The sequence below is a fragment of the Brevundimonas intermedia genome (assembly GCF_004614235.1).
Classification (GTDB): Bacteria; Pseudomonadota; Alphaproteobacteria; order Caulobacterales; family Caulobacteraceae; genus Brevundimonas; species Brevundimonas intermedia_A.
In genome coordinates, this window is record NZ_SPVH01000006.1 from 224,671 (window position 1) to 338,233 (window position 113,563).

Consider the following 113,563-nt stretch of genomic DNA (forward strand, 5'->3'; position numbering starts at 1 on the left):
CCAAGCCGGCTGCGCCCGTCGCCGCCGCACCGGTCGCCCCGGCTCCGGTTCCGGCGCCTGCACCGACCGCCGCCGCCACGCCGGCTCCGGCCGCCCCGGCCCGTCCGGCCGCTCCGGCTCGCCCGGTCGTCAACTTCGGCCAGCGCGTGCCCAAGCCCGGCAATCCCCAGCGCGCGGCGCCCGAGCGTCCCGCCTTCGGCGGCCGTTCGGCCCGTGAACAGGCCATGGGCGGCGGAGACCGCGCCTATTCGGATCGTCCGCAGACCGACCGCCCGCAAGGCGCACGTCCGGCCCCCGGCGGCGCAGGCCGTCCGCAAGGTGCCAAGCCGGCCGAGCCCGTTCGCTATTCGGCCCTGAACCCGCGTCCGGCCCCCGGCGCCGCCCGTCCCGGTGGCGCGCGCACCGGCCCTGGCGGCCGTCCGACCCCGAACGCGCCCCCGGCCGAGGCCAATGTTCTGCGCCCGGCCCGTGCGCCCGGCGCCGGCTTCGGCCGTCCGGTCGGTCGCGACGACGATCGCGAGAAGCGCTTCTCCGACGCAGGCAAGGCGGTCAGCCGTACGCGCGGCGAGCCGAAGCGCCGCGAAGGCCGCATGACCATCCAGTCCGTGGTCGGCGACGGCGACGCCGCCGAGCGCATGCGCTCGCTGGCCTCGGTCCGCCGCGCCCGCGAACGCGAGAAGGAAAAGCGTAAAGGCGGCTCGACCGACGCGCCGAACCGTCCGCGCGAAGTGGTCATCCCCGACGTCATCACCGTTCAGGAGCTGTCCAACCGGATGGCCGTGCGCGGCGTCGACATCATCAAGTTCCTGATGAAGCAGGGCCTGATGATGAAGATCAACGACGTGATCGATTCCGACACCGCCGAACTGGTGGCCGAAGAGTTCGGCATGGCGGTCAAGCGTGTCTCGGAATCCGACATCGAGTTCGGCTTCCTGGGGGATGCGGACGACGCCGAAGCGGACGATGTCCGGGCGCCGGTCGTGGCCATCATGGGCCACGTCGACCACGGCAAGACCTCGCTGCTGGACGCCCTGCGCACGACCGACGTCGCGGGCGGCGAGGCCGGCGGCATCACCCAGCACATCGGCGCCTATCAGGTGCGTCTGGAAGACGGCCAGAAGGTCACCTTCCTCGACACCCCGGGCCACGCCGCCTTCTCGGCCATGCGGGCGCGCGGCGCCAACGTCACGGACATCGTGGTCCTTGTCGTGGCCGCCGATGACGGCGTCATGCCGCAGACGATCGAAGCCATCCAGCACGCCAAGGCCGCCAATGCGCCCCTGATCGTGGCCGTCAACAAGATGGACAAGCCAGGCGCGACTTCTCAGAAGGTCGTCAACGAACTGCTGCAGCACGAAGTCATCGCTGAAAGCCTGGGCGGCGAGACCCAGATCATCGAGGTCTCGGCCAAGGAGCGGATGAACCTCGACGGACTGCTTGGGGCCATTCTGGTCCAGGCCGAGGTCATGGACCTGCGCGCCAGCGCCGATCGTTCGGCCGAGGGCGTGGTCATCGAGGCCAAGCTGGACAAGGGACGTGGCCCGGTCGGCACCGTCCTGGTCAAGCGCGGCACGCTGAAGCGCGGCGACATCGTCGTCGCCGGCAGCTCGTGGGGCAAGGTTCGCGCCCTGCTGAACGAGCGCAACGAGCAGCTGACCGACGCCGGTCCCTCCGTCCCCGTCGAGATCCTGGGTCTGGACGAGGCGCCGTCTCCGGGCGACGTCTTCGCCGTGGTGGAATCCGAAGCCCGCGCCCGCGAGCTGACCGAATACCGTCAGCGGGTGAAGCGCGAGAAGGCCCAGGTCTCGGGCGGTTCGGTGTCGCTGGTCGACATGATGTCCCGTCTGCAGTCCAAGAAGGTCTCGGAACTGCCGGTCGTCATCAAGGCGGACGTGCAGGGTTCGGCCGAAGCCATCGTCAGCTCGCTGGACAAGATGAGCACCGACGAGGTGCGCGCCCGCACGGTCTATTCCGGCGCCGGCGGCATCACCGAAAGCGACGTCAACCTGGCCAAGTCGGCCGGTGCGCCGATCCTGGGCTTCAACGTCCGTGCGTCGAAACAGGCGCGTGATCTGGCCGACCGCGAGGGCGTCGAGATCCGCTACTATTCGATCATCTACGACCTGCTGGATGACATTAAGGGCGTGCTGTCCGGCATGCTGGCGCCGCTGCAACGGGAAACCTTCCTGGGCAACGCCGCCGTCCTGCAGGTGTTCGACATCTCCAAGATCGGCAAGATCGCCGGTTGCCGGGTGTCGGAAGGCGTGGTCCGCAAGGGCGCCCGCGTCCGGATCGTCCGCGACGATGTTGTGGTTCTGGAGCTGGGCGTGCTCAACACGCTCAAACGCTTCAAGGACGAGGTCAACGAAGTCACGGCCGGCCAGGAGTGCGGCATGCAGTTCCAGGGCTTCCAGGACATCAAGGAAGGCGACTATATCGAGTGCTTCACGGTCGAAGAGATCAAGCGCACCCTGGACTAGGTCCGGGGTCGAGCTCCTCAGAGACAAAGGCCCGGAACCCAGGTTCCGGGCCTTTTCTTTTGCCGAATCCCGCGCATGATGCCGCTGTCGCGCGGGGATCGTCATTCATGAGCAAGCCCCATCTGCCTTCGGGCGATTTCTTCGGCGCGGCCTCTCGAACGGTCGAGGCCGGCGGTTTCCGCGTCGGCCTGTGGGTCGCCAGCCGGCCGCCCGAGGGCGTCGAACTGCACGCCCATGACGACGCCCATTTCGTCCTGGCCCTAAACGACGGCTATCGCAGCCTGGCCCATGATCCGCTGACGCCAAGGGATGCCGCCTTCGGCCCCGGCGCCCTGGTTTGGAACCCGCCGGGGTCGAGCACCGGGACTGTTTCGACGTCGCCGGCGGTCGCTTCCTGTCCATCAGTTTCGATCCGCCCAAGGGAGCCGAGCGCGGCGACCCCATGCGGTTGCGCGGCGCCCTGGCGGAAGGGGCGGCGCGGCGGCTGGTCGGGGTGGCCGGGCGGTTCGCGGCGGGGGACGCGGTCGTGATGGAGGGTCTGACACTGGATCTGGCGGCGTCGGTTCTGTCGCCGGGGGAGTTGGACGAGGATCCTGCGCCGGATTGGCTGTTGCGAGCCCATGACGTCCTGCACGACCTGGCGGACCAGCCGGGGCTGGAGGTGGCGACTATCGCCGAACTGGTCGGGGTTCATCCCGTCTCCCTGGCCCGCCGTTATCGCCGCCATTTCGGCTGTTCGCCCGCCGCCGCCATTCGTCGCGCGCGGGCGGACCGGGCGGCGGGCCAGATCGCGCGCGTGCGGGACTTGGCCGAACTGGCCCTGAGCGCGGGCTATGCCGACCAGAGCCATATGACGCGCGAGTTCGGCGCCCTCTATGGCCTGACGCCGGCCCGCTACCGCGCCCTGTTCGCCTGACCGGTTGCGTCTGTTCAAGACGGGCGGCCCGACGCGTGGGAAGTGCGGTCGTTGCTTCCCCAATCCAGGACCCTCATGCGTCATCTGCTTCTCGCGACCCTCGGGCTCGCGCTCGTCTCCGCACCCGTGATGGCCGAGCCGAACTGGCCGGTCGCCGCGCCCGAAACCCAGGACGTTTCGGCCGAGGGTCTGGCGGCTATGGACGCCGCCGTCCGCGCCGGAACCTTCCAGAAGATCACCAGCGTCCTGATCGCCAGGCACGGCCGGCTGGTGCACGAGGTCTATTTTGACGAGGCGGACCGCGAGAGCCGCCGCAACACCCGCTCGGTCACCAAGACCGTCACCGCCATGCTGGTCGGCGCCGCCCTAGGGCGCGGCGACATTGCGAGCGTCGACGCCCCGGTCATGCCCTTCGTCGCGGACCACGCCCCTTCGACAATCCCGATCCGCGCAAGGCCGCCATCACGGTCGAGGACCTGCTGACCATGAGCTCGCTGCTGGAATGCGACGACGACAACGCGTTCTCGCGCGGCAATGAGGAGCGGATGTACCTGATCGAGGACTGGGTGAAGTTCGCCATGGACCTGCCGGTGCGCGGCTTCCCTCACTGGATCCCCCGGCCCGAGAACCAGCCCTACGGCCGGGCCTTCTCCTATTGCACAGCGGGGGTGACCACCCTGGGTGCCGTCGTCCAGAAGGCGACGGGCGAACCGCTGAAGGATTTTGCACGCAAGGCTCTGTTCGGCCCGCTGGAGATCGAGGGTGAGGATTGGCAGATGTCGCCGACCGGCCTGGCTCAAGGCGGCGGCGGCCTGGGCCTGCGCAGCCGCGACCTGCTGGCGCTGGGGCAGCTGCTGCTGAACCACGGGCGGTGGGAGGGACGCCAGGTCCTGCCTGAGGCCTTCGCACGCGCCATGGTCACCCCGCACGCCAGCGTCGATCCGCAGAAGGGCGACTACGGCTATCTGATCTGGCTGCCGACCTATCAGGTCGCAGGCGCACCCCATCCCGCCTGGACCATGTCGGGCACCGGCGGCAACAAGGTTGCGATCGTCCCGGACCTGGATGCGGTCGTGGTGGTGACGACCGAGAACTTCGACGTTCGCAATCCGCACGGGCTAGCCTACACCCTGATCTCGGACCATGCCTTGGCGGCGATGAAGTAAGGCGTGCGTTCACGCTTCGCCAATGGCCAGGGGTGGTCATTGGCGAAGCAGCACCGTGCGTCGCCGCAAGTGAGGTGGCGAAGGGCAGGGGATGGCGGCACGGTCCGGTCATCGAGGGTCGGTCGTCGGTCCTCTCCCTGACACAGGATACGCCGTCATGAAGACCGTCGCCGCCATCGCTCCCATTCTCGCTCTCGCCGCCGTTCTGGCCGCCGCGCCCGCCTTCGCCGCCGACCTGACGGTCTCATTCCCGAGCGTGGCGCCACAAGGCCAGATCATGGTCGCCGTCTTCAACAGCGAGGCCAACTATGACGGCGAGGGCCCGCCGGCCCAGGTCGCCATGCTGGATGCAGCCGGAGGCCAGACCAGCGTGACCTTCGACGGCCTGCCCGACGGCGACTATGCGGTGCGCGCCTTTCATGACCTGAACGGCGACGGCAAGATGAACACCAACCCGTTCGGCATGCCGACCGAGCGCTTCGCCTTCTCCAACAATGCGGTCGGCAATATGGGGCCGGCGTCTTGGGAGCGCGCGAAGTTCGCCGCAGCGGGCGCCGTCGTTCAATCGATCGACCTGAAGTAAGCGATCCGAGCCGGAGCCTGATCATGACCCCCTCCCGCCGTTCCTTCCTGATGGGCGCCGCAGCCCTTTCCGCCGCCGTCGCCACGCCCGAGATGGTCCGCGCCGCCGCCGCTTTGGACGCCGTCGCCGCGACGAAGGCCGACTGGGCGCTGGCGACCCAGGACATCGAGGGCGACATGCCGCGCCAGACGATGCGCCTGATCCATGGCCGGGCGCCGGCGGGCCTGCAGGGCGCGCTGTATCGCAACGGACCGGCCAAGTTCCGGCGGCCAGGTGGTTCGGCGACCCACTGGTTCGACGGCGACGGCATGATGCGCGCCTTCCGCATTCAGGACGGTCAGGCCACGCTGGAGGCGCGGTTCGCCGACACGCCCAAGCGCCGCACCGAGACCGAACTGGGCGCCGTCTTGACCCCCGGCTTCGGCACCAGGGGCGACGCGCGCGCCCGCATCGGTTCGAACGACGACGCCAACGCCGCCAACACGGCCGTCATGGTCGCCGGCGATCAGGTCTGGGCCCTGTGGGAGGCAGGGTCGCCCCTGGCCATGTCGGCATCCGACCTTTCGACCGAAGGCTTCGTCACCCTGCGCGACGACCTGAAGGGCATGCCGTTCCAGGCCCATCCGCGTTATGCGCCCGAAGGTTCGATCTGGAATGTCGGCTTGGCCGGAAATCGCGCGGTGATCTGGCATCTGAACCCCGATCGCAGCCTGAACGACGCCCAGGTCGTGTCCCTGCCGCGCGCCAGCTATATGCACGACTTCACCGCCACCGACCGGCACGTGATTCTGGTGCTCCAGCCCTGGGTGTTCGAGACCCACGCCATGCCGGTGATCTCGGGCCTGGCCTGGCGACCGGAGATGGGGACGCAGGTCCTGGTGCTGGACAAGGACGACCTGTCCAAGCGCCGCCTCTACGACCTGCCGGGCTTCTTCCATTTCCACCTGGGCGATGCCTGGGCCGAGCGGGACGGCACGATCCGCTTCGACGTCGCCGCCAGCGGCGATCCGCGCTTCGCGGTCGATGGCGCGCGGGTTCTGGTGGATGGGCACGGGGTCGTGCCGGGCGATCCGGCGAAACTGGCCCTGATCACCCTGCGGCCCGATGGTCGCGCCGACATGACCTATAGCGATGTCGTGGGCGAGTTCCCCAAGGCCGATCCGCGCCGGGCAGGGCTGAAGCGCAGCCTCACGGCCCATACCTCCGGCGAGACGCTCGGACGGCCCCTGCCGACGGGCCTGGCCGTGCACGATTGGGACAGCGGCCGCTCGAACGCCTTCGAGTTCGGGGTGCATCAGGTGGTCGAGGAAGCAGTCTTCGTGCCCAAGCCCGGCGCGACGGCCGAACGCGACGCCTGGCTGGTCGGGCCGTCGGTCAATCTGAAGGACGGCCGCGCCGAACTCCATGTGTTCGACGTGGCCCGGATCGAGGACGGTCCCGTGGCGACCTGGCAAGCGGACACGGCCCTGCCAGCCGGCTTCCACGGCGTGTGGGCGGGGTAAAGGCCTCCGAGGCACAACCCTTGCGGGCCTTCACGGTTCGAAAAGGCTGACGTGCCAAGGTGAGACCATGACCCCCGTTCAGACCCATACCCAGACTCCGGCCGATCTTCGTCCCATCACCGCCCTGCGTTTCGGCGCAGCGATGTGGGTGGCCGTTTACAGTTTCTGGGAAAACCTGGCGGGCGCCGGTCAGGTCGGCCTGGTGGCCAAGGGGTATCTGGGGGTCGAGCTGTTCTTCGTCCTGTCCGGCTTCATCCTCAGCCACGTCTATCTGGCGGCGGCGGGCGAGAAGCGGTTCTCGTATCGCAGCTTCCTTTGGGCGCGGGTGGCGCGGGTCTATCCGCTGCATGTCGCGACCCTGATCGGGGTCGGGCTGCTGGCCGCCGCCGCCCTGTTCGCCGGTATGAGCGTGGACGGCAATGTGCTGAGCTGGGCGTCGCTGCCCGCCAACCTGTTCATGGTCCACGCCTGGGGCCTGGCGCCGGTGGCGGGCTGGAACCACCCGTCCTGGTCGATCTCGGCGGAGTGGTTCGCCTATCTCTGCTTCCCGCTGTTCGCCTTCGTCTTCTGGCGCGCGCGGCATCGTCCCATCGCGGCCGTCGTCGGCGCGGCGGCCTTCCTGGCCATCCTCTATTTCGTGTTCGAGCAGTGGGCCGGGTTTGCTCTGACCGAGGCGACGATCCGTTGGGGCGCGCTGCGGATCGTGCCGTGCTTCGCCCTGGGGTGCGCCCTCTACCTCGTCTATCGCCGCGCGCCGTTGAAGGCGCCTTGGCTGTGCGCCGCTGTCTCGTTCGGTCTGATGGTGCTCAGCGCGGCGCTTGGACTGTGGGACGGGGTGACGGTTCTCCTGGCCGGCGCCCTGATCCTGTCGCTCGCGTCGCTGCCCAATGAGCGCGCCGGATGGCTCGCCTCCAAGCCGGCTGTCTACCTCGGCGAGATCAGCTATTCGGTCTATATGGTCTGCGTGCCGTGGAAGCTTCTGGCCGTCGGTCTCGCCGCCAAGCTTGTGGATGCGCCCGACAAGCAGCTTCAAATTTTCGTGTGGTTGGCGATTTTGGCCCTGCTGCCGGTCGTGGCCGCCGTCTCCTATCATCTCGTCGAACACCCGGCCCGCAAGGCTTTGCGCGGCATGGCCAAGCGGGGCGATAAGACTTCGGCAAGCAGTCTGAAGTCCGGCGCTACGCCGAAACAACTTGCTACCGAGCGTGAACCCGTGGCCTAAAGGGCGTTCCAAAGACGGGTCGGGATACCCCTAAGCATGACGAAACGGCTCAAAGCCGCCGCGGTTGCGGCGACCCTCGGTTTTTTTGCATTGGGCGCCGTTCCCTCCAGTGCGAAGGCTGACGAGCCGTATTGGCAGTGCGTGACCTTCGCGCGCATGTTCTCGGGCATCAACATCTTCGGCGACGCCTGGACCTGGTGGCGTCAGGCCTCCGCCGGCTTCCGCACCGGCCGCGCGCCTGAAACCGGCTCGGTCCTGGTCTTCCGCCCCGAGGGCCGCATGAGCCGGGGCCACGTCGCCGTCGTCTCCGACATCCTGACCGACCGCGTGGTCCGCGTCACCCACGCCAACTGGGGCGGCAGCCGCGGCAAGGTCGAGGAGAACGTCACCGTCGTCGACGTCTCGCCCTCCAACGACTGGTCCCAGGTCAAGGTCTGGTACAATCCGATCAACGACCTGGGAACGACGGTCTATCCGACCTACGGCTTCATCTACAAAGGCGCGCGCGACGCCTTCGACGCCGGTCGCCAGATCGCCTCTAACGTCTCGGCCCAAGGCCAGCATTAGGGCCGGCGCGAACCCGCCTTGCGCTGCCCGCCATCGCGGGCGATAGGCGGGCATGACCCAATCCAGCGACATCACCTACGCCGGCTATTTGGCGTTGGACGACCTGCTTTCGACCCAGCATCCGCTGTCGGACCAGCACGACGAGATGCTGTTCGTCGTCATCCACCAGACCAAGGAACTGTGGCTCAAGCAGATCCTGCACGAGACGGCCCTGGCGCAGCGGCTGGTGCGCGCCGGCGATCTGGTGCCGGCCTATAAGAGCCTGGCGCGGGTCTCTCGCATCCAGGCGGTGATGACCCACAGCTGGGACATCCTGTCGACCATGACCCCGGCCGACTATCTGCGGTTCCGTGGGTCCCTGGGATCGTCCTCGGGCTTCCAGAGCGACCAGTTCCGCCGGTTCGAGGCCATGCTGGGCCTGAAGGACGCCAGCTTCCTGAAGTTCCATGAGGATCGCCCCGAAGCCTTGGCCGCGCTTCAGGCCGCCATCGCCGCGCCCAGCCTGTACGATGACGCCCTGGCCCAGATGGCCAAGGCCGGTCTGCCGGTGCCCGCCGAGGTGCTGAACCGCGACGTGACCCAGCCCTATGAGCCGTCCGAGGCCGTCGAGGCGGCCTGGCTGGAGGTTTATCGCGACACCGAACGCTGGTGGGTGCTGTATCAACTGGCCGAGAAGCTGGTCGATCTGGACGACGCCTTGCTGACCTGGCGCCACAAGCATGTCGTCACGGTCGAGCGCATCATCGGCCGGCGGCGTGGAACCGGCGGCACGGAGGGGGCGGCCTATCTGGCCTCGACCCTGACCAAGCGCTGCTTCCCCGAGCTTTGGTCCCTTCGCACCAAACTTTGATGTCGCAGGGCGGCAACCTTCGCCGCGCCCGGCCATTCCGCCGTTTGACCGCAACAGCGGAAGGAATGGACGAGATGAGCAATCCCAACGCCCACGACATCAAGGTTCTGAACGGCCTGATCGAAACCACGCTGGACAGCGCCGACGGCTATCGTGAAGCCGCAGAACAGACGCAGGACCCTCACTATCGCACCCTGTTCGAGCGCCGCAGCGCCGAACGCCAGCAGGTCGTAGACGACCTGTCCGCCGCCGTGCGCGGCCTGGGCGGCGATCCCGAATCCGACGGCTCGATCCTGGCCAAGGCCCACCGGGCCTTTCTGGACGTGAAACATGCGCTGCTGCGCAACGACGATTCCGTTGTCGGCTCGATCAACAGCGGCGAAGGCTTCATCGCCGGCAAATACGAAAAGGCGCTGGAGGACACCGGCATCTCCGCCACCACGCGCGAGACGATCCGGCGGGCCTATGCGGCGGTGAAGACCGAGCATGAGCAGATGGAAGCGCTGAAGCACAGCCTGGAAGGCCAGCGCGACGCGGACAACCCGCTCTATCCGCAGTAGCCTTGTGAAGGCGGAATAGAAAAAGGCCCCGGCGTTTCCGCCGGGGCCTTCGTCATTTCAGTGTCGTACCTGAACCTAGGCTTCGTCGCCCTTGGCGGCCGAACCGGTTTCCGGAACGACGACGCCCTTGGCGGGACGGACCGTCTGGCGCTCGGCGATACGGGCCGACTTGCCGCGACGATCGCGCAGGTAATAGAGCTTGGCGCGACGCACGACGCCGCGGCGCTTCACTTCGATCGACTCGATGTTGGGCGACAGAATGGGGAATTTGCGTTCGACGCCTTCGCCGAACGAGATCTTGCGGACCGTGAAGGTTTCGCTGATGCCGCCGCCGTCACGGGCGATGCAGACGCCCTCGAAGGCCTGGACGCGCTCGCGCTCGCCTTCCTTGATCTTTACGTTGACGCGCAGGGTGTCGCCGGGTTGGAAGACCGGGATCGTGCGCTCGCCGAGAACGCGGGCTTTTTCTTCGGCGTTCAGCTGTTGAACGATGTTCATGTCATTTCTCCTCGGGCTTTGCGCCCTTTAGCTGTGATTTGGCGAGATGCGCTTCCCAGAGGTCTGGTCGCCGCTCCCGCGTGGTCTCTTCCCGTTGCATCTCGCGCCATTGTGCGACCTTCTTGTGGTCGCCCGACACCAGCACCTCGGGTATCTCCAGTCCCTCGAACGTCCGCGGTCGCGTGTACTGCGGGTGTTCCAGAAGCCCATCCTCGAAGCTTTCGGACGACAGGCTGTCCGCCGCGCCAAGCACTCCAGGGATCAATCTTACGCACGCCTCGATCGCGACCATCGCCGCCGCCTCGCCGCCGGCGAGCACCGCGTCTCCGACCGAGACCTCCTCGAACCCGCGTGCGTCGAGCACCCGCTGATCCACCCCCTCGAAACGACCGCAAAGCACGACGATGCCGTCGGCCTTGGCCCATTCCTTGACGCGCGCCTGGGTCAGGGGTCGACCCTTGGCGCTCATGTACAAAAGCGGCCGCCCCCTAGAAGGGTTGGTCGGTCCCGGAAGGCTATCCACCGCCCGAGCCACCACGTCCGCCTTAAGCACAGCTCCCGGGCCGCCACCCGCAGGGGTGTCGTCCAGGAAGCCGCGCGTATCTGTGGAAAAGGCGCGAATGTCAACCGTATCCAGGCTCCACAAGCCTTTCTCGCGCCACGCCGTGCCGATCAGCGACACGCCGAGCGGGCCGGGAAAGGCCTCGGGAAACATGGTCAGGACGGTCGCGGTGAAGGGCATGGCGGCGGCTCATACACGAAAAGCGCACTATTGCCTCCCTCTCCCGTTGGGAGAGGGCTTGAGCCTCCGAGAGTGCAGCGATCGGAAAGGCGAAAGGGTGAGGGTCGAACGGTGCGACTTGGCCCGCCGACCGACCCTCATCCGGCTCTTCAAGCCACCTTCTCCCAATGGGAGAAGGACGTGCTTATGCGGCCGGCGCCCCGCCGCCCGCCGCGATCCATCCGTCGACCTGGTCCTCCAGCACGTCCAGCGGCACCGAGCCGGAGCCCAGGACCACGGCGTGGAAGTCCTTGATGTCGAACCGGTCACCCAGCGCCGCCTTGGCCCGGTCGCGCAGTTCCTCGATCTTCAGCTCGCCGATCTTGTAGCTGGTCGCCTGTCCGGGATTGGTGATGTAGCGCTCGACCTCCTTTTCGATGTCGCGCTCGGACAGCAGGGAGTTCTGGCGGAAATAGTCCATCGCCTGTTCGCGGCTCCAGCGCTTGGCGTGCAGGCCGGTGTCGGTCACCAGACGCACGGCGCGCCACAGCTCGGTCGAGAGCCGACCGAAGTCGGAATAGGGGTCCTGATAGAAGCCCATCTCCTTGCCCAGTTGTTCGGCGTATAGGCCCCAGCCCTCGGCGTAGGCGCCGTAGCCGCCGAAGCGACGGAAGCGCGGCAGGCCCTCGATTTCCTGGGCATAGGCGATCTGGAAATGGTGCCCGGGCGCGCCCTCGTGATAGCTGATGCCCTCGATCTGGGGCTTCAGCACCTGGGTCATGTCCGACAGGTTGACGTAATAGATGCCCGGCCGCGACCCGTCCGGCGCCGGCGAGTTGTAGAAGGCGATCGAGGCCGTCGCCTCGCGGAACGGCTCCACCGCCCGCACCTCAAGCGCCGCCTTGGGCAGGGTCGAGAACCATTGCGGGGCCGCCGCCATCACCTGGGCGATGAAACCCCGCGCGTCGGTCAGATACTGTTCCTTGCCCTCAGTCGTGTTCGGATACTGGAAGCGCGGATCGGTCTTCAGGAAGACGAAGAACTCCTGCAGCGTGCCGGTAAAGCCGACCTGGGCCTTGATGACTTCCATCTCGGCCTGGATGCGGGCGACTTCGTCCAGGCCGATCTGGTGGATCTGGTCGGCGGTCAGGTCGGTGGTGGTCGAGAGCTGGAGCCGGGCGTTGTAATAGGCCTCGCCCTGCGGCAGGCGCCACACGCCGGCGTCGCTGTCGGCCTTGGGCTGAACCTCGGCCAGGGCCGTCAGCACCGTGTCGAACCCGGCCTTGTATGGTCCCGTCAGGGCGGCGCGGCCTTCGGACAGCAGCCGGTCCTTGGCCGCCTGATCCGTCTCCAGCGCCGCGACCTTCTTGTTGAAATCGGCCCAGACCGGATTGTCCGCCCCATCGTCGAACGGCGCGCCCGAGATGACGTTGCGGGTGTTGGCGATGGAGGGTTCGAAGACGAAGCGGGGCGAGACCACGCCCGCCGCCGCGCGCTGACGCAGTTCGTCGGCGACCTGTTCCATCTGGACCTGGGCGGCGCGCAGACGGCCGACATAGGCCTCGGCGTCGGCGACGCTTGAGACGCGGTGGTTGTTGATCAGGAAGACGGGCAGGCTGGTGGTCGGATTGCCGTTGGCCGCAAACTGGAAGCCCCAGTCGCGCCACTGGTTCGACAGCCGCGCCTGCTGCACCCCGTATTCGAACATCCGCCACGACAGCCGCGCCTGAGGCCCCAGCTTCTCGGGATCGAAGCCGGCCTTCATCTGCGCCAGCTGGGCCTCCTGCAGGGCCAGGGCCCTGTCGGCGGCGGCGTCCGACACATCGTCCAGCTTGTCGTAATCGGTCTTGATCCCCAGCGAGGTCATCTGTTGCGGGCTGAGCGCGATCCGCGCCTGGAAGGCCTGTTCGAAGAAGGCATTCAGCCGCGCGTCCTCGCTTTGCGCTTCGGCCGCCGGCGCCCCCGTCCCGACAGTCGCCGGCGTTTGGGCAATGGTGGGCGCGGCGGACAGCACCGCCATCATGGCGGCGGACGAGATCAGAAAACGACGCATGGACAACCCCTCGTGAAACAGGGGCGCACCTTCGGGCGCGCCTTCGCCGGGCGCAAGCCGCCAATGTCGCAGGCGTTGCGGCGATCCGACACGTCCGGACGAAATTTCAATACGGCGTCGCTTGATGCAACCCAAGTTCAAGGTCGGCGTTTGCAGGGAGCTTGACCATACCAACAAGGGGTTCACACCATGCGCAAGATCATCACTCTGACCATCGTCGCCGCCGCCCTGGCCGTGTCGGCGTGCAACACCATCGCCGGCGCCGGCCGTGATGTCTCGGCCGCCGGTTCAGCCGTCACCACCGGCGCGAACGACGCCAAGAACTAAGCTTCGGCGAAAGCTTGATCTGGAAAGGCCCGTCGGATCACCGGCGGGCCTTTCTCGTATCCGTCGCACGACGGTGTTACGGTGCGGCGTCAGACAGGAGACGGACGATGGGCTTTCTCGACAATGTGGTGAAAGGCCTGGGCGACGACGCCGCAGGCGGACTGGGCGATCTGCTCAAGGGCCAGGGCGGCATCGGCGGCCTGGCGGAGAAGTTCGGTCAGGCGGGCCTGGGCGACGTGGTCGGCTCCTGGGTCGGCACGGGTCCGAACGCCAATATTTCGCCCGAGCAGATCGCTGCCGTCATCGGCTCCGGCCCCATCGCCGACATCGCCGCCAAGATGGGCGTCTCGCCCCAGCAGGCCGGCGAGACCCTGGCGGGCCTGCTGCCCGAGGCCATCGACCGCCTGACCCCCGGCGGTCAGATCGACGGCGCAGATGATCTGCTGGGCAAGCTGCCGGGCGGTTTGGGCGACATGATCGGCGGCTTCCTGAAGCGCTGAGGCGTCAGGAGGGTCCGCTCAAGAGGGTTGGCCCGCCGTCGCCGCAATAGCGGCGTCCTCTTCGGCCGCCGCCTTCTGGCGTTCCTGCAAGGCGGTCTGTTTGCTGGCGACGACGAAGGCCAGGACGACGGCGAACACGCCGATGATCGTCGAATACAGGAAGAAGACGACATAACCCGCGCCCAGCGCAGCCGGGGTCACGCCGCTGGTCGCCGCCCCGGCCGCCAAAGACCCTTCGGGCAGGCGGGCGAACAGAGGACGCAGCGCGGAGAATGGACCTGCACCTTCCGCCGCGCGGGCCGAGGCCTCGACGATGCGGCCCGACTGGGACGCGATCAGCTTGCCGGGCAGGGCGTACAGCGAACTGAACAGGGCGTATTGGGTTGCCGTAAAGCCGATCGACGTCAGGCTGGACATATAGGCGATCAGGGCCGTTCCGGCGTAGCCGGTGGCGATGTTGTCCACCCCGATGGCGATGGTCAGGGCAGGAATGCTGGGCCCCTGGGTCGCCAGCCAGGCGAAGACCAGGTTCGACACCGGGCTCATGAAGGCGCCGATCACCATGGTTCGGATCAACCCCAGCTTGGCCACCGACCAGCCGCCGATGAAGACGCCCAGGGTGGTCATGACGACCCCGAACACCTTGCGCACCTCGGCCAGCTCGATTTTCGAGAACCCCAGGTCCAGATAGAAGGGGTTCATGATGTTCAGGACGAAATCGGCCAGGCGATAGACGCAGATCAGCGCCAGGATCAGCGTCGCCACGCCCGAGAACCGCTTGTAGAAGTCGGCCACTGGCTCGCCGAACGATCCCGCAAGATAGGCGCCCGGCCGGGTCCTGGTTCCTGGCAGAGGCCAGCAGGCCAGCACCAGCAGGGCCAGGCCGCCGAACACCGCCGCGACCTGCAGATAGACACCGCCCGGCTTGGCGGCCCAGGCGTCGGCGATGGCGGTTTGGCCTTCTGCGCCCAGGCCGAACAGGCCAAGCAAGCCGTTCAGCGGCCCCGCCTGCGCCGTCAGGCCCGAACCCACCACCATGGCGGCGGCGGCGATCACGATCAGGCGCGCGATCCATTCCAGGATTTCAAGCTTGGGTCGCGACGGCGTGTCGCCCACCGGAATGGCGCGGATCGAATGGGCCTTCTCGCGCGGCGCGAACAGGACGCCGGCGATGCCGAAGCCCATCAGGGCGGCCATCACCGCATAGGAGACGTTCCAGTTATAGAGATCAGCGAGTACCAGCGGCACGGCCCCGGCGACGATCATGGCGACGCGGTATCCCATCTGATAGGCGGCGGCCATGGCGCCGTGGCGGCTGTCGTCCGCCGCCTCGATCCGCCAGGCGTCGATGACAATGTCCTGCGTCGCGCCGAAGAAGCCGACCAGGGTCGCGAACAGGGCGATGGCCACAAGTGCGTTCGACGGGTTCAGGCCCGAGATCGACCACAGGCCGAAAATCACCACGGCCTGCGTCACCAGCATCCATGACCGGCGATGGCCCAGCAGTGGCGTCAGCAGCGGAATGGCCGTGCGGTCCACCAGCGGCGCCCAGACGAATTTCAACGAATAGCTGAGCGTCGCCAGGGCGAAGAAGCCGATGACTTCCAGCGTCTGACCGCTCTCGCGCAGCCAGGCCGACAGGGTGTCAAAGATCAGCAGGTTCGGCAGGCCCGCCGAAAACCCCAGCAGCAGCATGATGAACACGCGCCGCTCGCCATAGACGGCGAGGCCGCCGAAACGTCCGGCGGGTTTACCGGTGGCGGCGGGGGTGGCTTGGTCGGTCATGCACGGCTCCGGCGCGGCGGCCGGAAACGCGGGCGCCTGTAACTCAGCCGACCTTGGCGCGGATGTCGCGTTTCGTCCAGCGGGCCAAGGCGGCGCGCAGGGCGTCGGCGTCCAGCGGCTTGACGATATGGTCGTCCATGCCGGCCTCCAGACAGGCGCGGCGGTCCTCGGCGAAGGCGTTGGCGGTCAGGGCCAGGATCGGCGTCATGTCGCCCCCGGCGCGGATGGCGCGGGCGGCGGCGGGGCCGTCCATGCCGGGCATCCGCATGTCCATGAAGACCACGTCGTAGCGCGCGCGCTTCAGGGCCGCGACGGCTTCCTCGCCGGTGGCGGCGGTCTCGACGGTGCAGCCCTCGCGGCGCAGCAGGGTGCGGGCCAGAAGCGCGCCGACGGGATTGTCTTCGGCCAGCAGCACGCGAATGCCGGCGAACTGAACGGGCGAGACGCGGTCGTCCTCGACATGAGCCGCGACGGGGGCGGCGCTTCTGTCGCCCGTCTCGGCGCCGATGGCCGCCAGGACCCGTTCGGCCAGGGAGGCGCGACGCAGGGGCTTGATCAGATAGCCGTGAAAGCCGGCGGACCGATAGCGCGCGATAAGATCGCGCTCCGACGGCTTCAATAGCACGATGCCGCGACCGGTGGCGGGCAGGGCGGCCAGACTTCCCGCCGAGGCGCCGGCGTGGTCGATCAGGGTCACCGGCGCGGGGTCGGCGATCGTGCCGCCCGAGGCCTCGATCTGGGCGCTGGCGGCGGACAGGACGAAGGGGTCGGGCGAGCGCACCGAGACCTTATGATTCCGCAGCGGCTTGTCCCGCGCCACGGCGACTGCGGCGAAGGCGGCCTCGAAGCGGAAGCGGGCGCCGGCGCCGGATGTGGCGCCGTCGGGCCGATCCTCGACCCGCACCGAGCCCTCCATGGCGGCGGCCAGTTTGCGCACGACCGCCAGCCCCAGGCCGGCGCCGTCATGACGCACGGCGTCGGAGGAATCGGCGTGACCGAACTCCTCGAAGATGCGCGCGCGGGCCTCGGGCGCGACGCCCGGCCCGGTGTCGTCGACCAGGAAGGCCAAGCGCGGGCGGGCCGCGCTGCCGCCGGCGCGCTCGACCGTGATGCGCACGCCGCCGGTCTCGGTGAATTTCACGGCATTGCCGGCGAGGTTGAACAGGACCTGACGCAGACGGCCTTCGTCGGCCAGGACATCGGGCGCGTCGGCGGCGACCGACCAGACGATCTCCAGCCCCTTGTCGTGGGCGCGCGGGCTGAGCAGTTCGGCGACGCCACGCACCAACCCCTCCAGATCGACGGGGGCCAAGTCGAACTCCAGCGCCCCGGCCTCCAGCCGCGCATAGTCCAACAGGTCGTTGACCAGACCCAGCAGATGTTCGGCTGACTGGCGGGCGTTCTCGGCATAGGCGCGCTGGGCGCCGTCCAGCCGGGTCCGCTGCAACAGGTTGATCATGCCGATGACGCCGTTCAGCGGCGTGCGCATCTCGTGGCTCATCAGCCGCAGGAACTGCTGGGCGGGATCGGCAGGCTGAACCGCCTCGTCCTCGATCCGCTTCGTCGCCGTGCGTCGCGCCATGGTCGCTTCCCCGTTCGCGCCGACCCTAACGGCTGCGGGTTAAGGATCCCTCCATCCCGCAACCGTCACGAATGAAGGAAGGGCGCCTGCTCTGCGTCGTCCTCGCGCATCCCGAAGGCCGTATCGCGCGCCGCCACGCGCCGGTCGAAATCGGCCTCGGCCCCGACGGTGTTGCGGCGATAGATCAGAGCCTCGGCGATGTGGCGGCGCAGCACGCCGGTGCAGCCGTCCAGATCGGCGATGGTGCGCGCCAGGCGCAGGGTGCGGGTCCAGCCGCGCGCCGTCAGCCCCCCGGCCTCGCCCGCCCGCATCAACAGCATGCGGCCTGCCTCGTCAGGCGTGGCGAACCGGTCCAGCGTATCGCCGGACGCGCGCGCGTTCAGGCCCTGGGCCGAATCCAATCCTGCCTCCCGCACCCGGTCTTCCTGCATGGCGCGGGCGGTCGCGACGCGCGCCCTGGCCTCGGCCGTGCCCTCGGCGGGCGGCGGCAGGGCCATGTCTGCGGCGGTGACGGGCGGGGTCTCCACCGTCAGGTCGATGCGGTCGAACATCGGACCCGATACCCGGTTCTGGTAGTCGCGCTGGCATCTTGGAGCCTTGCCGCAAGCCCCGCGTCCGGCCCCGCCCATGCCGCAGCGGCACGGGTTCATCGCCGCCACCAGCTGGAACCGAGCCGGATAGCGGACATGGGCGTTGGCGCGGGCGACGACGATCTCGCCGGTCTCCAGCGGCGCCCGCAGCGAATCCAGGGCCTGGGCGCTGTATTCCGGCAGTTCGTCCAGGAACAGCACGCCATTGTGCGCCAGCGACGCCTCGCCCGGCTTGGCGCGCAGACCCCCGCCTGTCAGGGCCGCCATCGAGGCCGAATGGTGCGGGCTTCGGAACGGCCGATCCCGTGTCAGGGCGCCGCGCTCGATCAAACCGGCGACCGACCAGACCATCGAGGTCTCCAAAAGCTCCTGCGAGGTCAGGGGCGGCAACAGGCCGGGCAGGCGTTGCGCCATCATCGACTTGCCCGACCCCGGCGGGCCGATGAACAGCAGGTTGTGACCGCCGGCCGCCGCAATCTCCAGCGCGCGCTTGGCGCTTTCCTGACCCTTGACCTCGCGCAGGTCGGGCACGGCCTTGCCGCTGGCCAGCGGACCGGGCTCTGGCGCGCGCAGCACCTGGGTTCCCTTGAAGTGATTGACCAGGCCGATCAGCGAGCGCGGCGCCAGGATGCGCGCGCCGCCCGCCCAGGCCGCCTCCGGCCCCGTCGCCTCGGGGCAGATCAGACCCAGGCCCATGGCGTCGGCGGCGACAGCGGCCGGCAGGGCGCCGCCGACCCGCGCGATCTGTCCATCCAGCCCCAGTTCGCCGATGGCGGCCCAGCCGTCCAGGGCGTCGGGCGCGATCACCCCCATGGCCGCCATTAAAGCCAAGGCGATGGGAAGGTCGAAATGGCTGCCCTCCTTGGGCAGGTCGGCGGGCGCCAGATTGGCGATGATCCGCGCCGCCGGCAGGGCCAGGCCGATGCCGGAAAAGGCGCCGCGCACCCGTTCGCGGCTTTCGGCCACCGCCTTGTCCGGCAGGCCGACGATGGTGAAGACCGTCTCGCGGTTCTGACCGACCAGCTGGACCTCGACGTCCACGCGCCGGGCCTCCACCCCGTCGAAGGCGACCGTGACAACCCGTGCGACCATGACGTCCTCCCGCTTCCCGCGAGAGAACGAACCATGAACTGAAATCTAATTCAAGTGGCGGTCACGCAACCTGTGCGGCGCGGCGGGCTTCGATGGCGTCCCACATCAGGGCGGTGGCGTCGATGCCGGTGAAGGTCTTCAACTGCTGGGCGCCGGTGGGGGAGGTGACGTTGATCTCGGTCAGATAGTCGCCGATCACGTCGATGCCGACGAAGATCAGGCCGCGTTCCTTCAGCGTCGGGCCGATGGCCTTGCAGATTTCCAGGTCGCGCGGTGTCAGCTCGACCGGCATGGCGGTGCCGCCGACGTGCAGGTTCGACCGCACGGCCCCCGCCGCCGGCACGCGGTTGATGGCGCCGACCGGCTCGCCTTCGATCAGGATGATGCGCTTGTCGCCCTTGGACACGGCGGGAATGAATTTCTGGATCACCAGAGGGTCGCGGCTGCCGGCGGCGTGGATCTCGATCAGGGCGTCCAGATTGGGATCGTCGGCGCGCAGCTTGATCACGCCCGAGCCGCCGTTGCCGTGCAGGGGCTTCAGCACCACCTCGCCGTGCTTCTTGTGGAAGGCGGTCAGGGCGACGGGATCGGCCGAGATCAGGGTCGGCGGCTGAAGGCCGGGGAAGGCCGTGACCATCAGCTTTTCGGGTGCCGAACGCACCTGGGCCGGGTCGTTGACCACCAGGGTCTTTGGATGGACCGTCTCCAGCAGATAGGTGGCGGTGACATAGGCCATGTCGAACGGCGGATCCTGGCGCATCAGGATGACGTCCACGTCCTCGGCAAGGTTCAGCCGCACCCAGTCGCCGAAATCGACGTGGTTCCCGACCTCGCGGCGCACGGTGATCGGCCGGGCGCGGCAGTAGAGGCGGCCCTCCTCCAGCGCCAGGGTGCGGAAATCATAGACCCACTGTTTGTGCCCGCGCGCCTGGGCCGTCTCGGCCATCAGGAAGGTAGTGTCCCCGGCGATGTCGACGGCCTCTATCGGGTCCATCTGGATGGCGACTCTGAGCATCGGGGAGGCTTTCTCTACGTTGGCAGGCAATCCGGAATTGGAGCGGCGAAGCTTCGCCGCAACCCTATCCGCTCATCCCCGCGAAAGCGGGGACCCAGTTCTTTCGCTCGGCAGTGCGTTGGGCCGATGACTGAAGGACGGACCTCAGATCGGAACGCCCAAAGCGCTGGGTCCCCGCTTTCGCGGGGATGAGCGGAATATATTTAGTCGATCTGACGGGCTTCCTCGGCCAGCATGATCGGCACGCCCTCGCGGATCGGATAGGCCAGCTTGGCGCCGGCCGAGATCAGCTCGCCCGCGTCGCGGTCATAGGTCAGCTTGCCACGCGTGACCGGACAGACCAGCACCTCAAGCAGGCGAGGATCGACCGAGACCGGGGTGTTGAAGGCGTCACTCATTGGCGGGTTCCTGAAAGCGTGGCCGCTTATTGCATGGACGGCGCGGCGTCGTCACCGGCGTCGGCGGCGTCGATACGCAGCAGGGCGGTCAGGGCCTCGGCGCGGGGCATCAGGCCCATGGCCTCCAGCAGCGCCTGTTTCTCGGCCGGCTCGAACGGAAGCGCCATCGACAGACTGTTGACCAGGGCCTCCATCGGCGCGCTCTCGGCCGTCTCCCAGTCGATGTCGAGCAGGCGGTGGGCCATATAGGCGCGCAGGGCGTCCAGGAAGGCCTCGCGGTCGAAATCCGGCTCCTCGGGCGGAGAGACCAGATCGGATTCATAGGCCTCGAAGGCGGCGCGGATCTGGCGATAGGGCGCCTTGGACGGCATCTCGGCGGCGATGCGGAACCGCGACACTCCGGTCAGGGTGATCAGATACCGCCCGTCCGAGGTCTCGGCGAAGCTGGTGATCCGGCCCGCACAGCCGATGGGCGACAGGCTGGGCAGGGCAGGGGTTCCGCCATTGGGCTGGACCAGGCCGATGATCCGATCCCCGGCCATGGCGTCGTCCACCATGTTCAGATAGCGCGGCTCGAAGATGTTCAGCGGCAGTTGCCCGCGCGGCAGCAGGATGGTCCCGCCCAGCGGGAACACCGGGATCACCTGCGGCAGATCGAGTGCGCGGACATAACCTTGCGGCATGGGTTTCAAGCCTACGAAAACAGGATCGACGACAGCCGGCGCCGCCCGTCCTTGGCCACGTCGGAACTGACGCCCGCCGCTTCGAAGATGACCAGCAGCTGCTTGCGCGCCGCCTGTTCGTTCCACTCGCGGTCGGCCTTGATGATGTGCAGCAGATTGTCGACCGCGCCCTGGAAATCGCCGGCCGCGCTCTGGGCCTCCGCGAGATCGAACCGGGCCTGGTGATCGTTGGGGTCGGCCGCGACCCTGGCCTCCAACTCGGCCGAAGCGCCTGACGGGGCTTTCGCCGCCAGGGCCAATTGCGCGCGCACGCTCTGGACCGTCGGCTCCTTGGAGTCCTGCGGGGCCATGGCGATGGTCTGCAGCGCCTGTTCGTGGTCGCCGCCCGCCAGATAGACTCGCGCCATTCCGGCGATGGCCTTTTCGTTCTCGGGTTCGATCGACAGGACGTGGGCGAAGGCCTGGGCCGCGCCGCCGAAGTCGTTCAGGCCAAGGGATTCCTCACCCAGCTCCAACAGTTGCGCCGTCTCGGTCGAACCGCCCTGGCCGCCCGTCAGCTTGTCGATGAAAGCCTTGATCTGGCTGTCGGGGATCGCGCCCTGAAAACCGTCCACCGGCTGACCGTCGACGAAGGCGTAGACGGTGGGGATCGACTGCACCCGCAACTGGCCCGCATAGGCGGGATTGGCGTCCACATCGATCTTGACCATCTTCACCGCCCCCTTGGCGGCGCGCACGCCCTTCTCCAGCGCCGGCCCTAGGGTCCGGCAAGGCCCGCACCAGGTCGCCCAGAAGTCGACGATGACCGGCTGATGCTTCGACGCCTCGATCACGTCCGTCATGAAGGAGGCGTCGGTGCCTTCCTTGATCAGGTCGTCGCCAGAGTGGCCGGGGGTCAGGGTCGGATCGAGCAGTGTCATGGGCGAAGTCCGTGCAGGGTCGGTCAGGGTCAACGGTTCAGATGGCGTCGGGATGCGTCGGCATCAAGCGGCGAATTGGTCGCGCAGGGATTTCAGACGGTGGTCACGAAAACACCGTCTAATTCGTCTAATTAGTCTGAAATCCTCGCTGCGCGTCTGCCCATTGACCATCCTTTACGAGATGGGACGGTGAGGCGGATCGTCAAGCGGACTTCGGGCGCTTCTGTAAAGTATAGGTTGCAAATACTGTAGCTGGACGGCCAAGACAAACCGACCGATCGCTGGTCGATCCAAGCGCAAGTGGGGGGGCGTGCAGTGAGCATGGAATGGAAGGCGTTAGAGGGCCAGAGGATTCAGTCCGTCTTGGGGGCCATAGGAGCTTTGCCTGCTGCGGCCTTGGTTTTTGGTGATGATGCTGCGGCTTCGGCACCTGGAGCCCCACTCTACACAGCGGCCATCGTCCTCATGATCGGCGCCTATATGCACTGGCTGTATACAGACGGAGTCTATCATCTCGGATCGATCAGGTTTTGCTTTACCGAGGTCGATCTGAAAGCGTTCCAACACTGGGAGACAAAGACGCTGCATCCAGCAGGCTATCGGTTTCAGTGGTCGACATACGCGTATGCGATTGCGAGCCTTCTTTGCACTGTGTGCGGGTTGATGGGGGTGTATTCAAAGATCCGCTCTGGAGTGCCAGTTGAAGTCGGATTTTATGCTGTCATAGCGCTGGCGTTGTGCGTGTCGGGAGAAGTTGTGTTGTCTGGCGCCAAGCGAAACCGCTTACTGCGAGAATGCAGGGCTTGGTCTGAGAAAAACGTGGCTTCCGCCTGACGCCCCAGCATGTAGATGATCAGAGCGCGCCTGGCGAAGGTCTGATTTCACCATGTCGGTTCACGCGCCCAAAGCTCCGAAATCCATCACCACCGGCTCTCGCCCCAGCAGGTCCAACACCCGCCGGAACGCCGCCTGATCCAGGGCCGTTGTCGCCGTATTGGTCAGGGGGTGGAAGTTCACGATGTCGGCGTCCCACAGGCGCTGGTCCAGGACGAAGGTGACGCGGCGGTCGCTGTCGTTGATCAGGCCCAGCGCCGTGACCGAGCCGGGACGGACGCCCAGGGTTTGGTACATCAGGGTCTCGTTCCCGAACGACAGCCGGCCGGAGCCCATGGCGGCGGCCGCGCGCTTCAGGTCGATGATCGTGTCCTGGCGGGCCGAGATCAGCCACAACCGGCCTTTGTGATCCTTCAGGAACAGGTTCTTGGTGTGGGCGCCGGGCAGGTCGGCCTTGAGGTCCAGCCCCTCCTCGACGCGGAAGACGGCCGGGTGGTCGTGGGTGACGTGATCCACGCCGTTTTCGGTCAGCCAGACGGTCAATGTCTCGCGGTCGAAAGCGGGTTCGTCAGTCATGGTTGAGCCGTCGGGTTTCGGGCGTTAGGAAATGATCATGGTCGATACCGTCAAGACACGCCCGCTGGAACTGGAATGCTATCCGATGACGGCCCGGCCGCCGGACCTCGTCCCCGGCCGCCAGTCGCGCAACTGGATGGACGCCTTCATCAGCCGCCACCCGTATCGGTGCCTGCCGCTGAACATGGCCAACACCACGGGGTGGGAAATCCTGTGCCCGTTCGGCTTCTCCGCCGAATGGAACGGCGGCCCGCGTCAGGAAGACATCGTCATCACGCCGGACCGGCCCCAGCACGATCTGGACCATTTCGTCACCTCGCACTTCTCGCGCGGCGTCCTGACCATGCATCCGCAATATCTGTTCCGCACGCCGCCGGGCTGGGGGATGATGTGCTCGGGGTCGCCCAACCATGTGAAGGACGGCATCCAGCCGCTGGTCGGCCTGATCGAGACCGACTGGCTGCCCTTCCCCTTCACGATGAACTGGATTTTCACCCGGCCGGGCCGGATCACCTTCGAAAAGGGCGAGCCCTTCTGCTTCATCAATCTGATCGAGCACAAGAAGGTCGAGCAGTTCCAGCCGATCATCCGGACGCTGGACTCCAACCCGGTGATGAAGGGCCAGTTCGAGGCCTGGAACCGCGCCCGCACCGACTTCAACCAACGCCTCGCCGGCGGCGATCCCGACGCGGCCAAGGAGGCGTGGCAGCGCTACTATTTCAAGGGCGAGGTGCCCGAGGCCCTGGGCACGGCGCCGGCCACCCACTCGAACAAGCGCCGGCTGAAGTCGCCGCGGGTGGGGTGAACGAAAAAGCCCCTCTCCACGCCGTGGAGAGGGGCTTTTGTCTTACGCCGCCGGTCGCGTGACCTGCGGGCCCAGGTTCTGGATCACCTCGCGGGCGTCGAAGGCGTTGGGATCGCCGGCGGGCTTGGGTCCGCGGCCCAGCACGATCTCGGCGTTGGCCTCGAACCGATCGACCTGACGCACGTCGAAGTCGTTGGCGCCCCAAGGACCATAGCGATCCCACGGGCTCCAGAAGCCGCCGCGATAGTAGCGCCACGACGGGCCCCAATAGGGGCTGTAGAAGCGGTTGTAGCCCGCATAGAACGGGTCGGGCGTGCCGACGAAGCGGGTGTCGCGGTCGGTGGCGCGGTTGACGGTGGCGAACCAGTCATAGCCGCTCTCGACGGTCAGTTCGGCCGAGCGCAGCAGCAGAGACTGCTCGACCTGCTCGCGCGAGGTCAGCGAGTTGCCGGAAAAGCTGACGCGGAACCGGTCGTTTTCCAGACGCTGCTCGGCATAGCCGCCGCGCTGGCCGTTGAAGCCGGCGGGCTGATACGGGGTGGCGGTGGCGCAGGCCGCCAGCGCAAGGCCGGCGGCGACCGTCATCGCCAGGGTCTTCATTGGAAGGGCTTTCATGACATCAAACTCCTTGATCGCTCATTCGGGCGCGCTGACGGCTGAACGGAGCATGAATGGCGGCGTTCCCCTTCAATCTAGGACGAAGCGCGGTCGCGTCTAGATGCGCAGGGCGATCAGGACCGAAGCGGTCAGCAAAAGGGCGCCGACGAAGATCCCGAATCCGCGCTTGAACCGGGGCTGCTGCATGCGACGCGACAGGGCGGCGCCGGACAGGGCGTAGGCGCTCATCGACATCATATCCATGCCGATCACGGCGACGGCGAACAGGGCCAGCTGCGGCGCGACCGGCCGGTTCACGTCCACGAACGGCGGCAGGACGGCGGTGAAGAACAGGATGGCCTTGGGGTTGGCGATCTGGACGGCGAACCCGTCGATCAGGGCGCTGCGCCCCTTCTTGACGACGACGTGGTCAGGCTGGGCGGCGGTTGCGAAGGCGCCGCGCAGGGCCTTGATCCCCAGCCAGGCGACATAGAGGGCGCCCAGGACGGCGATCACCTTGAAGGCGGCGGGAAAGGCCTTGACCAGGGCGCCCAGACCCAGGGCCGCCGCGCCGAACCACACCAGGGTCGCCGCATTCATCCCGACCACCCCGACCAGGGCCGAGGCGCGGCCCTTTTCGACGCCGGTCGCGACCGCGAACAGATTGGCCGGCCCCGGCGTGATCGCCATCACCGCCATCACGCCGAGGAAGGTGGAATAGAGGTGCGGATCGACGGGCAGGGCGGACATGCGGCGCGATGTCGCTGGTCTGCTGTGCGCGGTCAAGGACCTCCGTCTCCTCCCCATTTCATGGGGAGGTGGCGCGGCGCTCTTCAGCGCCGTGACGGAGGGGTTCTGCGCTAGATTACCGGCGACTGTGGGACGTCAAAGAGCCCCTCCACCGCTACGCGGTCCCCCTCCCCACAAGTGGGGAGGAGACGGCGGAGTTACGCCGTTGGACGTTCCGGGGCTTCGGGCGCTTGCGGCGGCTCGGGCGCTTCGGGCGCTTCGACGCCGACGTCAACGACATCGGCGGCGGCCTGGTCCAGAGCGTATTGGGCGACCAGGCTATAGGTTTCCATCTGCTCGGGGGTCGGATTGGTCCAGGCGCTGTTCTGGGCGATGCCGTTCGCGGTGACGACGCCCTTGTGCATGCCGTCCTCGATCGCCTGTTTGACTTCGGGGTCGTTCATGGCGTCGGCGATCAGGGCGTCGACATCGATGTCCTTCAGGGCTTCGGCCGCCATTTCCGTGGCGTGTTTCGTCGTCTCGGCGGTGAAGGCGGCGATGTCGGGGGCATATTCGGCCCACAGGGCGGCGATGCGCTGGCCGCGCACTGCCTCGCTCAGGCTCCGGTCTTCGGAAATGGCCTCGGCGCGCTTGCCGAACGCCTCCATCCGGGCCTCAAAGGCGGAGGCGGCGGTTTCCAACCGGACTTCGGCGGACTCGGGGGCGGGCGTCCCGTCCTGGGCCAGGGCGGAGGACAGGGGCAGGAGCGCCAGGGCGGCGGTCAGGCTGAGCAGGCGGATCATGGGAGGGCTCCCGTTGAATGACCCGTGCAAACTCGACCCTGCGCCGCCCCGTCTCAAGTGAAATCGCGGTAAGGCGCGGCTTACTGCGGTTGGGCGGGGGCTGCGGCGGCCGGCGCGGCGGCGGCTTCTTCAGCCTGGGCGCGAACCTTGGCGGGGATGCTCTTTATGCGCTGAGCCGCGACGGCGATCTGGTCGGCAGGGCCGCCTTGGCCCACGATGAAGGCTTGAAACTCGTCAGCGAAGGCGTCGACTTCCGGCTGATAGCGCGCCTGGAGGGCGTCGAGATCGGTCTTGGCCTTGGCCTTGTCCGTTTGGGCGGCGGCGGCCTGCATTTCGTTGGACATGGTCTCCATCTTCTCACCGAAGGCTTCGCCCTTGGCTTCGAACGCAGCCGCTTCCGGGCTTTCGGCTTCTTCAGCCGGTGCGGGCGCTGCGGCAGGGGCGGGTGCGGCCTGGGGCGCGGCGGCCTGGCTGGCGGCGAAGGCCGGGGTGGTCAGGGCCAGGGCGGCGACGGCCGCGACGGAAGACAAAAGACGCATGGGAAACTCCGAAACAGGCCGCTGCGCGACCAGAGATAAGGCTTAAGTATCCGCCCTGGACGGCACACTCCTACACCCGGATCAGATTTCAAAGACCCGATAGGGCGTGTCGCCCAAGGTCTTCAGCACCGGCAGGGCGACATTATAGACCGGCACCCCCTTGTTGGTACGCCCCTCCGGCCCGCCGCGATGGGCATGGCCGTGGACGACCAGGCTGACGTTGTCGTAGCGGTCGATGGTCTCGGCTAAACGCGACGAGCCCAGAAAGGCGTGGATCTCGGGCGGTTCGCCCATCACCGTCTCGACCACAGGCGCATAGTGAAGCAGCACCACCGAGCGTTCGGTGCGCAGCATGCGGATCGAGTTCTCGATCTGGTTGGCGTCCTCGACCGCCTCCTGCACGAACCGCTTGACCGAGGCCTCGCCGAACGAGCTGAGCATGTAGCGGCCGAAACCGCCGACGAAGCCCTTGCCGCCGGCGAAGCCGACGCCGTCGATCTCATAGGCCTCGCCGGTCAGCATCCTGACCCCGGCGTCGGTCAGCATCCTGGTCACATGCTCGGGCTGGCCGCATTCGTGCTCATGATTGCCCAGCACCCCGACCATCGGAATCTTGCACAGCTTCAGGTCTTCCAGCAGCCGCTCGACCTCGGGCGTCTTGCCGTAGTTGGTCAGGTCGCCGCACAGGCACAGCACATCCGCGTCGTCGGACACCCGTTCGAACAGGTCGCGATAGCTGTGCTCGGTGGCCTCGCCGACATGCAGGTCGCCGACGGCGGCGACGCGCATCTTCCTGGCGGGGCCGGGCTCCAGGCCGGGTTGGGTGGTCTGCGGGTCCGGCGCAACGTCGGTCATGGCAGCTTACCTTTCAGTGGCCTAGGTTGACGGGGTCGTGGCGTTCCTCCAGCCCCTTGCCCACCACATCGCCAAAGCCCCATTCGGCGACGTCGGCGACATAGTCGCGCGGGCTGAACAGACGGCCGCGACAGACCTTCACGCGCGGCGCCGGCAGGTCGATCTGGGCCGTCAGCCGCTCGACCAGCTCCTCCATCAGCCAGCGCGGAATGCGGTCGCGCTCGGTCGGATAGGCGAAGCGGAAGTTCAGCAGGTGCGCCGCCAGCACCTCCCAATAGAGGTCCATCTGATCCAGCAGGCTCTTCCAGTCGATGGCGTCCGACTGTTTCAGGATGACGTGGTTCACGTCGGCGCCGTCATAGCGATAGCGGTCCTGGATGAAGACCTTGGAGAGGATCAGGGCTGTCGGCGGGGTGATCTGGACCTGATGGCCATAGACGGTGATCCGGTCCTCGCTGAACCAGCTGTCGGACACGGCGATGGTGCCGTTGGACATGGCGAAGATGACGTCGAAGAAGTGTTTCTCGTCCTTCCAGACCTTGGCGATCCAGCGCTCGTCCTCGACGTCGGTCCGGTAGCCGTGCTTCTGGAAGAAGGCCAGGATGCGGGGATAGTCGCCCGGCTTGCAGAAGACATCCAGGTCCTTGGTCGGACGGCGAATTCCCGTATAGGCCGTGACCGCATAAGTGCCCGAGAGCAGGAAGGGGATGCCGCTTTCCTTCAGCAGGCGCAGGCTTTCCTCGTAGAAGGCCAGGGCGTCCGCAGGCGGTTCGAACGTCGGTTCTGCGATTACGTCTGACATCGGTTCGGGCCTTTCCTGCGAGGGCAAGGAAACGGCGACGCTGAACGGCGGTTCCGCATTACTACCTAGTCCGGCCGCTACGGGATCCTTAACTCCTGCATGTCACTGTTCCGTCATGGGATTGAAGTGGGTGAACGCAGAAGGCGGGCGCTGGCGGTTCTTCCGCCATGAAGCCGGCAGGGCGGCAGGACCGCCCCCTTACGCCTATGTCGCGCTGTTCGTCCTGTGCCTGGCGGCAGGTCAGTGGAGCATGAACACCTTCGGCGCCACCGTCCTGTGGCCCGCAAACGCCGTGCTCCTGGCCGCCGTCCTGCAACTTCATCGCCGCCCGGCTGTCGCCGTCATAGGCGCCTGCGCCGCCGTCAATCTGATCGGCAACGTCGTGCGGGGCGGCCCCGTCGTGATGATGTTCACCAATGTCGCCCTGAACATGACCCAGGTGGTCGTCGCCGTCCTTTTGGCGCGTCGCTTCTGCGGCGCCGCGCTGGATATGCGCCGGCCCTGGCGCCTGTTCCGGTTCGCCGTCTGCGCCGCCGCCCCTGCGGTCCTGCTCAGCACCCTGCTGGCGGGCGGGGTCGCCATCCTGATGAGCTGGAAGGTGCCGGGCACGCTGGGCTTCCGCATGCACCATCTGTTCGACATGGAGATGCTGGCGATGATGATCGTCACGCCGTCCCTGTTGCTGTTGGCCCGCAACCACCGTTTCCGGGACGACGCCCAGGCGACGTTGACCGAGGCCGCCGCCCTGCTGGCATTGGTTGGGGGCGTCAGCGTGTGGGTCTTCTCCCAGACCTCGGCGCCGATCATGTTTGCGATCTTCCCGCCCCTTATCCTGCTCGCCTTCCGCCTGTGTCCCCCGACGACGGCGGGTGCGGTGGTGATGGTCGCCGCGATCGGCGGGGTCGCGACACTGGGCGGTTATGGCCCGATCGTCCTGACCCGTCTGACGCCGGACCCCGTTCTGGACGCCCTGCCTGCGGTGATGCGCCAGATGAACGTCTTTCATCTGTTCCTGCTGTGCGTGGTCGCCACGGCCCTGCCCATCACCATCCTGTCCACCGAGCGCCGTCGCCTGGTGGAGCGGCTCAAGGCGCGCACGCAGGCGGCGCTGTCGGCCCGTCAGCGCGCCGAGGCGGCCTATGCCGTCAAGGGCCGGTTCCTGGCCATGATGAGCCACGAGATGCGCACGCCCCTGACCGGCATCACCGGCTATGCGGATCTGTTGTCGCGGCGTCCGTGCATGGACGAAGAGGGCCTGCGTCAGGTCGACGCCGTCCGGCACTGCGGCGAGACCATGTTGCGTCTGGTCGAGGATCTGCTGGAGGTGTCGCGCGGCGGGGCCGAGGTAACGCCCAAGGCCAGCGACGTGCGCCAGATGATCGAGGAAGCGGTCGCCCCTTCCCGCGAATGGGCCGTGATCAAGGGGCTGGAGTTCGCTCTCACCATCGCGCCCGAGGCAGAGGGCCAGGTGATGATCGACGCCCGGCGTCTGCGCCAATCCGTGCATCACCTCGTGAACAACGCTGTCAAATTCACCGGCCGTGGCAACGTGACGGTGGTGGTGGACCGGGTCGAAGACGGCCTGTCCATCGTCGTTTCAGACACCGGTTGCGGCATGGACGAGCAGACCCGCGCCGGCGTCTTCGGCCTGTTCGAACAGGGCGACGCCACCACCAGCCGGGCCCACGAAGGCGCCGGCGTGGGCCTGGCCCTGGCCAAGAACCACATCGTCTGTCTGGGCGGCGCCGTCGTGGTCGAAAGCACCCAATGGGGCGGTTCGACCTTCACTCTGACGGTCCCCGCTGCGGTGGTCGAGGCTGTCGAGAGCGAGGAGTCCGTGCCGCTGCACAGCCGCCGGACGCGCATCCTGATCGTCGACGATCATCCGGCCAATCGCGACCTGCTGCGGATCATGCTCCAGGCCGCCGATTGCGAGACCGCAGAGGCGGCGGACGGCCAACAGGCCTTGGCGGCGCTGGCGGTCCAGCCCTTCGATCTGGTGCTGATGGACGTGCGCATGCCGGTGATGGACGGCATGGCCGCCACCCGCGCCATTCGCGCCCTGGACGCGCCCCTGCGTGACGTGCCGGTTCTGGCCGTCACCGCCGAGGCCATGCCCGAGGACGCCGCCCGCTGCATCGCCGCCGGCATGGACGGCCATCTGGCCAAGCCTGTCACTCAGGCCAAACTCTACGCCGCCATCGAGGCCGTGTTCGATGCGGTCGCCGAGCGGGTGGACGCCGCCCAGGCCGCCTGAGGCGCAAGCGTGGCCGGAGGATATGAATTCGTCCCCAGCTCCCTCCCCAGAATCCTGAGGCAAATCTACCAGATATAGCGTCTGTCAGAAAATGTGACGCAACATAGACCAAATTCGACTTGGCGCCGGGGTTCGAGAGTCGCATGGTGAACGCCTCTCCGGAATCGCTTCAGGTCCAGTTCGATGAACGCCATCACCCCGATCATCCTTCCAGAACGCGCCGGTCTGCTGACCCCGTCCGCCGCCTACAAGCCGTTCCGCTATCCGTGGGCGTTCGACATGTGGAAGAAGCAGCAGCAGGTCCACTGGATGCCCGAAGAGGTGCCGCTGGGCGAGGACATCAAGGACTGGGCCTCCACGCTGAACGACGGTGAACGCAACCTGCTGACCCAGATCTTCCGCTTCTTCACCCAGGCGGACATCGAGGTTCAGGACAACTACATGGAGCGCTACGGCCGGGTCTTCAAACCGACCGAGGTGAAGATGATGCTGGCCGCCTTCGGCAATATGGAGACCATCCATATCGCGGCCTACGCCCTGCTGCTCGAAACCATCGGCATGCCCGAGAGCGAGTTCGGGTCCTTCATGGAATACGAGGCCATGCGGGACAAGCACGACTATATGGGCAAGTTCGGGGTCGATTCCGACGCCGACATCTGCCGGACCCTGGCCATGTTCGGCGGCTTCTCTGAAGGCGTTCAGCTGTTCGCGTCGTTCGCCATGCTGATGAACTTCCCGCGCCAGAACAAGATGAAGGGCATGGGCCAGATCGTGTCCTGGTCGGTGCGCGACGAAAGCCTGCACTGCGAAGGCATCATCAAACTGTACCACGCCTTCAACAAGGAGACGGGGGCCGTCACCAAGACCGTGGCCGACGACATCGTCGACTGCTGCAAGACGGTGGTGAACATGGAGGACAAGTTCATCGACCTGGCCTTCGAGATGGGCTCGGTCCAGGGCATGACGCCTGAAGACATCAAGCAATACATCCGCTTCATCGCCGACTGGCGCCTGCGTCAGCTGAAGCTGCCGGAAGTGTTCGGCGTGAAGGAAAACCCGCTGCCCTGGCTGCAATCGCTGCTGTCGGGCGTCGAACACGCCAACTTCTTCGAGGCCCGCGCCACCGAATATTCCAAGGCGGCGACGCAAGGGGACTGGCACGGGGTTGAAGGCGTCTGGACCGAATTCGACCGCATGATGGCGCGTCGCGACATGAGCCTGGTCGCGGGCTGACACTTTCTCCCGCAGGGGCGTAAGCTCTCCCGAAAGGGAGAGCTATATGACCGACGAGATCGTCTTCTACACCAATCCCATGTCTCGTGGACGGATCGTCCGCTGGATGCTGGAGGAGGTGGGCCAGCCGTATCGCACGGTGGTGGTCGATTACGCGGGAATGAAGTCGCCCGACTATCTGGCGATCAATCCGATGGGCAAGGTGCCGGCGATCACGCACGGCGGCGTCGTCGTGACCGAATGCGCGGCCGTTTGCGCCTATCTGGCCGACGCCTTCTCCGACGCCGGTCTGGCCCCCGCGACGGACGCCCCGTTGCGGGGCCTGTACTATCGCTGGATGTTCTTCGCCGCCGGCCCCGTCGAGGCGGCGGTGACGGCCAAGTCGCTCGGGCAACTGCCGCCCGCCGAAAAGGCCGCCATGGTCGGCTATGGTTCGTTCGATCAGGTCGTCGACGGCCTGGAGCACGCGCTGGACAGGAACCCGTGGCTGCTGGGCGAACAGTTCACCGCCGCAGACGTCTATGTCGGCAGCCAGATCGCCTGGGGCCTGATGTTCAAAAGCCTGCCTGCCCGCCCCGCCTTCCAGGCCTATGCCGAGCGGATCGCGTCACGGCCGGCGGCCGTCCGTGCGCGAGCGATCGACGACGCCCTGGTCGCCGAGGCGAAGGCTGAGGAGGGCTAACGGCCGGCCTCGATCATTGCGCCGGCCTGACCCAGGCCGGTCGCGCTGTGCAGGCCTCGCGGAAGCCTGACCGGCACAGTCGCACCTGCTCCTGCCAGGCGGCGTAATCGCTGTCGTATTGCGCCTGGCTCGCGCGGGCGCTCTCGGTGGCGGCGCGGGCCTGTTCCTCGCCTTGGCTGACCTCGATCTGATGCCGGGCCAACGCGGCGTCGTAGTCCAGGCGTGCGGCTTCGTCGGCCTTGTCCGCCAAGGCGTTCTGGGCCGCGATCTCGTCGTTGAGGGCGCGGGTGGTGCGCAGTTCCCCTTCCGTCTGCTGATCGTCGCTGGCGCGGTGGTAGGCCTCACCCCGCGCCTTCAGCAGGGCGTCACGGGCGGCGGGGTCAGCCGGATCGAGCAGGGCGCGCTGATCGCGATAGGGATCGGACGCCGTGGGCGGGGTCGTCTGCGCCTGAGCCGGGCTCGCCAGCGCCGCCGCCAGCATCAGTACGGAGAGGGAAGTGCGAACGATCATGGACGTGTCTCCTGAATGCGGGCCGCTGTCGGACTGAGCTTGGCCATAAACTGCTCCGATGCAAAACGCCGCAGTCATGGAAAGGTGGCGCGTGGCCGAGCTTCACGTCATGGTCTCAACCTCCCCGACCGTTTCCGCATCCGAGAAGACTTGATGATCCTCAGCACCTCGTCCGGTGACTTCCCCATTCCCGCCGATGTCGCGCGTCAGTTGCCGAACGTGCCGGCCCTGCCCGATACCGCCGCGCCCAACGCCCGACTTCAGATCGAGGATTTCCGCCACTGGCTGGACGCCTCGCCGGAACACGCCATCGACTACGAGCGGCTGCGACGCTGGCATTTGGTCCAGGACGAACTGGCGGCCCAGGCCAAGGCCGAGAACCGCCCCTTCGTCGTGTCCGACGACGGACTGGAATAAGGCCTGTCAGTCGGGCAGGCGCAGTTCGAACACCGCGCCTGCGCCGTCCGTCTCGATCAGTCGCAGATCGCCGCCGTTCAGGGCGGCCAGTTCGCGCGAAATGGTCAGACCCAGGCCCGAGCCGTCCGAGCTCTTGGAACTGACGAAGGGTTCGAACAGGCGCTCGGCCAGGCGCGGCGGAATGCCGGGGCCGTCGTCGGCGATGCGGACGACGCAGAATCCGCCGTCGCCGAAGGCGCTGACGGTGATCGCGCCCTTGCCGCGCCGCTCGGGCGGGCGGCCGGGATCGGCCTCGATGGCTTGGCGGGCGTTGCGCATCAGATTGACCAGGATGCGATACAGCTGGTCCGGGTCGGCCTCGACGGCGAAGCGCGGCGGCAGTTGCTTGATCAGGGCCACGCCCTCCGGCTCCAGCCCCGCATCCTCGGCCGCCAGGGTCAGGGCCTTGGTCAGGACCACCCGCGTCTTCTGGGCGGCGGGCTCTTCGCTGCGGCCGTATTCCAACACATTGCGCGACAGGTTGGCGGCCCGGCTCAGCGCCCGCTCCAGCCGGGGCAGGGCCTTGGCCACCTGGGGGTCGGCCGAGGTCGCCAGCCGTTCGGACGCCATCTGGGCAGAGGTCAGCATGTTGCGCAGGTCGTGATTGATCTTGGCCACCGCCTCGCCCAGAGCGACCAGGCGCGCGCGGGAGCGCAGCGAATGGCGCACCTCTTCCTGCATCCGGCTCAGCTCGCGCTCGACCCGGCCGATCTCGTCGTGCCGGTCGGACGGCGCCTCGGCCTCGCTCTCGGGATCGGCGGCGAACCGTTCCATGGAGCGGGTGACGCGGCGCAGAGGGCGCAGCACCAGAAGCGCCAGACCGCCATAGAGCAGGGCGCCCGCCGTCAGCGACACCAGCAGGGACACTAAAAGGCTGTTCAGCAGGAAGGCCTTCAGTTCGAGTTTGAGCGGCTGGGCCGGGGTCACGATCTCGATGAAGTCGCCCGAGCGATAGCGCGGCTTGGCCTGGACCCGCAGCGAGCGATCCGGATGGCCGAAAAGGGTGCGCCAGGGGTCGGTCAGCCGCCCCCAGCTGTCCTGGCGCCGCAGGTCGATCAGTTCGGGCGCGCGGGGCAGGTTGGGGGCCTGGAGCAGCAGGCGGCGCACCCCCTGTTCGGTCAGGGCCACAGCCTGGACCCCGCCGATCCGCATCAGTTCGGCGGCGGTGTCGTCCTCGACCGCGCTGTAGGGCAGGGCCTCCACCCCGACCGAGGCCAGTTCGGCGGCCTGGAGCCGGTCGCGCAGCCAACGCTCGTGGAAGGCGGCCAGGTTCGGCCCCATGATCAGCGCTTCGACGGCCAGGGTGAAGGCGACCGTCAGCAGCAAGAGCCGCGCAGACAGGCCGTCCGGCGCGCGCGGCGTCAGACGTTCGCGCCACAGGGTCGCCTGTTCCGGCGTTAGGTTCAGCCGTGTGGCGATCCGGTCGAACATGGCGCTCATGCCGGCGCCCCTGCGTTACGTCGCGCGCGGACCATCTGGAACAGCTTGATGCCGATGGGCAGCAGCAGGGACAGGAAGACCACCCCCATCAGCGGCCAGAAGAACTGTTGCAGCAGCATGGGCAGGTCGGGCCGCACGCCGGCGCGCAGCAGGTCGCCCAGTTGCGAGCCGATCCAGGTGTAGATGAAGGTGGAGGGCAACAGGCCGATGAAGGTGGCGATCACATAGGGCCTCAGCGGCACCGCCATCATCCCCGCCGTGGCGTTGACCAGGACGAAGGGCACGCTGGGGATCACGCGCAGGGTGAACAGGGTGGTGAAGGCGTTGCGGTCGATCCCCTTGGCCAGCCGATCCATGAAACCGGCGTCGGCCTCGAACTTGGCCCGAAGCCAGGTCCCGATCGACGTGCGATACACATAATAGATGACGACAGAGCCGATGGTGGCCCCCGTCGCCTGGGCCAGGGCGCCGACATAGGGTCCGAACATCATGCCGCCCAACAGGGTCAGAAAGACCGGCCCAGGGATGGTCGAGGCGGTCGCCAGGGCATAGACGGCGATGAAGGCGGCCAGCGCCGTCCACCAGTGTGCGCGCGCATAGGCCTGAAGGTTCAGCCCATGTTCGCGGATCAGGTCCATCGACAGATAGCGGTTCCAGCCCAGGGCGAAGAAGGCGACCACCAGGCCGGCGATGGCCGCGAGCGGCAGCAGCCGCAGGCTCCATTCCTTCGCCGTTCGTTTCGCCATCCGTTCATCGTTCCCGAAATGCCGTCCGAGCGTTGACTCACGCGGACATGCGACTTATACGCCCGCCCTTCCTGCGACGGACGCCTCTTGCCCCGTCGCCCAACCTTTTAACGTCAGGAGCCGACCGTGAAGCGGACCTATCAGCCGTCGCGACTCGTGCGCAAGCGCCGTCACGGCTTCCGCAGCCGGATGGCCACCAAGAACGGCCAGAAGATTGTTGCGCGCCGTCGCGCCAAGGGCCGCAAGCGCCTGACGGCGTAAGCGGCTTTCAGCGTCCGGACCATTTGGACGCATGAGCGACCTTTTACAGATCAAACGTCTGTTGCGGCGGCCCCAGTTTCTGGCGGCCGCCAAAGGCGTTTCCGAGGCGCGCGGCGCCGTGGTGATTCAGCGTCTGGAGCGCGGCGACGGTTCGCCGCACATCGGCCTGGGCTTCACCGCCACGAAAAAGGTCGGCGGCGCGGTGGTTCGCAACCGCGCCAAACGCCGTCTGCGCGAGGCCGCACGGGCCATGCTGGCCCAGCACGGCGTGCCCGGCAGCGACTATGTCTTCATCGCCCGCATGGGCACGACCGAGCGTGCGTGGGACCGTCTGCTTGACGACGTGAAATCGACGCTTACAAGGCTGGCGACACCGCGACATGATCGGGGGGCGCCCAAGCCCTCGCACGCCCGCGCCCCATCCGGCCAGGACCGCCAGAATCCATGAAAAACGAGAACACGCGCAACACGATCATCTTCATCGTGTGCTCGGCCCTGATCATGGGGATCTATTATTTCGCCGTGCTGCGTCCGCAGGCCGAGCGTCGCGCGGTGCAGCAGCAGGCCCAGGCCGAGCAGTCGCAGACCGCCGAGAATGCTGCCCAGACGGCGCTGAGCCCGCAGGGGCCGACCTTCGTCACCGACCGCAGCCAGGCGCTTAGCACCGCAGCCCGCGTGCCGATCCAGTCCGGGACGTTGAAGGGGTCGCTGTCGCTTCAGGGCGGGCGCATCGACGACCTGTTCCTGACCGACTATCGCGAGGTCCAGGACAAGCCGCAGCCGGTCGAGCTGTTCCGCCCGCAGGGGATGCAGAACGCCTATTTCGCCCAGTTCGGCTGGACCGGCCCCAACGTCGCCGGCGGCGTGCCCGGACCCAACACCGTCTGGCGCCTGACCAACGGGTCGACCCTGACCCCGACCACGCCGATCACCCTGACCTGGGACAACGGCCAGGGTCTGCGCTTCACCCGCGTGATGTCGGTCGATGATCGATACGTCTTCTCGGTTCAGGACACGGTCCAGAACCTGGGCACGCAGGCGATCACCATCGCCCCCTACGGCAGCGTCCAGCGCCAGGGCGTCCCGCCCGCAGCCGGCTCGTCGCACATCGTCCACGAGGGCGCGATCGGCACCTTCGGCAAGCCGGGCGGCTATCGCACCGAGCAGAAGAAGTACAAGGACTGGCTGAAGGAACCCCGCATCGAGAACGCCTCGACGGGCGGCTGGCTGGGCATCACCGACAAATACTGGCTGGCGGCCCTGCTGCCCCCGCAGGACGAGGCGGTCGAAACCGAATTCCGCGTGCGCGACATCAACGGCGGCCAGCAGCTGGAAGCCAATGTCCTGGGCACGACCCGCACCATCCAGCCGGGCGCGACGGCGACCGAGACCCAACGCCTGTTCGCCGGGGTCAAGCGCGCCGAGGTGCTGAAGTCCTATGAGGAAAGCCTGGGCCTGCCGCGCTTCGTCTATGCGATCGACTGGGGCATGTTCTGGTTCCTGACGCGGCCGATCTTCTGGATCCTGGAAAACGTCTATGGCGTGGTCGGCAGCTTCGGCGTCGCCATTCTGGCCCTGACCGTCATCGTCAAGCTCGTGATGTTCCCGCTGGCCAACAACGCCTACGCCAGCATGTCCAAGATGCGGAACCTCCAGCCCAAGATGGAGGAGATCAAGAAGAAGTTCAAAGACGACCCGCAGAAGCAGCAGCAGGAGACGATGGCCCTGTACCAGAAGGAGAAGATCAATCCGGTCGCGGGTTGCCTTCCTCTGGTGCTGCAGATCCCGGTCTTCTACGCCCTGTACAAGGTGCTGACGGTGACCATCGAAATGCGCCACCAGCCGTTCCTGGGCTTCATCAACGACCTTTCGGCGCGCGATCCGTCGTCGATCTGGAACCTGTTCGGCCTGATCCCGTGGGATCCGTCGATGGCGCCGCTGATCGGCGGCCTGCTGGCCGGCCCGCTGCACCTGGGCCTGCTGGCCATCGCCTACGGCCTGACCATGTGGCTGCAGACGGCGATGAACCCGCCGGCGACCGATCCGATCCAGCGTCAGATCTTCCAGTTCATGCCGCTGCTGTTTACCTTCATCATGGCGCCGTTCGCGGCCGGCCTGCTGATCTACTGGGCCTGGTCCAACGTCCTGACCATCCTGCAGCAGTACATCATCATGCACCGCTACAAGGCCGAGAACCCGATCGACACCTTCTTCGCCCGGTTCAAGAAGTCACCGGCGTGATCGACGAAACCGAGTTCACGCCCGAGGAAATCGAGGCCGCTCGCGTCCTGTTCGCGCGGCCCGCGACCTTCATCATGGGCGCGGCCAAGATCGAGCAGCTGCCCGAGCCGAACCTGCCCGAGATCGCCTTCGCCGGCCGCTCCAACGTCGGCAAGTCCAGCCTGATCAACGGCCTGGTCGGGATGCACAAACTGGCCCGCGCTTCGAACGAGCCGGGCCGGACGCGCGAGGTCAACTTCTTCGACCTGGACGGCCGGATGCGTCTGGTCGACCTGCCCGGCTACGGCTGGGCCAAGGCGTCCAAGACCACGGTCAAGAAGTTCCAGGACCTGGGCCGCGACTATCTGCGCGGCCGGGTGACGCTGAAGCGGGTCTATCTGCTGATCGACAGCCGTCACGGTTTGAAGAGCGTGGACAAGGAGGCGCTGGACGCCCTGGACCTGGCCGCCGTCAGCTATCAGATCGTCCTGACCAAGGCCGACAAGCTGAAGAAGGGCGAGGGCGAGGTCGTTCAGGAAGCCACGCTGAAAGCCATCTCCAAACGTCCCGCCGCCTTCCCGGTGGTTCTGCTGACCTCGTCGGAAAAAGGCCTGGGCCTGCCCGAACTGCGCGCCGAAATCATGCGCACCACGGGCGCGACGCTGGATTAACTCCTCTCGTCATCCTCCGGCGAGCGTAGCGAGACCGGGGGAGCCAGCGGCGCCGAAGGCGATGTTTCTGCTGCGCCATTCCTAGACCGCGTTCGCGACAGGTTCGCGCTCACGCGCGTCGCTGGGTCCCCCGGTCTGCGCCGCGAAGACGCGGCTTGCCGGAGGATGACGAATGATAAACAGACACGAAAAAGGCCCGGAGATCGCTCTCCGGGCCTTCGTCGTTCTAAGCTGTCGTCGCCCTACTGGGCGGCGCCGGCCGCTGAGCGGACCTCGACCGGGATGCCCAGGGCGTCGAGCTGAGGCTTGACCACCGAGGCGTCGCCGACCACGACCCAGACGAACCTGGACGGGTCGATCGCGGCCTTGGCGGCCTCGTCCAGTTGCTGCGCCGTCAGGGCGTTGGTGCGGGCGGCGATGGTTTCCGGATAGTCGTCCGGGCGACCCAGCAGGTCGTTGCTGCGCAATGCGCCCAGGACGGCCGCCGAGGTCTCGTAGCTGCCGGCCAGACGGCGAGTGTTGCCGTTGATGGTCCGCTCCAGCTCGGCCGGCGTGACGCCCTTGCCGCCCTTCAGGAAGTCGTTGAACTGAAGGTTCAGGGCTTCGATGGCGGGGCCGGTCTTGTCGGCCTGGACCGGGGCGGTGACCAGATAGGGCACACGTCCGGCGAAGCCGGCGACCGAGGCGTTGACGCCGTAGGACCAGCTCTTGGTCTCGCGCAGGTCGGAGTTGATGCGCGACAGGAAGTCGTTGCCCAGCACATTGTTCGCCGCGTTCAGCATCAGCAGATCGTCCGTGCCCGAGGCCGCCAGCACTTCACCGCCCATGATGTAGGACTGGGGCGACTGCGGACGGTCGATCAGCACGATCTTGGGCGTCGCGGCCGGGATCGGGGCCGAGAAGTCCTTGACCGCCTTGGCCGATGCGGGCGGGACCCACTGGCCGAAGGCGGCGTCCAAGACCGGGGTGATCTCGGACAGGGGACGGTCCGACACGACGAAGATCTTGCCGTTGTCCGGACGGATCCAGCGGGCGTAGTCGGTGCGGATGTCGGCCTCGGTGATGGCCTTGACGCTGGTCTCGTCGCCGTTGCCGCTGAACGGACGGCCATAGGGGCTGTCCGCGCCGTACATCAGTTCGGGCAGGGCGCGGCTGGCCAGGGCGGCCGGCTGGGTGCGCTCCGCGGCGATGCGCGACAGGCGGGTGGCGCGCAGACGCTCCAGCTCCGCCGAGGCGAAGGCGGGGTTGCGCACCACGTCCGCCAGCAGTTCAACCGACGGCTTCAGGTTCGGCGTGACCGCGGACAGCTGCACGACCGAGCGATCCATGGTCGCGCCGGTGGTGATGCTGGCGCCCAGGGCTTCCTGGGCTTCGGCCAGCTGCGTGGCGTTCAGGGTGCGGGTGCCCTCGTCCATCAGGTCCAGCATCAGGGTCTGAAGGCCCAGTTTCGCCCGGTCGTCGGCGGCGAGGCCGGCGTCGAAGTCGATGGCGATCTTGGTGGCGGGCACGGCGTCGCGCTGGGCGTAGATCACCTCCATGCCGTTCGACAGGCGGGCGCGTTCGACGGCCGGGAAGTCGACGTTGGCGACCTGGCCGATCTCGGGTTTGGCCATGCGGGCGACGCGCTGGATTTCCGGCGCCGGCGTATGGTTGGCGCCCGACGGGGCCTCGGCCGCCTCGGCATAGGCTTCACGCTCGCCCACCAGCGTCGTCAGCGTATAGGCCGGACGGGTCAGCCACTTCTGCATCGCCGCCTGGACCTGGGCCGGCGTCACCGCCGCATAGGCGGCCAGCTCCTTCTTGTAGTGTTCCGGATCGCCGGCATAGAGCTGGCCTTCCGCCAGGGCCGTGGCCTTGCCGCCGAAGCCGCCGACCTGTTCCAGACCCTGGATGCGACGCGAGGCGTACTGGGTCACGACGCGGTTGATCTCGTCCTGCGTCGGGCCGTTGGCGATCAGGCCGTTCAGGATCTCGCGCGTGCGGGCCTCGACGGCGGCCGGGTCTTCACCGGGCTTCACGGTCGCGCTGATCTCGAAGATGCCGACGCGGTGATAGGCGCCGTTCGAGGCGCTGACCGAGACGGCGCTCTGGTCGCCACGCACCAGCTCATTGTCCAGGCGCGAAGACGCCAGGCCGCCGAGCACCGAGGCGCTGACGCTGAGCGGCACCGAATCCGCGTCCAGCATGCCGGGCACGACCCAGCTGATCTCGACCTGGGCGTTGGAGACGCGGTCGTGCGTCGTTTCGTTGACGGGCGCCGACAGGGTCGGGACCGGCGCCTGGGCGGGATTGTTCACCGGACCCTTGGCGATGGGGCCGAAATATTTCTCGGTCAGTTCACGCGCCTTGGCGGGGGTGATGTCGCCGGCCAGGACCAGCACCGCGTTGTTGGGACCGTAGTTCGAGGTGAACCAGTCGCGCACCGTCTGCATCGAGGCCGCGTCCAGGTCGGCCATCGAACCGATGGTCGAGTGGCGATAGGGGTGGCCTTCGGGGAACAGGGCCTCCAGCTGTTTGTACTGGTTCAGGCCATAGGGCTGGTTGTCGCCCTGGCGCTTCTCGTTCTGGACCACGCCGCGCTGCAGATCGAGCGTCTCCTGGCTGATGGCGCCCAGCATGTAGCCCATGCGGTCGCTTTCCATGAACAGCGCCTGTTCCAGCGCCGGGGTCGGGACCGTCTCGAAATAATTGGTGCGGTCGAACCAGGTCGTCCCGTTCATGTCCGTCGCGCCCATGTTGCGCATCGGGGTGAAATAGCTGCCGGGCGCATTTTCGGACCCGCCGAACATCAGGTGTTCGAACAGGTGCGCAAAGCCGGTCTTGCCGGCCGGCTCGTCCTTGGAGCCGACGTTGTACCAGACCGACACGGCCACGACCGGGGCCTTGTGGTCCTCGTGGACCAGGACGGTCAGGCCGTTGTCCAGGGTGAACTTGGTGTAGGGAATATCGACTTCGGCGACCAGATCGGCGACCGGCGCGGCCTGGACGGCGGGCGCAGCCGCCTGAGCGGCCGGGGCGGGCGCGACAGAGGCCCAGACAGGGGTTGAAACCGCCAGAAGGGCGGCGGCGGCGACGAGAGAGCCGGTGCGGCGCATGCGAGATCCTCAGGATTGCAGTTGGTGCGGACCATAACGCTGGTCTGCCGTGTGGCAACGCGACGGAATGAAACATGACCAAAGGTTCATGTTCGCCGCGCTCTCTTACCAAGAGACCCCGGAAAAGGTTGCATCGCCGGACCCCCGGTCTTATGCGCGCGTCAACTCCCCGATCCCTGCTGCTGAGTTTACCGAAAGAGCCGCCATGTCCGCCCCCGCCGACAAGCCCGTGAAGAAAGTCGTCCTCGCCTATTCCGGCGGCCTGGACACCTCGATCATCCTGAAGTGGCTGCAGACCGAATATAACGCCGAGGTCGTGACCTTCACCGCCGACCTGGGCCAAGGCGAGGAGCTTGGCCCCGCACGCGAGAAGGCGCTGAAGCTGGGCATCAAGCCGGAGAACATCTTCATCGACGACCTGCGCGAAGAGTTCGTACGCGACTTCGTCTTCCCGATGTTCCGCGCCAATGCGCAATATGAGGGCGACTATCTGCTGGGCACCTCCATCGCGCGGCCGCTGATCTCCAAGCGCCAGATCGAGATCGCTCGTCAGGTCGGCGCCGACGCCGTCTGTCACGGCGCGACCGGCAAGGGCAACGACCAGGTCCGCTTCGAGCTCGGCTACTACGCGCTTGAGCCCGACATCCGCGTCATCGCCCCCTGGCGCGAGTGGGAGTTCCGCAGCCGCGAGGCCCTGCTGGACTTCGCCGAGAAGAACCAGATCCCGATCTCCAAGGACAAGCGCGGCGAAGCGCCGTTCAGCGTCGACGCCAACCTTCTGCACTCCTCGTCCGAGGGCAAGGTGCTGGAAGACCCGGCGGTCGAGGCCCCCGAGTTCGTCCACCAACGCACCATCTCGCCCGAGGACGCGCCGGATAAGGCCACCGTCATCGAGATCGGCTTCGAGCAAGGCGACGCCGTCTCGATCAACGGCGAGGCCATGTCGCCCGCGACGATCCTGACCGCCCTGAACCAGTACGGCCACGACAACGGCATCGGCCGTCTGGACCTGGTCGAGAACCGCTTCGTCGGCATGAAGTCGCGCGGCGTCTACGAGACCCCCGGCGGCACCATCCTGATCGCGGCGCACCGCGGCATCGAAAGCATCACCCTGGACGGCGGCGCCATGCACCTGAAGGACCAGCTGATGCCGAAATACGCCGAGCTGATCTACAACGGCTTCTGGTTCTCGCCCGAGCGCGAGATGCTGCAGGCCGCCATCGACCTGAGCCAGAAGAAGGTCTCCGGCACGGTCAAGGTCAAGCTCTACAAGGGCAATGTCTCGATCATCGGCCGCGAAAGCCCCAACAGCCTGTACGATCAAGACCTGGTCACCTTCGAGGAAGGCGTCCAGGCCTATGACCACCACGACGCCGAGGGCTTCATCAAGCTGAATGCCCTGCGCCTGCGCGTCCTGGCCAAGCGCGACGCGCGCAAGGCCTAGGGTGCGATCTCCGGCCGGGCGATCCTCAGGATCGCCCGGTTCCGGTCGTCCGTGACCCAGATCGATCCGTCGGCGGCGACGGCCATGACCACCGGGGCGCCGCGCGGCTGGCGGCCTGCGACCGTGTCCCAGCCCGGCGTCAGCACCTTGCCGCGTATGCTGGGCGCGCCTGCCGGATAGGTCAGCGATCCGCGCGGATAGATGGCGTAGCGTCCGCCGACGTCGGTCAGGGGGCGGCCCTGCGCGTCCGTTTCGGCCGCCACGATCCGGCCGCCCGCGCGGCGATAGCCGTGCCAGCTCATCAGCAGCCGGCCGCGCAGCTCGGGGAACATCGCCCCGTCGTAATAGATCAGGTCCAGCGGCGCGGCGTGCGGAGGCAGCAGGGCGGCAGGCCGCTCGCGTTGGCCGCACCGCGCCTGGGCCGCGCTCCAGCCGGGCAGGGGCGTCGCCAGGTCCACGCAATAGGGCCAGCCGTAATGTCCGCCCTGACGCAGCACATTGATCTCGTCATAGGGATGGTCGGGCGTGGTCAGATCGACCGAGTTCTCGCCCTGAAGGATCGTGCCCGACGGGTGCCGCACCAGGGCGATGGAGTTGCGCAGGCCAGAGGCGAAGACGGTGCTGTCCTGCGCCCACCGTCCGTTCCCCAGATAGGCGTGGCGCCGCACCTGGGCCGTCGCGGCGCTGTCGATACAGGCGCCCGAAGCATCCGTGCGCGCCCGGCCCCGCGCATCCACGCAGCGGTCGCTGGGGGCGCCGACATTGACCAGCAGGTCGCCGTTCCTGTCGAAGACGAAACTGGACAGGGGGTGGCGATTGGCATGCAGCCGATTGTCCGGCAGGTCGCCGATCACCGTCCGCACCGTCGCCGCCGGATCGGCCGCATCGGGATCCAGCGTCAGGATCCGGTTCATCTCGGACACATAGAGGCGCCCGTCCGGCCCGCGCGCCGCCGTGTGCGGCATGTTGAGCCCCTGGGCCAGCCGTCGCCAGCGCGGGGCGCCGTCGGGGCCGAACGACAACCGCCAGATGGCGCCATTGCCCGGATACCAGTTACCCAGGTCCGTTACCAACCAGTCGCCGCCGGACAACGCCAACAGGCCGCGCGGCATTCGCGGTCCCTCAGCCCCTGTCCCCTGCCACACCAGCCCCAGGCAATAGCCGGGCGCCATCCGCACGCCGGTCATGGGCCGGCCGCCGCAGTCCCCCTGTGTCGCATAGGGGGCCTGCGCCGCGCCGGCGCTGACGGGCGCGGCGACGAGAAGGGCGAGCAGGGCCAGCAGGCGGGCGGTCTTCATGGACGCAGAAGTCCCGACACACGGCCGAAGATCAAGCCGAAGATCAGATCAGGCCCTGCTCACGCGCGGCGGCCGTCAGCCCGTCGCGAAACTCGGGCGCGGCCAGGGCGATCAGGGCGCGGGCGCGCTCGCTGGACGACTTGCCCTTCAGACTGGTCCAGCCGTGTTCGGTGGCGATGATGTGAGTGTCATTGCGCGGCGTGGTGACCGGCCCGTCCAGTCGCGCGACGATGCGTGACGCCGTCCCCTTGGCCGCCGTGGAGTGACAGGCAATGATCGACTTGCCGCCCTGCGATCCATAGGCCCCGCGCACGAAGTCCAGCTGGCCCCCGGCGGCCGTGAACTGGCGCCCGTTCAGGAACTCCGAACAGCAGGCGCCGGTCAGGTCGACCTGAAGCGTGGCGTTGACCGAGATCATCCTCGCATTGCGCGTGATCACGGCCGGGTCGTTCACATAGGAGACCGGATGGGCCTCCATGCCGCGATTGCCGTCCAGGAATTCATAGGTGTTGAGGTCGCCCATCGAGAAGGCGAAGACGCCGACGCCGGGATGCAGGGTCTTGCGGGCATGGTTGGCGACGCCTGCCTGCATCAGCTCGACCAGGCCGGGCGTCAGCATCTCGGTATGGACGCCCAGGTCGCGGTGGTCCTTCAGCGCGTCGCAGACGGCGTTGGGCAGGGCGCCGATCCCCATCTGCAGCGTCGCGCCGTCCTCGACCAGATCGGCGATGATCTTCCCGATGGCCAGGTCCGCCGGCTGAGGCTCGGCGCGCGGCACGACCAGCAGGGGCGCGGAATGTTCGACGATGCCGGCGACCTTCGACACATGGACGGTGCAGTCGCCGAACACGCGCGGCATGTGCGGATTGACCTCGACGATCACGGTTTTCGCCGTCTGCGACACCGGCCTGGAATAGTCGGTGTTGGTCCCGAACGAGAAGAAGCCGTCCTCATCCATCGGCGACACGGTGCAGACCAGCGTATCGACCCCGACCTCGTGGCACAGCAGGCGCGGCGACTGCTGGAAGCCGGTGGGGATGAACTGGACGGGATTGGGCCGGCCCTCCTCGTGCGCCCGCTGTTCCAGCCGCCGCTCGATGGCGCTGTGGAACAGGCTCCAGGGCCGGATCCGGTCCATCAGTTCGTAGCGCAGCACCGTGTCGCCCGCGATGGCGGTTGAGAGCAGATAGTAGAGATTGACGTCCTCGACCTCGCCTCGCTCCGCCCGCTCGGCCAGGGCCTTCAGCAAGGCCGGCGGCTGGGACACGCCCAGGCCCATGGCGACCTTGGCGCCCGAGGCGATCAGGGCGGCGGCCTGATCGGGGGTCTTCAGGCGTTCGGCGTATAGGGCGGCGTGGTCCATGGCTCATCTCTCGCGGCGTTCAGCCAGACTAGCCTGTCGCGGACGGCGCCGCGGGCCTAGACTTTGGTCGCGGCGATCGTCGTCTCGACCTCGATCGGCGACGGCTCGTCCTGCAGCGGCGCCCGGCGACGCTTCTGCCAGCGCGCCACGCCATAGGCGACCAGCCACAGGGCCATGGCCCAGGCCGCGCCGACGGCCCAGCCGGCGAAGACGTCGGTGGCCCAGTGGGCGCCCAGATAGATGCGGGTCAGGCCGACCAGCAGGGCCATCAGGATCCCTACCCCCAGCACGAAGACCTTGAACCGCTCGCGCGGGAAGGCGCGCGTCAGCATGACGGCGACCGTCAGATAGAAGACGGTGGACAGCAGGGCGTGACCCGAGGGGAAGCTGGCGTTGATTGTCTCGACTGCCTGCATTGCGGCGGGCGGTCTGGCGCGTTCGAACACGGCCTTCAGACCCTCGCTGAGAGCGACGCCCCCGGCCAGGCCCACGACCAGCAGCAGCGACGACAGCCATTTCCTCTGGCTCAGCAGGAAGACGATCACGATCAGGGCGAACAGGCCCAGCACCGAGATGCCGCCCAGCGAGGTGAGGTCGGCCGCCGCCTCCTTCAGCCACCACGGTCCCCACGGCCGGCCGGGATCGTCGGCATAGGGCCGCATCAACGCCAGAATGTGATTGTCGAAAGCGATGCCGTCGGCCTCGGTCATGTCGTCGGCCAGTTCGACGAAGGTCAACACGCCGGCGGCGACGACGAAAAGGGCGGCAAGCGCCGCGATCTCCGTACGGGCGACCGTCAGGACGCGTATCAAAATGGAACGGATGTCGGCCAAGGTCAGGGATTGGGTCATGAACGGCCCAAACGGCCAAGCTCGCCCAATGTTCCGATCACGCGTTCGTGATCGTGTTGTCGCGTGAACGTAAAGGGGCCGTGCTGGCTTGCGCACTGGCTTTTCCCCAGGCCTGCGCGACTTGTCCAAGCGATTCGCCCACTAAGTGTCCGTCAAGCCCGTTGACGGGTCATTAGGCATATGCGCCCTATATGTGGGCTCGGGGAGCGCAGAGGCCACAAGATGATGTGGTTACGGCGCAGGTGGCTCTAGGCTTTTTCTGTTCAGGACGCGGATGACCATGGCTGGCGGCGAGGCATTGAAGACGACGGAATTCCAAGGTGTTGCGGGAACGCAGACGCCTGAACGCCCCCACCTGACGGTGGTGAAATCGGTTCAGGTGGACCGGTCGCGCGACGACCTGCTGACCGATTTCGGCAAGAAGACCCTGGAAGACCGCTATCTGCTGGCGGGCGAGAGCTATCAGGACATGTTCGCCCGCGTCTCGACCGCCTTCTCGGACGACCCTGAACACGCCCAGCGTCTTTACGACTATATGAGCCGCCTGTGGTTCATGCCGGCGACCCCGGTCCTGTCGAACGGCGGCGCGGATCGCGGCCTGCCCATCTCCTGCTTCCTGAACGCCGTGGGCGACAGCCTTGAGGGCATCCAGAACGTCTGGAACGAGAATGTCTCGCTGGCCTCCAACGGCGGCGGCATCGGCACCTACTGGGGCGGCGTCCGTTCCATCGGCGAAAAGGTCAAGGGCGCGGGCAAGACCTCGGGCATCATCCCCTTCATCCGCGTGATGGACTCGCTGACGCTGGCCATCAGCCAGGGCTCGCTGCGTCGCGGCTCGGCCGCGGTCTATCTGGACATCCACCACCCCGAGATCGAGGAATTCCTCGAAATCCGCAAACCGTCGGGCGACTTCAACCGCAAGTCCCTGAACCTGCACCACGGCATCAACATCACCGACGAGTTCATGGAGGCGGTGAAGGTCGGCGCGACCTTCGATCTGAAGTCGCCCAAGAACGGCGAGGTCATGAAGACGGTCGACGCCCGTTCGCTGTGGACCAAGCTGCTCGATATCCGGATGCAGACCGGCGAGCCCTATATGATCTTCTCCGACACGGTGAACCGCCAGATGGCGCCGCACCAGCGCGAGCTGGGCCTGAAGGTCAAACAGTCCAACCTGTGCGCCGAGATCATGCTGCACACCGGCCGCGACCACCTGGGCGTGGACCGGACCGCCGTCTGCTGCCTGTCGTCGGTCAACGCCGAGACCTTCCTGGAATGGCGCGAGGAGCCGATGTTCGTCGAGGACATCATGCGCTTCCTCGACAACGTCCTGGAGGACTTCATCCGCCGCGCCCCGCCCGCCATGGCCGCCGCCGTCTATTCGGCCAAGCGCGAGCGTTCGGTGGGCCTAGGTCTGATGGGCTTCCACTCCTTCCTGCAAGGCCAGGGCGTCGCCTTCGAAAGCGCCATGGCCAAGTCGTGGAACATGCGCCTGTTCAAGCATCTGCGTCGCGAGGCCGACAAGGCCAGCCGCCTGCTGGCCGAAGAGAAGGGCCCGTGCTTGGACGCCGAGGAACGCGGCGTGATGGAACGATTCAGCCACAAGCTGGCCATCGCCCCGACCGCCTCGATCAGCATCATCTGTGGCGGCACCTCGGCCGGCATCGAGCCGATCCCGGCCAACATCTACACCCACAAGACCCTGTCGGGCTCGTTCGCGGTCAAGAACCCCTATCTGGAGCGCCTGCTCGACCAGAAGGGCATCAACACCGAGGCCGTCTGGAGCTCCATCCTCGAACAGGAGGGTTCGGTCCAGCATCTCGACGAACTGGACGAGGACGAGAAGGGCATCTTCAAGACCGCCTTCGAACTGGACCAGCGCTGGGTGGTCGAACTGGCCGCCGACCGCGCGCCGGAGATCTGCCAGGCTCAGTCGCTGAACCTGTTCATCCCCGGCGACGTCAACAAGTGGGACCTGCACATGCTGCACTGGTCCGCCTGGGAACGCGGCGTGAAGTCGCTCTACTATCTGCGCTCCAAGTCGGTGCAGCGCGCCGCCTTCGCCGGAGCCCAGGACAAGGCCGAAGCCGTGATCGACCCGAACCAGCCTGATCTCTTCTCAATGCCCAAGACCGACTACGATGAGTGCCTGGCCTGCCAGTAAGGCCGCCACGCTGACGATCCTGAAGGGCTCCGCGACAGCGGGGCCCTTTTTGCATTGGGAACTCTCGTCTGTCGTCGTCGTTGAAAAGCGACGAAACCATGTCGAAAACCTGTTGGACTCCTGCGCATCGTGGTTGCAGTGTGAGGTCAGCGGATCGGTGGGGAGACCGGATGCGTTTGAAGGCCTGGATTTTTGGTGTGGGGGGCGTGCTGGCGATGGCCGGTGCGAACGCCGTTTCCGCACAGACCTGGGCCCCCAACGCCTTTGACGCTGCGCCAGACGCTGGGCCGGACGCCGCCGCCGTCACTGCCCGCCTGACCGACCAGACCCGCTTCCGCGTCGCGCCCGACGCCCGTTTCGGCCCCGAGATCGAAATCCCGACCGCCTTCCGTCCCGAGGACGGATTGGGCCTGTCCGCCAGCACCCGCCGCGACGTCTGGATCGACCGCACCGACTTCACCGACCGGGTGACGCTGGAGACCGCCGGGCGCCTGCGTCGCGCCGACGGCTCGCCCCTGCCGGTCACCCCCGTCGATCGGGCCGAGCTGGACCCCGACGCCTATGACCTGCGCTATGTGCGCGGTTTCCGCGGCGCGCGGGGACACACCGCCTCGGGCCTGGAAGTCAGCCTGACCCCCCACGCCGGCCTGGGCGTCGGCAGCGAGGGCCGTTCGGCCGAGGCGGGCGTCACGCTCAAGATCGGCGAGGGGCTGGATCGCCTGGCGCCCGACGGCCGCGAACGGTTCGGCGAACGGCCGCGCTGGTATCTGTACGCCGCCGGTTCCGGCCGTGCCGTGGGCTATAACTTCGCTCGCACGCGCGACGGCGACTACGCCCGCTCCGGCTATACCCAGGATAAAGGCAGCTTCCTGGGCGACGCCTCGATCGGCGTGGCCTATCGCCGGGGCGACCTGCAGACTTCGGTCGGGGTCGTCTATCGCGAGATCGACGCGGGCAAGGGCTTGCGCGGCATGAACGGCCTGGACACCGACCTGGACGAGGGTCTGGTCGCCTTTCAGCTGACCCTACGCCCCAGCCGCTGATCCGTCAGCGAACCTCCGATACCGCCACACCCTCGCGACGCGGATCGGCCCCCGCGTCCCACCTACCGTCCCGCCAGATTGCCCCGTGCAGTCCGGAGGTCTCGGTGGCGTTGGGTCTCAACGCCATGCCCGCCGCGCCCAGGGCGTCGCGGATCTCCGGCGCGATCATGTCGGTATCGGCGCCGACCATGTCGCCCCGCACCACCAGATTGGGCAGGGCGATGGCGTCCTGCATCGACAGGCCCCAATCCATCGTCCCGACCAGGGCCTTGGCCACATAGGCCAGAATGCTGGACCCGCCCGGCGAACCGATGGCCCCCACCAGCCGGCCCTGCTTGTCCAGGATCAGCACCGGCGTCATCGACGACCGCGGCCGCTTGCCCGCCGCCACCGCATTGGCCGCCGGATGATTGTCCTCGCGCGGCGTGAAGGAAAAGTCCGTCAGCTGGTTGTTCAGGAAGAAGCCGCCGACCATCCGCCCATTGCCGAAGATGCTCTCCACCGTCGTGGTCATGCTGACCGCATTCCCCCAGGCGTCCACCACGACCATGTGCGAGGTGCCGCCCGGCTCGGCCGTCTGGTCCGCCCCGCGCGGCGGGGACCCCGTCGGGGCGCCAGCCTCGACCGGCCCGTCGACCTGGGGCGCAAGGGCGGCGCGCGCGGCGACATAGTCGGGATCCAGAAGGCCCGCGATGGGCACGCCGACGAAGTCGTTGTCGCCGACATAGCGGTCGCGGTCGGCATACATCAGCCGCTGCAACCGACCGAACGCGACCCAGGCCTGCGGGCTCGCCGCGCCCTTGTCCAGATCCGGCGTCGCCTCGGCCATCGCCAGGAACTGCAGCAGGGCCACGCCGCTGGACGGCGGCGGCGGCACGCAGATCACATAGGCTTGGTAGGGTCGGCACAGGGCGTCGCGACGCAGCGGACGATAGCCTGCGATGTCCGCCTCGGTCAGGGCTCCGGGGCGTGGCCCCTGACGCACGGTCGCGGCGATCTCGCTCCCGATCGCCCCGCCATAGATGACGCCCGGCCCTTGCTGCGCCAGACGTGCGACCGTGTCGGCATAGGCCGGGTTCTTCAGCGTATCGCCCGCCTGATACCGCGTGCCGTCCGGCTTGGTGAAATAGGCGGTGGCCCAGCGGGTCCGCGCCTGGGGGCTGCGGCCGTTGATCATGCCCGCCAGGCGGGGGCTGACCGTGAACCCGTCGCGCGCCAGCCGCTCGGCGTCGCCGAACAGGTCGCCCCAGGCCAGCTTGCCGTGATCCTTCTGCGCCATTGCCAGCATGGCCACCGCCCCCGGCGCGCCGGTCGAGCGACCGGACATGACCGCATCCACGAACGACAATGGCTTGCCGTCCTCATAGAACAGCTCGGGCGTGGCCGAGGCCGGCGCCGTCTCGCGCCCGTCATAGGCTGTCACCGTCCCGGTTTCAGCGTCATAGCTCATCAGGAAGGCGCCGCCGCCCAGGCCCGACGACTGCGGCTCCACCAGCCCCAGCACGGCCTGGATCGCCACAGCCGCATCCACCGCCGACCCGCCGCGCCGCAACACCGTCATCCCCGCCTCAACCGCCAAGGGATTGGCCGCCGTCACGAACGGCCCCCGAGCCTGGGGGGGCGCCGGGGATGACGCCGGCGCGCCCGCCACGATCCGCGGTGTCGCCGCCCCATCCATCTGTGCTGTCGTCTGACACCCCACCAGGACGACGGGCACGAGCAGGGCGGCGATCTGACGACGAAAAGAGCGCATGGAATATCCGGGGAGGCGAGAACGTCCCAAAGGCCTAATCCGTCCCGCGCGCCGCGCCAACCGCTCTATCTGCGCAAAACTGCATTCCCCCGCTTGCGTCCGCCCGATCCGCGAGCTAAAGACCCGCCCTCGCCGCAAGGCAGCCGCACCCGTAGCTCAGCTGGATAGAGCACCAGACTACGAATCTGGGGGTCGGGCGTTCGAATCGCTCCGGGTGCGCCATCATTTTCAAATATATTGATCAACTGACCACGCGTTCAACGCGGTTCGTCAGCTTGGACGCTTGAGATCGCTACGCGAGATCGGCTTGGCGGCCACACGATCCTTTAACTGCGATGGTATACAACCCATGCGAGTAATCGCGAGGTTGGTATGCGCACGCACGGCCATATCCTTCAGAAAAATCGCCGCCGACGAGAGGGCGCGGCCGCGGTGGAGTTCGCCTTGGTGGGGCCGATTCTGGTGCTGCTGCTGATCGCCATCGTGGTTTATGGCGGCTGGTTCCTGATGGCGCAGTCGGTTCAGGCCCTGGCGTCGGAGGGGGCGCGGGCGGCCGTGGGCGGATTGGACGCGGTCGAGCGCGATGCGCTGGCGCGACGCGAGGTGACGGCGGCGGTCCGGGGCGTGGCGCTGGATCCCGATAGAACCACGATCGAGGTTGCGGAGGAGGCCGGGCGGCTGAGGGTCGTGGTCGTCTATGACGCCGGCGACAGTCTGGTCATGGCGCTGGGCGGAATGCTGCCGCGTCCGCCGGTCGTCATCCGGCGTTCGGCGGTGATCCATGTGGGTGAATACTCGTGAGCGGCCGGGGCATGAGCGCTTGGCGTGCGCGGTTCGGGGCGGATCGGCGTGGGGCGGTCGCGGTGATCGCGGCCGTGGCGGGAGGCGTGCTGTGCATCGTGACGGCCGTGACCATCGATCTGGGGGTGCTGGTGCTGCACACGCGCCGGGTCCAGGGCGCGGCGGATCTGGCGGCCCTGTCGGCGGCGCACAATCTAGAGCAGGGCGAAGCCGTTGTCGGTCGCGCGGCCCAGGCGACCGTCCAGGCCAATGTGGCCCCGGATCTCTCTGTCACCGTGGCGACCACGCTCGGCGTCTATGCGCCGGACCCTGCCAAGTCGCGCGACGAGCGGTTCACGGCAGGCGGTCAGACGCCCAACGCTGCGCGGGTTCAGGTGACCAGTCGCGCGCCCCTGTTCTTTACTCACCTGCTGTTAGGCAAGGACGAGGTGCGGGTGACGCGCCGCGCCACGGCGGCTGCGACCGGCGCCCCGCCAAAGGCCATGTTCTCCATCGGCTCTCGCCTGGCGCGGCTGGACGGCGGCGTGGCGAACCAGGTGCTGAGCGGCCTGACGGGTTCGAAGGTCTCGCTCAGCCTCATGGACTATCGCCGGCTGGCGGACCTGGACGTCAATCTGCTGGGCTTCACCGACGCCCTGGCGACGGATCTGGACATCGCCATCGGCGACTACGACCGGCTGCTGGCGACCGATGTCGATGCGGGTCGGGCGCTGACGGTGCTGGAACGCCTCGCGGGCGACGACGACGGCGGCGCCCTGGGCCGGCTGGCCTCGGCCTCGGTCGGGACGAAGGTGAAGCTGGGCGATCTGATCGGCGTCGAGGCCCAGTCGCCGCAAGGAATCCGCGAGGGGCTGGATGCTTCCGTCTCGGCCATGGACCTGGCCATGGCGATGCTGGAGGTCGGGGGCGGGGACCGCCAGATCGCCCTGAACCTGGGCGTACCCGCCGGCCTGGCCGATCTGAAGACCAGCCTGGCCATCGGCGAACGGCCCAATCGCTCGCCCTGGCTGACGGTCACGGCGGACGGCCAGCCGATCATCCGCACGGCCCAGGCGCGGCTCTATGTGCGTGCACGGACGGCCCAGGCCCTGTCGGGTCTGGCGCGGGTCGAACTGCCGATCCTGGTCGAGTTGGCGTCGTCCGAGGCGCGGCTGAAATCCCTGTCCTGCGATCCCGCGCGGTCGGTCGAGGTCGAGGTGCGGCCGGGCCTGGCGCGCGCTTCCATCGGCGTCGTGGACGAGACGAAGCTGGACGATTTCAAGACCGGCCTGTCGCCGCAACGCGCCACCCTGCTGTCGGTCCTGGGTCTGGTCAGCATCACCGGCAAGGCGGACGTGGAGGCGGCCGATGCGGGGTTCAAACCGTTGAGGTTCGACGACGCCGACATCGAGGCGCAACGGATCAAGACCGTGGCCTCGCGCAGCTTCGCCAGCGGTCTGGTGTCCAGCCTGTTGGGTCGGCTGGATTTGGACGTAAACGTGGTCGGCCTGGGTCTTGGTCTGGGCGATCTGACCAAGGCTCTGAGCCGGCTGCTGGAGCCGTTGGGGCCGGTGCTGGAGGGCGTGCTGAACCCGGTGCTGGACGTGCTGGGGCTCCGGCTGGGCGAGGCCGATGTGGCGGTGCACGGCCTGTCATGCCCGAGCGAAGGCCGATCGACGCCGCGCCTGGTCGGCTGAATTCAGCCGTGCGCGGGACGCAGGCCCTCGGCCGAGGCCTGTTGCATCGACGGGCGCTTCTGACCGCCCGAGGCGATGATACGGTCGATACGGGCCTTTTCGGCGCGGAAGGCGGCCAGATCGGCGCCGGCCAGTTCCGTGCCTTCCTGGGTGCGCACGCCGGCGGGATTGATCCGCCGTCCGCCGCGCCACAGCTCATAGTGCAGGTGCGGGCCGGTCGAGGCGCCGGTCGAACCGACATAGGCGACGATCTGGCCCTGGCTGACTCGCTGGCCGGCGCGGATGCCCGAGCCGTAGCGCGACAGGTGGCCGTAGCCGCTTTCGAGACCATTGTTGTGGCGGATGCGCAGCCAGTTGCCATAGCCGCCCCAGCGGCGGGCCTCGACCACCACGCCGTCGGCGGGGGCGACGACCGGCGTGCCGGTGCCGGCGGCGAAGTCGATGCCCTGGTGCATCTTCTTGTAGCCCGAGATCGGATGGGTGCGGAAACCGAAGCTGGACGACACCCGGCGGAAGCTCTGCAGCGGGGTGCGCATCATGGCCGAGCGCAGGTTCTTGCCGTTGGCGTCGAAGAATTGGGCGTCCTTCGCTCCGGCCGGCTTGAAGCGATAGAAGGTGACGCCGCGCAGTTCGGCGTACATCAGGTCGCCCACGTCCACGGTGCGGCCGGCCTCGGTCACTTCACGGTCGAAGACCATGGTGAACTCGTCGGTGGCGCGGATGTCGCGCTGCATGTCGAACTTGGTGGCGAACAGGCGGCTGGCGGAACGGACGATGGAGGCGGTGGCGCCCAGTTCGCGGGCGCTGGCGGACAGGGACCGCTCGACGTCGCCCTTGAGCACCACGGTCTCGTGGGTGACTTTTTCTTCCAGCGAACGCAGGCGCAGGGCGCCGTCGAAGCTGCGCGACACGGTCAGTTGGGACGCCGGGCCGGTGCGCATGGTCAGGCCGATCAAGCGGGCGTCGCCCCGGCCGTCGCGCGGCTTGGCGATGGCGGTCTCAAACTTCAGCCCGGCGCGCAGATCTGCGAGGTCGAAGGCGTTGGCGACGGTGGCGGCGACGGCGCTGGCTTCTTCCGGCGCGACGCCGGTACGGGCGACGGCCTGCTCGAAGGTTTCGCCGCGGCGAATCTGGACGTTGACGGCCTCGGGCGCGGTCATGCCGGCGGGGGCGTTGGCGGAGGCGAAGGCCTTGGCTTCCATGGCGGCCATCTGGGCCGAGGTCAGCGCGGGAACTTCTTCGGCCTGAGCGGGTTGATAGGCTCTACCGGCGAGCATCGCCACCGAGATTGCGGCGACAGCCGTAAGCATGTGCGGCGCGAGCCGCATCGGCTGGCGGCGTGGGTCGAACTGAGCCATCGGTCCCCGTCGTATTGCGACGCCTGCGGCGCCAAAGCGTTACTCGTTCTCGAAGTTCGCGCCGATCGCCCATGGCGCGAGGGCGGTGCTATACCTTGCCTGTCTCACTTTGGGAAGACAGACCGTTACAAACGGTTAACGTCCGAATCAGGATCGGTTGGCGGTGTGGACAGACGCGACAGCCTGCGCCCCTTTATCGCCCAGCTTCACCGCCAAGAAACGCGCCGTCGGATGCCGCCTGTGACGCTTTGATCTTGTGCTCGGGATCAGGATGGCGAAGGTGATCGGCGACCTGTTTCAATCCCGCGATCGACCCGCTTGACCGACCCCCCCGCCACATCCCTGTCCCGGCCGCCCAAGGCCGACAAGCCGCGTCGCCGCGTCCTGCGCGTCGTCGCTGTCGGCGTCCTGATCCTGGTGCTGCTACTCGGCGTGGCGGCGGCGCTGCTTTATCTCAACCGTCGGGCGGTGGCGCGCGACGTGCTGGTGGGCTGGCTGGATCAGCGCGGCATCCAGGCCGATGTCGAGGTCGAGCGCGTCGAGATCGACGGCTTCGTCGGCCGCATCCGCATCGGCGATCCCAACAATCCCGACGTCGTGGTCGAGCGGGCCGAGGTCGATTACGCCGTCGCCCTGCCGTGGTCCAGGACCGGCCTGGGCGTCACGCCCAGCCGCATCCGCCTGGTTCGGCCCGTTGTGCGGACCAGCTGGAAGGGCGGCAAGCTGTCGCTCGGGTCGCTGGACCCGCTGGTCAAGGAGTTCACCGGCGGACCGCCGCGCCCGGACCAACGCAGTCCTCTGGTCATCGTCGAGGGCGGTCGCGGGCGGCTGGACACCGAATATGGGCCGGTCGAGATCCTGGCCGACGCCCGCATCGACGACGGCAAGCTGATGCGGCTGGCGGCGCGCCTGCCGACAGCGGCGCTGAAGAGCGGCGAGGTCGAGGCGCGGGGCCTGTCCGCGACGCTGGACCTGACGACCACGGGCGACCGGGTGGCGCTGCGGCTGCTGGCGGCGGCAGACGCCTTCACGACCCCCGCAGCGCGAGGGCAGGGGGCCAATCTGACCCTGGCCGGCGACCTGCCCTATCCCGATCTGAAGACCCGACGCGGCGACGGCCGGGTGGTTCTGGACGCGCGCCTGACCGGCGCACGCCTGGGGACCGAAACCGTCGGCGCCCGCAACGCCGATGTCACGGCCCAGTTCGACGGCGTCGTCTCCGGCTGGATCGAGACCTTCCGCCTCGAAGGCGCGGCGACGTCCGCATTGGAGGCGGCTGCGGTCCAGGGCGCGGGCCTTAACATCGCCGATGTCGCGGCGACGGCGACGAAGGCCAAGCTGACGGTGTCGCGCGACGACGCCCTGCGCTGGAGCGTGAACGGCCCTCTGTCCCTGGCGGCGGCTTCGGGTCGGATGGGCCAGACGACCATCGGCCGCCTGTCGCTGATCTCGCGCGCCCTGAGCTTCGGCGGCAAGGACTCGGCCTTCGAGGCGACCGGCCCGGTCAGCGCGACCTTCGACCGGTTCGGCTTCGGCGACTTGGCGCTGAAGCGCGGACGCGCCGACCTGAACCTGGATGTCGTCAGCGACGGGGTGATCCAGATCGGCGCCGACGGGGCGCTGCGCGCCGCCGACGGCGCCTGGCCCCTGTTCGGCCCGGTCGGTCCCGACGACATCGCCGAGCTGGCCGAGATGAAGCGGGCGCTGGGCAGTTTCGCCCTGAACGCCCCCGCGATCCGGTTCGCGACCGGCACGGCAGGCACGACGGTCGTCCTGCCTCGTCCCGTGACCCTGACCCCGGCCAACAGCGGCGTCCTGACGGTGGCCCAGGCCGGGGAGGGCGCCTATCAGGCCGAGCCGGGACGACCGGGCGGCGGCGCGCTGAGCGTCACCGCGACGCGCGGCAAGGGCCTGCCGGAAATAACTGTCGCCGTGCCGAACTGGCGGCTGACCGAAACCGGTTTCGAGGCGACCCTGGACGGCCGAGCCCGTCTCGATTTCGACCTGGCGCGCGGCATCGACGCCAGGACGCGCGGCGTCCTGGCCATGGCCGACGGGCGGCTGACCTATGCGACCCCGGACTGCGTGGACCTGACGGTCGAGCGGCTGGAGCTGGACGAGAACGACGTGCATCAGGTCGCCGGCAAACTGTGCCCCGCCGGCGGTCCCTTGCTGACATCGAAGGACGGCGTCTGGCGTGTCGTCGGCGCCTTCGATCAGGTCTCGGCCCAGGCGCCTTTCCTGGGCATGCGGTTCGCCGACGCCTCGGGTCGAGTCACGGTCGATGGGACCAAGGCGGGCGTCGGCCTGACGGCGAACGTCACGGCCGCCCGCGCCATCGACGCCCTGACCCCCGCAAGGTTCGAACCCCTGGCCGCGACCGGCTCCGCGACCCTGGCCAATGAACGTTGGACCGGCGCCTTCGACCTGAAGGGCACGGGCGAGGCGGCGGCGCATACGCTGGGCCGCCTGACCCTGGCGCACGACGGCCGCACGGGTTCGGGCGGCATCGTCATTGCGGCCCCCAATGTGACCTTCGCCGAGAACGGCCTTCAGCCGGCGATGCTCAGCCCCCTGGCCGCTGACTTCCTCGCGTCGCCGGTGAATGGCTCCGTCAGCTTCGACGGCCGGTTCGACTGGACCAAGGAGGCCGAGCCGACCTCCAGCGGGCGGCTGGTCACGCCGGGCCTGGATTTCGTCAGCCCGGCCGGTGCGGTCAAGGGCCTGCGCGGCGACGTGGTCTTCAGCAGCCTGACGCCCCTGATCACCGCCCCGAACCAGAAGCTGACGGCCGACAGCCTGGCGGTCGGCACAGCGGTCACGGCCCTGGACGTGACCTTCTCGGTCAACGAAGCCGGCGTCCTGATCGACGGCGCCCAGGTCGCCGCCGGCGGCGGAACCGTCTCGGTCGAGCCCTTCACCGTCCCGCTGGACGCGACCCAGCCCTACAGCGGCGTCATCGTGCTGGACCGGGTGCAGCTGGGCGATATCGTCGCCGACACCGGCTTCGACGACAAGGTCACGCTGGACGCCGTGGTCTCGGGCCGTCTGCCCTTCATCATGGATCCCAAGACGGGCCTGCGGATCACCGCCGGGACCCTGGGCGCGGTCCAGCCGGGCCGTCTGTCGATCAAGCGCGAGGTCCTGACCGACGTCAATGCGGGCGGCGGCGGCGAGGAACTGCCCTCCGGCATGGTCGAGGATCTGGCCTATCAGGCGATGGAGGACCTGTCCTTCGACGTGCTCAGCGCCGATGTGAACAGTCTGGACGGCGGCCGGGTCTCGGTGCTGTTCCACATTCGCGGCCGCCACGATCCGCCCCAGCGCCAGGAGCTGCGCCTGACGATCGCCGAGCTGATCAGCCGCGAGTTCCTGAACCGCAAACTGCCCCTGCCGTCGAACACCCAGATCGACCTGACGCTGGACACGACCCTGAACGCCAACCAGCTGATCTCGGACCTGCTGGCGGTCAATCGCGCCCGCCAGGGTCAGCAAGACCCTGAACCGACCACGACGCTGGCGCCCGCCGATTGAACTTCACCATTCAGCGCGCGTTCACTTGGCGACGTGCTATTAGAGCCATCATTCTCGGCCGAACCGGAGCCCACGTCATGATCAACAAGCGCCAACTGGCCGGCCTCGGCTTCGGAGCGGTCGTCGTCGCCCTCGCGGCCTGCGCCCCGACTATCCGTCTTGAGGTCGCGCCGATCCAGATATACGCCAAGCTGGACGCGGACGTGCGCGTCCGCCTGGACCAGGAGCTGCAGACGCTGCTCCAGCAAAACCCCAATCTCTTCTGATCTCCCGCTTCTCTTCTGAAAGGGACAGGCTGACATGACCTTCCGCAAACTCTTCGTCATCGGCGCCGCCGTCGCCGCCATGGGTGTCGCCGGGGCCGCCATCGCCCAGACCGGCGCTCAAAAGGCCCAGATCGACCAGGCCAAGGCCGCCGGCGTCGTCGGCGAACAGGCCGACGGCTACCTGGGCTTCCGCACTCCGACCTCGGACGCCGGCCTGCGCGCCGCCGTCGACGCCACCAACGCCGGCCGCCGCGCCGCCTACGCCCGCAGCGCGACCGACGCCGGCACCTCGGCCGATGTCGCCGGCGCCAGGATGTTCGAATCCCAGCTCCTGCCCCGCATCTCCTCGGGCCAGTGGTACCGCAACGCCCAGGGCCAGTGGGTCCAGCGCTAAGCTAAAAGACCGTCGGCCCTCGGCTTGTCCCGAGGGCCTGTGGCGGATGCGGCGACCAACGGCGTCCGCTTGGTTTAGCCTCGCCTGATCAGGCCGCCGCGCGCCGATCCAGCAGCGCAGGCAGCAAGAGCCCCTCCGCCAGCGCCCTGACGACCGGCACCGCGACCGCATCGCCCATCAGCTTCAGCGCCGCGCTCTCGCTGGACGGCAGGCGATAGTCCTCGGCGACGCCCATCAGCCGCGCCGCCTCGCGCCCCGTCAGTCGCCGCACCCGCGCCCGGCCCTGATCGCACACAACCACATACTGCCGCGACGACCCACCCGCCGGCGTCCTCAGACATCCGGCCAGGCCGTCGAACCGAATCTCCAGCCGCTGGACCTTCTCGCCGTCTTCGGTCCGCACCCGACGATAGGCGGCCCCGACGCAGCGCCGGCCCGAGGCCACGGCCGCCGCGATCCGCGCGCGGTGAAGCGGCCCGGCCAGGGCCAGGATGGCGTCCGCATCCTCCAGCCAGTTCACGGCGTCGTCCGGCTCCAGCACGGCGGCCAGGTCCAGATTGCGTTGCGGCGGCGCAGGCAGGGACCACCAGGCCCAAGCCGCCTTCACCGCCTCGGGCAGGCGAGCGTGGGCGGCGATCAGGCGCGTCGAATGGAAGGGTGCGACCGGTCCCTGCGCGCGCGGTGCACTGTCTCGAATAGCGACCACGAACAGTCGCGGCCGCGACTGGGGCAACCAATGGGCGGCGTCCATCTCCAGCGCCCCAACCGTGTATCCCGCCTCGGCCATGGCCGTGCACACGGCCGCGAAGTCCCGTCCCTGACCTGAAGTCAGCAGGCCGATTACATTCTCCAGCACGATCACGCGCGGGCCGCGCCCCTCGGCCATCAGTCCCTGCATCAGCCGCCAAAAGCCCCAGAAGGCGCCGGATCGCCCCGCCTCCAGCCCGCCCCGCGCCCCGGCCAGGCTGACGTCCTGACAGGGCGACGAGGCCCAGGCCATGTCCGGCCGTCCCGGCAGGTCGTCCAGCGTCAGGCCCCAGACGTCCCCCTGTCGAAACGGCGTATGCGGATGATTGGCGACGAAGGCCCGCGCCTTGGCCGCGTCCATGTCATTGGCGAAGACGGTGTCTATGCCTGCGGCCGACAGGCCCAGCCCCGCCAGACCGCCCCCGGCGAAGAACTCGTAGGCGCTTGGGCGAATCGACATGGGGCCAGCATAACGCAGCCCCGCCCCTTGACCGAGACCGTCCTCGACCTCACCTCCGCCCCGACAGAGGAGACCGTCATGCGCCCCATTCTGCTCGCCGCCGTCGCGGCTCTTTCGCTGACGGCCTGTTACGACCGCAACGACGCCAAGCCGCAGTCCGCGCCCGAGCCGCAGGCCGCCGCGACCCTGGGCGGCGTGGATCTGGGCAAGCCGGTGCGGGCGCTGGGCACTGAACCCTTCTGGGGCGTGGAGATCACGCCCGACGCCCTGATCTATACCCGTGTCGATCAGCCGGCCCAGCGCGCGCCCAATCGCGGCGCGACGGTTCAGGGCACGGTCGCCACCTTCGCCAGCTCCACCGATCTGAACCAGGCCCTGAACGTCGTCCTGATCGCCACCGAATGCTCGGACGGCATGAGCGACCGCACCTATCCGCTGACGTCCAAGGTCGAGATCGGCGACGACACCCTGACCGGCTGCGCGGCCCCGGCGTCGATGCTGACGGCCAAGCCGGCGCCCTAGCGCATGATCGTTTCGGATCGGGGCGCAACGCGGCCCCTCCGAAGCGTGAATCATGCGCTCAAAGAGAGCCTCACCACCATTCGGCGTCGCGCAGCATCCGGGCGTAGCGACGGCTGACCGGCGCCGACAGGCCGCCGTCCAGCGTCAGGGTCGCCCGGCCGTCGCCGCGCTCGACCCCGCGCACCGCGTCGCGCGCCACCCACCAGCTGCGATGAGTCTGGGCGCCTTCCAGCCCTTCCAGCTCCTCGACGGCATCCGACAGCCGCATCAGGATCAGGTCCGACCCCCGGTCAGTATGAATGCGCAGATAATGGTCCTCGGCCTGCACCGCCCGGATCGCAGCGCCCCTCAGCTTCATCGGCAGGCGGTCTAGAAACCGCACGGGCCGGGCCGCGGTCTCGGGCGGCGTCGCATGGGTCTGGACCGGCCGGGCGCGCCCCAGGAAGACGTTCAGCGTCGTCACCGCCGCCGTCACCACCACGACCGGCACGACCAGCTGGGGCAGGACGCCCAGCGGATAAAGCCTCTGGGCGAAGAACAGGCCCGTCGCCGCCCAGACGATGACGCACAGCGGCCCGGTGATCACCACCACCATCGCCGCGATGGTCCGCCACGGCCTCTCGTCCACGTCCAGATACCGGCTCACCCAAGCGCCGCAGAGGTGACCCCACAGGCCGCCCAGCACCATGACCACGACCCAATAGGCCAGCCGTGGCCCGAACGCTGCGCCCGCCGTCCCGAACGCCCCGGTCGTCGCCAGGAAGACGCCGCCCAGAACGGCGACGATCAGGCCGCGCAGGAAGGTGCGGCGGCGGTCGGCGGCAAGGGGTGTCATGGCGGCTTTCAGCATCGGAAGATCGCGCCTTGAGACCATGATTTTCTTTCGGGCGGAAGACAGGTGGGCGTTGACGAAGCCGGGGTCGCCGTTGGCGAAAGCTCGGATGCCGCCGTCGGGGCGCTGCGGCAGAAGCGGGGAAACGGAGAAACTCAATGCCTCGCCTGTCTCGCCACTTGCCGTCCGTCCTGGCCCTCGCTCTGCTGATCGTCCCTCTTGTCGTCTATCTGGCGGTCGATGATGGGCGGCTGGCGCGGATGGGATTCACGCCGCACGTCCCCGACTGGCGGCTGCTGCTGACTTCGCCGCCGGCGATCCAGATCCACGTCGCCGCCGCCCTGACGGCCCTGGCGATCGGCGTCGTCCTGCTGATCGGGGTGAAGGGAAACCGGCTGCACCGGACGCTGGGCTGGACTTGGGTGCTGGCCATGGCGACGACGGCGGTCAGCTCCTTCTTCATCCACCGGCTCAATCCGGGCGGTTCGGGCGGGTTCTCCATGATCCACCTGCTCAGCGGCTGGACGGTGATCGCCCTGCCGATGGCGGTCCATGCCGCGCGGCGTCACCGCATCGCCGACCACCGGCGCGCCATGACGGGGATGTTCGTGGGCGGGCTGATCGTCGTCGGCGCCTTCACCTTCCTGCCCGGCCGGCTGATGTGGGCGATCTTCTTCGGTTAAGGCTGGCGCGGCGACATCCCGACCACGGCGCGGAAGCCGGCGGCGGCGAACCGGACCATGTAGTCGCCGGCCGTCTCCAGGTCGCCCGACCGGGCCAGCCCGTTCGACAGCCGGTCCAGCCGTCCCGTCTCGCCCAGCGTCAGGGTCAGGGCGCCCGACAGATTGTGATAGCCCCAGTACAGATCGACCTCGCTGGCGTCGGGCAACACCTTCGCGATCAGTTCGATCAACCGGTGGATCGCCGGGTCGAAATAGCGGGCCATGGTCTCGCCGCCGAAACTGGGGTTGGCGTTGGTCTGGGCCACCAGGGCGGCATAGTGTTTCCAGCCCGGCCCGCCCTTCAGAGACCATTCGAACGGCGGCCGCAGGAAGGCCTCAAGCAGCCCTTCCAGCGTCATGGCCTCGCCCGCCGTCTCGGCATAGCGATCGATGGCCGCGACCCGTTCGTCGTTCCACACCGCCGCGCGACGCAGGAAGACGGCGTCGAACAGGTCGCGCTTGGCTCCGAAATAATAGTGGACCAGGGCGGTATCCACGCCCGCCTCGCGCGCCACCTCGCGGATGGTCACGCCATAGAAGCCGTGTTTGGAGAACAGGTCCTCGGCGGCGTCCAGGATCAGCTCGCGGGTCTCGCCCGCCGCCTTGGCCTGGGCCTTGGGCGGACGGCCCCGACGGGCCGGCGCAGCGCCCGCCGCCTTGCGACGCGCGGCGGCGACGGGGCGGGGTGTCGGGAGGGCGGCGTCCGGCTTGCTCATGCGGCAAGGCTTAGGCGCGACCCAACCCCGGCGCAACGGGGCCGGTGCAACGGCGCCACGCTGGACGCCTGATGTGACGCTGCGTCAGCACAGCGTTTGACAGCCGGGCGAAACCGGGTAGGTTCACGAAAATCATTGAACGCTGAATAAAAGCGTCAACGGGCTGGAAACGACAACAAGGGGTCTAGGATCATGAACCGTCATGTGAAGTGCGCGCTGCTGGCCGGCGCGGCGTGGGGCGTGCTTGCGGGGGCTTCGGTCGCCCAGGACGCGGAGGCCGCTGCTCAGGCGGCCAACAATCAGGATGCAGCGACCGTCGACGACATCGTCGTCACCGCGCGTCGTCGTGCGGAAAGCCTGCAGGACGTGCCGGTCGCCGTCACCGCCGTCAGCGGCGAACAGCTTGAGGCGCGCGGCGCCCTGGACATCACCGAACTGGCGCGCTCGACGCCCAGCCTGACGCTGAATGCGGCGCGCGGTTCGAACTCGACCCTGATCAGCTTCATCCGCGGCGTGGGCCAGCAGGATCCGCTGTGGGGCTTCGATCCCGGCGTGGGTCTGTATATCGACGACGTCTATGTGGCCCGTCCGCAGGCCGCCGTTCTGGACATCTTCGACGTGGAGCGGGTCGAGGTTCTGCGCGGACCGCAAGGCACCCTGTACGGCCGCAACACCATCGGCGGCGCGATCAAATACGTCACGAGCCGCATCGACGCCGACGAGCCCGAAGGCCGCATCCGCGCCTCCTACGGCAGCTATAACCAGCGCGACGTGATCGCCAGCGCCCAACTGCCGTTCAGCGACGAATTCAAGGTCTCGGCCGCCCTGGCCCGCTATCTGCGCGACGGCTACGGCAAGAACCTGAACACTGGAAACGAACACTACAACAAGGACGTCACCGCCTTCCGCGCCAGTGCGGAATGGACCCCGACGGACAGCCTGTTCTTCCGTCTGGCCGGCGATCTGGTGAACGACGATTCCAACGCCCGCCATGGCCACCGCGAGTTCGCCCCTTCGCCGGCCGATCCCTATGACACCAACGCCGGCGCCGGCGACAAGAACCGCGTCCAGACGCGCGGCGTGTCGTTGACCGGCGAATGGGAGATGAGCGACCTGCTGACCTTCAAGTCGATCACCGCCTATCGCGACGGCTTCACGCGCGGCAACATCGACTTCGACAACCTGCCCGGGCCGATCCTCGACATCCCCGCCGCCTATGACGACGACCAGTTCAGCCAGGAGTTCCAGGTTCTGGTCAGCGCGGGCCGTCTGAACGGCGTCGCCGGCGTCTTCTACATGGACGCCAACGCCTCGGGCGCCTTCGACACCGTCGTGGGCCTGGCCAATCTGACCACCCTGACCTCGGGTTCGGTGGCCACCAAGAGCTACGCCGCCTTCGCCGACTTCAGCTACGACGTGACCGACGCCCTGTCGGTCTCGGTAGGCGGCCGCTTCACCAAGGACGAGAAGGAAGGCACGGTCTTCCGTCAGCAGTATCTGGGCATCCGCAGCCCCTATTTCGGCAACAACGCCGCCGTGCCGCTGGGCGCCCCGCGCACCAACTACACCCGCACCCGCGAGTTCGAGAAGTTCACCCCGCGCGTCTCGGTCAACTACAAGTTCGGCCCGGATCTGACGGCCTATGCCTCATGGGGCGAGGGCTTCAAGTCGGGCGGATTCGATATGCGCGGCGATGCGGTCCTGTATCCCGCCACCGTCAACGGCTATGCGCCCGAGACCGTCGAGACCTACGAGATCGGGCTGAAGGGCTCGCTGCTGGATCGTCGCCTGACGTTCGCCACGGCGATCTTCGATTCCAGCTACGAAGACCAGCAGATCACGACCCAGTATCCGGCCGGTACGACCATCGCTTCGGTGGTGGACAATGTCGGGTCGTCGTCGATCCGCGGCTGGGAGTTCGAGGGCCGTCTGCGCGCGACCAGCGCCCTGACGATCAACGCCTCGCTCAGCTATATCGACGCCCAGTTCGACCAGTTCCTGGCCTATATTCCGACCGGCCCGCTGAACACGACCTGCCCCACGGCGGTCGGCTGCTTCGTCGATGTGTCGTCGCAGCGCGACTTCCAGAACACCCCCGAATGGACCGGCTCGATCGGCGCCACCTACAACTGGTTCATGGAGAACGGCTCGTCGATCGCCTTCATCCCGTCGGTCGCCTATCGCGGCGCCTATCAGCAGTTCGAGACGGCGGCGCCTCTACTCGATCAGGGCGCCTACTGGATGTATGACGCCAGCATCGTCTGGACCTCGTCCGACGACCGCCTGACCTTCGGCGTCCACGGCAAGAACCTGGGCGACGAACGCTACAAGGTGGGCGGCTACACCTTCCCCGGCGCCCTGACCGGCGACTCGATCATCGGCTTCTACGGCCCGCCGCGCACGGTCACGGCCACCTTGGGTCTGAAGTTCTGATCCCGATCAGATACGCCTGACGACGAGGGGCGGCGGTCTCCGGGCCGCCGCCCCTTTTGTTTGCAGTGAGCACAGTTGCGGCTAGGCTCGCCTCAACGAATAAAAAAGACGCCGAGGGAAACGCCGATGACGACGGACACGCTGACGGCCCAGGACAAGGTGCGGCCGGAACGGCCTGGCTACCGCTACTATGTGCTGGCGGTCCTGATCCTGATCTACATGCTGAACTTCCTGGATCGCCAGATCATCGGCATCCTGGCCGCGCCGCTGAAGGAAGAGTTCGGCATGTCCGACAGCCAGTTCGGCCTGTTGGGCGGCATCGCCTTCGCCTCGGTCTATTCGACATTGGCCATTCCCCTGGCCTGGCTGGCGGACCGCTACAGCCGGGTCTGGATCATGACCGGCGCCCTGACGGTCTGGTCGGGCTTCACCGCCTTGTGCGGAATGGCGGGCTCGTTCGGACAGTTGTTCCTGTGTCGGATGGGCGTGGGCATCGGCGAGGCGGGCGGGGTGGCTCCGGCCTATTCGCTGATCGCCGACTATTTCCCGCCGCATCAGCGGGCGCGCGCCATGGCCGCCTTCGCCTTCGGCATTCCGCTGGGCATGGCGGCGGGCACCCTGGTCGGCGGCCTGCTGGCGGCGACCTACGGCTGGCGCACGGCCTTCATCGTCGTGGGCCTGCTGGGCGTGCTGGTCGCGCCGCTGCTGCGGCTGACGGTGAAGGATCCCAGGCGGGGAGGGACCGATGCGGTCAAGACCGAGGCCCAGGTCGCGGCCTTGGCCGCCGCCCCCGTCGGCACGGACCGGGCGGGCAAGATCGCCGCCCAGATCATGCTGGGGCTGGGGATCGGTCTGCTGATCCTCGGGGCCTTGAGCTGGCTGATGGGCACGTCGCTGGGCAATCCGCTGGTGCTGGCCTTTGGCGGCCTGCTGGCGGTGGTCATCGGCATATCGCTGATGATCGCGCGTCGCACGGCCTCGGTGGTGATCCGCAAGCCCAGCTTCTGGCTGCTGGGCCTGGGCGCGGCCTCGTCCTCGGTGTGCGGCTATGGCGTCGCCGGCTGGCTGCCCCTGTTCTTCATGCGCAGCTTCGACCTGACCCTGCGCCAGACCAGCATCTACTATTCCGGCATCGCCCTGATCGGCGGCATCCTCGGCATCTGGCTGGGCGGCATGATCGCCGACAAGCTGTCGAAGAAGGGCAAGGGCGCCTATCCGCTGACGCCCGCCATCGCCTTTCTGATCTCGGCGCCCTGTTTCATCCTGGCGATGAACTCGCCCTGGCTGATCGGCCTGGTCCTGCCCGGCGGCGGCAGCCATGTGCAGCAGCTGACCCTGGCCTTCCTGATCTTCCTGTTGCCGACCGGACTGAACCTGGCCTGGCTGGGTCCGATCACGGCGGCGGTCCAGCATCTGGTCCCGGCGGCGATGCGTTCGACGGCTTCGGCCCTGTTCCTGCTGCTGAACAATCTGCTCGGGATCGCGGTTGGCTTCTACTATTTCGGCTGGATGAGCGACCTGTTGGCGCCGCGCTTCGGCGAGGAGAGCCTGCGGTGGGCCATCTATACCGGCATGGGCTTCTATGTGCTGGCGGCGATCCTGCTGATCGGGGCCTCGCGCACGCTGAAGCGGGACTGGGTCGACTAAAGGGGGGCTGTGGACGCTCGCACCTGCGAAGGGCGTGCGCCTAAAGTAGGCCGAAGGCCGGTAGCGCAATGCAGAAGACAGTCCTATAAGCCCCGCAACTCTCCAAGCAGCGGTTGCGGTGGTCCCCCATGAACATTCACGAATATCAGGCCAAGCAGGTCCTCAAAGGTTTCGGCGCCCCCGTCGCCGAAGGCGTCGCGGTGACGTCGGTCGATCAGGTCGAGGCGGCCGCAAAATCCCTGCCCGGCCCGCTCTATGTCGTGAAGTCGCAGATCCACGCCGGTGGACGCGGCAAGGGCAAGTTCAAGGAACTGCCGGCCGAGGCCAAGGGCGGCGTTCGCCTGGCCTTCTCGGTCGAAGAGGCCGTCTCCCACGCCAGGGAAATGCTGGGCAACACCCTGGTCACCGCCCAGACGGGCGACGCCGGCAAACAGGTCAACCGCCTCTATATCGAAGACGGCGCCGACATCGATCGTGAGCTTTATCTCTCGCTGCTGGTCGATCGCGCCTATGGCCGCATCGCCTTCGTCGTCTCGACCGAAGGCGGCATGGACATCGAAACCGTCGCCCACGACACGCCCGAGAAGATCCAGAACATCGTCATCGACCCGAACGCGGGCGTGACCGACGCCGACGTCGCCGCCATCAGCGCCGCCTACGGCCTGACCGGCGCCGCCGCCGAAGACGCCAAGTCCCTGTTCCCGGCGCTGTACAAGGCCTTCGTCGAGAAGGACATGGACATGCTGGAGGTGAACCCGCTCATCGTCATGAAGGACGGCCATCTGCGCGTCCTGGACGCCAAGGTCAGCTTCGACGGCAACGCCCTGTTCCGTCACGACGACATCAAGGCCCTGCGCGACGAGACCGAGGAAGACGCCAAGGAAATCGAAGCCTCCAAGTGGGACCTCGCCTATGTCTCGCTGGACGGCAACATCGGCTGCATGGTCAACGGCGCGGGCCTGGCCATGGCGACGATGGACATCATCAAGCTGTACGGCAAGGAACCGGCCAACTTCTGCGACGTCGGCGGCGGCGCCGGCAAGGAGAAGGTCGCTGCGGCCTTCAAGATCATCACCGCCGACCCGAACGTCCAGGGCATCCTGGTCAACATCTTCGGCGGCATCATGAAGTGCGACGTGATCGCCGAGGGCGTCGTCGCCGCGGTGAAGGAAGTCGGTCTGAAGGTGCCGCTGGTCGTGCGTCTGGAAGGCACCAACGCCGAACTGGGCAAGAAAATCCTGAACGAGTCGGGCCTGGCCATCACGGCCGCCGACGACCTCGACGACGCCGCCCAGAAGATCGTCGCGGCGGTCGGCTGAGGCTATCGCCTCACCGCCACCGCCCTGCTGACTGACACATTCCAGAGATCGATAGACCCATGTCCATCCTCGTCAACAAAGACACCAAGATCATCGTCCAGGGCCTGACCGGCAAGACCGGCGGCTTCCACACCGAACAGGCCCTGGCCTATCACGGCACCCAGATGGTCGCGGGCGTGCACCCGACCAAGGGCGGGACCAGCTGGACCGGCTCGCACGGCGAAAGCCTGCCGATCTACGCCTCGGTCGCTGAAGCCCGCGACGCCACGGGCGCCGACGCCTCGGTGATCTACGTCCCGCCGTCGGGCGCGGCCGCCGCCATCATCGAAGCGATCGACGCCGAGATCCCCTTCATCACCTGCATCACCGAAGGCATCCCGGTGATGGACATGGTCAACGTCAAGCGCCGCCTGGAAGGCTCCAAGTCGCGCCTGCTGGGCCCGAACTGCCCCGGCATCCTGACCCCGGAAGAGTGCAAGATCGGCATCATGCCGGGCAACATCTTCACGAAGGGCTCGGTCGGCATCGTGTCGCGTTCGGGCACCCTGACCTATGAGGCCGTGTTCCAGACGACGAACGAAGGCCTGGGCCAGACCACGGCCGTCGGCATCGGCGGCGACCCGGTCAAGGGCACCGAGTTCATCGACGTGCTGGAGCTGTTCCTGGCCGATCCGGAAACCACCTCGATCATCATGATCGGTGAAATCGGCGGCGGCGCCGAAGAAGAGGCCGCCCAGTTCCTGATCGACGAAGCCAAGAAGGGCCGCAAGAAGCCGATGGCCGGCTTCATCGCCGGACGGACCGCGCCCAAGGGCCGCACCATGGGCCACGCCGGCGCCGTCGTCTCGGGCGGCAAGGGCGATGCGGAATCCAAGATCGCCGCCATGGAAGCCGCCGGCATCCGCATGTCGGAATCGCCCGCTCGCCTGGGCAAGACCCTGGTGGAAGTGCTGAAGGGCTGATCGCACGAAACTCTCCCTCCCCGCACGGGGAGGGAGAGGCGTCAGCCTCGTTTCGCGCATCAAAAATGCCGTGTGACGCATTGATGGACGCCCTCGGCTCAGGCCGAGGGCGTTTTTCTTTGCGCCTGCGACCAATTTCTCACCGAATTGCCCCGTTTCGGTCATGACCCATAAGGAAACGACGCCTATATGACGGGCGCGCCCCTCACGGAGATGTGTCCGTCGGGGCCCAGGGATTGCGAAAAACGATGGCGGACGATGCCGGTCGGCTGAACCAGGTCTTTGCCGAGACCTCATTCCTCTACGGGTCCAATGCGGCCTATGTGGAGGAGCTGCAGGAGAAGTGGGCCAAGGACCCCGGCTCCGTCTCGGCGGAATGGAAAGCCTTCTTCGACCAGTTGCGCGACAACGCCGCGCTGGTGACCGCCTCGGCCGAGGCCGGCGGCTGGGGCCGTGGCACGGCGACCGAACCCACCGAGGAGACCGGCGTCTTCGACGGCCGTTGGCCGGCCGCCAAGCCCGATCCCAAGAAGCCCGGCGCCGCGCCTGCCGCTCCGGCCGCCAAGGCTGCGCCCGCCGACGTCATCCGCGCCGCCGCCCACGATTCCATCCGCGCCCTGATGCTGATCCGCAGCTATCGCGTGCGCGGTCACCTGCAGGCCAAGCTGGACCCGCTGGGCATCGAACAGCCGGTCGAGAACCCGGAACTGACGCCTGAATTCTATGGTTTCAGCGGCGCCGACATGGACCGTCCGATCTTCCTTGACGGCGTGCTGGGCCTTCAGACCGGCACGATCCGCGAAGTGCTGGACATCCTGAAGCGCACCTATTGCGGCACGGTCGGCATCCAGTTCATGCACATCGCCGAGCCGGAGGAGAAGTCCTGGCTACAGCAGCGGTTCGAGGGGCCTGACAAGTTCGAGCAGAACGCCTTCTCCAAGGAAGGCAAGCTGGCCATCCTGTCCAAGCTGGTCGAGGCCGAGGGCTTCGAACGCTTCCTGCACAAGCGTTTCCCAGGCACCAAGCGGTTCGGCCTGGACGGCGGCGAGGCCATGGTCCCGGCGCTGGAGCAGGTCATCAAGCGCGGCGGTTCGCTGGGCGTGGACGAAGTCGTGCTGGGCATGGCCCACCGTGGCCGCCTGAACGTGCTCGCCGCCGTTATGGGCAAGCCCTACAAGGTCATCTTCCACGAGTTCCAGGGTGGTTCGGCCGTGCCGAGCGACATCGAGGGCTCGGGCGACGTCAAATATCACATGGGCGCCTCGTCGAACCGCGAGTTCGACGGCAACCACGTCCACCTGTCGCTGACCGCCAACCCGTCGCACCTGGAAATCGTCAACCCGGTCGTCCTGGGCAAGGCGCGCGCCAAACAGGCGTTCGACATCCGTGAAGCCAATGAGGGCGTGCCCGAGGGCCAATGGGCGCTGGACCGTTCCAAGGTCGTACCGCTGCTGATCCACGGCGACGCCGCCTTCGCCGGTCAGGGCGTGGTCGCCGAATGTTTCGCCCTGATGGGGCTGAAGGGTTACCGCACCGGCGGCACGCTTCACTTCGTCATCAACAACCAGATCGGCTTCACCACCAGCCCGCGGAACTCGCGCTCGTCGCCATACCCGTCCGATGTCGCGCTGATGGTCCAGGCGCCGATCTTCCACGTCAACGGCGACGATCCCGAAGCGGTCGTCTTCGCCTCCAAGATCGCGACCGAATACCGCCAGAAGTTCCACAAGGACGTGGTGGTGGACATGTTCTGCTACCGCCGCTTCGGCCACAACGAAGGCGACGACCCCACCTTCACCCAGCCGCTGATGTATTCGAAGATCCGCGCCCAGCCCTCGACCCGCGAACTGTATTCGCAGCGTCTGGTCGCCGAAGGCGTGATCACCCAGGCCGAGGTGGACGCCGAGCTTGAGCGGTTCGACAAGTTCCTCGACGAACAGTTCGAGGCCGGCAAGACCTGGTCCGCCGAGAAGGCCGACTGGCTGGACGGCCAATGGCAGGGCTTCCAAGCGCCCAAGGACGAGCTGCGCGGCGACACCGCCGTGCCGCTGGCCAAGCTGACTGACCTGGGCCACCGCCTGACCACCATTCCCAACAGCGTCGACATGCACAAGACGCTGAAACGCGTCATCGACGGTCGCCGCGAGGCCATCACCTCGCGCCAGGGCCTGGACTGGGCCACGGCCGAGAGCCTGGCCTTCGCCTCGCTGGTCGACGAAGGTTTCCCGATCCGCCTGTCGGGCCAGGATTCGGTGCGCGGCACCTTCTCGCAGCGCCACTCGGGCATCATCGATCAGACGACCGAAGAGCGCTACATCCCGCTGAACAACCTGCGCGAAGGCCAGGCCAATTTCGAGGTCATCGACTCGGCCCTGTCGGAAGAGGCGGTGCTGGGCTTCGAGTACGGCTATTCGCTGGCCGACCCCAATACGCTGGTCCTGTGGGAGGCCCAGTTCGGCGACTTCGTGAACGGCGCCCAGGTGGTGATCGACCAGTTCATCAGCTCGGGCGAGCGCAAATGGCTGCGCATGAGCGGCCTGACCATGCTGCTGCCGCACGGTTATGAGGGCCAGGGACCGGAACACTCCTCGGCCCGTCTGGAGCGCTTCCTGCAGCAGTGCGCCGAAGACAATATGCAGGTCGCCAACTGCACCACCCCGGCCAACTATTTCCACATCCTGCGTCGCCAGATGCACCGGCCGTTCCGCAAGCCGCTGATCCTGATGACGCCCAAGTCCCTCTTGCGTCACAAGAAGGCGGTCTCGTCGATGGCGGACCTGGCGGAGGGTTCGGCCTTCCACCGCGTCCTGCACGACGACGCCCAGACGCGTCCCGAGATCGCCGGGATCACGATCAAGGCGGACAAGGACATCCGTCGGGTCATCCTGTGCTCGGGCAAGGTCTATTACGACCTGCTGGACGCGCGCGAGAAGAAGGCCAAGGACGGCCAGGCCGTGGACGACGTCTATATCCTGCGTCTGGAACAGTTCTATCCGTGGCCGATCCAGTCGCTGCGCAAGGAACTGGCCCGTTTCCCCAAGGCCGAGGTGGTCTGGTGCCAGGAAGAGCCCAAGAACATGGGCGGCTGGACCTTCGTCGATCCGTGGCTGGAGCTGACGCTCGACAAGCTGGACGTCGCCTCCAAGCGCGCCCGCTACGTCGGCCGTCCCGGTTCCGCCTCCACGGCCGCCGGTTTGATGAGCCGGCACCTGAAGGAACTCGACGCCTTCACGACCGAAGCCTTCGCCTGATACACGTATAAAAGACCGACCTAGAGACGAGCTGGACCTGACATGGCCGACATCCTGACCCCCGCCCTCGGTGAATCCGTCACCGAAGCCACCATCGCGAAGTGGACCAAGAAGGTCGGTGATCCGGTCAAGAAGGACGAACTGCTGGTCGAGCTGGAGACCGACAAGGTCTCGCTGGAAGTCGTCTCGCCCGCCGACGGCGTGCTGGGCGACATCAAGGCGGCCGAGGGCGACAACGTCGTTCCCGGCACGATCCTGGGTTCGGTGACCGAGGGCGCGTCGGCTGCCGCCGCGCCTGCTCCCGCTCAGGCGAAGGCCGCCCCGGCCGCCAAGGCTGAAACCAAGTCGGCTCCCGCCGCTGCGGCTCCGGCCGCCGCCCCTGCCGCCGCCGCCATCGACATCATGGTGCCGGTCATGGGCGAGAGCGTCGCCGAAGGTTCGATGGGCAAATGGCTCAAGAAGAACGGCGACACGGTCAAGAAGGACGAACTGCTGGTCGAGATCGAGACCGACAAGGTCGCGGTCGAGGTGTCGGCCCCGGCTGACGGCGTCCTGACCATCGCCGCCGACGAAGGCGCGACCGTCACCCCGAACCAGAAGATCGGCTCGATCTCGGGTTCGGGCGCCGCCGCTGCGCCTGCCGCGGCCGCTCCGGCTCAGGCTCCGGCGCCTGCCGCCGTCCCGGCCAACACCGGCTCTGCCCAAGTCTCGGGGGCCAAGAACGAAACCCTGTCGCCCGCCGTCGCCCGCGTCGTCGGCGAGAACAATCTGGATCCCAAGGCCATCGCCGCCACCGGGCCCAAGGGCAACATCACCAAGGCCGACGCCATCGCCGCCATCGGTCAGGCCGCCGTTTCGGCCCTTGCCGCCGCCGCTGCGCCTGCCGCCCCGCGCGCCGACCAGCCGCGCGAAGAGCGGGTGAAGATGACGCGCCTGCGTCAGACCATCGCCCGCCGCCTGAAGGAGTCGCAGAACACCGCCGCCCAGCTGACCACCTTCAACGAGGTGGACATGACCAATGTCATGGCCCTGCGCGCCCAGTACAAGGACGTGTTCGAGAAGCGCCACGGCGTGAAGCTGGGCTTCATGTCCTTCTTCACCAAGGCCGTCGTCGCGGCCCTGCACGAGATCCCGGCCGTCAACGCCGAGATCGACGGCACGGACATCATCTACAAGAACCACTATGACATCGGCGTCGCCGTCGGCACCGACAAGGGCCTGGTGGTTCCGGTCCTGCGCGACGCGGACACCCTCAGCCTCGCCGGCATCGAAAAGGGCATCGGCGCCCTGGGCAAGGCCGCCCGTGACGGCGCCCTGACCATGGACCAGATGCAGGGCGGCACCTTCACCATCACCAACGGCGGCACCTATGGCTCGCTGATGTCGACGCCGATCCTGAATGCGCCCCAGTCGGGCATCCTGGGCATGCACAACATCGTCCAGCGCCCGATGGCCATCAACGGCGAGGTCAAGATCCGCCCGATGATGTATCTGGCCCTCAGCTACGATCACCGGATCGTGGACGGCAAGGAAGCCGTGACCTTCCTGGTCCGGGTCAAGGAGCTGCTGGAAGATCCGGCGCGGGCCCTGCTGGACCTGTAAAGACCCTGAAAGGCGGCGACGATCTCGCCGCCTTTTTCTTTGACGTGAGGTTCGACCATGCTGACCCTCTATACCGCTACTGGCTCATGCAGCCGCGCCAGCCACATCGCGCTGGAGGAGTCCGGCCTGGACTTCGAGGTCCGGCTGCTCGATTTCTCGAAGCCCGAACAACGCGAGCCGGACTATCTGGCGATCAATCCCAAGGGCCGCGTCCCCGCCCTGGCGACCGATCAGGGCGTGCTGACCGAAAGCCCGGCCATACTGGCCCATATCGCCGCGCTCGCGCCTGCGGGCCTGTTGGCGCCGACCGATCCCTTCGCCTTTGCCCGGATGCAGGCCTTCAACCTCTATCTGGCCACCACCATCCACGTGGCCCACGCCCATGGACGGCGGGCTTCGCGCTGGAGCGATGACGCCGCCGCCCAGGCGTCGATGGCGGCCAAGGTGACGCAGAACATGCGCGATGGCTTCGCCTTGATCGAAGCCGGTCTGACCGGCGACTGGGTCATGGGCGACGCCTATACGGTCGCGGACCCCTATCTGTTCACCTTCGCAGGCTGGCTGGAAACCGACGGCGTGGACATCGCCGAGTTCCCCAGGGTCCAGGCTCATTTCGAACGGATGCAGGCCCGCCCCGCCGTCCAGCGCGCCCTGGCCGCCAAGGCTTAGCGCGCGGTGTGGGATACCATCGGTTGTGTCTATTTTGCGCCGGTCGTTAACGATCCAGATCGCCGCGCATTTTACGCGATTACAACGGCCGAAAATGGTGCCTTATTCCTGCCATGGAGTGGGCGGCGCGCGCGATAGGGATGTTCTACGTCTTGGGGGGACTGATGCTTTTGTATCAGGCCTGGCTCAACTGGCGTCTGCAACGGGCCTTGTCCGGCCTGATCTCCGTTCCCACGACCGAACAGGTCGCTGACGGCGTGATCGCCTTGGGCGGAGTGCTCGTTCTGGCGTCTGGTGCGGCGCTGGCGGCGCTCAGCGCCTGGGCCGTCGTCGCCTTCCTGGCGGGATGGGCGATCCAGGCGGCCTATCTGCTTTGGGCCAACCGTTCCGATCTGAGCGATCCCGCCGCGGCCGGGCGTCGGCGTTCGGTTCACGCCTTTGCGGGCTACACCGCCGCCACCGGCCTGGTGCTGTGGCTGCCGGTCGCCGGCGTGCTGGGCTGATCAGCCGAACTCGGCTTCCAGGTCCGCCAGGCGCGCGGCCTGGTCCTCGGCGATCAGGGCGTTCAGCAGGGGGTCGATGTCGCCTTCCATGATCTGAGGCAGGCTGTGCAGGGTCAGGTTGATGCGGTGATCGCTGACCCGGCCTTGCGGGTAGTTATAGGTGCGGATCCGCTCCGACCGGTCGCCCGATCCGACCTGGGACTTGCGCGTATCGGACCGGGCCAGGTCCTTGGCCTGGCGCTGCATGTCGTACAGTCGGACGCGCAGGTTCTTCATCGCCTTGTCGCGGTTGACGTGCTGGGACTTCTCCGACGACGTCACCATGATGCCGGTGGGCAGGTGGGTGATGCGCACGGCGGAATCGGTCGTGTTGACGTGCTGGCCGCCCGAGCCGGAGGCGCGGAAGGTATCGATGCGGATGTCCTTGTCGTGGATTTCGATCTCGACGTCCTCGACCTCGGGCAGGACCGCCACGGTCGCCGCTGAGGTGTGGATACGCCCCTGCGACTCGGTCGTCGGCACGCGCTGCACCCGGTGGACGCCGCTCTCGAACTTCAGCCGGCCGAACACGCCGTCGCCGGTGACGGTGGCGATGATTTCCTTGTAGCCGCCGGCGTCGCCCTCGGTCGCCGAATCCAGCTCGACCCGCCAGCCGCGCGTGGAGGCGTATCGCGAATACATCCGGAACAGGTCGCCCGCGAACAGGGCCGCCTCGTCGCCGCCAGTGCCGGCGCGCACTTCCAGCACGGCCGAGGCGTTCTCGTCGGCGTCGCGGGGCGCCAGCAGCAGGGCGACCTCGCGTTCCAGATCGGGCAAGCGCTCGCCCAGCGTCCGCAGCTCGTCCTGCGCCATCGCCGCCATCTCGGGATCGGCCGTCATGGCTTCCAGGTCCGCCATCTCGGCGCGGGCGCGGGCCAAGCCCTGAACCGCGTCGGCGACCGGCTTCAGCTCGGCATGTTCCTTGGACAGGCGCACGATCTCGACGCCGTCGGTCGCCGCGCTCATTCGCGCCTCCACCTCATGGAAGCGGTCGAGCACTTGATCGAGACGGGCCTGGGGCAGTCGCAAGACGGAAATATCCTGAGGAAAAGCGAAGGGCCGTCCTTACCCGCCGGGCGCGGTCGTGTCGATTGCAAGCCGCTGCCAGCGCCGGGCGCCGCCCTTGTGATCGACGATGACGCCAAGGTCACGATGGCGTCAGGGCGGTTACGAAGAGGGATGCAACCGTTTAGCTGGCGCCCAGCAACCTGAATAGGCAACCGTGAGGAGGACGCATGTTCGACCACCCGCCCCCGTCTGGACCCGATAGGGCTCAACCCGAAACCGACCCTTTCGACGGCAGCGTCGAGCGCCTCTGTCGCCTGTACGACACTCGCCTGGCCGAGACAGGCGGAGAGCTCTCACCTGAAGACGCCCGGGAGTTGAACGCCATGGCCGCCATCTATGACCTGGACACCGACCGTCCCTCGACCGAGGTCTGGCGCGACCTGCGCGCCGTCGTCACCCGCCAGACGCCGCTCGACGCCGCGCCGCCGACCGACGCCGAGGCCCTGACCCTGCTGGTGGTCGAGGATGATCCCGACGCGGCCGCCTCCTTGACCGAACTGCTGACCGAGGCGGGCCACAGCGTCGTCGGCCCCTTCCACAGCGCGGCGGCGGCCGAGGCGGCGGCAGCGCTCCACAGCATCGACGCGGCCCTGCTGGACATCAATCTGTCGGGCGAGATGACGGGCGTGGAACTGGCCAAGGTGCTGACCGGGCGCTGGGACGTGCGGGTGATCTTCATCTCCGGCGACGTCGCCGCCGCCGCCCGAAACGCCGACATGGCCGAGGCCCTGGTGCTGAAACCCTACAACGGCGCCCAGATCCTGGAGGCCGTGGCCCGGCTGGGCCGCTCGGCCTGAGATCGTTGCACCGGCGAACGGCGTCTTGCGTCCGGGCTCCGGGCGGGCGATCACGGACCATGCTGTCGAACCGGTCCCGCTACGCCCTGCGCGCCATGATCCATCTGGCCGGTCTTCCGGGCGGAGGGCCAGCCACCATCGCCGAGATCGCGGATGCGGCGGCGGCTCCGCGCAAGTTTCTGGAGGCCATCCTGCTGGATCTGCGCCGTCAGCATCTCTTGGTGTCGAAACGGGGCAGGGCGGGCGGCTATGCTCTGGCGGCCCCGGCCGACGCCATCAGCTTCGCCGACGTGATCCGGGCACTGGAAGGGCCGCTGGCCCTCGCGCCTTGCGCCTCCCGCACCGCCTACGGCCCGTGCGAGACCTGCCCGGATGTCGAGACCTGTCCGCTTCAGCCCGTGCTTCAGGACGGGCGCGATGCGATCGCGGCGGTGTTCGAGGCGCGAACCCTTCTGCAAGCCGCCGCCAATTCTTCTCCTATTGACCGACTAGGGAAATAGACCGCACCGTTCGTCCGCGTTTCAGGGGCCGCCAATGCAAGACTTCCTTCTGTTCCTCCTCGTCGGTTTCTTGGCCCAGGTCGTGGATGGGGCGCTGGGCATGGCCTACGGCGTCATCTCCTCGACCGTGCTGCTGTCCTTCGGCGTGCCGCCTGCAACGGCGTCGGCAAGCGTCCACGCGGCCGAGGTCTTCACCACGGCGGCCTCGGCCGGCTCGCACACGGCCAACAAGAATGTGAACTGGAAGCTGTTCGTGCCCCTGGCCCTGGGCGGTGTGGTGGGCGGCGGCCTGGGGGCCTTCGTCCTGACCAGCGTCGATGGGGATCTGCTGAAGCCCTGGATCACCACCTATCTGGCGGTCATGGGTGTCGTGATCATCTGGCGCGCCACCCGCCAGACGCGCGAGCGGATCTTCCCGCGCAAGTTCGCGGGACCCCTGGGCCTGGTCGGCGGCTTCTTCGACGCCATCGGCGGCGGCGGCTGGGGGCCCACCGTCACCACCACACTGGTCGGCACGGGCCAGGACCCTCGCGTGTCCATCGGCACCACGAACACCGCCGAGTTCTTCGTCACCTCGGCCATTTCCGCCACCTTCCTGGTCGCCCTGCTGACGGGCCACTGGCAAGAGGCCGAGGGCTTCGCCACCCATGCCATGGCCGTCCTGGGCCTGATCGTCGGCGGCCTGATCGCGGCGCCCTTCGCCGGCATCATCGCCCGCGTCGCCCCGCGCCGGGTCCTGACCTACGGCGTCGGCGCCGTGGTGCTTCTGTCCGCCGGCTATCAGGCGTTGCGGCTGTTCAAGATCGTCTGAAACGAAAAGCGGCGGCGGGTTCTCACCCGCCGCCGCTGCATTGTCATTAGCCGGTCTCGACTATTGGTCGCCGGAGGTCGTCGTCGCGGCAGGCGTGCGAGCCGCCGCCGCTTCTTCGGCCGGCGTGCGCAGGGTCACGACCAGCGGATTGGGCTTCAGATCGTTCATCGCGCCGGACGTGGCGTCGATGGCCCCGCCGATGATGCCGCCGATCAGGAGGTTGCCTGCCATGGCCGTGCCGCCGGCGCCGGAGACGCTGCTGGTGATCTCGTGGATCTGGGCGACATAGCCGTCCTTGGCCACGGTGATACGGAAGGCGTCCTTGCGCGGCATGCGGAAGGTGCAAGGCGTCGCCTGGCATTCGAAGCCATTGGACGTGCTGACCTGGGCGCCGGGCGGGGTGCTCTCGACCGTGAATTGCTGGCTGGAGCCACGCGTCACGGTAGCGCAGGCAGGCAGCGACAGCGCCACGCCGGCAAGCGCGAGCAGACGCACGGCAAGGCGTGCGGAAGTTTTGGAAATCATAGGCCCCTCAGTGGATTATGGGCCGGCCCCCCGGCCGAACCTGATGCAGGGGTCGCACGCCGGACGAACGCCGTCAATCACGGGTTTGTGAAATGCGTCAGATTTGCACAACCGGGAAGGGTCGGCCTATTCCGCCGCCTCAAGCTCCGCCGCCCGCGCCGCGTCCAGTTCGGCGGCCTTCTGTTCGACCAGGTCGACGATGTGGTCGATCATGCCGTCGTTGGCCTGTTTGTGGGCGATCTTGCCGTTCAGATAGATCATGCCCGCCCCCTTGCCGCCGCCGGTGAAGCCGATGTCGGTATAGAGGGCCTCGCCGGGGCCGTTCACGACGCAGCCGATCACCGACAGGCTCATCGGCGTCGAGATATGGGCCAGCTTTTCTTCCAGCAGGGTCACGGTCTCGATGACGTTGAAGCCCTGACGCGCGCACGACGGGCAGGCGATGATGTTCACGCCCCGGTGACGCAGGCCCAGCGACTTCAGGATGTCGAAACCGACCTTGATCTCCTCGACCGGATCGGCGGCCAGGGACACGCGGATGGTGTCGCCGATCCCGGACCACAGCATATTGCCCATGCCGATGGCCGACTTGATGGTGCCGGTGCGCAGCGGCCCCGCCTCGGTCACGCCCAGGTGCAGCGGGCAGTCGATGGCCTCGGCCAGCTGCTGATAGGCGGCGACCGTCAGGAAGGGGTCGGACGCCTTCACCGAGATCTTGAATTCGTGGAAGTCGTGGTCCTGAAGAATCCGCGCGTGGTTGAGCGCGCTCTCGACCATGGCGTCGGGGCAGGGCTCGCCGTATTTTTCCAGCAGTTCCTTCTCCAGCGACCCGGCGTTGACGCCGATCCGCATCGAACAGCCGTTGTCCTTGGCCGCCTGGATCACGTCGCGGACCCGGTCGGCCGAACCGATATTGCCCGGATTGATCCGCAGGCAGGCGGCGCCCGCCTCGGCCGCCTCGATGCCGCGCTTGTAGTGGAAATGGATGTCGGCGACCAAGGGGACCTTGGCCTCGCGGGCGATGGTCCTGAAGGCCTGGGTCGATTCCACGTCGGGGCAGGAGACGCGCACGATGTCGGCGCCGGCCTCTTCCAGCTGGCGGATCTGGTCGATCGTCGCCGCCGCGTCGGTCGTCGGCGTATTGGTCATCGACTGGACGCTGATCGGGGCGTCGCCGCCCACCAGGACGGAGCCGACGCGGATCTGGCGGCTCTTGCGACGCTCGATATGGCGCCAGGGTCGGACGTGCGTGTGATCGCTCATGGAAGCATCATATAGGCCGATGATGACGGCGGGACCACGGCCGACGTTTCAGTTCGGCGTCGTGGGCGTGGGAGACGGGGCGGAAGTCTGCGTCTGGGCCTGGGTTCGGGCCTGCGCGGCCTGGGCCTCGACCTGCGCGCGCGCCTGGGTCGCCGCCAGCTGTTTGGCGGCCTGGTCCGCGCGGCTGTTCAGCTGGGCCAGCGGCGTCAGCACGCCGGCCAGCGGCCCGCCATACTCCCCGTTCAGATAGAGGTCGAAGGCGGCCGGGTCGGACACGTCCACCGTCGCCGCCACGCCGATCGGCGCGCGCCAGGCCTCGCCCGGCGCCATCTGGCGCGCGAACAGGGCCTGACCGTCGCCCAGCCGCACCACCAGAGCGCCGGCCGTCTTGGCCTGGATCACCACCATCGACGCGTTGGCCGGGGCGCCATAGACGGCGCCGCGCGGGTTGAAGGCCTTCTGCACCGGCTCGGGATTGGCGGCGGCGGCGATGACGGCGGGATCGACGCCGGTCAGTTGGGCCTCAAGCCCAGGCGTGATGTAGAGCTGCGGCGTGGTCTGGTCGGGCGGCGCGGCCATCGGTGCGCTGAGGGCCAGTTGCGGATCGGGATCGACCCCGCTGACCCAGGTCTTGGGCACGGCGGCGATGTCGGAGGGGTGCGCCGCCTGGTGCAGGCTGGCGCGCTGGAACACGTTCCAGCCGATGACGGCGACCACCACGGCGACGACGCCGGCGACGATGCGCGGCGAATGGCGTTTCACGTCCTCGAAGGCGATGCCGATGGGCGCCTTCAGCGGCACCGAGGTGTCGGGGCTTTCGCGCTTGAACCGCTCGACCGCCAGTTGCTCGTCAAGGAACAGGGCCGAGGCATAGGCCCGCACATAGCCCAGGGCGAAAACGCGCGAGGGCAGGGACGACCAGTCGTTCTGTTCCAGGGCGGTCAGGAAGCGGCGATGCACCTTGGTCTCGGCGGCCAGCTCGGCCAGGGACTTGCCCGACCGCTCGCGCGCATGACGCAGGCCCTCGCCCAGGCTCGCGGCGTTGGCGAAGTCGGCCGTCGGATCCTGCCGGTCCGATATGGTCTTGATCGCGTCGGGGGCGGCCCCCGCATTCAGCGCCATTAGGCCTGACCCCATGTTCGGGAAGATACTGCGCCCGAGCGCCGTCCATGTCGCCGGAGATAGACGATTGCGGGCCTGCCAGCAACGCCGCGCGTGGTCCGCCGCCGTCGCCGGATCAGACCGCGACGTTCAGCTTGCGCGCAAGGGACTCGATCTCGTTGCGCACCGAGCCGGTGGACAGGTTCAGCAGATTGGCCATGCCTCGCCGCGCCGCGCTCAGGTCCGCCGACAGGATCATCCGCTTGACCGGCCCGACCCCGCCCGCCGGCGCCGACAGACGCGTGAAGCCCAGGACGATCAGGGCGAAGGCCTCCAGCGGTCGTCCCGCCAACTCGCCGCAGATCGAGACCGGCGTGCCGGTGTCGGCGCAAGCCTTCTGGATCGACTGAAGCGCGCGCAGGGTCGGCGGCGACAGCGGGTCGTAACGGTCCGAGACCAGCGGATTGGTCCGGTCGGCGGCGTACATATACTGGAACAGGTCGTTGGTGCCGATGGAGACGAAGTCCGTCAGCGGCAGAAGCGCGTCCAGGTGCCACAGCAGCGACGGGCATTCGACCATGGCCCCGACGCGCAGCAGGGCCGGCAGGGCGCGCCCGCGACGCTTGGCCCAGGCGCATTCGATGTCCACCAGTTCGCGCGCGGCCCGGAACTCGTCCACCGTGGCGATCATCGGGAACATGACCCGCAGCTCGCGGCCGGCCCCCGCCGCCAGCAGCGCACGAAGCTGCATCCGCAGCAGCGACGGCCGATCCAGGCCCAGGCGGATGGCGCGACGGCCCAGGGCCGGGTTCTCTTCGCGCTCGGCTTCCAGATAGGGCAGCACCTTGTCGCCGCCGATGTCCAGGGTGCGGAAGGTGACGGGTTTGTCGCCGGCCGCGTCCAGCACCAGCTTGTACAGCGCCGTCTGGGCGTTCAGCCGGGGCAGTTCGTCCGAGACCATGAACTGGAACTCGGTGCGGAACAGGCCGATGCCCTCGGCGCCCGTCTCGGCCATATTCTCCAGATCGACCGCCAGGCCCGCATTGGTCAGGACCGTGATCCGCTGACCGTCCAGGGTGACGGCGGGCACGTCGCGCAGCTGGGCGAACTCGGCCTGGCGCTGTTCGCGCACGGCCATGCGCGACTGCACGGCCTCCAGCATGTCGGGGCGGGGGCGCAGATAGGTCTCGCCGGTCTCGCCGTCGGCGATGACCATGTCGCCTTCCGACAGCCGGTCTCGCAGGCCCATCAGGCGGCCGACGCAGGGGATTTGCAAAGCCCGCGCGACGATGGCGGCGTGGCTGGCGGCCGAGCCTTCCTCCAGCAACAGACCCTTCAGCTTGTCGCGCGGATATTCCAGCAGGTCGGCGGGGCCCAGATTCCTCGCCACCAGTATGGCGTCGTCGGGCAGTTCGCGCTCGCCCGGCTTGTCGCCCGCCAGCACCCGCAGCAGCCGGTTGGCCAGGTCCTCGAAGTCGTGCAGCCGTTCGCGGATATAGGGGTCGCGCGCCTGGGCGAAGCGGGCGCGGTGTTCGTTCCTGACCCGGTCCACCGCCGCCTCGGCCGTCAGGCCGTTGCGCACCGCCTCTTCCAGCGACCGGTTCCAGCCCCGGTCGTCGGCGAACATGCGATAGGTCTCCAGCACCTCGAACGACGGACCGGCCAGGCCCTGGCCCTTGTCCAGCATGACGTCCAGGCCGGTCTTCAGCGTGGCGAGCGCCAGTTTCAGCCGCGCCTCCTCCATCGCCGGATCTTCGGACAGCAGTTTTTCCGGGGGCAGGGGCGCCTCGTGCAGAACCACATGGCCGAAGGCCAGGCCGTCCGAGAACTTCTGGCCCTTCAGCCGCTCGGGCCGGTGCGGCGCCAGTTCGACGTCGCGCAACTCGTCCAGGGCCAGAAGTTCGCCAGACGACACCGTCTCGGACAGGACCATGGCGATGGTCTGGATGTCCTCGACCTCTTCCTCGTCATAGCGCCGCTCGGTGCGGTTCTGGACGACCAGGACGCCGATGGCCCGGCCGCCGCGCAGCAGGGGGGCGCCCAGGAAGGCGTGATAGGGGTCTTCGCCCGTCTCCGGCCGATAGGAGAAGGACGGGTGCGACGGCGCGTCCGACAGGCTGATCGGCTGGGCCATTCGCGCCACCTCGCCCACCAGACCCTCGCCGGGCCGCAGGCGGGTGTTGTGAACGGCGTCGGGGTTCAGACCCTCGGTGGCGAACAGTTCCAGCTCGCCCGAGCCGCGACGCAGATAGATGGAGCAGACTTCGGCGACCATCGACCGGGCGATGATCCTGACGACCATGTTCAAACGGTCCTGCGCCGGCGTCGCACCGGCGCCGGCCCCGCCCAGAGCCTCGCGGATCTGGCGCAGGAGGATCCGAGGTCCCCTGGTCATCGCGCCGCCTGCCGGCATCATGTCTCCCGCGCCCTTTTCGTGGATATAGGCGCCCTGTTCAGATCACCTATACCGCGTCTAGGCCGTAAGCCGAATGCAGGGCGCGCACCGCCAGCTCCGCATAGGCGGCGTCGATCAGCACGCTGATCTTGATCTCGGACGTCGAGATGGCCTGAAACTTGACGCCCTTGTCGGCCAGGGCCCGGAACATCAGCTGGGCGACGCCCGCATGGCTGCGCATGCCAACGCCGACGACCGAGACCTTGGCCACGTCCTCGTCGATGCGGATCTCCTCGAAGCCGAGTTGCGCCTGGCTGGCCGTCATCAGCTCGGCGGCGCGCACGGCGTCGCGGCGGCCCGTGGTGAAGGTCAGGTTGACGGTGCCGGCCGTGCGCGACTGGCTCTGCACGATCATGTCCACATTGACGTTGGCCTCGGCCAGACGCGTGAAGACATCGGCGGGGGCGTCCACGCGGTCGGACAGACCCAACAGTGTGATGCGGGCCTCATCACGGCTCATGGTCACACCGGACACGATACGTTTTTCCACGATCTCCTCCTCGTCGCAGATCAGGGTTCCACCCTTGTCGGGCATGACGCCATTCGCGTCGGGTTCGATAAAGCTGGACAGCACGCGCACCGGCACCTGTTTGGCCATGGCCAGCTCGACCGAGCGGGTCTGCAGCACCTTGGCCCCCAGGGACGCCATCTCCAGCATCTCTTCGTACGACACCTTGGCCAGACGGCGCGCGCGGCTCTCGATGCGCGGGTCGGTCGTATAGACGCCGTCCACGTCGGTGTAGATGTCGCACGGCGCGCCAAGGGCCGCCGCAACGGCGACCGCCGAGGTGTCGGATCCGCCCCGGCCCAGGGTGGTGATCTTTCCGTCCGTCGTCACGCCCTGGAAGCCGGGGACGATGGCGATCTCGCCCGAATCGACGGCGGCGCCCAGCTTCTCGCCGGGGATGTCGACGATGCGGGCGCGGGCGTGGGCGTCGTCGGTGATGATCGGCACCTGCCAGCCCATCCACGAGCGGGCGTTGAAGCCCATGTTGCGCAGGGTCGCGGCCAGCAGACCCGAGGTGACCTGTTCGCCCGAGGCGACCACCACGTCATATTCGTCGTCCGACAGGGGCAGGCCCGCTGCGGCCGGTCCGGCGCCGTCGGTCCAGGCGACCAGTTCGTTGGTCTTGCCCGCCATGGCGGAGACGACGACGGCGACCTTCTTGCCCGCAGACACCTCCGCCGCGACGATCCGCGCCGCACGGCGAATGCGTTCGAGGTCGCCCATCGAGGTGCCGCCGAACTTCATCACCAGTCGTGTCGTAGCAGATCGTGAAGAATCAGGCCGCGTCATCGTGGCGTTCCGCCCCCTGCTTGCGTGAAAGGGCGCGAAGGTTCATCCCTCGCGCATGACCGCTTCTAGCGACGCCGCACCGTCTCGCCTACCCCGCGAAGGGCATGGTTTTTCGCAAAATTCGTCCGAAGGCGCGTTCGGCGCATCGATCGACCCCGCCGACGTGGCCCGCTTCTCGGCCCAGGCGGCCGAATGGTGGGATGCGAACGGGCCGTTCGCGCCCCTTCACCGGTTCAACCCGGCGCGTCTGGCCCTGATCCGCGATCAGCTTTGCACCCGCCTGGGCCGCGACCCCAGGGCGCGCGCGCCCTTCGAGGGGCTGACCCTGCTGGACGTCGGATGCGGCGGGGGACTGATCGCCGAGCCCATGCGGCGGATGGGCTTTTCCGTCAGCGCCATCGACGCCTCGTCCGAGAACATCGGCACGGCGCGGGCGCACGCCGACATGGTCGGGTTGGACATCGCCTATCGCGCCGCCACGGTCGAACAGATCGAGGCCGAGGGCGCGGGGCCGTTCGACGTGGTCCTGACCATGGAGGTGATCGAGCATGTCGCCGATCCCGAAGCCTTCGTGCGCGCCTGTTCGCGCCTGGTTCGGCCGGGCGGCGTCATGATGGTCGCCACCCTGAACCGCACGTTGAAGTCGCTGGCCCTGGGCAAGGTCGCGGCGGAATACATCCTGCGCTGGGTCCCGGCCGGGACGCACGACTGGCTCCAGTTCCTGAAGCCCGACGAGATCCGGGCGATGCTGGCGGCCGAGCCCGTGACGGTCGAGGGGCCGTACGGCCTCAACTACGACCCGCTGCACGACCGCTGGAGCCAGAGCGACGATGCAGGCATCAACTATATGATGGTCGCCACGCGGGCCTGACCCGGTCATCTCCCTCCCCTTCATGGGGAGGGACGGCGAAGCGGAGCGCAGCCCGGGTGGGGCCGTCAAGGACTTCGCGCTCGCCCTGTCTAGCCCCACCCTGATCGCTTCGCGATCGTCCCTCCCCATGAAGGGGAGGGAGAAAATCAGACCTTCTCGGCCCGTTTGCGCGTCCAGCTGTAGAGGCCGAACACCGCCGCCGCGAAGACGACGATCCCGGCCAGCATGGCGGGCCAGCCGGAGCCTTCGGGGATCATGGCGAAGGGCGCTTCACTGTTCGTGCCGACGATGACGCTGGCGTAGAAGACGCCGAACAGGCTCTCGCCCACGATCAGGCCGGACGCCAGCAGCACGCCCATGCGGCGCGCCACGTCGGCGAACCGGGTCGTCTTGACCGCCTTGTCATAGAACCAGCCGACCACGGCGCCGATGACCAGCATCGTCGTCACCGCCGCCGGCAGATAAAAGCCGATGCCCACGGCCAACGGCGGCAGCTTGACCTTGCCCTTGGTCGATTTGGACACGACGGCGTCCAGCACGATGATGACCACGCCGATCACCGCGCCCAGGCCGATCAGGTCCCAGCGCAGGTCGCCGCCGATGACGCCGCGCGCCAGGGCCGAGATCAGGGTCGCCTGGGGGGCCGCCAGCGGCTCGTTGGCGATGCCGGGAGGGCCGCCCTCGAACCCGAAGGCGCCGTTCAGCTTGTTCAGGATAAAGGGGATGACCAGGGCGCCGGCGATGACGCCGACGATCAGGGCTAACTGCTGGCGCCACGGCGTGGCGTCGACCAGCTGGCCGGTCTTCAGATCCTGAAGGTTGTCGTTGGCGATGACGGCGACGGCGAAGACGACCGCCGTCACGATCAGGGCGAAGGCGATGATCGAGCCGTCGGCCGGCACGCCCGCGATCTTCATCACGCCCAGCATCAGCAGCGAGGCCACGATGATGGCCAGGATGCCGACGCCTGAGACGGGGCTGTTCGACGAGCCGATAAGGCCGGCCATGTATCCGCAGATGGCCGCCACCGCGAAACCGATCAGCACCACATAGACCAGGCCGCCGATGACCAGCAGGGGCGCGGACGCCGCCAGCGTCGGCGAGGCCAGGGCGATCCAGGTCAACAGTCCGGCGATGGCGATCAGGGCCGCCACCGACACGGCGCCGACGATCTTGATCGGAATATCCTGTTCGGCGCGTTCCAGCACCTCGCCGTGCGAACGCTTGGACTGGGCCGCCAGGGCCGAGGTCAGGCCGCCGATCAGCGGCCCGGCCAGCTTGATCAGGGTCCAGATCGCCGCCACGCCGATGACGCCGGCGCCCATGAAGCGGACCTCACGGCTCCAGACCGTCATGGCCAGTTCCTCGGCAGGCGTGCCGGCGGGCAGGGTCGCCGCGATCGAGGGCAGGCCGTGCGCCGTCAGCCAGGCGATGGTGTCGGGGCTGGTCAGGATCGGCACGGCGATGACCCAGGCCAGGATCAGGCCGAACAGCTGGGCCAGGCCGACCGTCAGGCCGATCAGGTGCCCGGCGCCCAGCAGGGCGAACTGCATGCCGAAGCCGACGCCGGTCGCGCCGCCGCCCAAGGCGGCTGGAAGCTTGAAGAACTTGGCCGCCTCGCCCGCAAACACGCGACCGGCGACCAGCAGGGCGTAGCCCGAAGACACCACGGCGCCCGCGACCACGACCCACAGGCCGGACTTGTTCTCGCGCACGGCGCTTTCGGTCTGTTCGGCGCCGCGCGAGCCGACCTTCAGCACCTCGGCGGCGGCGACGCCCTCGGGGTAGGGCAGGCCGCCGTTGGTCACCAGGGCGCGGCGCAGCGGGATCGAGAAGGTCACCCCCAGAATGCCGCCGAAAATGCAGATCAGGGTCGATTCCCAGAACGGAAACTCCAGCCACCAGCCGATCATCACCAGGCCGGGCAGGACGAAGATGATCGAACTCATGGCGCCGCCGACCGAGGCGACGGTCTGGACGGTCATGTTCTCCCAGATGGTCGAGGTGCGGAAACCGCGCAGGATCGCCATCGAAATGACCGCCGCCGGAATGGCCGAGGCGAAGGTCAGACCCACCTTCAGGCCCAGGTAGGTGTTGGCGGCGGTGAAGACCACGGCCAACAGGACGCCCAAAATCAGGGCGCGGAGGGTGAGTTCAAGCCGACCCTTGGGGGCGGCGGCGGCGTCTGTCATCGGCGAATTCCCACGTTCGCGCGGACGTAAGCGCATTATGTCGCAGGCGGCAACAGGCCGCGACGAGATGGGCGCCGGCCATCGGCTTGGCCCGGCGGTCGGGACGGGCTAGGACCACCTCATGCCTGAACTTCCCGAGGTCGAAACCGTCCGACGCGGCCTGACGCCGGTGCTGGCGGGCGCGCGCCTGTCGCGGGTGCGGATCAACCGGCCCGACCTGCGTTTTCCCTTCCCCGAGCGGTTCGTCGAACGGCTGGAGGGGGCGACGGTCCAGCGGATCGACCGCCGGGCCAAATATCTGCTCATGCCGCTGTCGACCGGCGAGACCTGGATCACACACCTGGGCATGACCGGCCGCTTCACCCTGGACGGAACCCTGCTGGGCGAGTTCGAGGAGGCGGCGCCCATCGCCGGCAAGCACGAGCACTTCAGCGGCTGCGCCATCCGCGACGGCGCCGCGACCCGCATCGGCTATGCCGACGCCCGCCGGTTCGGCTTCATGGGCCTGATCCCCACCGACCAGGTCGAGACCCATCCCTGGTTCGCCGGCCTGGGTCCCGAACCCCTGGGCAACGGTTTTTCCGGCGCCCATCTGGTCGAGGCCTTCGCGGGCAAGAAGCAGAACATCAAGGTCAGTCTGCTGGACCAGCGGATCGTGTCCGGCCTGGGCAATATCTATGTGTGCGAGGCGCTTTACCGCGCCCGCATCTCGCCCCTGGTCGCGGCCGGCAAGGTGTCGAAGGCGCGGCTGGAACGACTGGCGGCCGAGGTCCGCAACGTGCTGAACGACGCCATCGCGGCGGGCGGCTCGACCCTGCGCGACTTCGCCAACGCCGAGGGCGGCCAGGGCTATTTCCAGCACCGGTTCGACGTCTATGGCCGCGAGGGCGAGCCGTGTCGGGGCGAAAAATGCACCGGCGTCGTCGCCCGTATCGTCCAGGGCGGCCGCTCCACCTTCTACTGCCCCTCCTGCCAGAAGGCGTAAGGTATGAGCGACCGCATCTGCCTGTTGCGCGGCGTCAATGTCGGCGGGGTCAAGGTTCCGATGGCCGAGCTGAAGGCCATCGCCGTCGAGGCCGGCTTCGCCAATCCCCGCACCCTATTAGCCAGCGGCAATCTGGTGGTCGAGACCGACGCCGAACCGGCCTATGTCGCGGCGCGGCTGGAGCAGGGGATCGCCGCCCATTTCGGCCGCCCCATCGACGTGATCGTGCGCACGCCCAAACAATGGTCGGCATTGATGGCCGCCAATCCGTTCACGGACGAAGCCGGTCTCAACGGGTCCAAACTGCTGGTCATGGTGATGAAGGCCGGAATCAAGGACGGCGCGGTCGAGGCGCTGCGCGGCTTCGCGGCCGGCGACGAACGGGTCGAGCCCGTCGGCGGCGACCTGTTCTTCTGGCACCCCGACGGCCTGGGCCGGTCGAAGATGGCGGAAAAGGCCCAGCCGCGCCTGATCGGCGTCGGCACAGGCCGCAACTGGAACACGGTGCAGAAGCTGGCCGCCATGGTCGGGCTGGAGGGCTGAGCGATGCGCAAGATCCATCTGTGGATCAGTCTGGTGGTCGGCGTCCTGGTCTGGGGCGCCTATTTTCTTCACTTCGTTCAGGGGCTGCGCGCCGGGGACCTGGGCGGTCTGGTCTGGTGGTTCGTCGCCGCCCTGATCGTCGCCGCTGTGGCCGAGGCCGCCGCCACCGGCCTGATCGCGCGCCTGTTTCGCCGTCGCGCCCGCGTGCTGGACGAGGGGCCGACGCTTCAGGCGGCGCTGAAGGCGGGGCATGTCGCCCTGATGCTGCTGGTCGGCCTGATCCTGCTCTCGGCCCTGGTTCTGGCCCTGTCGTCCGTCTTCGGCTGGACGCTGGACCTGTCGGGCGCGCGCGGTCAGGTGATCGCCGCCAATCTGCTGCTGGCCATGGTGGTCGTCGCCGAACTGGTCCGCGCCGCCTTGACCCTGGCGCTGATGCCCCGCCGCTGATCTTTCGTTCTTCCTTTCGTCATTCCGGGCGAAGCGCAGCGCAGACCCGGAACCCAGCGGTGCGCGTGAGCGCGACCCGAAGGGCGGCGCGTAGCAGCCAACCTGTCGCGCACACAGGCGGCGATATCGGTCTGGCTGAGCCATTTCGCCTTCGGCGCCGCTGGGTTCCGGGTCTTCGGGCCAAGCGGCCCTTCGCCCGGAATGACGAAAGGGGCGGTATCCGATATGACCGAGCAAACGAAGGAGACCGACCATGGCCGAGACCTATTCCAATTTGCTGATCGAACGCCACGCCGACGGCTATGCGGTGGTGACCCTGAACCGGCCAGAGGCGCTGAACGCCCTGAACTCGGCCCTGTTCAAGGACCTCGCCGACTTCCTCGACAGTATTGAACATGACGACGGCGTGCGCTGCCTCATCCTGACCGGCTCGGGCGAAAAGGCCTTCGCCGCCGGCGCCGACATCAAGGAGATGGCGGATCAGACCTACGCCCAGATGTATACGGGCAACTATTTCGCCCTCGGCCATGACCGCATCACTCGTTTCAGGAAGCCGATCATCGCGGCCGTCAACGGTTTCGCCCTGGGCGGCGGCTGCGAACTGGCCATGCTGTGCGACTTCATCGTCGCCAGCGAGAAGGCGAAGTTCGGCCAGCCCGAGATCAACCTCGGCGTCGCCCCCGGCATCGGGGGTTCGCAGCGCCTTACCCGCCTGGTGGGCAAGTCCAAAGCCATGGATATGGTCCTGACCGCCCGCATGATGGACGCCACCGAGGCGGAACGCGCCGGCCTCGCCTCGCGCATCTTCCCGCACGACACCCTGCTGGACGAAACGCGCAAGATCGCCGCCAGGATCGCCTCGCAAAGCCCGCTGGCGGTCATGGCTAACAAGGAGATGGTCAACGCCGCGCTAGAGACGACCCTGACCCAAGGCGTCCAGTTCGAACGCCGCCTGTTCCACTCCCTGTTCGCCTTCGAGGACCAGAAGGAGGGCATGTCCGCCTTCGTCGAAAAGCGCAAACCCGACTTCAAGGGGCGATAAGCCGCAAGCGCGCCGTCAACCGATCGCCGTGATCGGGCGTTAGGGGCGAATGATGATCCGTCTCTTCGTTTCGCTTGTGGCGACCCTGTTCGTTTTCGTCCCTGCGGCCCAGGCCCAGGTTCAAGCCCAGATTCAGGGTCGGCTGCCGGTACAGGCGCCGGCCTTCAGTTCCAGCCGCATCATCGTCGAGACGCGCGGGACGGGGCCGGACATCATCTTCATCCCCGGCCTGGGCTCGACGGGGTCGGCCTGGCGCTCGACGGCGGATCGGCTGGATGACTGCTACCGGGTGCATCTGGTCACCGTGCGCGGCTTCGGCGAAACCGATATCGGTGACAATGTCAGCGGCGGTCTGGCCGGCCCGGCCGCCAGCGAGATCGAACGCTATATCCGCGAGCAGCGGATCGACCGTCCCGCCGTGATCGGCCATTCGCTGGGCGGTCAGATCGCCCTGCGCGTAGCGGCCGACATGGGCGACCGGATCGGTCGGGTGATGGTGGTCGATTCCTCGCCCTTCTTCCCGTCTCTGGTGGACGCCCGCGCGACCTCGGCCCAGGTCGAACCTCTGGCGCGGCTGGGCTATCAGGCCCTGCTGCTGTTCGGCGATCAGGCGCTGAAGTCCCAGGTCGCGGCCTTTGGCGTGGACATGGGTCTGGCCGGCGACATGGTGTTTCAGGGCCTGGGCCTTCAGGGCGGCGACCGGCGCGTCCTGGCCCAGGGGCTGTACGAGGCCCTGACCGTGGACCTGCGCCCGCGCCTGTCCCAGATCACCGCGCCGGTGACTGTGGTCTATGGCTGGACCCGCGACACCGAGGCTCCCCGCAATCGGCTGGAGGGCCTGTATCGCTACGGCTTCCAGGGCCTGCCGCGCACCGCCCGGTTCGAGCGGATCGAAGGCGCCCAGCACCAGGTGATGATCGAACAGCCGCAGCGGTTCCTGGCGGCGGTTCAGCGGTTCCTGAGCTGATCCTTCAGTCCGTCAGCGCGTCGATCACGACGCCTTCGGTGAGTAGTTGCGGCAGGATTTCCGGCTCGGCCTGACCCGGTCGATACAGCAGATACAGCGGCACCCCCGAACGGCCGTGCGCCTGCAGTTCGCGCGTGATGGCGTCGTCGCGGCGGGTCCAGTCGCCGACCAGATAGGCGGCGTTCGCCTGCGTCATGGCCTTAGCGACGCGGGGCGACGACAAAGCCGCCCGCTCGTTGATCTTGCAGGTCACGCACCAGTCGGCGGTCAGGTTGACCAGCACCGGCCGTCCCGCCGCCGTCGCCTGGGCCACCGCCTCAACCGACCAGGGCTGGGCGGCGAGGGGACCGCTCTCGCCCTGGGGCGCGGCGTCCGCCTCCCGCGCGGCGCCCGCTGCAGCGCCGGCCAACCCGATGGCCATGACGCCGGCGACGGTCGCGCAGATCGTGGCCAGCACGGGCCGCTCGCCCCGCTGGCGGGCGGCTTGGGCCAGCCCCAGCAGCCAGGCGGCGAAAGCCAGCAGCAGCGCCGCCGTCAGCAACAGACCCAGGGCGTCGACGCCGCCCTGTCGCGTGAACACCCACAGCAGCCACAACGCCGCCCCATACATGGGAAAGGCCAGCAGGCCTTTCAGGCGCTCCATCCACACGCCCGGCCGGGGAAGGCGCGACAGCAGACCCGGCGACAGGCTTATGGCCAGATAGGGCAGGGCCAGACCCAGCCCCAGCATCAGGAAGACCGCCAGCGCCATCGGCCAGGGCAGGACCAGGGCCGCGCCCAGGGCCGCCGCCATGAAGGGCGCTGTGCAGGGCGCCGCGACCACCACGGCCAGAACTCCGGTGAAGAAGGCGCCCGCCGCGCCGGGCAGGCGCGACAGCGGCCCCGACCCGGCGTTCTGCATCCCTGCGCCGACATGGAAGACGCCCGACAGGTTCAGCCCTACCAGCAGCATGACCAGGACCAGGGCCGCGACCACGCCCGGCGACTGAAGCTGGAACCCCCAGCCGATCGCCTGACCCGCCGCCCTCAGCGCCAGCAGCGCGCCAGCCAGCACTAGGAAGCTGACCAGAACCCCGGCGGTGAAGGCCAGGCCGTCGCGCCGCGCCCGCGCCGGATCGTGCGCCGCCGCCGACAGCGACGCCGCCTTCATCGCCAGGACGGGGAAGACGCAGGGCATCAGGTTCAGCACCAGCCCGCCCAGCAGGGCCAGGCCCAGGGCCTGAAGAAAGACCAGAACGCCTGTCCTGGCCGGCGCCGATGTCGCCTCGTCCAGCGGCGCCAATGCGCCCTGTCCCTGGGCGCCGGCCAGCGGCGGACCGGGCTGGGCCGTGATCTCCCACGCGCCCTTGTCGGTCGCCAGGACGCCGCTCAGGGGCGAAGACGCCGCCTCCCGGCCGGGGGTCAGCGTCAGTGTCAGGCCGTTCGGCCCCTGTCGACCGGGCTGGACCGCCGCATGGTCGATCCGTCCGCCCTCATAGGGGTAGAAATAGACCTGGCCGATGTCGGCGCCTGCCAACGGTCCGCCCGTCGCGGTCAGGGTCAGCTTGCCGGTTTCGGCAGTGACGCGCGCCTCAATGCCCGCCGGACGCGGCGCGGTCTCGACCAGCCGCTCGATATCTGCGCCCCAAGGCTTGGCGAGCGGCGCGGCGCCTTCGCGCACCGGCAGGGCCAGCGACAGGGTCAGCGGCTCGGGCACGCACATCTGGTCGCTGCACACCAGGAACAGCACGTCCGTCGTCAGGGTCAGCACCTCGCCCGGCCGCGCCGACGCCGGCACATGGATCGGCACGGGCAGCAGGACCGCGCCCGAATAGCCGTAGTTCATCAGGCTCATCAGCCGCTGGCGGCTGGGCAGGGGCCACAGGATCGGATCGGCCGTGACGCCGTCGGGCAGGGTCCAGACCAGGCTGGTCGCCCCGCCGCTGTCGCCCGGATTGCGCCAATAGGTGTGCCAGCCCGGCGCGATCTTCTGGCGCACGGCCACCACGGTGGTCGAACCCGGCGCGACCCACTGCGACATCGGGACCAGTTCGGCCTCGATCCGCCCAGTGCGCTGGGGGCCGAAGGCGACGAGACCGGAGGGCTGGCTCTGGACCGGCTGGGCCTGAACCGTCGAGAGCGACAGCAGGCACAGCAAAAGACCGGCGAGAAAGGCGAGGGGACGCAAAGGGCGATTTCCGACGTTGGGGGCGGCCGCAACCTAGTCCCTCGGTCGCCCCCGCGCCATCACCTCATCGCCGCAGATCAGCCGTCGCAGATCAACGCGGCGAGGTCTCGATGAACACTTCGGCGCGGCGGCGCAGCAGTTCGTCCGCGCCCGAGGCGTTGACGGCGCCCGCATCGCCGGCGGCGTTCACCTCGAAGGCCGGCGCCGGCATGCCCGCACGGGTCAAAGCTTCGGCCACGGCAAGCGCACGGCGTTGCGACAGGCTCAGATTGGCCTCGACCGTGCCGGTCGCATCGGCCAGGCCCAGCACCCGAACATGGTTCACGCGGCATGCCTTGGCCTTTTCGGCGGCGGTCTGCAGCAACACCGTGGCGGCGTCGGTCAGTCGCGCCTGGTTCTCGACGAAATAGACGTCGAACCGGCCCGAGACGCAGGGCGATTCCCCCACCACCAGCGCCGTCCGCTTCGGCGTCGGCGCACACGCCGCCAGCAGTCCCATCGCCAGCATCGCCAGCCCAGTCGATCGCTTCATCACAGCCCTCCCCGGCTTTGCCGGCCCATTACGCAAAAGAGGCGGCCCGTCCTTCGACAAGCCGCCCCTTCAACCTAGCGCCGGTCGCTGACTTTCGCGACCGGCAACTGATCATTGATCAATAACGGCGCTGACCGTTGTCCCAATAGCACTCGTCCTGGCGATTATCGTAGCAGTAGTAGTAACGGCCTTGATTGTCGCGGTAGCGCTGCTGGTTGTTGCGATCTTGGTTGGAACCGCGGACCGCGCCGGCTGCGCCGCCCAGGGCGCCGCCGATCAGGGCGCCGGTGGCTGCGTTGCCGCCGCCGACGTTGTTGCCGATGATGGCGCCGGCGACAGCGCCGAGGCCGGCGCCGATGGCGCCTTGGCGGACGGTCTGGTTGGTGCCGCCGTTGTTGTAGCCGTATGGGTCGCTGGCGCAGGCCGAAGCCAGAAGGCCGGCGCCGGCAATCGCGATAATCGCCTTGTTCATGGTGAAATCCTTTGTCCCTGGGTGTTCGCCCCTGTGGGCAGCAAACGTATCCTCGCGGCTTAGGTTCCGCATCGCGCAGCTGTGTGCACAAATATGGTGACGCTTGGACGGAACGGCGGCGTCCGCGAGGCGTTCGGCCGCCATGACCGATGTCGCCCAAACCCTTTCCGACGCCGACGAACGTCCCGCGTTGACGCCTCATGCCCAGATCAGACACGCCGTGATGCTGGTCAATCCGCTGTCCGGCAGTGTCGGGCCACGCGCTGCGGCCGAGGCCGAGACGATCCTGGCCGGCTATGATCTGAAGGCGCAGATCATGACGTTCGAGGGCGGGAACTTCGATCAGATCATCGCCGACGCCTTCGCGGCCAAACCGGACGTGATCTTCGTCCTGGCCGGCGACGGCACGGCGCGCTCGGTGGCGTCCAAGGCCAGCCCCAACGGTCCGATGATCGCTCCCCTGCCGGGCGGGACCATGAACATGCTGCCCAAGGCGCTGTATGGCACCGCCGACTGGAAGCTGGCTCTGAAGCGCGCGCTGGAGGAGGGCGAGCCCCAGGCCGTCTCGGGCGGCGAGGTCCAGGGCGAATATTTCTACTGCGCGGCCATCCTGGGATCGCCTGCCCTGTGGGCGCCGGCGCGCGAGGCCATGCGGACCGGCAAGATCAAGCTGGCCTGGCAATATGGGCGGCGCGCGTTGAAACGCGCCTTCTCGGGCCGGCTGCGCTTCACCCTGGACGGCGGCGAAAAACGTCGCACCGAGGCGCTTGTGCTCATCAGCCCGATGATTTCCAAGGCGATGGAGGATCCCATCGGACTGGAGGCGGCCGCCATGGACCCCAGCGACACGACCCAAGCCTTCCGTCTCGCCGCCACGGCGCTGTTCAGCGACTGGCGTCAGGATCCGGCCGTCTCGACCCGGCCGGCCAAGCTGATCGAGGTGCGCGCCCGCTCCAAAATTCCCGCCGTGATCGACGGCGAGCCGTTGCTGCTCAAGCCCGAGGCCGTCATCCGCTTCGTGCCCAAGGCTTTCAAGGCCTTGGCGCCCAGGCCGCCGTCGGCCGAGGACAGCATCTAGTGGGTCGTATTCTCCAGTTTTCCGACGTTCACTTCGGTTGCGAACACAAACACGCCTGCGCCGCCGCCTTGGACTACGCTCACGCCACGCCCAACGACCTGGTTCTGATCACCGGCGACATCACGCAAAAGGGGTTCCCGGACGAGTTCACGGCCGCCGGCGAATGGATGCGGGCCATGCCCGAGCCGCGCTTCGTCATCGTGGGCAATCATGACGTGCCCTATTGGGACGCCGTCGCGCGGGTGCTTCATCCGTGGCGCGCCTTCGAGACCGCGACGGGCTTTCCCGCCCACGACGGTCAGTTCCTTGGCAAGGACGTCATGGTGCGCGGCGTGGTCACCGCGCGCGGCTGGCAGGCCCGACCCAACTGGTCCAAGGGCGTCATCGACCTGGACCAGACGCGGCGCGCGGCCGAGGCCCTGCGTCAGGCGCCGATCGGCGCGCTGAGAATCCTGGCCTGCCACCATCCGCTGATCGAAATGGTCGGCACGCCGATGACCGGCGACGTCAAGCGCGGCGACGAGGCCGCGCTGATCTTCGCCGAGGCCGGCGTCGATCTGATCATGACGGGCCATGTCCATGTGCCCTTCGCCATGCCGATCCCTCTGGCCGACCGCTGCTCCTATGCCGTCGGGTGCGGAACCCTGTCGCACCGCGAGCGGGGCGCGCCGCCAGGCTTCAACCAGATCGACTGGGACGCCAAGACCATAACGGTCACGGCCCTGGCCTGGGATGGCGTCAGCTATCGCTCGCACCAGGTCTGGCGACTGCCGCGCCGCCAGGACACGCGAAACGCCGCCACCGCGCCCAGCCCTGTCGAGCCGGGTGAGTTGGAGAAGGCGGCGATCTGAACCTGTCTCCTCCCCATTTCATGGGGAGGTGGCGCGGCGCTCTTCGCGCCGTGACGGAGGGGTTCTCACCGCATCACCAGCGCCTGTGGGACTTCAAGAGCCCCTCCACCGCTTCGCGGTCCCCCTCCCCACGATGTGGGGAGGAGACGGTTGGATCACCGGAACGGCGGCTCGTCGAAGGCGCGAAGCTTGCGCGAGTGCAGGCGCGGGCCTTCCTTGCGCATCAGGTCCACGGCCTGGATGCCGATCTGAAGGTGTTCGGAGATCGAGCCTTCGTAGAAGCGGTTGGCCTGACCCGGCAGCTTGATCTCGCCGTGCAGCGGCTTGTCCGACACGCACAGCAACGTCCCGTAGGGCACGCGGAAGCGATAGCCCTGGGCGGCGATGGTGGCGCTTTCCATGTCGATGGCGACGGCGCGGCTCTGATTGAAGCGCAGCGCCGACTTGGAATAGCGCAGCTCCCAGTTCCGGTCGTCGGTGGTGACCACAGTGCCGGTGCGCAGGCGCAGCTTGACCTCGTCGCCCGGCATGCCGCTGACCGACTTGGTGGCGTCATAAAGCGCGCGCTGGACCTCGGCGATCGACGGGATGGGGATGTCCGGCGGCAGGACCGCGTCCAGCACGTGATCGTCGCGCAGATAGGCGTGGGCCAACACATAGTCGCCGATGGTCTGGCTGGCGCGCAGGCCGCCGCAGTGACCGATCATCAGCCAGACGTGCGGGCGGGTGACGGCGAGGTGGTCCGTGATCGTCTTGGCGTTGGACGGGCCGACGCCGATGTTGACCAGGGTCACGCCCTTATGGCCCGGCGCGGTCAGGTGATAGGCCGGCATCTGGTGCTTCTTCCAGGCCGTGTCGCTGATCGCCGCCTCGGGGTTGGGCGTGTCGCGCGTAATCACCACGCCGCCGGCGCAGGACAGGGTCTGATACGGGCTGCCTGGCGTCCGCAGCTGTTCGATGGCCCAGCGCACGAACTCATCGACATAGCGATTGTAGTTGGTGAACAGGACGTAGGACTGAACGTCATCGACCGGCGTGCCGGTGTAATGCTTCAGCCGCGCCAGCGAGAAGTCGGTCCGCAAGCCGTCGAAGTGCGACAGGGGGAAGTCGCCGCCCATCTCGAACAGGCCGTCGGCGATCTCGTCGCCGATATGGGCCAGGTCCGTGGTCGGGAACCAGCGCGCCAGGGCGGCCGTCATCGACCGGTCCAGCGCGACTTCCAGCCCGTCCGTCACATAGGGGAAGGGGATTTCCTGCTTGGAAACCGCGACCTCGAAGGTCGCATTATACTCCTGCTCCAGCAGGCCCAGCTGTTCGGTCAGATAGGGGCGGAACAGGTCCGGCCGCGTGATGGTGGTGGCGTAGGTTCCCTGTTTCGACAGCCGGGCATAGGCGCGCGGCTCCAGGTCCTGGGGACGATCCCCGTCCCAGCGGATGCGAAGTTCGGGATAGGCGAACACCCCTTCGGCGCGTTTCAGCGGATCGGGCCGCGCGCCGGTGTTGACGAAATCCCGCACGGCGTCGCGCAGGTTGGTCACGGATTGGGTGTAGAGGGTTTCGAGGCGGTCCAGCGCCGCCTGTGCTGTCATCTGTTCTGTCATGACTTCCTCTAGCGAAGCTTCTTGGCTTTGGCGAGGCGCCTGCCGTTCAATCCCGATTTCGGTGCGTTGCGAAATTCGGGTCAGTCTTGCGTTTCTGGAGGGAGATAGGTCGCGTCGGTCAGCACAAGAGCGTCGTCGCGGACGGCGAAAATCAGACTCGCGCGCCCGCCGGTCGGACAGCAGTCGCCATCCTCGGATCGCCACAGGCTTGTGTCGGCCTTTAGCAGGCCTGATGGATTGTAACTGAAGGCCAAGCCCTTCTTGATCCAGAAGTCGTCGGGAAGAGGTGCGGGGGCGGCGCCGATCCAGTTTCCGGTCTGGATCGGAACCAGCGTCTGCGGGCCGTTCGTCCATCGAAACAGCGCATCGGCGTTGTAATGCCCGTTGCCCTCCATGATGCCGGCGATGGCGATGATCGGGTCCGCGCCATCGCCCGGCCAAAACACAGTTGGAGTCTCGTAATGGTTCGCTTCCACCGCCCAGAATATCGGGACGAGCGACGTATTCGACTCGACAAAGAGCGTGAAGCCAGCGGACGCGGCGTTCTCGTCGGCCTCGCCTTCTTGAAGTTGCCAGTAGATGCGCGGCCGTCCAGGAGCGCTCAGATAGCCGCCTCTAAAGGTTTCGCAGTTCGCCAGAAGGCGGGGAATGCAACGTTTCGCCAATTCTTCCATAGCGAAGGGCGGATCGGTAATCGCTCGTCCCCAACCCGCTGGTCGGTCGCGCCAGATACCTTTGGGATCGGCAAACTTCTCTACGACTTGGACTTCGGGCGATCCCTGCACTTCAGCGGGCCGACAAGATACTGCGAACAGCATGATCGGGAAGGCCAGAAGGGCTAGGATGTGGCGTTTCATTTGGCGGCGCTCCGTCCTTCAGACTGCATTCGCCGTGGCTCAGTGTCGAGCTGTCATGTCTTGATGCATCCAGCGACTTCGCTGCATTGCAGCAATTTGTGACGGGCCTGCGGTTGCGGATCGGGGCGTGACGGCGCATCTGGCCCGAATGTCTTCTTTCCTCGCGTCAGCGCCCGCCAAGAAGGAGCTCGGCTTCGTCGAGTTCGTCTGTCTCATCGCCCTGATGATGGCGCTGAACGCCCTGGCGATCGACTCGATGTTGCCGGCCCTGCCGCACATCGGCGCGGACCTGAATGTGGCGACCGACAACGACCGCCAGTGGGTGGTGACCGCCTATCTGCTCGGGTTCGGCGGGGCGCAGCTGTTCTACGGCCCGCTGGCGGACCGGTTTGGGCGCAAGCCCGTCCTGCTGTTCGGCGTCGGCGTCTATGTGGTGTTCAGCCTGCTGGCGACCCTGGCGCCCACCTTCGACACCCTGATCCTGGCCCGTATCGGCCAGGGTCTGGGCAGCGCCTGCACCCGCGTGCTGGCCGTGTCCATCGTGCGCGACCGTTACGAGGGCCGCACCATGGCGCGGGTCATGTCCTTCAGCTTCCTGGTCTTCCTGGGCGTGCCGATCCTGGCGCCGTCGCTGGGGCAACTGATCATGCTGGTCGGGCCGTGGCGCTGGATCTTCGCGGGCCTGGGCCTGATCGGCGTGGCGTTGATCGTCTGGGCGACCCTGCGCCTGCCCGAGACGCTGAAGCCCGAGGATCGCCTGCCGATCCAGTTCAAGCGTCTGACGGCGGCCTACAAGATCGCCCTGACCGACCGCACGGCCGTCGGCTACACCCTGGCCATGACTGCCATTACGGGCGCGCTGTTCGGCTTCATCAACTCGTCGCAGCAGATCTTCGCCGACGTGTTTCAGGCCGAGGCGGCCTTCCCGGCCATCTTCGCCCTGATCGCCGGCGGCATCGCCGTGGCCTCGATCGTCAATGCGCGGCTGGTGGTGAAACTGGGCTCGCGCAAGATTTCGCACACGGCCCTGATCGGCTTCACCGCCATCTCCGCCGTCCATGCCGGCGTGGCGATCAGCGGGCATGAATCGATCTGGACCTTCGCCGTGCTGCAGACCCTGACCATGTTCTGTTTCGGCCTGATCGCCGGCAACTTCGGCGCCATGGCGATGGAGACGATGGGCAAGATCGCGGGCACGGCGGCCTCGATCCAGGGCTTCATCTCCACCATCGTCGGCTCGCTGCTGGGCTTTGCGGTGGGTCAGCAGTTCAATGGCACGACCATTCCGATGTCGGTCGGCTTCACCGTCTTCGGCCTGATCGCCCTGGGCTGGGTGCTGTTCGCCGAGCGGGGACGGCTGTTCCGCTCCCATCATCTTCCGCCTGCTGCTGCTGCGTGAGGACGGTTTGACCGAGACTTGATCTTTTCGGCGTTTCCGCGCGTTCTCCGGCCAATCGTTACGGTCAGCCCAGGAAAACCTCGATGAAGCGCAAAGCGCTCGGTCTCGTCTCCGCCCTCGCCCTCGCCGCTGCAATGGGGCTGAGCGCCTGCTCCACCACGACCGGGGGCGCCGCGATGGCGCCGCCCGCTATCGCCCCGGCGCCTGGACCGGACGCGGTCGACAGCCACACCTACGCCCGGCCCGAGATCGCCCGCGTCGTCGACGTGGCCCTGGATCTGACCGCGAACTTCGAGGCCAAGACCCTGTCGGGCACGGCGACCCTGGACATCCTGGCGGTCCCCGGCGCCAATGAGGTGATCCTGGATATCCGCAACCTGGACATCCAGGACGTGCGCGACGCGGCCGGTCAGCCGCTGCGTTACGTCGTCGGCGACAACGACGCCATCAAGGGCCAGCCCCTGACCATCTATTTCCCGGCCTTCGCCGCCAATGAACGGCGCAAGATCACCATCCGCTATTCGACCCGTCCCGACGCGGCGGCGCTGCAATGGCTCAGCCCGACCCAGACGGCGGGCGGCGAAAAACCCTATCTGTTCAGCCAGGGTCAGGCGATCCTGACCCGCACCTGGGTCCCGACCCAGGACAGCCCCGGCATCCGCCAGACCTATTCGGCCCGCATCACCGCGCCGGCCGACCTGACCGTGGTCATGAGCGCGGACCATCTGACGCCCAAGGGCGAGCCGGCTGCCAATGGCATGAAGTCCTGGCGCTTCCGGATGAACAATCCGATCCCGCCCTATCTGATCGCCATCGGCGTCGGCGACATCGCCTTCGCGCCGTTCGACGAGCGCACCGGGGTCTGGACCGAGCCCAGCCGCCTGCGCGCCGCCGCCGCCGAGCTGGAGCCGACCGCCGAAATGGTGGACGCGGCCGAGAAACTGTACGGCCCCTATCGCTGGGGCCGGTACGACCTGCTGGTCCTGCCGCCCAGCTTCCCGTTCGGCGGAATGGAAAACCCCAAACTGACCTTCGCCACCCCGACCATCATCGCCGGGGACCAGTCGCTGGTCTCGCTGGTCGCGCACGAACTGGCGCACTCCTGGTCGGGCAATCTGGTGACCAACGCCACCTGGAACGACTTCTGGCTGAACGAGGGCTTCACCACCTATTTCGAGAACCGGATCATGGAGTCGGTCTACGGCTATGACCGCGCGGTTCAGGAACAGGTGCTCAGCTGGGACGGGCTGCAGGACGAACTGAAGTCCCTGCCGGCCGACGACACCCGTCTGCACCTGAACCTGATGGGTCGCGACCCCGACGACGGCATGAACACCATCGCCTATGACAAGGGTTCGGCCTTCCTGCGCACCATCGAGCGGGTCGTTGGGCGCGACAAGTTCGACGCCTGGCTGCGCGGCTATTTCGACCGCAACGCCTATCGCCCGATGACCACGGCCATGTTCCTGGACGACATCCGCACCAACCTGGTGAAGGGCGACGCAGCCCTGGAATCCGAACTGCAACTGGACGCCTGGGTCTATCAGCCCGGCCTGCCGTCCAACGCCGTGGCCCCGGTGTCGAACGCCTTCACGCCCGTCGACGCCGCCGCCGTCGCCTTCTTCAAGGACAAGGGACCGGCTTCGGCCATTCCGTGGGCGGAGTGGAACACCCAGCAGCGCCAGCGTTTCCTGGGCTGGCGTCCCGAGGGGCTGCGTGCCAACACCGACTGGCTGACCAATGCGCAGCTGGCCGATCTGGAGCGCACCCTGAACCTGGCGAACGAGGGCAACAGCGAACTGACCTTCGGCTGGCTTCAGATCGCCCTGGCCCATCGCTATCAGCCGTCGGTCGCCACGGCTGAAAAGTTCCTGACCAGCCAGGGCCGTCGCAAGTTCGTCCTGCCGCTGTTCCAGACTCTGTGGAACGAGGGCGACTGGGGTCGCGCCAACGCCCGCCGCATCTACGCCGAGGCCCGGCCGCTGTATCACCCGGTCACCAGCGGTTCGGTCGATCAACTGGTGGGTCGTCCGTAGTATACGAAGAGATGTTCCTTCTCCCCTCGGGGGAGAAGGTGGCTCGCGGAGCGAGACGGATGAGGGGGTTGGTTCCGCAGCCTCTCCCTCACCGTTTCGAGGCGGATAGATACCCCTCATCCGAGGCCTCCGGCCCCACCTTCTCCCCCAAGGGGAGAAGGAACTCGTAGCGCTGGTTTGACCGCAGCCATCACAATGACGCTGGTTCATTCGCAGCGATTTCAATCGCTTGCCGATTTATGTCCCCCTTCTCCTGCCCATGGGGTCAAACCGCCGCATAATACACCCGTCCCGTCGCCCGGAGGGCTCGTAAGGCCTGCGACCTTGCGGCGGCGGGAGCGGATGGAACGGGAGCGGGGGTGAAATCCCTCCGCGCTGACATCGACTCATGGAGCGGTGTCGGAGGGTCGAGGGGGATACTCGATCGCACTCGGGACGGGGTTCGCAGACCCCGCCGACCCGTCGCAGGCTTATGGGGTTAGGCGATAAGACCGCCACCGCTCGACGCCCCGAGCTTGCAGGCCAACCACCCGCGCGGAGCGTCATACCCTTCGTCGAAACGGTAACAACACAATCACACTCCAGGCGAAGGCCCGGCGCTCCGCCCAGCCCTCCAACACCTTCGCAGCGAAAGCGCGAGGCCGAAGCCGTTTGTCTCCATGACGGAATCCGCCCCTTGCGTTGCGGTGCGGCGCCCTATCGTCTATCCCGCCGACACGGATTTCGACTGGAGCTTTTCCCCATGGCTGACCTCGCCCCCGGCGTCGTGACTCTCTTCGGAGGATCGGGCTTTATCGGGTCGCAGGCGGTGCGCGCCCTGGCGCGTCGCGGCTGGCGCATTCGCGTGGCCGTGCGCAACCCGGTCCTGGCCATCGAGATCCAGCCGCTGGGCGATCCCGGCCAGATCCAGTTCATGCGCTGCGACATCACCAACCCGGCGGATGTGGCGCAGGCCGTGCGTGGCGCGGACGCCGTGGTCAATCTGGTCGGCGTCCTGCACGACGCAGGCGGCAAGCGCGGCTTCGACGCCGTCCATACCGAGGCGGCGGCGACCATCGCCTCGGCCGCCAGGGCGGCGGGCGTCCAGCGCCTGGTCCAGATTTCGGCCATCGGCGCCGACGCCGCCAGCCCCTCGGCCTACGGCCGCACCAAGGCCAAGGCCGAAGAGGCCGTGCGCGCCGTCTATCCTGACGCGGTGATCCTGCGGCCTTCGCTGGTGTTCGGCGCCGGCGACGGCTTCCTGAACCGCTTCGCCGCCATGGCGACGATGTCGCCTTTCCTGCCGCTGATCGGCGGCGGGGAGACCCGGTTCCAGCCCGTCTATGTCGGCGATGTGGCCGAGGCCATCGCGCGCGGCGTGACCCGCGTCGATGCGGCGGGCCGCACCTTCGAACTCGGCGGGCCGAGCCTCTACACCTTCCGCGAAGTGCTGGAACTGGTGCGCCGCGAGACCGGCCGCGACCGGATGCTGGTCTCCGTGCCCTTCGTCTTCGCCAGGCCGCTGGGCTCGCTGCTGCAACTTAGCCGGTTCGTCGGCGTCACCCCGCCGCTGACCCGCGATCAGGTGCTGATGCTGGAGAAGGACAATTTCGTGGCCCCCGACGCTCTGGGCCTGAGCGACCTGGGCATCGACCATCCGGCCGGCATGGCGGCCATCGCCCCCTCCTATCTGTGGCGCTACCGCGTCGGCGGCCAGTTCGCCGAAGCCCCGGCTCATTGAACGGGCCACTGAATTAATCCCCATCCGATGGGACCACAGGCCGCCTCTCGCCGCCTGTGGGACTTCGCTTGCGGGAACAAAGAGTGCACAGCTTAAGGATGCCGGCCACGCAGCCCCAGTTCTCCTCGACCGATACGCCTGACCTGAACGACGCGCGGGCCCTGCTGTCGCGTGTCTGGGGCCACGCCGATTTTCGCGGCATGCAGGGCCAGGTGGTCGAGCAGATCCTGTCCGGCGGCGACGTTTTGGCCGTGCTGCCGACCGGCGGCGGCAAGAGCGTCTGCTATCAGATCCCGGCCATCCTGCGCCCCGGCCTGGGTCTGGTGGTCTCGCCGTTGATCGCCCTGATGACCGACCAGGTCGAGGCGTTGAAGCAACAGGGGGTCGCCGCCGCACGTCTCGATTCCGGCGTCTCGATGGACGAACGTTCGGCGATCTGGGCCGCCGCCCGCTCCGGCGAACTGGACCTGCTCTATGTCTCGCCCGAAGGCCTGGCGGCGGGGGCCATGATGGACCGGCTGGCCGAGCTTCCCCTCAGCCTCATCGCCATCGACGAGGCCCACTGCGTCTCGCAATGGGGCCACGACTTCCGCCCCGACTATCGCAACCTGGGTCTGCTGGCCGAGCGCTTCCCCCATGTGCCGCGCATCGCCGTGACCGCCACGGCCGACGCCCGCACCCGCGACGACATCCTGCGCTCGCTGCGGCTGGAAGAGGCCAAGGTCTTCGTCGACAGTTTCGCCCGCCCGAACCTGCAACTGTCGGCCGAGCGCAAGGAGAGCGCCTCGCGCGCCAAGACCGACGCCCGCGTCATCGAACTGGTGCGCGAGCGGCGGGGCAAGCCGGGCGTGGTCTATTGCGGCAGCCGCGACGGCTGCGACCGCGTGGCTCAGGCGTTGCGCGACGCCGGGACCAACGCCATCGCCTATCACGCCGGCATGGACAACAAGGAGCGGGACCGCCGGCTGGAACGGTTCCTGGCCGAGGAAGGCGCCGTCATGGTCGCCACCATCGCCTTCGGCATGGGGGTCGACAAGGCCGACGTGCGCTTCGTCATCCACGCCGATCCGCCGGGCAGCCTGGAGGCCTATTGGCAGGAGATCGGTCGGGGCGGCCGCGACGGCGAACCGGCCGAGGGCATCACCCTGTACGGCCCCTCAGACATCGCCTGGGCCCTGCGCCGGTTGGACAGCCGCCCGATGGCCGAGGAGGTCAAACAGGTCCAGGTGCGCAAGGCGCGCCAGCTGTTCGCCATGCTGGACGGCGCCGTCTGCCGCGCCCAGGCCGTGCGGCGCTATTTCGGCGAGACCGACGCGGAGCCTTGCGGCGTCTGCGACATCTGCGGCGACCCGCCCCAGCTCTATGACGCCACCGTCCCCGCGCAAAAGGCCCTGGCGGCGGTGCAGCGGCTGGGCGGCCGGTTCGGGCGGGGACGGATCGTCGACCACCTGACCGGCCGCACCAAGGCGGTCCAGCCGTGGGAGCAGCAGCTGTCCACCTGGGGCATCGGCGCCGACATCTCGCCCAACGGCTGGCGCGACATCGTCGATCACCTGCTGTTCGAAGGCATGCTGGTCGAGGACGCCAACGACGGCAAGCCCCTGGTCGGACTGGGCGACGGCGAGGCGGTGCGCGCGGTCTACAAGACCGAACGCAAGATCGAGGTGCGCCGCGTCCCCGCAGGCTTCGATGCGGGCACCCGCTCGGGCAATCCGCGCAATCGCCGCGACCGGACCGGCGAGGGCCGTAACGCCGCCCTGGAGACCATGGACGCCGACGTCCGCTCCCGGTTCGAGGCCCTGCGCGCCTGGCGCCGCGACCGCGCCTCTGAACAGCACGTCCCGCCCTATGTCATCTTCCAGGACAAGACCCTGCTGGAAATCGCCCAGGCGGAGCCGGGCGACCTGAACAGCCTCGGCGCCATATCCGGCGTCGGCCAGTCCAAGCTGGATCGCTACGGCAAGGGCGTGCTGGAGACGCTGAACGCCCTCTAGATGGCGTCAGACTTCCGGCTGCGGCGGGGCGGTGATGACTTCGACGTTGTCGTTCAGCAGGTAGGAAAGTTCCGACAGGGCGACGGCGCGTTCGGCCGGGCTGGCGGCGGCCTGAACGGCCTGGACCTTCTTGGGCATGTCCTCGGAAATGCCGCGCAGGATGCATTTCAGGTCGCCGTCGGTGCCGCGTTCCTTCAGGATCAGGTGGCCCTGCATGTCGAGCGCGGCCAGCTGTTCGGCCTGGGCCTTGAATCCGGTGAAGGCCTGGCTGGTGAAGAATGCGGCGTCGTCGGCGGCCTTGGCGGCGGCCCAGCCGTCCACCATGGCCTTCAGGCTGGTCGAGCGCGAGATGATGTCGGCGAACAGGGGCTCGCCCGCCACAGAGATCGGCGCGCCGACGGCGGCCGGCGGCTGATCCGCCGCCAGGGCGACGGCGGGATTGGACATCGCCAGGGCGATCGAAAGCGCGAGGCCGCAAGACATGGGGATGACTTCCTGTTTCACCGTCCGCTAGGACGTTGAACCTAAATACCGCCGACCCGTAAACGAGTGTTTACCCTCTCCAACGCCCACATCATCGACCGAGGACGCCATGAGCCGCGACGACGCCTGGAAGACATTCGATCGCACCGCCGCCGAGGCGGGCCAGACCCGGATCGTGGATCAGTTCGCCGCCGATCCCGAGCGGCTGGCGCGGATGTCGGTCGAGGCGGCGGGGCTCTATCTGGACCTGTCGAAACAGAGCTGGACGAAAGCCGCCTTCGAGGCCTGTCTGGATCTGGCCGGTGCGTCGGATGTCGAGGCAAGACGCGCCGCCCTGTTCGCCGGCGAGGCCGTCAACCTGACCGAGGGGCGTGCCGTGCTGCACCCCGCCCTGCGCGCCGCGCCGGGCGCGGATTTCCACGCCCTGGGCGAGCCGGTCTCTGCCGAGGTGGACGCGGTGCGGGCGGACATGAAGGCCTATGCCGACGCCGTGCGTTCGGGCGCCGAGGCCGGCGCGACGGGGCGCAGGTTCGAGGCCATCGTCCATGTCGGCATCGGCGGGTCTGACCTGGGGCCGCGCGTGGTGTGGGACGCCCTGCGTCCGCTGGACCCTGCCATAGACCTGCGGTTCGTCGCCAATATCGACCCGCGCGACATGGCCGAGGCCCTGACGGGACTGGACCCCGAAACCACCCTGGTGGTGGTCGTGTCCAAGACCTTCACCACTCAGGAAACCCTGGCCAACGCCGAGGCGGCCAAGGCGTGGCTGGCCGCATCCCTGCCGGCCGAGGGGATGACCAAACACTTCATCGGGGTGACGGCGGCGCCGGACAAGGCGGCGGCCTTCGGCTGCGGCCGCACCTTCGCGTTCCGGGACTGGGTCGGTGGGCGGTATTCGCTGTGGTCGGCGGTCAGCCTGTCGTGCGGCATCGCCCTGGGTTGGGACGTGTTCGAACAGATGCTGGCGGGCGCCGCCGCTATGGATGACCATTTCGTCTCGGCGCCGCTGGAGCAGAACGCGCCGATCCTGCTGGCCCTGGCTCAGGTGTTCAACGTCGACGGCCTGAACCGGCCCGCCCGCACCGTGGCCCCCTACGCCCATGCCCTGCGCCGCCTGCCGTCCTTCCTGCAGCAGCTGGAGATGGAATCGAACGGCAAGCGGGTGCATCGCGACGGCACGCCGGTGACGCGCCAAACCTGCCCCGTCGTGTTCGGCGAGCCGGGCACCAACGGCCAGCACGCCTTCTTCCAGCAGATCCACCAAGGCCCGCAGATCGTCCCGGCCGAGTTCGTGATCGTCGCCAAAACCCATGCCGATGCGCCGGAATCGCCGCTCTGGTCCAACGCCCTGGCCCAGGGTCAGGCCCTGATGCTGGGCAAGACGACCGAGGCGGCCAAGGCGGAAGGCCTGGCCCAGGGCCTGTCGGAGGAAGAGGCGACCCGTCTGGCGACCCACCGGACCTTCACCGGCAACCGCCCCTCGACCGCCATCCTGATGGACCGTCTTACGCCCGAGGCCCTCGGCGCCCTCTTGGCCCTCTATGAGCACAAGACCTTCGTCGAGGGCGTGATATGGGACATCAACAGCTTCGACCAATGGGGCGTCGAACTGGGCAAGGTCCTGGCCAAGGCGATCCTGAAGGACGTGGACGCCGGCGGACCGTCCGCCGATCTGGATGCGTCCACGGCGGCCTTGATGACGCGGCTGATGGGCTGACGAAGAAAGGGCCCGGCCTTGCGGCCGAGCCCTTCGTTCTTCTCAGATCGCCGCGCGACTACCAGCGGCGGTCGTGACGGTAATCCCGGCGATCGTCGCGACGGTCATAGCGTTGCTCGCGGCGATAATCGCGGTAGTCGCGGCGCTGTTCGTAGCGCGAGTCCCGGCTGTTGATGCCGTGCTCGCGCTCCCAGTGGCCCTGGTTCCGGTAGCACTGGCCGCCGCGATAATATTCGCAGCCCGAGCCGCGGTTCGACGACGCCACCGCGCCGATGGCTGCGCCGCCCAGGGCGCCGCCGGCGATATAGCGGCCGTCACCGTTGCCGTAGATGGCGCCGGCCAAACCGCCGACGGCGGCGCCGATTAGAGCGTTGCGGCCGGTGTCGTCGCGGTCACGCGATTGGGCCGAGGCCGGGGCGGCCATCAGGCTCATGGCGACGACCGGGGCGGCGACGGCGGCGGTGATCTTCAGCAACTTGGACATGATCGTCTCCTTTTATTTTCGGGCCGGTTCGGCGGTTCCGACAAGGGAAATGCCTCCAGCGTTGAAACGGTTCTGCCAGCCCCCGCTTGAACAGCCCCGGAGCCCGCCATTCATTTTCGGTTCATTTGTCGCGGAAGTTTCGCAGACGGCCGGCGATGGCGCGCTTGACGCTGGCCCCTGCTCTGACTACCTCCCGGTCGCGTTAGCACTCTCAACGATCGGCTGCCAAAACGGTGATCGAAGAGAGGCTGACCCACCGTTTTCAAGTCGCCCCCGTCCGGGGGTACATAAGGAGAGAACCGATGGCGTTTCGTCCGCTCGGCGACCGCGTGCTGGTTAAGCGCGTTGAAGAAGAATCCAAGACCAAGGGCGGGATCATCATCCCCGACACCGCCAAGGAAAAGCCGCAGGAAGGCGAAGTCGTCTCCGTCGGCCCCGGCGTTCGTGACGAATCCGGCAAGGTCAACGCTCTGGAACTGAAGGCCGGCGACCGCATCCTGTTCGGCAAGTGGTCGGGCACGGAAGTGAAGATCGATGGCGACGACCTGATCATCATGAAGGAATCCGACGTCCTGGGCGTGCTGTCCTAAGCACCCGACGTTCGATCTTCTTCAATCAATCCATCTAGATAGGAGCTGCCCGCATGGCCGCTAAAATCGTACAGTTCAACACCGACGCGCGCGACAAGATGCTGCGCGGCGTCAACGTCCTCGCCAACGCCGTCAAGGTGACGCTCGGTCCCAAGGGCCGCAACGTCGTGATCCAGAAGTCCTTCGGCGCCCCGCGCTCGACCAAGGACGGCGTCTCGGTCGCCAAAGAGATCGAGCTGGAAGACGCCTTCGAGAACATGGGCGCCCAGATGATCCGCGAAGTCGCTTCGAAGACGAACGACAAGGCGGGTGACGGCACCACCACCGCAACCGTCCTGGCGCAATCGATCGTGCAGGAAGGCCTCAAGGCCGTCGCCGCCGGCATGAACCCGATGGATCTGAAGCGCGGCATCGACAAGGCCGTCACCGCCGTCCTCGCCGACATCAAGGCCTCCGCCAAGAAGGTCGAGAACAACTCCGAGATCGCCCAGGTCGGCACCATCTCGGCCAACGGCGACGCTGAAGTCGGCGAAATGATCGCCAAGGCCATGGCCAAGGTCGGCAACGAAGGCGTCATCACGGTTGAAGAAGCCAAGACCGCCGAGACCGAGCTGGACGTCGTCGAAGGCATGCAGTTCGACCGCGGCTACCTGTCGCCCTACTTCATCACCAACGCCGACAAGATGGAGGTTCAACTCGAAGAGCCTCTGATCCTGCTGTTCGAGAAGAAGCTGTCGTCGCTGCAGGCCATGCTGCCGATCCTGGAAGCCGTCGTGCAATCGGGCCGTCCGCTGGTGATCATCGCCGAGGACATCGAAGGCGAGGCCCTGGCGACCCTGGTCGTCAACAAGCTGCGGGGCGGCCTGCGCGTCGCCGCCGTCAAGGCTCCGGGCTTCGGCGATCGCCGCAAGGCCATGCTGGAGGACATCGCCGTCCTGACCGGCGGCCAGGTCATCTCGGAAGACCTGGGCATCAAGCTTGAGAACGTCACGATCGACATGCTCGGCAAGGCCAAGAAGGTTACGATCACCAAGGACGACACCACCATCGTGGACGGCGTCGGCGGCAAGGAAGAGATCGAGGCCCGCATCGGCCAGATCAAGCGCCAGATCGAGGACACCACCTCGGACTACGACAAGGAAAAGCTGCAGGAACGTCTGGCCAAGCTGGCCGGCGGCGTCGCCGTCATCCGCGTCGGCGGCTCGACCGAAGTCGAAGTGAAGGAAAAGAAGGACCGCGTCGACGACGCCCTGAACGCCACGCGTGCAGCCGTTGAAGAAGGCATCGTCCCCGGCGGCGGCATCGCCCTGCTGAAGGCGACCAAGGCGCTTGACGGCCTGACCGGCGACAACGCCGACCAGACCGCAGGCATCGCCATCATCCGTCGCGCCATCCAGGCCCCGATCCGCCAGATCGTGGAAAACGCCGGCGTCGAAGGCTCGATCGTCGTGGGCAAGGTGCTGGAAAACAGCTCCGCCACCTACGGCTTCAACGCCCAGACGGAAGAGTACGGCGACCTGGTCGCCATGGGCGTGATCGACCCGGCCAAGGTGGTTCGCACCGCCCTGACCGACGCCGCCTCGGTGGCCTCGATCCTGATCACGACCGAAGCGGCCGTCGCCGACGCCCCCAAGAAGGGCGGCTCCGGCGGCGCCCCCGACATGGGTGGCATGGGCGGCATGGGCGGCATGGACTTCTAAGTCCAAGTCCTCCGACGCTGAGAATGCAGAAGGGCGGGGTCGCAAGACCCCGCCCTTTTTCATGTTTCCTCCCTGCGAAGCGGGGAGGGGGACCGCGTAGCGGTGGAGGGGCTCTTGAAGTCCCAAGGGCGCCTGTGGTGCGGCTACAACCCCTCCGTCACGACGCGAAGGCGCGTCGCGCCACCTCCCCATGAAATGGGGAGGAGACGGTGTCTCAGAACTCCGAGATCGCGCCCGGCCGGCGCGAGCGGGTCTTCAGCCACATGACGCCCAAGAGGTCCGAGAAGGACGCCCGCAGCCGGCCCCAGTTGGTGTATTTCGAACGGCCGACCTCGCGGTGGCGGTGGTCCACGTCGAGGTACTGGTTCCTGAAGCCTTCGCGGATCATCAGGGCCGGCAGGTAGCGGTGGATGTGATCGAAGTAGGGCAGGCGCAGGAAGACGTCGCGGCGGAAGGCCTTCAGTCCGCAGCCGGTGTCGTCGGCGTCGTCGCCCAGTAATTTGCGGCGGATGCGGTTGGCCCAGATC

Annotated in this window: 102 protein-coding genes and 1 tRNA gene (2 of these 103 running past the window's edge); 58 read left to right on the plus strand and 45 right to left on the minus strand. The window is 67.7% G+C overall.

Going from position 1 to position 113,563, the window contains the following annotated elements; translation table 11 throughout:
• Positions 1-2,480, plus strand: the 3' portion of a protein-coding gene (gene infB, locus EGY25_RS07445) for a translation initiation factor IF-2 (protein WP_135194382.1). 553 nt of this gene lie to the left of the window's left edge; the window shows 2,480 of its 3,033 coding nt (coding positions 554-3,033); the start codon falls outside the window, past its left edge; its stop codon occupies positions 2,478-2,480.
• Positions 2,481-2,581: 101 nt separating this feature from the next.
• Here infB and EGY25_RS16515 read toward each other — a convergent pair whose 3' ends face one another.
• A complete protein-coding gene (locus EGY25_RS16515; RefSeq protein WP_167762511.1) occupies positions 2,582-2,728 on the minus strand; it encodes a hypothetical protein in 147 nt (48 codons plus the stop codon).
• A gap of 89 nt (positions 2,729-2,817) precedes the next feature.
• Here EGY25_RS16515 and EGY25_RS07450 point away from each other — a divergent pair, with 89 nt between their 5' ends.
• From EGY25_RS07450 to EGY25_RS07485, 9 genes are all read left to right on the plus strand, one after another.
• Entirely contained in the window at positions 2,818-3,396 is a 579-nt protein-coding gene (locus EGY25_RS07450; RefSeq protein ID WP_135194383.1) for a helix-turn-helix domain-containing protein, read from the plus strand.
• Positions 3,397-3,471: 75 nt separating this feature from the next.
• Entirely contained in the window at positions 3,472-3,879 is a 408-nt protein-coding gene (locus tag EGY25_RS16855; protein WP_280643928.1) for a serine hydrolase, read from the plus strand.
• Positions 3,880-3,881: 2 nt separating this feature from the next.
• A complete protein-coding gene (locus EGY25_RS07455; protein WP_280643929.1) occupies positions 3,882-4,562 on the plus strand; it encodes a serine hydrolase domain-containing protein in 681 nt (226 codons plus the stop codon).
• A 157-nt stretch (positions 4,563-4,719) separates the two neighbouring features.
• Positions 4,720-5,145 (plus strand): DUF2141 domain-containing protein, encoded by a 426-nt coding sequence (locus tag EGY25_RS07460; protein ID WP_135194384.1) that lies wholly within the window; start codon positions 4,720-4,722, stop codon positions 5,143-5,145.
• Between the two features lie 23 nt (positions 5,146-5,168).
• Entirely contained in the window at positions 5,169-6,647 is a 1,479-nt protein-coding gene (locus EGY25_RS07465; RefSeq protein WP_135194385.1) for a carotenoid oxygenase family protein, read from the plus strand.
• A gap of 67 nt (positions 6,648-6,714) precedes the next feature.
• A complete protein-coding gene (locus tag EGY25_RS07470; RefSeq protein WP_135194386.1) occupies positions 6,715-7,869 on the plus strand; it encodes an acyltransferase family protein in 1,155 nt (384 codons plus the stop codon).
• Positions 7,870-7,905: 36 nt separating this feature from the next.
• The gene (locus EGY25_RS07475; protein ID WP_135194387.1) at positions 7,906-8,436 is read left to right on the plus strand and encodes a CHAP domain-containing protein; all 531 of its coding nucleotides are present in this window, start codon (positions 7,906-7,908) and stop codon (positions 8,434-8,436) included.
• 52 nt (positions 8,437-8,488) lie between these two features.
• Positions 8,489-9,286, plus strand: coding sequence for a tryptophan 2,3-dioxygenase (locus tag EGY25_RS07480; RefSeq protein WP_135194388.1), 798 nt, complete (start codon positions 8,489-8,491; stop codon positions 9,284-9,286).
• A gap of 74 nt (positions 9,287-9,360) precedes the next feature.
• Positions 9,361-9,846 carry a PA2169 family four-helix-bundle protein gene (locus EGY25_RS07485; protein WP_135194389.1) on the plus strand — a complete coding sequence of 162 codons (486 nt, stop codon included), beginning with the start codon at positions 9,361-9,363 and terminating at the stop codon, positions 9,844-9,846.
• Positions 9,847-9,921: 75 nt separating this feature from the next.
• Here EGY25_RS07485 and rplS read toward each other — a convergent pair whose 3' ends face one another.
• The 3 genes from rplS to EGY25_RS07500 all read right to left on the minus strand — a co-directional run bounded on the left by rplS (position 9,922) and on the right by EGY25_RS07500 (position 13,118).
• A complete protein-coding gene (gene rplS, locus EGY25_RS07490) occupies positions 9,922-10,344 on the minus strand; it encodes a 50S ribosomal protein L19 (RefSeq protein ID WP_135194390.1) in 423 nt (140 codons plus the stop codon).
• Position 10,345: 1 nt separating this feature from the next.
• Positions 10,346-11,086, minus strand: coding sequence for a tRNA (guanosine(37)-N1)-methyltransferase TrmD (gene trmD, locus EGY25_RS07495; protein WP_135194391.1), 741 nt, complete (start codon positions 11,084-11,086; stop codon positions 10,346-10,348).
• 184 nt (positions 11,087-11,270) lie between these two features.
• Complete coding sequence (locus tag EGY25_RS07500; protein ID WP_209308014.1) at positions 11,271-13,118, minus strand: DUF885 domain-containing protein; 1,848 nt, start codon at positions 13,116-13,118, stop codon at positions 11,271-11,273.
• 189 nt (positions 13,119-13,307) lie between these two features.
• Between EGY25_RS07500 and EGY25_RS07505 the strand changes: the two genes are divergently transcribed.
• Together EGY25_RS07505 and EGY25_RS07510 are read left to right on the plus strand one after the other, a co-directional pair.
• Positions 13,308-13,445 carry an entericidin A/B family lipoprotein gene (locus EGY25_RS07505; protein WP_055754663.1) on the plus strand — a complete coding sequence of 46 codons (138 nt, stop codon included), beginning with the start codon at positions 13,308-13,310 and terminating at the stop codon, positions 13,443-13,445.
• A 107-nt stretch (positions 13,446-13,552) separates the two neighbouring features.
• Positions 13,553-13,945: a YidB family protein gene (locus tag EGY25_RS07510; RefSeq protein WP_135194393.1), complete on the plus strand. Its 393-nt coding sequence runs from the start codon at positions 13,553-13,555 to the stop codon at positions 13,943-13,945.
• Between the two features lie 18 nt (positions 13,946-13,963).
• On the opposite strand, the gene EGY25_RS07515 is transcribed toward EGY25_RS07510, so the two are convergent.
• The 8 genes from EGY25_RS07515 to EGY25_RS07550 all read right to left on the minus strand — a co-directional run bounded on the left by EGY25_RS07515 (position 13,964) and on the right by EGY25_RS07550 (position 23,420).
• On the minus strand, positions 13,964-15,730 hold the full coding sequence (locus tag EGY25_RS07515) for an AmpG family muropeptide MFS transporter (protein WP_135194394.1): 1,767 nt from the start codon (positions 15,728-15,730) through the stop codon (positions 13,964-13,966).
• A 43-nt stretch (positions 15,731-15,773) separates the two neighbouring features.
• On the minus strand, positions 15,774-17,312 hold the full coding sequence (locus tag EGY25_RS07520; RefSeq protein WP_135194395.1) for a response regulator: 1,539 nt from the start codon (positions 17,310-17,312) through the stop codon (positions 15,774-15,776).
• Between the two features lie 65 nt (positions 17,313-17,377).
• Complete coding sequence (locus EGY25_RS07525; protein ID WP_135194396.1) at positions 17,378-18,994, minus strand: YifB family Mg chelatase-like AAA ATPase; 1,617 nt, start codon at positions 18,992-18,994, stop codon at positions 17,378-17,380.
• A 61-nt stretch (positions 18,995-19,055) separates the two neighbouring features.
• The gene (gene gshB / locus EGY25_RS07530) at positions 19,056-20,009 is read right to left on the minus strand and encodes a glutathione synthase (protein ID WP_135194397.1); all 954 of its coding nucleotides are present in this window, start codon (positions 20,007-20,009) and stop codon (positions 19,056-19,058) included.
• Between the two features lie 203 nt (positions 20,010-20,212).
• Positions 20,213-20,407: a Trm112 family protein gene (locus tag EGY25_RS07535; protein ID WP_135194398.1), complete on the minus strand. Its 195-nt coding sequence runs from the start codon at positions 20,405-20,407 to the stop codon at positions 20,213-20,215.
• Between the two features lie 26 nt (positions 20,408-20,433).
• Positions 20,434-21,090, minus strand: a complete 657-nt coding sequence (locus EGY25_RS07540; protein ID WP_135194399.1) for an LON peptidase substrate-binding domain-containing protein — start codon at positions 21,088-21,090, stop codon at positions 20,434-20,436.
• Between the two features lie 11 nt (positions 21,091-21,101).
• Positions 21,102-22,010 carry a thioredoxin family protein gene (locus EGY25_RS07545; protein ID WP_135194400.1) on the minus strand — a complete coding sequence of 303 codons (909 nt, stop codon included), beginning with the start codon at positions 22,008-22,010 and terminating at the stop codon, positions 21,102-21,104.
• Positions 22,011-22,904: 894 nt separating this feature from the next.
• Positions 22,905-23,420: a prolyl-tRNA synthetase associated domain-containing protein gene (locus tag EGY25_RS07550; RefSeq protein ID WP_135194401.1), complete on the minus strand. Its 516-nt coding sequence runs from the start codon at positions 23,418-23,420 to the stop codon at positions 22,905-22,907.
• Positions 23,421-23,457: 37 nt separating this feature from the next.
• Between EGY25_RS07550 and EGY25_RS07555 the strand changes: the two genes are divergently transcribed.
• Positions 23,458-24,225, plus strand: a complete 768-nt coding sequence (locus EGY25_RS07555; RefSeq protein WP_245159389.1) for a DUF6065 family protein — start codon at positions 23,458-23,460, stop codon at positions 24,223-24,225.
• Between the two features lie 42 nt (positions 24,226-24,267).
• On the opposite strand, the gene EGY25_RS07560 is transcribed toward EGY25_RS07555, so the two are convergent.
• The 6 genes from EGY25_RS07560 to EGY25_RS07585 form a co-directional block, all read right to left on the minus strand.
• Positions 24,268-24,840: a CC0125/CC1285 family lipoprotein gene (locus tag EGY25_RS07560; RefSeq protein ID WP_135194403.1), complete on the minus strand. Its 573-nt coding sequence runs from the start codon at positions 24,838-24,840 to the stop codon at positions 24,268-24,270.
• 99 nt (positions 24,841-24,939) lie between these two features.
• The gene (locus tag EGY25_RS07565) at positions 24,940-25,572 is read right to left on the minus strand and encodes a LysE family translocator (RefSeq protein ID WP_135194404.1); all 633 of its coding nucleotides are present in this window, start codon (positions 25,570-25,572) and stop codon (positions 24,940-24,942) included.
• Between the two features lie 197 nt (positions 25,573-25,769).
• Positions 25,770-26,354, minus strand: coding sequence for a hypothetical protein (locus EGY25_RS16520; RefSeq protein ID WP_167762512.1), 585 nt, complete (start codon positions 26,352-26,354; stop codon positions 25,770-25,772).
• An 80-nt stretch (positions 26,355-26,434) separates the two neighbouring features.
• On the minus strand, positions 26,435-26,893 hold the full coding sequence (locus EGY25_RS07575; protein ID WP_135194405.1) for a translation initiation factor IF-2: 459 nt from the start codon (positions 26,891-26,893) through the stop codon (positions 26,435-26,437).
• 81 nt (positions 26,894-26,974) lie between these two features.
• On the minus strand, positions 26,975-27,748 hold the full coding sequence (locus EGY25_RS07580; protein WP_209308015.1) for a metallophosphoesterase family protein: 774 nt from the start codon (positions 27,746-27,748) through the stop codon (positions 26,975-26,977).
• 13 nt (positions 27,749-27,761) lie between these two features.
• Positions 27,762-28,550, minus strand: a complete 789-nt coding sequence (locus EGY25_RS07585) for a nucleotidyltransferase family protein (RefSeq protein ID WP_135194406.1) — start codon at positions 28,548-28,550, stop codon at positions 27,762-27,764.
• Positions 28,551-28,680: 130 nt separating this feature from the next.
• Here EGY25_RS07585 and EGY25_RS07590 point away from each other — a divergent pair, with 130 nt between their 5' ends.
• The 3 genes from EGY25_RS07590 (at position 28,681) to EGY25_RS07600 (ending at position 32,722) form a co-directional block, all read left to right on the plus strand.
• Positions 28,681-30,807, plus strand: coding sequence for a response regulator (locus EGY25_RS07590; RefSeq protein ID WP_245159390.1), 2,127 nt, complete (start codon positions 28,681-28,683; stop codon positions 30,805-30,807).
• Between the two features lie 183 nt (positions 30,808-30,990).
• Positions 30,991-32,040 (plus strand): ribonucleotide-diphosphate reductase subunit beta, encoded by a 1,050-nt coding sequence (locus EGY25_RS07595; protein WP_135194408.1) that lies wholly within the window; start codon positions 30,991-30,993, stop codon positions 32,038-32,040.
• Between the two features lie 46 nt (positions 32,041-32,086).
• Entirely contained in the window at positions 32,087-32,722 is a 636-nt protein-coding gene (locus tag EGY25_RS07600) for a glutathione S-transferase family protein (protein ID WP_135194409.1), read from the plus strand.
• Positions 32,723-32,735: 13 nt separating this feature from the next.
• Here EGY25_RS07600 and EGY25_RS07605 read toward each other — a convergent pair whose 3' ends face one another.
• Entirely contained in the window at positions 32,736-33,233 is a 498-nt protein-coding gene (locus EGY25_RS07605) for a hypothetical protein (protein WP_135194410.1), read from the minus strand.
• A gap of 153 nt (positions 33,234-33,386) precedes the next feature.
• Between EGY25_RS07605 and EGY25_RS07610 the strand changes: the two genes are divergently transcribed.
• A complete protein-coding gene (locus EGY25_RS07610; protein WP_135194411.1) occupies positions 33,387-33,650 on the plus strand; it encodes a hypothetical protein in 264 nt (87 codons plus the stop codon).
• Positions 33,651-33,656: 6 nt separating this feature from the next.
• On the opposite strand, the gene EGY25_RS07615 is transcribed toward EGY25_RS07610, so the two are convergent.
• Together EGY25_RS07615 and EGY25_RS07620 are read right to left on the minus strand one after the other, a co-directional pair.
• On the minus strand, positions 33,657-35,129 hold the full coding sequence (locus EGY25_RS07615; RefSeq protein WP_135194412.1) for a sensor histidine kinase: 1,473 nt from the start codon (positions 35,127-35,129) through the stop codon (positions 33,657-33,659).
• Positions 35,126-35,875, minus strand: coding sequence for a TVP38/TMEM64 family protein (locus EGY25_RS07620; RefSeq protein WP_135194413.1), 750 nt, complete (start codon positions 35,873-35,875; stop codon positions 35,126-35,128). The genes EGY25_RS07615 and EGY25_RS07620 overlap by 4 nt, the downstream gene beginning before the upstream one ends.
• Before the next feature lie 126 nt (positions 35,876-36,001).
• On the opposite strand from EGY25_RS07620, the gene rpmH reads away from it, so the two are divergent.
• Genes rpmH through yihA form a run of 4 tightly spaced genes read left to right on the plus strand, consistent with a single transcriptional unit; the run spans position 36,002 to position 39,027 of the window.
• Positions 36,002-36,136 (plus strand): 50S ribosomal protein L34, encoded by a 135-nt coding sequence (gene rpmH, locus EGY25_RS07625; protein ID WP_003164000.1) that lies wholly within the window; start codon positions 36,002-36,004, stop codon positions 36,134-36,136.
• A gap of 31 nt (positions 36,137-36,167) precedes the next feature.
• Positions 36,168-36,584: a ribonuclease P protein component gene (gene rnpA, locus EGY25_RS07630; RefSeq protein WP_135194414.1), complete on the plus strand. Its 417-nt coding sequence runs from the start codon at positions 36,168-36,170 to the stop codon at positions 36,582-36,584.
• Entirely contained in the window at positions 36,581-38,377 is a 1,797-nt protein-coding gene (yidC, locus tag EGY25_RS07635) for a membrane protein insertase YidC (RefSeq protein WP_135194415.1), read from the plus strand. Before rnpA ends, yidC begins: the two co-directional genes overlap by 4 nt.
• Positions 38,374-39,027, plus strand: coding sequence for a ribosome biogenesis GTP-binding protein YihA/YsxC (yihA, locus tag EGY25_RS07640; protein ID WP_135194416.1), 654 nt, complete (start codon positions 38,374-38,376; stop codon positions 39,025-39,027). Before yidC ends, yihA begins: the two co-directional genes overlap by 4 nt.
• A 242-nt stretch (positions 39,028-39,269) precedes the next feature.
• On the opposite strand, the gene EGY25_RS07645 is transcribed toward yihA, so the two are convergent.
• On the minus strand, positions 39,270-42,122 hold the full coding sequence (locus tag EGY25_RS07645; RefSeq protein ID WP_135194417.1) for a M16 family metallopeptidase: 2,853 nt from the start codon (positions 42,120-42,122) through the stop codon (positions 39,270-39,272).
• A gap of 205 nt (positions 42,123-42,327) precedes the next feature.
• Between EGY25_RS07645 and EGY25_RS07650 the strand changes: the two genes are divergently transcribed.
• Entirely contained in the window at positions 42,328-43,566 is a 1,239-nt protein-coding gene (locus EGY25_RS07650) for an argininosuccinate synthase (protein ID WP_135194418.1), read from the plus strand.
• Here the strand turns inward: EGY25_RS07650 and EGY25_RS07655 are convergent.
• From EGY25_RS07655 to EGY25_RS07665, 3 genes are read right to left on the minus strand one after another with little or no spacing between them, the layout of a single operon-like run.
• On the minus strand, positions 43,563-44,864 hold the full coding sequence (locus tag EGY25_RS07655; RefSeq protein ID WP_135194419.1) for a PQQ-dependent sugar dehydrogenase: 1,302 nt from the start codon (positions 44,862-44,864) through the stop codon (positions 43,563-43,565). The genes EGY25_RS07650 and EGY25_RS07655 overlap by 4 nt on opposite strands.
• A 43-nt stretch (positions 44,865-44,907) precedes the next feature.
• Entirely contained in the window at positions 44,908-46,227 is a 1,320-nt protein-coding gene (locus tag EGY25_RS07660) for an acetyl-CoA hydrolase/transferase family protein (protein ID WP_135194420.1), read from the minus strand.
• 56 nt (positions 46,228-46,283) lie between these two features.
• Complete coding sequence (locus EGY25_RS07665; RefSeq protein ID WP_135194421.1) at positions 46,284-47,078, minus strand: phosphatase PAP2 family protein; 795 nt, start codon at positions 47,076-47,078, stop codon at positions 46,284-46,286.
• A gap of 274 nt (positions 47,079-47,352) precedes the next feature.
• Here EGY25_RS07665 and EGY25_RS07670 point away from each other — a divergent pair, with 274 nt between their 5' ends.
• Together EGY25_RS07670 and EGY25_RS07675 are read left to right on the plus strand one after the other, a co-directional pair.
• Positions 47,353-49,242 (plus strand): ribonucleoside-diphosphate reductase subunit alpha, encoded by a 1,890-nt coding sequence (locus EGY25_RS07670; protein WP_135194422.1) that lies wholly within the window; start codon positions 47,353-47,355, stop codon positions 49,240-49,242.
• A gap of 170 nt (positions 49,243-49,412) precedes the next feature.
• Positions 49,413-50,285 (plus strand): lipid A-modifier LpxR family protein, encoded by an 873-nt coding sequence (locus tag EGY25_RS07675; RefSeq protein ID WP_245159391.1) that lies wholly within the window; start codon positions 49,413-49,415, stop codon positions 50,283-50,285.
• Between the two features lie 4 nt (positions 50,286-50,289).
• On the opposite strand, the gene EGY25_RS07680 is transcribed toward EGY25_RS07675, so the two are convergent.
• Entirely contained in the window at positions 50,290-52,038 is a 1,749-nt protein-coding gene (locus tag EGY25_RS07680; RefSeq protein ID WP_135194423.1) for a gamma-glutamyltransferase family protein, read from the minus strand.
• 145 nt (positions 52,039-52,183) lie between these two features.
• On the opposite strand from EGY25_RS07680, the gene EGY25_RS07685 reads away from it, so the two are divergent.
• The 3 genes from EGY25_RS07685 to EGY25_RS07695 all read left to right on the plus strand — a co-directional run bounded on the left by EGY25_RS07685 (position 52,184) and on the right by EGY25_RS07695 (position 54,515).
• A tRNA-Arg gene (locus EGY25_RS07685) sits at positions 52,184-52,260 on the plus strand.
• A gap of 150 nt (positions 52,261-52,410) precedes the next feature.
• Positions 52,411-52,839, plus strand: a complete 429-nt coding sequence (locus EGY25_RS07690) for a TadE/TadG family type IV pilus assembly protein (protein WP_135194424.1) — start codon at positions 52,411-52,413, stop codon at positions 52,837-52,839.
• 11 nt (positions 52,840-52,850) lie between these two features.
• On the plus strand, positions 52,851-54,515 hold the full coding sequence (locus EGY25_RS07695) for a TadG family pilus assembly protein (protein ID WP_135194425.1): 1,665 nt from the start codon (positions 52,851-52,853) through the stop codon (positions 54,513-54,515).
• Between the two features lie 2 nt (positions 54,516-54,517).
• On the opposite strand, the gene EGY25_RS07700 is transcribed toward EGY25_RS07695, so the two are convergent.
• Entirely contained in the window at positions 54,518-55,873 is a 1,356-nt protein-coding gene (locus tag EGY25_RS07700) for a M23 family metallopeptidase (RefSeq protein WP_167762513.1), read from the minus strand.
• A 318-nt stretch (positions 55,874-56,191) separates the two neighbouring features.
• Here EGY25_RS07700 and EGY25_RS07705 point away from each other — a divergent pair, with 318 nt between their 5' ends.
• The 3 genes from EGY25_RS07705 (at position 56,192) to EGY25_RS07715 (ending at position 60,067) form a co-directional block, all read left to right on the plus strand.
• Positions 56,192-59,407 carry an intermembrane phospholipid transport protein YdbH family protein gene (locus EGY25_RS07705; protein WP_245159392.1) on the plus strand — a complete coding sequence of 1,072 codons (3,216 nt, stop codon included), beginning with the start codon at positions 56,192-56,194 and terminating at the stop codon, positions 59,405-59,407.
• 77 nt (positions 59,408-59,484) lie between these two features.
• Positions 59,485-59,673 carry a YnbE family lipoprotein gene (locus EGY25_RS07710; protein ID WP_135194426.1) on the plus strand — a complete coding sequence of 63 codons (189 nt, stop codon included), beginning with the start codon at positions 59,485-59,487 and terminating at the stop codon, positions 59,671-59,673.
• 34 nt (positions 59,674-59,707) lie between these two features.
• A complete protein-coding gene (locus tag EGY25_RS07715; RefSeq protein WP_135194427.1) occupies positions 59,708-60,067 on the plus strand; it encodes a YdbL family protein in 360 nt (119 codons plus the stop codon).
• 88 nt (positions 60,068-60,155) lie between these two features.
• Here the strand turns inward: EGY25_RS07715 and EGY25_RS07720 are convergent, their stop codons facing one another.
• A complete protein-coding gene (locus tag EGY25_RS07720; RefSeq protein WP_135194428.1) occupies positions 60,156-61,274 on the minus strand; it encodes a DNA cytosine methyltransferase in 1,119 nt (372 codons plus the stop codon).
• A gap of 78 nt (positions 61,275-61,352) precedes the next feature.
• Between EGY25_RS07720 and EGY25_RS07725 the strand changes: the two genes are divergently transcribed.
• On the plus strand, positions 61,353-61,796 hold the full coding sequence (locus EGY25_RS07725; protein ID WP_135194429.1) for a COG3650 family protein: 444 nt from the start codon (positions 61,353-61,355) through the stop codon (positions 61,794-61,796).
• 70 nt (positions 61,797-61,866) lie between these two features.
• Here the strand turns inward: EGY25_RS07725 and EGY25_RS07730 are convergent, their stop codons facing one another.
• Entirely contained in the window at positions 61,867-62,631 is a 765-nt protein-coding gene (locus EGY25_RS07730; RefSeq protein WP_209308016.1) for a LytTR family DNA-binding domain-containing protein, read from the minus strand.
• A gap of 155 nt (positions 62,632-62,786) precedes the next feature.
• Here EGY25_RS07730 and EGY25_RS07735 point away from each other — a divergent pair, with 155 nt between their 5' ends.
• The gene (locus EGY25_RS07735) at positions 62,787-63,311 is read left to right on the plus strand and encodes a DUF2306 domain-containing protein (RefSeq protein ID WP_135194430.1); all 525 of its coding nucleotides are present in this window, start codon (positions 62,787-62,789) and stop codon (positions 63,309-63,311) included.
• Here the strand turns inward: EGY25_RS07735 and EGY25_RS07740 are convergent.
• On the minus strand, positions 63,308-64,066 hold the full coding sequence (locus tag EGY25_RS07740) for a TetR/AcrR family transcriptional regulator (RefSeq protein WP_135194431.1): 759 nt from the start codon (positions 64,064-64,066) through the stop codon (positions 63,308-63,310). The genes EGY25_RS07735 and EGY25_RS07740 overlap by 4 nt on opposite strands.
• 192 nt (positions 64,067-64,258) lie before the next feature.
• On the opposite strand from EGY25_RS07740, the gene EGY25_RS07745 reads away from it, so the two are divergent.
• From EGY25_RS07745 to EGY25_RS07780, 8 genes are all read left to right on the plus strand, one after another.
• The gene (locus tag EGY25_RS07745) at positions 64,259-66,499 is read left to right on the plus strand and encodes a TonB-dependent receptor (protein WP_135194432.1); all 2,241 of its coding nucleotides are present in this window, start codon (positions 64,259-64,261) and stop codon (positions 66,497-66,499) included.
• 126 nt (positions 66,500-66,625) lie between these two features.
• Positions 66,626-68,146, plus strand: coding sequence for a spinster family MFS transporter (locus EGY25_RS07750; protein ID WP_135194433.1), 1,521 nt, complete (start codon positions 66,626-66,628; stop codon positions 68,144-68,146).
• Between the two features lie 128 nt (positions 68,147-68,274).
• A complete protein-coding gene (gene sucC, locus EGY25_RS07755; RefSeq protein WP_135194434.1) occupies positions 68,275-69,465 on the plus strand; it encodes an ADP-forming succinate--CoA ligase subunit beta in 1,191 nt (396 codons plus the stop codon).
• A gap of 59 nt (positions 69,466-69,524) precedes the next feature.
• The gene (sucD, locus tag EGY25_RS07760; RefSeq protein WP_135194435.1) at positions 69,525-70,427 is read left to right on the plus strand and encodes a succinate--CoA ligase subunit alpha; all 903 of its coding nucleotides are present in this window, start codon (positions 69,525-69,527) and stop codon (positions 70,425-70,427) included.
• Positions 70,428-70,675: 248 nt separating this feature from the next.
• Positions 70,676-73,678 carry a 2-oxoglutarate dehydrogenase E1 component gene (locus tag EGY25_RS07765; RefSeq protein WP_135194436.1) on the plus strand — a complete coding sequence of 1,001 codons (3,003 nt, stop codon included), beginning with the start codon at positions 70,676-70,678 and terminating at the stop codon, positions 73,676-73,678.
• Positions 73,679-73,720: 42 nt separating this feature from the next.
• A complete protein-coding gene (gene odhB / locus EGY25_RS07770) occupies positions 73,721-75,280 on the plus strand; it encodes a 2-oxoglutarate dehydrogenase complex dihydrolipoyllysine-residue succinyltransferase (RefSeq protein WP_135194437.1) in 1,560 nt (519 codons plus the stop codon).
• A 57-nt stretch (positions 75,281-75,337) separates the two neighbouring features.
• Positions 75,338-75,949, plus strand: a complete 612-nt coding sequence (locus EGY25_RS07775) for a glutathione S-transferase family protein (protein WP_135194438.1) — start codon at positions 75,338-75,340, stop codon at positions 75,947-75,949.
• A 164-nt stretch (positions 75,950-76,113) separates the two neighbouring features.
• Entirely contained in the window at positions 76,114-76,452 is a 339-nt protein-coding gene (locus EGY25_RS07780; protein ID WP_209308017.1) for a hypothetical protein, read from the plus strand.
• Here the strand turns inward: EGY25_RS07780 and prfA are convergent, their stop codons facing one another.
• Positions 76,453-77,520, minus strand: coding sequence for a peptide chain release factor 1 (prfA, locus tag EGY25_RS07785; protein WP_135194440.1), 1,068 nt, complete (start codon positions 77,518-77,520; stop codon positions 76,453-76,455).
• 362 nt (positions 77,521-77,882) lie between these two features.
• Here prfA and EGY25_RS07790 point away from each other — a divergent pair, with 362 nt between their 5' ends.
• Genes EGY25_RS07790 through EGY25_RS07800 form a run of 3 tightly spaced genes read left to right on the plus strand, consistent with a single transcriptional unit; the run spans position 77,883 to position 79,667 of the window.
• A complete protein-coding gene (locus EGY25_RS07790) occupies positions 77,883-78,356 on the plus strand; it encodes a response regulator (protein WP_245159393.1) in 474 nt (157 codons plus the stop codon).
• Positions 78,357-78,415: 59 nt separating this feature from the next.
• Positions 78,416-78,856 carry an RrF2 family transcriptional regulator gene (locus EGY25_RS07795; RefSeq protein WP_135194442.1) on the plus strand — a complete coding sequence of 147 codons (441 nt, stop codon included), beginning with the start codon at positions 78,416-78,418 and terminating at the stop codon, positions 78,854-78,856.
• Between the two features lie 34 nt (positions 78,857-78,890).
• A complete protein-coding gene (locus EGY25_RS07800; protein WP_135194443.1) occupies positions 78,891-79,667 on the plus strand; it encodes a sulfite exporter TauE/SafE family protein in 777 nt (258 codons plus the stop codon).
• Between the two features lie 60 nt (positions 79,668-79,727).
• Here EGY25_RS07800 and EGY25_RS07805 read toward each other — a convergent pair whose 3' ends face one another.
• The 5 genes from EGY25_RS07805 to EGY25_RS07825 all read right to left on the minus strand — a co-directional run bounded on the left by EGY25_RS07805 (position 79,728) and on the right by EGY25_RS07825 (position 86,308).
• The gene (locus tag EGY25_RS07805) at positions 79,728-80,192 is read right to left on the minus strand and encodes a translation initiation factor 2 (protein ID WP_209308018.1); all 465 of its coding nucleotides are present in this window, start codon (positions 80,190-80,192) and stop codon (positions 79,728-79,730) included.
• 126 nt (positions 80,193-80,318) lie between these two features.
• Complete coding sequence (ispG, locus tag EGY25_RS07810; protein ID WP_135194444.1) at positions 80,319-81,455, minus strand: flavodoxin-dependent (E)-4-hydroxy-3-methylbut-2-enyl-diphosphate synthase; 1,137 nt, start codon at positions 81,453-81,455, stop codon at positions 80,319-80,321.
• 48 nt (positions 81,456-81,503) lie between these two features.
• Entirely contained in the window at positions 81,504-82,577 is a 1,074-nt protein-coding gene (locus tag EGY25_RS07815) for a helix-turn-helix domain-containing protein (protein ID WP_135194445.1), read from the minus strand.
• 115 nt (positions 82,578-82,692) lie between these two features.
• Positions 82,693-84,951: a phosphoenolpyruvate--protein phosphotransferase gene (gene ptsP / locus EGY25_RS07820; protein WP_245159394.1), complete on the minus strand. Its 2,259-nt coding sequence runs from the start codon at positions 84,949-84,951 to the stop codon at positions 82,693-82,695.
• A 67-nt stretch (positions 84,952-85,018) separates the two neighbouring features.
• Positions 85,019-86,308 (minus strand): aspartate kinase, encoded by a 1,290-nt coding sequence (locus EGY25_RS07825; protein WP_135194447.1) that lies wholly within the window; start codon positions 86,306-86,308, stop codon positions 85,019-85,021.
• A gap of 55 nt (positions 86,309-86,363) precedes the next feature.
• Here EGY25_RS07825 and ubiG point away from each other — a divergent pair, with 55 nt between their 5' ends.
• Entirely contained in the window at positions 86,364-87,179 is an 816-nt protein-coding gene (gene ubiG / locus EGY25_RS07830; RefSeq protein ID WP_135194448.1) for a bifunctional 2-polyprenyl-6-hydroxyphenol methylase/3-demethylubiquinol 3-O-methyltransferase UbiG, read from the plus strand.
• Between the two features lie 146 nt (positions 87,180-87,325).
• Here the strand turns inward: ubiG and EGY25_RS07835 are convergent, their stop codons facing one another.
• Positions 87,326-89,371: an OPT family oligopeptide transporter gene (locus tag EGY25_RS07835; RefSeq protein ID WP_135194449.1), complete on the minus strand. Its 2,046-nt coding sequence runs from the start codon at positions 89,369-89,371 to the stop codon at positions 87,326-87,328.
• 121 nt (positions 89,372-89,492) lie between these two features.
• Between EGY25_RS07835 and mutM the strand changes: the two genes are divergently transcribed.
• The 5 genes from mutM (at position 89,493) to EGY25_RS07860 (ending at position 93,355) form a co-directional block, all read left to right on the plus strand.
• Positions 89,493-90,356, plus strand: a complete 864-nt coding sequence (mutM, locus tag EGY25_RS07840) for a bifunctional DNA-formamidopyrimidine glycosylase/DNA-(apurinic or apyrimidinic site) lyase (protein WP_135194450.1) — start codon at positions 89,493-89,495, stop codon at positions 90,354-90,356.
• A gap of 3 nt (positions 90,357-90,359) precedes the next feature.
• Positions 90,360-90,899 carry a DUF1697 domain-containing protein gene (locus EGY25_RS07845; RefSeq protein WP_135194451.1) on the plus strand — a complete coding sequence of 180 codons (540 nt, stop codon included), beginning with the start codon at positions 90,360-90,362 and terminating at the stop codon, positions 90,897-90,899.
• A 3-nt stretch (positions 90,900-90,902) separates the two neighbouring features.
• The gene (locus EGY25_RS07850) at positions 90,903-91,346 is read left to right on the plus strand and encodes a hypothetical protein (RefSeq protein ID WP_135194452.1); all 444 of its coding nucleotides are present in this window, start codon (positions 90,903-90,905) and stop codon (positions 91,344-91,346) included.
• A gap of 253 nt (positions 91,347-91,599) precedes the next feature.
• A complete protein-coding gene (locus EGY25_RS07855) occupies positions 91,600-92,388 on the plus strand; it encodes an enoyl-CoA hydratase-related protein (RefSeq protein WP_135194453.1) in 789 nt (262 codons plus the stop codon).
• 52 nt (positions 92,389-92,440) lie between these two features.
• On the plus strand, positions 92,441-93,355 hold the full coding sequence (locus EGY25_RS07860) for an alpha/beta fold hydrolase (protein WP_209308020.1): 915 nt from the start codon (positions 92,441-92,443) through the stop codon (positions 93,353-93,355).
• Between the two features lie 4 nt (positions 93,356-93,359).
• On the opposite strand, the gene EGY25_RS07865 is transcribed toward EGY25_RS07860, so the two are convergent.
• From EGY25_RS07865 to EGY25_RS07875, 3 genes are all read right to left on the minus strand, one after another.
• Entirely contained in the window at positions 93,360-95,522 is a 2,163-nt protein-coding gene (locus tag EGY25_RS07865) for a protein-disulfide reductase DsbD family protein (protein WP_245159395.1), read from the minus strand.
• Positions 95,523-95,613: 91 nt separating this feature from the next.
• Positions 95,614-96,054 carry an OmpA family protein gene (locus tag EGY25_RS07870; RefSeq protein WP_135194455.1) on the minus strand — a complete coding sequence of 147 codons (441 nt, stop codon included), beginning with the start codon at positions 96,052-96,054 and terminating at the stop codon, positions 95,614-95,616.
• A gap of 118 nt (positions 96,055-96,172) precedes the next feature.
• A complete protein-coding gene (locus EGY25_RS07875; RefSeq protein ID WP_135194456.1) occupies positions 96,173-96,526 on the minus strand; it encodes a glycine zipper domain-containing protein in 354 nt (117 codons plus the stop codon).
• A gap of 142 nt (positions 96,527-96,668) precedes the next feature.
• On the opposite strand from EGY25_RS07875, the gene EGY25_RS07880 reads away from it, so the two are divergent.
• Together EGY25_RS07880 and EGY25_RS07885 are read left to right on the plus strand one after the other, a co-directional pair.
• Entirely contained in the window at positions 96,669-97,604 is a 936-nt protein-coding gene (locus EGY25_RS07880; protein WP_135194457.1) for a diacylglycerol/lipid kinase family protein, read from the plus strand.
• Positions 97,604-98,455 (plus strand): metallophosphoesterase family protein, encoded by an 852-nt coding sequence (locus EGY25_RS07885; RefSeq protein ID WP_135194458.1) that lies wholly within the window; start codon positions 97,604-97,606, stop codon positions 98,453-98,455. The genes EGY25_RS07880 and EGY25_RS07885 overlap by 1 nt, the downstream gene beginning before the upstream one ends.
• A 155-nt stretch (positions 98,456-98,610) precedes the next feature.
• On the opposite strand, the gene EGY25_RS07890 is transcribed toward EGY25_RS07885, so the two are convergent.
• Both EGY25_RS07890 and EGY25_RS07895 read right to left on the minus strand, forming a co-directional pair.
• The gene (locus EGY25_RS07890; RefSeq protein ID WP_135194459.1) at positions 98,611-100,056 is read right to left on the minus strand and encodes an AMP nucleosidase; all 1,446 of its coding nucleotides are present in this window, start codon (positions 100,054-100,056) and stop codon (positions 98,611-98,613) included.
• Positions 100,057-100,136: 80 nt separating this feature from the next.
• Positions 100,137-100,913: a hypothetical protein gene (locus tag EGY25_RS07895; protein ID WP_135194460.1), complete on the minus strand. Its 777-nt coding sequence runs from the start codon at positions 100,911-100,913 to the stop codon at positions 100,137-100,139.
• Between the two features lie 148 nt (positions 100,914-101,061).
• Here EGY25_RS07895 and EGY25_RS07900 point away from each other — a divergent pair, with 148 nt between their 5' ends.
• The 4 genes from EGY25_RS07900 to recQ all read left to right on the plus strand — a co-directional run bounded on the left by EGY25_RS07900 (position 101,062) and on the right by recQ (position 108,062).
• Complete coding sequence (locus EGY25_RS07900; protein ID WP_135194461.1) at positions 101,062-102,312, plus strand: multidrug effflux MFS transporter; 1,251 nt, start codon at positions 101,062-101,064, stop codon at positions 102,310-102,312.
• Positions 102,313-102,395: 83 nt separating this feature from the next.
• The gene (locus EGY25_RS07905; RefSeq protein WP_135194462.1) at positions 102,396-104,348 is read left to right on the plus strand and encodes a M1 family metallopeptidase; all 1,953 of its coding nucleotides are present in this window, start codon (positions 102,396-102,398) and stop codon (positions 104,346-104,348) included.
• Between the two features lie 742 nt (positions 104,349-105,090).
• On the plus strand, positions 105,091-106,068 hold the full coding sequence (locus EGY25_RS07910; RefSeq protein WP_135194463.1) for a complex I NDUFA9 subunit family protein: 978 nt from the start codon (positions 105,091-105,093) through the stop codon (positions 106,066-106,068).
• Positions 106,069-106,166: 98 nt separating this feature from the next.
• The gene (recQ, locus tag EGY25_RS07915) at positions 106,167-108,062 is read left to right on the plus strand and encodes a DNA helicase RecQ (protein WP_135194464.1); all 1,896 of its coding nucleotides are present in this window, start codon (positions 106,167-106,169) and stop codon (positions 108,060-108,062) included.
• 6 nt (positions 108,063-108,068) lie between these two features.
• On the opposite strand, the gene EGY25_RS07920 is transcribed toward recQ, so the two are convergent.
• Positions 108,069-108,545, minus strand: coding sequence for a hypothetical protein (locus EGY25_RS07920; protein WP_135194465.1), 477 nt, complete (start codon positions 108,543-108,545; stop codon positions 108,069-108,071).
• Positions 108,546-108,654: 109 nt separating this feature from the next.
• Between EGY25_RS07920 and pgi the strand changes: the two genes are divergently transcribed.
• Positions 108,655-110,262, plus strand: coding sequence for a glucose-6-phosphate isomerase (gene pgi, locus EGY25_RS07925; protein WP_135194466.1), 1,608 nt, complete (start codon positions 108,655-108,657; stop codon positions 110,260-110,262).
• Between the two features lie 58 nt (positions 110,263-110,320).
• Here the strand turns inward: pgi and EGY25_RS07930 are convergent, their stop codons facing one another.
• Entirely contained in the window at positions 110,321-110,746 is a 426-nt protein-coding gene (locus EGY25_RS07930; RefSeq protein WP_135194467.1) for a hypothetical protein, read from the minus strand.
• Between the two features lie 302 nt (positions 110,747-111,048).
• Here EGY25_RS07930 and groES point away from each other — a divergent pair, with 302 nt between their 5' ends.
• Both groES and groL read left to right on the plus strand, forming a co-directional pair.
• Positions 111,049-111,336, plus strand: a complete 288-nt coding sequence (groES, locus tag EGY25_RS07935) for a co-chaperone GroES (protein ID WP_008259448.1) — start codon at positions 111,049-111,051, stop codon at positions 111,334-111,336.
• Between the two features lie 53 nt (positions 111,337-111,389).
• Positions 111,390-113,036: a chaperonin GroEL gene (gene groL, locus EGY25_RS07940; protein WP_135194468.1), complete on the plus strand. Its 1,647-nt coding sequence runs from the start codon at positions 111,390-111,392 to the stop codon at positions 113,034-113,036.
• A gap of 214 nt (positions 113,037-113,250) precedes the next feature.
• Here the strand turns inward: groL and EGY25_RS07945 are convergent, their stop codons facing one another.
• Positions 113,251-113,563 carry the final stretch of a glycosyltransferase family 2 protein gene (locus tag EGY25_RS07945; RefSeq protein ID WP_135194469.1) on the minus strand. The gene runs 416 nt beyond the window's last position, so 313 of the gene's 729 nt are visible here — the last part of the coding sequence; the start codon falls outside the window, past its right edge; it ends in the stop codon at positions 113,251-113,253.

Coding starts and splice junctions, on each gene's coding strand:
- EGY25_RS16515 (WP_167762511.1), bottom strand. CDS start 2,728: ATGGGCGTCGTCATGGGCGTGCAGTTCGACGCCCTCGGGCGGCCGGCT.
- EGY25_RS16855 (WP_280643928.1), top strand. CDS start 3,472: ATGCGTCATCTGCTTCTCGCGACCCTCGGGCTCGCGCTCGTCTCCGCA.
- EGY25_RS07455 (WP_280643929.1), top strand. CDS start 3,882: ATGAGCTCGCTGCTGGAATGCGACGACGACAACGCGTTCTCGCGCGGC.
- EGY25_RS07460 (WP_135194384.1), top strand. CDS start 4,720: ATGAAGACCGTCGCCGCCATCGCTCCCATTCTCGCTCTCGCCGCCGTT.
- EGY25_RS07465 (WP_135194385.1), top strand. CDS start 5,169: ATGACCCCCTCCCGCCGTTCCTTCCTGATGGGCGCCGCAGCCCTTTCC.
- EGY25_RS07470 (WP_135194386.1), top strand. CDS start 6,715: ATGACCCCCGTTCAGACCCATACCCAGACTCCGGCCGATCTTCGTCCC.
- EGY25_RS07475 (WP_135194387.1), top strand. CDS start 7,906: ATGACGAAACGGCTCAAAGCCGCCGCGGTTGCGGCGACCCTCGGTTTT.
- EGY25_RS07480 (WP_135194388.1), top strand. CDS start 8,489: ATGACCCAATCCAGCGACATCACCTACGCCGGCTATTTGGCGTTGGAC.
- EGY25_RS07485 (WP_135194389.1), top strand. CDS start 9,361: ATGAGCAATCCCAACGCCCACGACATCAAGGTTCTGAACGGCCTGATC.
- rplS (WP_135194390.1), bottom strand. CDS start 10,344: ATGAACATCGTTCAACAGCTGAACGCCGAAGAAAAAGCCCGCGTTCTC.
- trmD (WP_135194391.1), bottom strand. CDS start 11,086: ATGCCCTTCACCGCGACCGTCCTGACCATGTTTCCCGAGGCCTTTCCC.
- EGY25_RS07500 (WP_209308014.1), bottom strand. CDS start 13,118: ATGCGTCGTTTTCTGATCTCGTCCGCCGCCATGATGGCGGTGCTGTCC.
- EGY25_RS07505 (WP_055754663.1), top strand. CDS start 13,308: ATGCGCAAGATCATCACTCTGACCATCGTCGCCGCCGCCCTGGCCGTG.
- EGY25_RS07510 (WP_135194393.1), top strand. CDS start 13,553: ATGGGCTTTCTCGACAATGTGGTGAAAGGCCTGGGCGACGACGCCGCA.
- EGY25_RS07515 (WP_135194394.1), bottom strand. CDS start 15,730: ATGACCGACCAAGCCACCCCCGCCGCCACCGGTAAACCCGCCGGACGT.
- EGY25_RS07520 (WP_135194395.1), bottom strand. CDS start 17,312: ATGGCGCGACGCACGGCGACGAAGCGGATCGAGGACGAGGCGGTTCAG.
- EGY25_RS07525 (WP_135194396.1), bottom strand. CDS start 18,994: ATGGTCGCACGGGTTGTCACGGTCGCCTTCGACGGGGTGGAGGCCCGG.
- gshB (WP_135194397.1), bottom strand. CDS start 20,009: ATGCTCAGAGTCGCCATCCAGATGGACCCGATAGAGGCCGTCGACATC.
- EGY25_RS07535 (WP_135194398.1), bottom strand. CDS start 20,407: ATGAGTGACGCCTTCAACACCCCGGTCTCGGTCGATCCTCGCCTGCTT.
- EGY25_RS07540 (WP_135194399.1), bottom strand. CDS start 21,090: ATGCCGCAAGGTTATGTCCGCGCACTCGATCTGCCGCAGGTGATCCCG.
- EGY25_RS07545 (WP_135194400.1), bottom strand. CDS start 22,010: ATGACACTGCTCGATCCGACCCTGACCCCCGGCCACTCTGGCGACGAC.
- EGY25_RS07550 (WP_135194401.1), bottom strand. CDS start 23,420: ATGACTGACGAACCCGCTTTCGACCGCGAGACATTGACCGTCTGGCTG.
- EGY25_RS07555 (WP_245159389.1), top strand. CDS start 23,458: ATGGTCGATACCGTCAAGACACGCCCGCTGGAACTGGAATGCTATCCG.
- EGY25_RS07560 (WP_135194403.1), bottom strand. CDS start 24,840: ATGAAAGCCCTTCCAATGAAGACCCTGGCGATGACGGTCGCCGCCGGC.
- EGY25_RS07565 (WP_135194404.1), bottom strand. CDS start 25,572: ATGTCCGCCCTGCCCGTCGATCCGCACCTCTATTCCACCTTCCTCGGC.
- EGY25_RS16520 (WP_167762512.1), bottom strand. CDS start 26,354: ATGATCCGCCTGCTCAGCCTGACCGCCGCCCTGGCGCTCCTGCCCCTG.
- EGY25_RS07575 (WP_135194405.1), bottom strand. CDS start 26,893: ATGCGTCTTTTGTCTTCCGTCGCGGCCGTCGCCGCCCTGGCCCTGACC.
- EGY25_RS07580 (WP_209308015.1), bottom strand. CDS start 27,748: ATGACCGACGTTGCGCCGGACCCGCAGACCACCCAACCCGGCCTGGAG.
- EGY25_RS07585 (WP_135194406.1), bottom strand. CDS start 28,550: ATGTCAGACGTAATCGCAGAACCGACGTTCGAACCGCCTGCGGACGCC.
- EGY25_RS07595 (WP_135194408.1), top strand. CDS start 30,991: ATGAACGCCATCACCCCGATCATCCTTCCAGAACGCGCCGGTCTGCTG.
- EGY25_RS07600 (WP_135194409.1), top strand. CDS start 32,087: ATGACCGACGAGATCGTCTTCTACACCAATCCCATGTCTCGTGGACGG.
- EGY25_RS07605 (WP_135194410.1), bottom strand. CDS start 33,233: ATGATCGTTCGCACTTCCCTCTCCGTACTGATGCTGGCGGCGGCGCTG.
- EGY25_RS07610 (WP_135194411.1), top strand. CDS start 33,387: ATGATCCTCAGCACCTCGTCCGGTGACTTCCCCATTCCCGCCGATGTC.
- EGY25_RS07615 (WP_135194412.1), bottom strand. CDS start 35,129: ATGAGCGCCATGTTCGACCGGATCGCCACACGGCTGAACCTAACGCCG.
- EGY25_RS07620 (WP_135194413.1), bottom strand. CDS start 35,875: ATGGCGAAACGAACGGCGAAGGAATGGAGCCTGCGGCTGCTGCCGCTC.
- rnpA (WP_135194414.1), top strand. CDS start 36,168: ATGAGCGACCTTTTACAGATCAAACGTCTGTTGCGGCGGCCCCAGTTT.
- yidC (WP_135194415.1), top strand. CDS start 36,581: ATGAAAAACGAGAACACGCGCAACACGATCATCTTCATCGTGTGCTCG.
- EGY25_RS07645 (WP_135194417.1), bottom strand. CDS start 42,122: ATGCGCCGCACCGGCTCTCTCGTCGCCGCCGCCGCCCTTCTGGCGGTT.
- EGY25_RS07650 (WP_135194418.1), top strand. CDS start 42,328: ATGTCCGCCCCCGCCGACAAGCCCGTGAAGAAAGTCGTCCTCGCCTAT.
- EGY25_RS07655 (WP_135194419.1), bottom strand. CDS start 44,864: ATGAAGACCGCCCGCCTGCTGGCCCTGCTCGCCCTTCTCGTCGCCGCG.
- EGY25_RS07660 (WP_135194420.1), bottom strand. CDS start 46,227: ATGGACCACGCCGCCCTATACGCCGAACGCCTGAAGACCCCCGATCAG.
- EGY25_RS07665 (WP_135194421.1), bottom strand. CDS start 47,078: ATGACCCAATCCCTGACCTTGGCCGACATCCGTTCCATTTTGATACGC.
- EGY25_RS07670 (WP_135194422.1), top strand. CDS start 47,353: ATGACCATGGCTGGCGGCGAGGCATTGAAGACGACGGAATTCCAAGGT.
- EGY25_RS07675 (WP_245159391.1), top strand. CDS start 49,413: ATGCGTTTGAAGGCCTGGATTTTTGGTGTGGGGGGCGTGCTGGCGATG.
- EGY25_RS07680 (WP_135194423.1), bottom strand. CDS start 52,038: ATGCGCTCTTTTCGTCGTCAGATCGCCGCCCTGCTCGTGCCCGTCGTC.
- EGY25_RS07690 (WP_135194424.1), top strand. CDS start 52,411: ATGCGCACGCACGGCCATATCCTTCAGAAAAATCGCCGCCGACGAGAG.
- EGY25_RS07695 (WP_135194425.1), top strand. CDS start 52,851: ATGAGCGCTTGGCGTGCGCGGTTCGGGGCGGATCGGCGTGGGGCGGTC.
- EGY25_RS07700 (WP_167762513.1), bottom strand. CDS start 55,873: ATGGCTCAGTTCGACCCACGCCGCCAGCCGATGCGGCTCGCGCCGCAC.
- EGY25_RS07710 (WP_135194426.1), top strand. CDS start 59,485: ATGATCAACAAGCGCCAACTGGCCGGCCTCGGCTTCGGAGCGGTCGTC.
- EGY25_RS07715 (WP_135194427.1), top strand. CDS start 59,708: ATGACCTTCCGCAAACTCTTCGTCATCGGCGCCGCCGTCGCCGCCATG.
- EGY25_RS07720 (WP_135194428.1), bottom strand. CDS start 61,274: ATGTCGATTCGCCCAAGCGCCTACGAGTTCTTCGCCGGGGGCGGTCTG.
- EGY25_RS07725 (WP_135194429.1), top strand. CDS start 61,353: ATGCGCCCCATTCTGCTCGCCGCCGTCGCGGCTCTTTCGCTGACGGCC.
- EGY25_RS07730 (WP_209308016.1), bottom strand. CDS start 62,631: ATGACACCCCTTGCCGCCGACCGCCGCCGCACCTTCCTGCGCGGCCTG.
- EGY25_RS07735 (WP_135194430.1), top strand. CDS start 62,787: ATGCCTCGCCTGTCTCGCCACTTGCCGTCCGTCCTGGCCCTCGCTCTG.
- EGY25_RS07740 (WP_135194431.1), bottom strand. CDS start 64,066: ATGAGCAAGCCGGACGCCGCCCTCCCGACACCCCGCCCCGTCGCCGCC.
- EGY25_RS07745 (WP_135194432.1), top strand. CDS start 64,259: ATGAACCGTCATGTGAAGTGCGCGCTGCTGGCCGGCGCGGCGTGGGGC.
- EGY25_RS07750 (WP_135194433.1), top strand. CDS start 66,626: ATGACGACGGACACGCTGACGGCCCAGGACAAGGTGCGGCCGGAACGG.
- sucC (WP_135194434.1), top strand. CDS start 68,275: ATGAACATTCACGAATATCAGGCCAAGCAGGTCCTCAAAGGTTTCGGC.
- sucD (WP_135194435.1), top strand. CDS start 69,525: ATGTCCATCCTCGTCAACAAAGACACCAAGATCATCGTCCAGGGCCTG.
- EGY25_RS07765 (WP_135194436.1), top strand. CDS start 70,676: ATGGCGGACGATGCCGGTCGGCTGAACCAGGTCTTTGCCGAGACCTCA.
- odhB (WP_135194437.1), top strand. CDS start 73,721: ATGGCCGACATCCTGACCCCCGCCCTCGGTGAATCCGTCACCGAAGCC.
- EGY25_RS07775 (WP_135194438.1), top strand. CDS start 75,338: ATGCTGACCCTCTATACCGCTACTGGCTCATGCAGCCGCGCCAGCCAC.
- EGY25_RS07780 (WP_209308017.1), top strand. CDS start 76,114: ATGCTTTTGTATCAGGCCTGGCTCAACTGGCGTCTGCAACGGGCCTTG.
- EGY25_RS07790 (WP_245159393.1), top strand. CDS start 77,883: ATGGCCGCCATCTATGACCTGGACACCGACCGTCCCTCGACCGAGGTC.
- EGY25_RS07795 (WP_135194442.1), top strand. CDS start 78,416: ATGCTGTCGAACCGGTCCCGCTACGCCCTGCGCGCCATGATCCATCTG.
- EGY25_RS07800 (WP_135194443.1), top strand. CDS start 78,891: ATGCAAGACTTCCTTCTGTTCCTCCTCGTCGGTTTCTTGGCCCAGGTC.
- EGY25_RS07805 (WP_209308018.1), bottom strand. CDS start 80,192: ATGATTTCCAAAACTTCCGCACGCCTTGCCGTGCGTCTGCTCGCGCTT.
- ispG (WP_135194444.1), bottom strand. CDS start 81,455: ATGAGCGATCACACGCACGTCCGACCCTGGCGCCATATCGAGCGTCGC.
- EGY25_RS07815 (WP_135194445.1), bottom strand. CDS start 82,577: ATGGCGCTGAATGCGGGGGCCGCCCCCGACGCGATCAAGACCATATCG.
- ptsP (WP_245159394.1), bottom strand. CDS start 84,951: ATGACCAGGGGACCTCGGATCCTCCTGCGCCAGATCCGCGAGGCTCTG.
- EGY25_RS07825 (WP_135194447.1), bottom strand. CDS start 86,308: ATGACGCGGCCTGATTCTTCACGATCTGCTACGACACGACTGGTGATG.
- ubiG (WP_135194448.1), top strand. CDS start 86,364: ATGACCGCTTCTAGCGACGCCGCACCGTCTCGCCTACCCCGCGAAGGG.
- EGY25_RS07835 (WP_135194449.1), bottom strand. CDS start 89,371: ATGACAGACGCCGCCGCCGCCCCCAAGGGTCGGCTTGAACTCACCCTC.
- mutM (WP_135194450.1), top strand. CDS start 89,493: ATGCCTGAACTTCCCGAGGTCGAAACCGTCCGACGCGGCCTGACGCCG.
- EGY25_RS07845 (WP_135194451.1), top strand. CDS start 90,360: ATGAGCGACCGCATCTGCCTGTTGCGCGGCGTCAATGTCGGCGGGGTC.
- EGY25_RS07850 (WP_135194452.1), top strand. CDS start 90,903: ATGCGCAAGATCCATCTGTGGATCAGTCTGGTGGTCGGCGTCCTGGTC.
- EGY25_RS07855 (WP_135194453.1), top strand. CDS start 91,600: ATGGCCGAGACCTATTCCAATTTGCTGATCGAACGCCACGCCGACGGC.
- EGY25_RS07860 (WP_209308020.1), top strand. CDS start 92,441: ATGATCCGTCTCTTCGTTTCGCTTGTGGCGACCCTGTTCGTTTTCGTC.
- EGY25_RS07870 (WP_135194455.1), bottom strand. CDS start 96,054: ATGAAGCGATCGACTGGGCTGGCGATGCTGGCGATGGGACTGCTGGCG.
- EGY25_RS07875 (WP_135194456.1), bottom strand. CDS start 96,526: ATGAACAAGGCGATTATCGCGATTGCCGGCGCCGGCCTTCTGGCTTCG.
- EGY25_RS07880 (WP_135194457.1), top strand. CDS start 96,669: ATGACCGATGTCGCCCAAACCCTTTCCGACGCCGACGAACGTCCCGCG.
- EGY25_RS07890 (WP_135194459.1), bottom strand. CDS start 100,056: ATGACAGAACAGATGACAGCACAGGCGGCGCTGGACCGCCTCGAAACC.
- EGY25_RS07895 (WP_135194460.1), bottom strand. CDS start 100,913: ATGAAACGCCACATCCTAGCCCTTCTGGCCTTCCCGATCATGCTGTTC.
- EGY25_RS07900 (WP_135194461.1), top strand. CDS start 101,062: ATGTCTTCTTTCCTCGCGTCAGCGCCCGCCAAGAAGGAGCTCGGCTTC.
- EGY25_RS07905 (WP_135194462.1), top strand. CDS start 102,396: ATGAAGCGCAAAGCGCTCGGTCTCGTCTCCGCCCTCGCCCTCGCCGCT.
- EGY25_RS07910 (WP_135194463.1), top strand. CDS start 105,091: ATGGCTGACCTCGCCCCCGGCGTCGTGACTCTCTTCGGAGGATCGGGC.
- recQ (WP_135194464.1), top strand. CDS start 106,167: ATGCCGGCCACGCAGCCCCAGTTCTCCTCGACCGATACGCCTGACCTG.
- EGY25_RS07920 (WP_135194465.1), bottom strand. CDS start 108,545: ATGTCTTGCGGCCTCGCGCTTTCGATCGCCCTGGCGATGTCCAATCCC.
- pgi (WP_135194466.1), top strand. CDS start 108,655: ATGAGCCGCGACGACGCCTGGAAGACATTCGATCGCACCGCCGCCGAG.
- EGY25_RS07930 (WP_135194467.1), bottom strand. CDS start 110,746: ATGTCCAAGTTGCTGAAGATCACCGCCGCCGTCGCCGCCCCGGTCGTC.
- groES (WP_008259448.1), top strand. CDS start 111,049: ATGGCGTTTCGTCCGCTCGGCGACCGCGTGCTGGTTAAGCGCGTTGAA.
- groL (WP_135194468.1), top strand. CDS start 111,390: ATGGCCGCTAAAATCGTACAGTTCAACACCGACGCGCGCGACAAGATG.